This window comes from Myroides odoratimimus (assembly GCF_001485415.1).
GTDB lineage: Bacteria > Bacteroidota > Bacteroidia > Flavobacteriales > Flavobacteriaceae > Flavobacterium > Flavobacterium odoratimimum.
Genome location: NZ_BCMQ01000008.1, coordinates 1 through 115,343, shown reverse-complemented (window position 1 = coordinate 115,343; position 115,343 = coordinate 1). Strand labels below are relative to the sequence as shown.

Sequence of the window (115,343 nt, the reverse complement as noted above, 5' to 3'; positions counted from 1 at the left end):
CTCTTTTGGGAAGTCTTTTGTAATATCATAAACAGTAGAAACAAACTCTACACTGTACTTCCAAACCTCTAAATCGCGATGTGTATTCATAATTAAATTTTAGTCGAAACTACTTATAATAATGTTGGTATAGGCTATCATAAATATTACGAAATAATTAAGTTATCGTAAAGTAGAGATTATACACTCGTCTATCTTTCCCTTCCTAACCTGAGTTCGATTACTATTAGTTCTTTACAATTACATAAAACGTAAAAACAAAACAACACTATAAGCAACTACACAACAACGCATTTTATCACCATACTTAAAGATAAGTGCGTGAAATCTATTTTATATAATAAGTTTTATACTTTTTTATTTCATACTAAGCCTAAAAAGGCTGTCAAAACAAAGAGACTTATTTTATCTTTTAATCTTTTTTAAGGTTTTCTAAGAAATGCAATAGCTTAATGTAGTTAAAGCCCGTAAGGACTATCAAAACTCTTGCGTATATTGCAAAACTACCTGTACAAAAGAAACTGATTAGCACTAACATTAAACAAGGTTTTCTTCGGGCGTTGATTAGAGAGTCTTTTGGAGTTCTTCGGAAAACTAGTCTTCCTTCCGAAGAAACACTGAATTATTCCGAAGAGGTTCCGAAGAAACGCATAGTGATAATATTATTTATATCTGTAAATCAGCTAATTATAATATCTATATAGGAATAAAGTGGAACTTTTGGGAAATAAAGAGAAGTTTTTGGAAGAGAATGGAAGAAAGTGGAAGCTATTCTAAAAACTTGTTTTTTCGATTGTAGTTTTGCCATGTAATCAGGAAGAGAAATATAATCTAATTGGTATCCTATGATTTTCCGTGATAAACCTGCAAGCTAACTTCTTTTTAAATATTTTTATCGAACAACCATGATTTTATCTCAGTCTTTATTTACAAGTTAAGGATAGTTTTATTTTGACCTACTAGGAGATTGCTTGAGGTTTTCTTGCACCTTTCTTGCACCTTTCTTCGACAAAACTACCTTCTAGGCTAGAAAACCCCTAGAAATCTCCTAGCAATCCCCTAAGAAGTGCAAGCCAAGTGTTCTTGTTCTAATCCTAAATATGAGTGTCATTCTATATTAATACCATTACACACTAATGGATAAAACCTCTTTAGTCCAATTGAGGTTCCTACATAAAAAGCCCCTTAGTATAATCACTAAGAGGCTTTTAAAAAAAGTACATTATTTACTCTAAAAGTAAATCGTAATTAACATCCTATACTTTCGTGCGCCGCTACGGGCTGTATAGAAACATTATTATTGGTTGTATCTGACAGATACAATGTCGGTCTAGAGATATTGTACTCCGTAGAAGTATTAATCAATATATCTATTATATTATCACCATTAAGATCTCCACTAAAAATCACTTTAGGCACCTGTCCTTCTTCAAAGTACTTCTGAGATAATAGCATCATTTCGCTGACTTGTTCTCCGTCTTTTATCTCCATACGCAAAGTATAATTCTTCACATAATACTTAGGTATTTCATAGCCTTGCTCTACAGAGTTTAAGAAGTCTTCTTCGCTTACTCCATTAAGTTTTCTTGTACCCGTAGCATATAAAGTATACTCCCTACCTTTAAATGAAATTTGTACTTTCTCGCCAGGATAGATATATGAAGGAATATTTGCCGTCTCTACAACAGCCTCTTTCAGACTACTATTTTTCTTCTCTATAAACATTAGACAAGCTTGTTTTCCACTATTAGAAATAGCTACTCCACTCACTTCGTCTTCCTCTTCACTAGTATTTGCAAGAATCTTAGATACCAGAGGCGCCATAGCCACTAACTTATACGTATTAGTACTATCAGATATTAATCCTAACCATTCTTTTGACTCTATTCTTTCAGGAACTTCATCTGCATGAAATGCCCCAGGTGTAAGAAGCGTATTGTCAAATGAAAAATGTTTTGGATAATCCTTAATATTTTCGGTTCCAGACACTATACTATAGTGTTCAAAACCATCGTCATCTGTTCCTATGTTGCTGATGACTATTTCTTCAGGTTTTAGGTTAGCGTAACCAATATTCCGCTCACCCTCAGTAGATACTTCTTCTACTTCTTTGTTTTTACAACTGTTCATAGCTAGCCCAATTGTCAAAACTATCACTGCAATTAGTGATTTTCTTTTCATCGTTATTTCGTATTTTTAAGGTGGTGCAAAAGTATATGTTCTTCTGATATCCCAACTATAAAAACCCTATTTTAACACTATACATAATCAGCTAAATAACAATCACTTACGCACTAAAACAACAATACCTCATTGCTATTTAATGTCAAAACACTTAAAAAGCTTCCCAATGAGTTTACTATACCTCTTCTTTTTGTAAATTGCTGATTCTTAAAAACAAGATGAACAGTAAAAATAATCTTCATCTTTTACACCACATAAATGCAATACATCATGAATGCAAAAACATACTTAATATTTGGAGTAAGCAAAGGCTTAGGAAAAGCCATCACGCAATATATTCCTAATGAACAAGATATCGTCTACGGTATCTCTCGTACTAAACCTGATTATTTAGATAAACACGATCAGAACAAGCATTGGATAACAGGAGATTTATCTCATCCAAGTCAAGCTACTAATGACTTAAAACAAGCAATAGGTAACCAAAAAATAGATTATTTAATCTATAATGTAGGGATATGGGAACACAATGCTTTCTCAGATACTTATAGCTTCCATGATAATACGCAAGAAGAAATCATCAATATGATTAACACCAACATCTCTTCTTGTATTCTAATGATTCAAGCCTTTATAGAAAACCTAAAGTTATCAGAGAATGCTAAGATTATCTTAATAGGATCTACTTGGGGATTAGATAATCACAATGGAAAAGAAGTTGCCTTCTCAGCAACCAAGTTTGCATTAAGAGGAGTTATTCACTCTTTAAGAGAAAACCTAAGAGAAGATAATATAGGAGTATCTATTCTTAACTTAGGATATCTAGCTACAGAATATGGATGTGAAGAAACTGTAAAGTCTATTATCGAGAAATCTAATGGGGAACTTATCCCATTACAAGATGTATTACAAGCCATCCGTTTTATCATCTCAACATCTAATGCAACGTGTGTAAAAGAAATCAATATGCCTGCGATGAAGGATTTAAATATGTAGTAAAAACAAATATCAACAAAGCCATAACACACTGAATATCTTAAAAATATAAAATAAAAAAATCTAAAACCTGTATTTTATTTATACCTTTGTAAAAGATATTAAAATCACAATACTTATGAAAACTCAACACAAAGAAAATCAAAACAAAAACAGATCTTGTGTTACTCTCTGCAATAACAATATTAGCACAGAAATCATAAGTAATACTATATCACAAGAACATAAAAATTTTATAGATTCTAGATTAGAACACTATCATAACAATCCAGATGACTTAATGGACTTTGAAGAATTATTAAATAAATTTGAAAAAGAGCTATAGTGTATATATTGGTAAACAATTCTTTAGTTGAACAAGATATTAGATTTGCCTTTGATTACTACAAAAGTATATCACACAAACTTGCAAAAGAATTTATACAACAATTACAAAAAGCAAAAGAGAACATAATATTATACCCTTTCAGTAATTATATAGTCTATAATAATGTACGTTTACATAAGTTAAAACAATTCCCTTATCACATACATTATATTGTAGAGGAAGATAAAATGAAAATTATCATTCTCGCTATTGTACATACTAAAAGAGAATATTCTAAATACAAATAAGAGAGGCTGTCCATGGACAGCCTCTCTTATTTGTATTGGTTGTTTACTAACATCCTAAATTCACTAAAGCCGCAACAGGTTTTACTGTTACTGCTCCCGATTTACCTTCTGATAGATACAAGGTATATCTACTCATATTATAATTATAAGTAGTATTGATTAGAAAGTCAATATTTCCATCTCCATTTAAATCTCCTACAAAGTCGATTGTTGGAGTAGCTTCTTCTAAACTTGATAAATCTAATAAAGTGATTACCTTATCTTGCCCCTTAACTTTTAAGAATAAACTGTATTTTTTAATCTCATACCCTTGTACCTCTTCTCCTTCTTCATTTTGGTAAGTATAGGCTGCTCCTTTTTCTCCTTTAGCAAAGAGAGTATAGGTTTTTCCCTTAAATATAAAATCTTTGCTCTCGCCTGGATAAATAGTCTTAGGCAAATTGACTGTTTCTAGGTTACTACCTTGAGTTAATACCCCTTCATTCGTCATGAACACCACTTCACCCACACTCTTAGCAGAGACTTTTACCCCTGTCATTTCTCCTGCCTCATCTAATACTACATCATGTATTAATTTGGTAGTAGGATTTACTTTATGTACGCTATATGTACCATCTGTTTCCTTTACTAATCCTACCCAAGACTTACTACTTACGTTATCTACTATTTCTCCTTCATGATACTCACCTGTCATAATTAAATCATGTTTAAACTTAAAAGAAGCTGGGTAAACTGTAGGGTCATAATAATCTTCCTCTCCTTCTACTACAGCCTCATCTACTATAGCTGCAGGTTCCTCTTCTCCTTCATTAACAGAAGTTGTTGTTTCCTCTATAGGAGTTTCTGTTGTAGAAGATTCTTCTTGTTTGTCTTTACAAGCTGTAGTTAAACTAACTATAGCCGTAAATACGAATATAGACATCAGTCTTTTCTTCATAATTTGCGAGTTTTAAAACCTTGCTAAAATAAAAATATTCTTGCTTCCTACAACTCCTAACTCACAGACAATAAATAATTACAAATCAAAAAGTTATATCTAAAATCACATTTATCTCCAAGTACAAGAGTCATTTTTACATCCAAAATTAAAGAAAGCTTGTAAAAACAAATACAAAACTGGAATCATCAAAATCCACAATTCTGCATCTAAAGCTTGAAATAAAAGTAATACTCCTAGACCTAGACGAATCCACCTCATCACTGTCCATTTCTTAAAATATGCAATAATCATCTTATATCATTTAGTACTTCAAAGATAGGTAACGATAATCTTACCTATTGTTACATAAGTTACAGACTCTCTATTTTAAGATGACGACACTAACTTCTTCAGGAATTTGTGTCCAATATATGGGGAGCTCTTACTGGAAAGCCTCATTAATATGAATACTACATGAATTGACAAAGAAGAAAGAATAACTTTTTCATTATTTAATCGTTGTGTAACAATTGTTACTTCATCTGTCTACACTATTTGCTACTTTCGCTGATATATAAACCATAATATAGTAAACAATGAGAAAATTAGTTTTAGCCATCGCTTTATGTTCTATCGTAAGTGCTCAAGCAGTAGCCTACAATACAGTAAACAATGAAACATCTATTGTTGCTTATGAACAAGATACTAAAGGAGATAAATATGCTATTCTAGTACAATCTATAAAAAACCTACGCTCTTCTATAATGACAGGAAGTGAAATCAAACAAGCTAATCCTAAAGCTGATTTCCAAATCGTAATCATGGGGCAAATGGTACAAGAGTTAAACAATAAAGAACTACGTGCTGAGTTAGATGCTGCAAATAAAGCAGGTATTAAATTAGTAGTATGTGAATTTGCATTAAACGTTTACGGTGTAACATTGAAAGACTTGCCTTTGTACTTTATCGGAACACCTAATGCGCATAAATACATGTTTCAGTTAAATGAAAACAACTACAATACACTTTCTATTTAATTAAGAAAGTCCCCCCTGTATTTATGACAAAAGAGGCCGAAAGCCTCTTTTTTATTTTACCTCATCTGTATTCCATTGATCCCAATATTCAGGTCCATATATAATATCTATATACTCTCCATCTTTACTGTCCATATCTCCCAAATACATCTGCATATGTTCAGGGATACGTTCATAAGCTATTTTTAATGCTTCTTTTAATTCATCTGTAGGATTCTCTTGATAAGCTTCTAAAGCCTCTCTACACAACTGAAGTAAAGATTTCTCTCCATTTAACTGTCTATAGTCATCTTCTAATTCTACAAATATCTCTTCAATATCATTGCTATAGAATTCTTCTACGACACTAAACTCTCCAAGGCTTTCTATTATCACTTTAGCTCCATTAGGAATGGTACTACAAACAATGCCTTCATCTATTAAAGTCCTTAAACGTTCAAAGTCTAAAACCTTTTCTTCTCCACAACCGTGAATTAAGATCGTTTTATCTTTAAAAAGTAATAATTGCACTAAATAATACTTCCCTTCAAAGACATAAAATAGACTGCGATTCTCTCCTTTTATTTTAGTAGGAAAAAAGTGATCCACATTTACAGTATCTATTTTATACAATGTCCCTGTTCCTGACTCCCCTACTGTGACGCCATTGACTTTTCGCTCTTGATAAGTATATATATTCGTCCAATTAGGGTTAAGCTCTAATACCAAGCTTTTTATAAACTCAAGATACGTTTCAGGTGTATAGTACCACTGTCCTTTATCTATTTTCCAAGAACCTAAATTAAAACAAGAGATTTCCTCTCCATCAGGTATATTAGTGACAACCCATCCTTTCTGTACATCTTTAATAAAATGTTCGAAATCTTCAAAGTTCCAATCCGCTATCCTCCCATCTTCATAAACATCAAAATGTGTAAAGTGGTATCCTCCATTCTGAATAATACCTGGTGTCTTTACCCCTTGTAGAGTAGCAGTTCTATAAACTAATGTTCTACTCATTCTATAACCTCAACAATAATTTCTCTGTATCAACACCATCTATACTCTCATGTGAAGTATTAAAGACTGCTTTTCCTTTAGAAACAATGATTAATTGTGGTGACTCGTGATGTACTTCTAATTCTTCTTTTACCTCCATAGATTGCAGTCTATTATTAACTACATCTACTAGATAACAATCTACATCAGTAGGATTAGTAAAGCTTGCTTCAAAATTTCTTAATGCGAATTTACTAATATGGCATCGAGGGCTGTGTTTAAATATAATTACTGCTTTATCATTTGAATTAGCAATCAGGTCCTTTACTTGACTACTTTCTGTTATATTGATCCATTTCATAAGACAAAATGTTAGTGTGGTTTACATTACTTAAGCGAATTTATGACTTTTTGACATCTTTTACTAATACGAATAATTCAAATATTGCCAAAAAGTCTTAATTTTAATATTGGAACACCTTTTGTCTATTACGATATATCCAAACAAATAAACGATTTACTATATGAACTTAAATAATTTTACAATAAAATCACAAGAAGCCCTACAACAAGCACAAGTTATCGTGCAAGGGCTTGGGCAACAACAAATAGAAAACGAACACATCTTTAAGGCGATAATGGAAGTAGACGAGAACGTTACTCCATTTATCTTAAAGAAATTGAACATTAATATAGATACTTTTAAATCTGTATTAGATGCTACAATCTCTAATTTTCCTAAAGTAGCTGGTGGACAAATGGGCTTATCAAGAGAAGCAGGTACTGCTATCACTGAAGCTCAGGCTATCGCTACAAAAATGAAAGATGAGTATGTATCTATTGAGCATTTAATCTTAGCGATCTTCAAGTCGAAAAGCAAAGTAGCTCAGATCTTAAAAGATCAAGGTGTTACAGAAAAACAACTTGAAGCTGCAATTAACGAAATCAGAAATGGAGCAAGAGTAACTTCTGCCTCTGCAGAAGAAACTTACAACTCTTTAAATAAATATGCGAATAACTTAACGCAATTAGCTAACGAAGGTAAGCTGGATCCTGTAATTGGTCGTGACGAAGAAATCAGACGTGTGTTACAAATCTTGAGCCGTCGTACTAAAAACAACCCAATGCTTATCGGTGAGCCAGGAGTTGGTAAAACAGCTATTGCAGAGGGATTAGCACACCGTATCGTACAACAAGACGTACCTGAAAACTTAAAAGACAAACAAATCTTCTCTTTAGATATGGGAGCTTTGATTGCAGGTGCGAAGTACAAAGGAGAATTTGAAGAGCGTTTAAAATCAGTAGTAAAAGAAGTAACTTCTGCTGAAGGAAATATCATTCTATTCATTGATGAGATTCACACCCTTGTAGGTGCTGGAGGTGGTGATGGTGCGATGGATGCAGCAAATATCTTAAAACCTGCATTAGCACGTGGAGAACTACGTTCTATCGGAGCAACTACATTAGATGAGTATCAAAAATACTTTGAGAAAGACAAAGCTTTAGAGCGTCGTTTCCAAAAAGTAATGGTAGATGAGCCAGATACAGAAAGTGCGATCTCTATCCTACGTGGTATAAAAGAGAAATATGAAGCTCACCACAAAGTACGTATAAAAGATGAGGCGATTATAGCTGCTGTTAATTTATCAGAGCGTTATATCACCAACCGTTTCTTACCAGACAAGGCAATTGACCTTATGGATGAAGCTGCGGCTAAACTAAGAATGGAGATCAACTCTAAACCAGAAGAACTAGACGTATTAGATCGTAAGATTATGCAGTTAGAAATTGAAATTGAGGCGATTAAACGTGAGAACGATGAGGATAAACTTAAATCTCTTGGATTAGAAGTAGCTAACTTAAAAGAAGAAAGAAACGATATCTATAGCAAATGGCAATCTGAAAAAGAGGTTGTAGATAAGGTACAAGCTATCAAACAAGAAATAGAAACTTATAAGCTGGAAGCAGAAAAAGCAGAACGCGATGGTGACTATGGAAAAGTAGCTGAGCTTAGATATGGTAAGATAAAAGATGCTCAAGAAGAACTTGAGAAAGCACAAAAACAATTAGACGAAAACCAAAATGGTCAATCGCTAATTAAAGAAGAAGTTACAAGTGATGATATCGCTGAAGTAGTAGCGAAATGGACTGGTGTACCTGTTACTAAAATGCTTCAAAGTGAAAGAGAAAAACTACTTCACTTAGAAGAGGAGTTACACAAACGTGTAGTAGGTCAAGAAGAAGCAATTGAAGCGATTAGTGATGCAGTACGCAGAAGTCGCGCTGGATTACAAGACCCTAAAAAACCAATAGGTTCATTCCTATTCTTAGGTACTACTGGGGTTGGTAAAACAGAGTTGGCAAAAGCATTAGCAGAGTACTTATTTGATGATGAAAATGCGATGACTCGTATTGATATGAGTGAATATGGTGAAAGACACAGTGTAAGTAGATTAGTAGGAGCGCCTCCAGGATACGTAGGATATGATGAAGGTGGTCAATTAACAGAAGCTGTACGTAGAAAACCTTACTCAGTAGTGTTATTAGATGAGATTGAGAAAGCACACCCTGATACATTTAATATCTTACTTCAAGTTTTAGATGAAGGACGTCTAACAGACAATAAAGGACGTTTAGCTGACTTTAAAAACACAATCATCATCATGACTTCTAATATGGGTAGTCATATCATCCAAGAGAAGTTTGAGAATGCTACGAATATGGAGCAGGCTTCTGAAGATGCTAAAGTGGAAGTACTAAACGAATTGAAACAACAAGTGCGTCCTGAATTCTTAAACCGTATAGATGAAGTAGTGATGTTTACTCCATTGAGCAAAAACAACATCTTACAGATTGTAGATATACAACTACAAAGTGTATTCAAAATGCTTGCTCAACAAAACATACATATGGAAGCTACTGCGGAAGCTAAAGAGTTCTTAGCTACTAAAGGCTTTGATCCTGAGTTCGGTGCACGCCCTGTAAAACGTGTAGTACAAAAAGAAGTGTTGAACCGCTTGTCTAAAGAAATCTTATCTGGTAATGTAAAAGCAGATAGTATGATCTTGTTAGACTCGTTTAACAACGAGTTGGTCTTCAGAAACCAACAATAACATTTCGGATTAGTTAGTGAATAGTTATAAAATGAAAACACCCTAAGTCTAGATGACTTAGGGTGTTTTTTATTGCGTATACTTTTAATTAGTATTCCCAAAGCATTAATCCTGCTTCATAACCAGCACCTAGTGTCCAAAACAAAATCTGCTCTCCTTGTTTAATCTTCCTTACTCTTCGCTGATATTGATCTAATGCTAAAAAAGGACTTGACGAACCAGTATATCCTAATTCATGAGAATAAAAAGGCACTTTATCATCACCTAAATTAAAATACTCTTTGATTAATTGTACATTTTTATAAGAAAACTGAGAAAACATAAACAAATCTATATCTTCTACACTCATTTTATTTCTCTCTAAAAATAATAATAGTTCTTTCTTTATGAAGTCCACACTTCCCATTCCGTCAAAGGAGCGATCCCATACTAATACATCTTCATTCTTAAACTGAGAAAAGCCAGCTGGCGGATAAGACACTGTATCAGCAATATCACTATCTGTATGATACATTACATCCTTAAGTCCTATACTTTCTCCATCCTTATCAAGAATAAAAGCAAAAGCAGAATCAGAAAAACAAAATGCTGTAATTGGATTATTATTATCTACTATACGACATAGATTCTCTGCACATACAATTAATGCTCTCTGCATATTAGGAGTACATTGCAAATATTTAGTCAACTGATCTAACGCTATAAATGCTCCAATGCAATTGGCATTTAAATCAAAACACATAGTTTTCTTCTTTGCATTCAACATTTGATGCAACTTGATAGAAGCTGATGGTACTAAAAGCTCTGGTGTAGCAGAAACTAAAGCAATAACATCAATATCTTCAATATGCAAACCACATTCTTTTAATGCTCCTTTTGCAGCTTTGGTAGCCATAGTAAGTGTTGTTTCTGTAGAATTTCGATCTAGAATAAATCTTTTTTTCCTTCCAAGACTCTGTTGAATTCTTTGCATTGGAATATTTCTTTGTTCAAAAGAAGCTATTACACACTCATTTGTTTCATAACTAGTTGGGTGATAAAAATAGGTCTGTTTTATTGTCATAATTATAAATTTTGATTGTAATTTAATTACATAAATTTATAAACCTTACTAGTTAAAAAACTAAAACCGTTGAATTTTAACACGAAAAACAATACTTTATAACATCTACTAATACCAACAAAAACAACAACTTATATAAAAAAACATTCTAAACACCTTTATTGAGTACCTTTTGTTTAAAAATAAAAGGTAGTAAATAGGGTTTTAAGTACCAATTAAAAACTTGTACTATCTATAACCTTTCCATTTTTAAATCTAATCTTACTCTTACCGTAATACCATGTCTCGATATCACCTTGTTCTTTTATATCTGTAGGATCTCCTTGTACAGCCCATACATCATTCTTACTCGCTCCTATTTTAAACGCTTTCTTTGTTTGAAACTCATCATTCAGATTATCTGTTTTAGAACTTGGTTTAGTAAGCTTTTCTTCTTTACTTACTTTAGTTGCCTCTACCTTCTTTTCTACAGAGATTTCCTTTTTTACTTCTTTTGCCTTATCAGTTACAGGTATTTCTTTCACACTTTCTGTATGTTGATGCTCCTTTTCTTTTTTTTCGGCAGTACAAACCTCTCTTCTTACCTCTACAGGCTTCACTTCTACTTTCTTTATAGTCGCTTTAGGTTTTGGCAATTCTTGCTCAACAATCACTGTTTCTTTAATCTCTGTATCTTCACTCTCATTAAATGTATAGTAAACTAAATACCCTCCTAAAACAACGATAATACCAATAACCACAAATAAGAAAATATAGGCATTATTACTTCCTGTATCTACCATCTTTTCTTTCTTTTTAGAGATTTCTTGTTTATCCTCAGGTCTAGAATAGACAGGTACCTCATAGCCATTCGCTATATTATACTTTTCTCTCTTTTCTCTATCTCCTAATGTAGCATAAGCTTCATTCAGTTGTTCGAACATCGTCTTATAGAATAAACTACTCGGATTCTTATCTGGACTATAACGCTCATATAAAGACTGAAAAGCACGCTTAAGCTCTTCCTCTGATACGGTAGGATTAACTCCTAACACTCTATAATAATTAACCTTATTCATTTAAACAAATCAATTTATTAACAAAATTAACAATAACAAGTCGATATAAGTTTAAATAAACAAATACTTTTATTACAAAATCAAGTGATTATAAAAAATTTTACTTCTTTATAAATTGTGGATTTTTAGGTTGAAAGATATTTTGTAACTTTCTAGATAGACGCTTTAAAGTATTAGAGTGTTTAAGGTAGTAAGGTATTTGATCCAGAGGAATACTTCTAACATTAGCGATCACTTCATCTACTGTATAATTATGCATAAACGCTTTTTTTAACCAATCAGATATAAAATCATCCCATTGTTCTTTATTTCCCCAATAATGACCAATAATATGATCTGCAGGTGTCATATCTCCAGTAGAATTAAAAGCTAAAGAAAAAGCAAGTTGCTCTTTTGTAAATGCTTTAATACCTGCTTGACACATCTGATCTGTTATATCTAAAGCTAGTGAAATACTTGAAAAGTTACTTTTTGACACTCCTAGAACACCAGCATTCCACATACAGGTATCTTCTGTAATAAGAATTCCTCCATAAGTATTACCTTTCAATTCTTTCCAAAATCTCTTTCCTGTTTTCGTAGTAAATTTATTGAGCTGCCCTTCATCTATATGCATAATACTTGTTCCTTGTTCTAGTTTATCTCTTAGAGGTGTTAATGAATTATAAACAAAAGTATCTACATCTAGGTACAATAAATCTTTCTCTGGATACTGCTGAGCGATATACTCTAATGCCTTTATTTTTACTCTAAACATATATTGGTACTTCCCTAACCAATCTTTAACAAGATCCTTATCTAAAGATTCTACCGTTATTCTTCCCTTTAATTGATTAAACAGAGAAGGTTCTTCAGTCAATACAATAATATTATCACTTGCTCCTTTATAAGCCAATACGGTATATATAGAGAAAAAAACTTGTTGATAATAACTCATCTTATTACCAAAAACCAAATAAACAATATTCATACTCTATTTTAAATTTGAAATAAAATTACAATTATATTTCGAAGTTATTATTGTTGTATAAATGAAAAAAGATCTTCATCCTGATAGGATAAGATCTTTTCTACTTCATCTATTCTATTATTTATACAGCCAGTTCCTTTACTATCTGATGCCACATAATAGGTAGGTCTGTAATACTACTCCATTTTTCGAAACCTATATTCTTCACAATCATCACAGCATCTGAAATCTGTTTTTTGGAAGTACTCTTGTTGACAATTGATTGCGCTATACTACTCAATTGACTAAATGCCTTTGTCTCCTCTATTTTCATAATCATTCAGTTTAATGAAACCTCTTCTCTTTTACTTATAATTTATCATTTATAAGATATTTTTTGTTTTATAATTCTTTTATTAAGATACTCCTTTTTAGAGTAATAAAAAAACTTATAGGCTAATTCATTTTGATTTTAACTTATCTTTTTTACTCTCTTAATTAAAAAAGTCATAATTTAGAAAAGAACAAATACAGAAGGTTATGAGTCACAAAAAATTATTTGCTGGCAGTGAGATTATCGTTCTCGCAGTAAGAAATCTCTTAGATGAAAATAATATTCCCTACATAATTAGAGATGATATACAATCAGCTATCGGAATTGGAGCAGGAACACTTGACAGAGCAGTACATATCTTAGTCGATGAAGAAGACTTAGATAAGGCTAAAGAATTATTAATCGAAAACGACTTTACAGAGTAAAATAAAAAAGGTTCACAGATTTAACTGTGAACCTTTACTCTTTAGAGAAAACACCTCTATATATCAGATAACTTTCTATTGATAATATGATCAAAATAATCTTGGACAAAAGCCTTACACTTCATTTCTGCTTCTTCCATTTCTTTATTCTTCTCTTTGATTAAGTTTTTAGTAAGCCCTTTATCTTTTATATCATAAAAGCCTGTTACTTTAATGCCATTAAATCGGACAATATAATTACCTGTTTGATAAGTTATTTCGTTAGCTCCATAACTTACTGTAAAACGATCACTTGTAGTATCGTTAAGCAAACTACTCCCCCAACTTCTAAAAGGTTGATCATAACCGATTAAATCTAAAATAGTAGGATATATATCCATTTGTTGTGCCAATCGATTATCTACCCCTTTTAACCTCTCATCAGGCGTATAAATCATAATAGGAATAGCAGTTCTATTTACTAATTCCTTATACTTATCATAATAAATCTGATTAGTATGGTCCGCTGTGATAATAAAAATAGTATTCTTAAACCATGGTTCTTTACTACTCTCTTCAAAAAAACGCTTAAACGCATAATCAGTATAACCTATAGGTCCATGTATCTCAAGATTACCTTTGGGAAATTTCCCTATATGCTGTTCTGGTATTCTAAAAGGCTCATGTGAAGATACTGAAAACAATGTTGCGAAAAAAGGTTCTTTCTTCTCGTTTAATGTTTTACTCATAAACTGAAAGAAAGGTTCGTCCCAGATCCCCCATGTACCATCAAAATCATCATCATTATCATACTCAGTCATTCCGTAGTAATGATCATACCCTAATATATTTCCAAATCCTAAAAATCCCATTGAACCATTCACCGCACCATGAAAGAAAGAAGTATCATACCCCTGACTATTCAATATAGACACTACAGATTCTATCTTCTGGTTAGGGAATGGAGAAGAAGTAAAAGCATCCTTAAAAGAAGGAATACCTGCTAAAATAGAAGGAATAGCATGAATCGATTTATACCCATTAGCAAAGGCATTAGGATATATCAAACTATGCTTAGCCAAAGAATCTATAAAAGGAGTGTAGCTCTTATAGTTTGGAATATCTGTCCCTTCATTAAAGGCTCCAATATACTCACGTCCAAAACTCTCCGTTATGAATAATACGATATTAGGAGTACTTGGTTCATTGACATTATATTGTTTTACATCATTAATGTATTTTTCTAATGTCTTTTTATCCATATAGTTCACTTCCTTATAACTACTCTTCCCTATCGTTCTTAAGATTGTGAACGGAGTATTTAAGACTACATCCCCATGCTCTGGCTTAGTAGTATGTCGATTGGCATCTACTATATTTATTGGTCTAGTTTTCTTAGTCACACCTCCTCTTATACCAGAGACTACACCAACTACTGAAATTACTACTATAAAAGCAGTAGATATATAATAGCGACTAGTAGATTCTTCTCTTTTGACAGGTTTTATTTTAACTCTAGTATATAAATAAATCCACAAAGCAGAACATATAAGAAACAAAACTAAAGCATGCCAATAACTAAATAGAAAGTTAAACAATAACGTTGCTTTATTAGACTCATGTTCTAAACTATCCATCACAGCTACGGTGGTTCTAGACTGGATAAATCTATAGTAAATAAGGTCTACAAAGTTAGTAGCATAAGCTAGTAAATTAGGAATGAAATAAGCAAAGAAAACAACTTTCTGATAATTAGGTTTGGTATTTATAAAAACAGGAGCTATTGATAATAAGATGAACAAAATACTCATATAGAATATAGATGCACTATCAAATGATAAGGCGTAAAAAGATAGTGATAAAAATTGTCCAACGGAATCAATGCTTAATAAATCTGCGTTATAAAAATAAAATAACAATCGAGCAATAAAGTAAAAAACAAAAGCAAGAAATAATCTATACAACATCACTTTTACTTCATAGGCTCTAAATTTATTAGAAGTCATAGAATTGTAAGGTTTATATTTAAAAAAAGTTGGGCAAATTTAACCAAAACTCAGCGCTAAAAAGTTAATCTAAAGCAAGTTTAAGATTTACATTTTTTTTTAATACAATTTTCACATAAATACACAATACCAATAACTTACACTTTTAATTTAAATTAATAAATTTATTCATCATCCTGTACAAAAACACCTAATTAAACACTATCATTTCACCCAAATAAACACATATAGACTAACAGCATTATTTTTTAATAATACTAGCTACAATAACGTTTTGTATTAAACTCAACATTAATATTACTAACACAAGATTAATACTTCTTTTAATTTCAAAATTTTTAGATAAAACAATCAAATAAATTCATAAACAAAGAATTACTCCTAAAAACTTTTAATAAAAAAAGTTTCTTAAAAAGAAAATAGCACCTTGATTAAGGTGCTATTTATAATACTTATCTATCTAATCGCTTATCTATAATACGTTCAAAATAGTCTTGAATAAAGGCTTTACACTTTATTTCGAGTCTTTCCATTTCCTTATTCTTTTGACCGATTAAATTTTTCTTTAATCCCTTATCTTTAATATCAAAGAACCCTGTCACCTCTTTCCCATTAAACCTTACGATATAATTTCCTTCTTGGTAAGTGTATTCATTACCTCCATAATTAATCGTATATGGAGTCGTTATTGTATCATTAACTAGACTTCTTCCCCAGCTTCTAAAAGGTTTATCATACCCTATTAGATCTAGTACAGTAGGATAAATATCTATCTGCTGAGCTAATCTCTTATCTACTCCTTTTAATCTCTCATCTGGTGTATAGATAAGTATAGGCACTGCAGTACGATTAACAAGCTCTTTATATTCATCATAGGCGATCTGATTAGTATGATCCGCAGTGATGATAAAAATTGTATTCTTAAACCATGGTTCTTTACTGCTCTCTTCAAAGAATTTCTTAAAAGCATAATCCGTATATCCCACTGTCTTATGGATAGGCACATCTCCTATAGGGAATTTCCCTTCATACTGAGCAGGAATATTAAATGGCTCATGAGAAGACACGGTAAAAATAGTAGCAAAGAAAGGTCCTTTCTTTTCATTTAATGTAGTGCGCATATATTGGAAGAAAGGTTCGTCCCAAATCCCCCAAGTACCATCGAAGTCATCATCATTATTATACTCTGTCTTTCCATAGTAGTGATCATACCCTAAGATATTACCGAATCCTAAGAACCCCATAGATCCATTAGGAGCACCATGGAAGAAAGATGTATCATATCCTTTAGACTTCAGTGTAGACACTAGTGATTCGATCTTCTGCTTCGGATAAGGCGATGATGTAAATGCATCTTTAAACGAAGGAATACCCGCGATGACAGATGACACACCGTGAATAGACTTATAGCCATTAGCGAATGCATTAGGGAATATTAAACTATGCTGAGAAAGCGAATCTATAAAAGGAGTATAACTCTTATAGTTTTTAATATTCATATCTTTATTAAAAGCTCCTATATACTCACGTCCATAACTTTCTGTGATAAACAATACTATATTAGGAGTGCTAGGTTCATTAGTATGATACTGCTTCACCCCACTTATATTTTGGTTAAGTGTAGCTTCATCCATATATTCTACTTTCTTAAAACTAGTCTTACCGATTGTTCTCAAGATAGCGAATGGAGTATTTAATACAATATCTGCATGTTCTGGTTTCTCTACATGTCGATTTGCATCTATAATATTCAATGGTCTAGTTGCTTTCTTCAGATCCCCTCTTACTCCTGCCACAAAGCCCACTCCTGTCACAATAATAATCAAGACAGTAGATAACCAATAAGACTTCTTATCCTCAACTTTCAAAAATCGAGTAAACTTCACCTTGGTATACAAGTACACCCATAGCACACATAGTACAATACAAATAAGAAAAACATGCCAATAATTAACCAAGAAGTTAAAAAACAATTGTCCCTTATTTGACTCGTGTTCTAAACTGTCGAAAACAGCTATAGTAGTACGAGCATAAATAAATCTATAGTAAATAAAATCAATAAAATTAGTAGAATACGCTATCAAGTTAGGAATGATATAGGCGTAAAACACGACCTTCTGATACCCTTTTTTTGTATTGATAAATAAAGGCAGAATAGATAATAATATAAATAATATATTTACATAAAAAATAGCCATCCTATCAAACGTGATACCGTGATACGCTAATTCTAAAAACTGACCAAAAGAGTCTACATTTAATAAATCACTATTATAAAAGTAAAATAGTGTACGAGCAATAAAGTAAAAGAAGAAAGCTAAGAATAACCTATACCCCAGTACTAATACTTCATTCAATCGATATCGATTAGAAATCATATTGTTATTTTTTTAAAAACACAAACTTAATCATTTCTATTCGGACTTCTATTAGCATTTAGAAGCATTTTATATCCAAACTAAAGAAAATTTAAGAAAAATTATACCTTTCGTACTAACAACAATCCTCTATAATCTTTATCTAAAGATAGAACATTCTTTTACAAAACATTCTGTCTTCCTACATACATCTCCCTACTAACAACGCGATTAGTAAGATATCACTCCGATATATCTCAATAAATAACGGACTCACTATGGACTCATAACGGACTCACTACGGACTTACCTACTATAATTATATAGTGATAATAGGGCGATACAGCATACCCAATCTCTTAAGGACACTAATATTCAATAATAGTTTTCAGTGATTATATCAAAATATAATGAAGTGTCTACTTATTTTTTTACTATATTTATAAAAGTTGATTTACAATGACTTAAGCTCTAAGTACAATCATCATCAAGCACAATATAGAAAATGAATAATGTAGTTTAGTAGAAAATCAACTACGAGAATTGCAAATAAACCAGATAAAAATTGCTAAGTACATACTAAATACGAGAAATCTTATATTTTTTTTGTACTTTGCGTTAGCTAATTAATGATAATATGGTAAATCCTACAAGACTTTTTGATATTCCTTATTTGCAGAATGAACACTTTCCTCTGGCTGCAGCTTTAGTTACTAAGGTGAACGGAGTATGGGAAAAAACATCCTCACAGGAGTATATAGATAAGGCTAATATGGTTTCGCGTGCCTTACTACGTCTAGGCATAGAAGCAAATGATAAAATAGCTGTCATCTCTACTAATAACCAAACTAAATGGAATCTTTTAGATATTGGTATTTTACAAATTGGCGCTCAGAATGTGCCTATCTATCCTACCATTGCAGCTGAAGACTATCAGTACATTCTTAGTCATGCAGAAGCAAAATACTGTGTAGTATCAGATCAAGAAATTTATAACAAATTAATAAGTGTTAAAGATCAACTACCACTTCTACAAGGTATTTGTTCTTTTGAACATATAGAAGGATGCAAAACTTTTGATGAGATTCTTGAATTAGGAAGAGATACTTCTAATCAAGAAGAAGTGGATCGCATTAAAGATTCTATCACACCAGATCACTTAGCTACGCTAATCTACACCTCTGGTACTACGGGTAGACCTAAAGGTGTGATGCTGTCTCATAATAACATCTTATCTAATGTAATAGGTAGCTGGGATAGAGTTCCTTTTGGACGTGAAGATCACTATAAAGCTCTTAGTTTCTTACCACTGTGCCACGTATTTGAAAGAATGCTGATTTATCTTTACCAATTCTCAGGTACTTCTATTTACTATGCGGAATCTATTGATAAAATGGGAGATAACTTAAAAGAAGTTAGTCCTAATGTCATGACAGTAGTACCGCGTTTATTAGAAAAAGTATATGATAAAATCTTTGCTAAAGGATCTTCTCTTACTGGTATTAAAAAACGTATTTTCTTCTGGGCTCTTGAACTAGGATTCCAATATAAACCATATAATAGAAGCGCCTTCTATAACTTCCAACTAAAAATAGCTAGAAAACTAGTATTTAGTAAATGGCAAGAAGGACTAGGAGGTCAAATGAAAATCATTGTTTCTGGTAGTGCTCCACTTCAGGCTCGCCTATCTAAAGTATTCAATGCTGCTGGTATTCCTGTAATGGAAGGATATGGTCTTACTGAGACTTCTCCTGTTATATCAGTAAACGATGCTCGTAATGGAGGATTGAGATTCGGAACAGTAGGTCGCCCTTTAAGTAATGTAGAGGTAAAGATAGCGGAAGACGGAGAGATCTTATGTAAAGCTCCTAACGTGATGATGGGGTACTTTAAAGACGAAGAAAAAACAAATAGCGTTATAAAAGACGGATATTTCCATACAGAGGACATTGGTAAAATAGACGAAGATGGTTTCTTACACATCACTGACCGTAAAAAAGAAATGTTCAAAACATCTGGAGGTAAATATGTAGCTCCTCAGATGATTGAAAATATGATGAAACAGTCTCGCTTTATCGAACAAATCATGGTCATCGGTGAAGGAGAAAAGATGCCTGCTGCTTTTATTCAGATAGATTTTGACTTCGTTAAAGAATGGGCACGTCGAAAAAGATATGATATCGGTACTACTAACGAAGAAATAGCAACGAATCAAAAAGTTATCGACCGCGTTGCAGAAGAAGTAGAAGCTGTAAATAAAAAATTCGGTAAATGGGAACAAGTGAAAAAATTCGAACTTACTCCTGATGTGTGGAGCATTGACAGTGAGCACTTAACCCCTACTCTAAAACTACGTAGACGTATTATTCTTGAGAAACATAAAGACTTATACGACAAGATTTACAGAAGTTAATGACACAAAAAATCACTTAATCAAGAAATATTTCAAAAATAGTATGCACGCATACTATTTTTTTTTATATTTGAATTATTCTAAATGGTATGAAGAACACAACAATCGATTATATACTTAGAGCAACATGGCAGGCAGTGGCTAGAATGTATAATGAAGAAGCTGCTAAATACGATGCGACAATGTCACTTGCATTTGCACTACTAAGTATAGACAAAGAAGGTACCCCTTCTACTCTACTAGGCCCCAACATGGGGATGGAAGCTACGAGTCTTACTCGTACTCTAAAAAAATTAGAAGAAAACAAATTAATCACACGTGAAAAGAACCCTAATGATGGCCGTGGTGTGATTATAAAATTAACTCCTCTAGGCTTAGAGAAAAGAGAATTATCTAAAGCAAAAGTGAAACGCTTTAACGAAAAAATTCGAACTCAAATATCAGAGGAGAAAATTCAGCACTTTATGGAAGTAACTGAAGTTATCAATCAGTTAATCAACGACAAAAGTATATTTGAAGACAAATAATTTTTGTACCTTAAGAGAGTTAAATAATAGTATTAAAAACCAAAGAACAATAAATATGAAAAGAATAATTAAAAAGGTAGCCGTAGTAGGATCTGGTGTAATGGGATCAGCTATTGCTTGTCATTTTGCAAATATCGGATTAGAAGTATTGCTTCTTGACATTGTACCTAGAGAATTAACTCCTGAAGAGGAAAAGAAAGGTCTTACCCTAGAAAGTAAGATTGTTAGAAATAAAATAGCAAGTACTCACTTAGCTAATGCACTAAAATCTAAACCTGCTCCTATTTATTCTCAAGCTTTTGCTTCACGCATCGCTACAGGAAATATAGAAGATGATTTAGTAAAAATAAAAGATTGCGACTGGGTAATCGAAGTGGTAATCGAAAGATTAGACATTAAGAAATCTGTATTCGAGCAAATCGAGAAATACAGAAAACCAGGTTCATTAATTACATCTAATACATCTGGTATCCCAATGAAATTAATGGTAGAAGGCCGTTCAGAAGATTTCCAAAAACACTTCTGTGGAACACACTTCTTTAACCCACCTAGATATTTACAATTATTCGAAATCATTCCTGGTCCTCATACAGCTCCAGAAGTTATCGAATTCTTCCAAAAATATAGTAGCTTATACTTAGGTAAAACTCCTGTATTATGTAAAGATACTCCTGGCTTTATCGGTAACCGTATCGGTGTATACTCTATGGCGATGGTAATGCAGTTGGCACAAGAGATTGGGTTGACTATTGAAGAAGCTGATACATTAACAGGTTCTATCCTAGGTCGTCCTAAGACTGGTACATTTAAACTAGGAGACTTAGTAGGTCTTGATACTGCTATTAACGTAACAAATGGCTTAAAACAAAACTGTCCTCATGACGCTATGATCCAAGAGGTAAAAGACAGTAAACCTTTAAACTTCCTATTAGAAAACAAATTCTTAGGTGATAAGTCTAGAAAAGGATTCTATTATAAAGAAGTAGACAAAGAGGGAAAAACAAATCGCTTCGCTCTTGACTTAGAAAAATTAGAATACCGTCCATTAGAACGTGCTAAGATTGCTGTACTAGAAACAGCAAAACAAGCTGGAGGTACTAAAGCTAAATTAGCTTTATTATTAGCAGATCAGACAAAAGCAGGTGAATTAATCAGAAAACACTTTGCTTCATTATTCGCTTACGTTTCTCAACGTGTTCCAGAAATTACAGATACCCTATTCCCTATCGATGATGCGATGCGTACAGGATATGCATGGAAGTATGGACCGTTCCAAACTTGGGACTTAGTAGGTCTTGAAAAAGGTATTGCTATCGTCGAAAAAGAAGGATATGTAGTAGCTGATTGGGTTAAAGAATTAGCTGTATCTGGAGCAAAGAGTTTCTATAAAGTAGAGAATGGTAAAAAGTTATTCTACAATCAAAACACTAAAACATTTGAACCAATCCCTGGACAAGATGCATTCATTATCTTAGATAATATTAGAACAACTAATAAGGTTTGGGGTAATAGTGAAGCATCACTTATTGACTTAGGTGATGGTATTGTGAACTTAGAGTTTCACTCAAAAATGAATACCATCGGTGGTGGTGTTTTAGCCGGATTAAACAAAGCTGTTGAAATTGCAGAAAAAGACTTTCAAGGACTTGTAGTAGGTAACCAAGGTAGTAACTTCTCAGTAGGTGCTAACTTAATGATGATTTTCATGATGGCTGCAGAGCAAGATTGGGATGAATTAAATATCGCTATCAAAACGTTCCAAGATACGATGATGAAAATGCGTTACTCTGGTATTCCAGTAGTTGCTGCTCCTCATGGTATGACATTCGGTGGTGGATGTGAGTTAAGCTTACACGCTGATAAGGTAGTCGCTGCTGCTGAAACCTATATCGGACTGGTTGAATTCGGTGTAGGACTTATCCCTGGTGGAGGTGGTTCTAAAGAGATGACAGTAAGAGCGTCTGATCTATACCGCAAAAACGATGTGGAATTAAATACACTACAAGAGCACTTCTTAACAATCGGTATGGCGAAAGTAGCTACCTCTGCTCAAGAAGCTTTTGACTTAAATATATTACAAAAAGGTAAAGATGTAGTAGTTGTAAATAAAGACTTACAATTAGCACAAGCGAAACGTGAGGCTTTAGTATTAGCTCAAGCTGGGTACACTCAGCCTGCTAAACGCAAAGATATTAAAGTACTAGGTCGTCAGGCTTTAGGTATGTTCTTAGTAGGAACTGACAGTATGATGGCTGGTAAATACATCTCTGAACACGATCGTAAAATAGCTAACAAATTAGCATATGTTATGGCTGGAGGAGATTTATCAGAAGCTACTTTAGTGACTGAACAATACTTACTAGATCTAGAAAGAGAAGCATTCTTATCACTATGTGGAGAGCGCAAAACTCTTGAAAGAATCCAGTATATGTTGAAAAATGGTAAACCATTAAGAAACTAATCTTTAACCAATTAAAAACGACAAAGAATATGAAAACTGCATATATAGTACAAGGATATAGAACAGCTGTAGGTAAAGCTCCTAAAGGAGTATTCAGATTTAAAAGACCTGATGAACTTGCTGCTGAAACTATTGAATATTTAATGAGTAAACTACCTGAATTTGACAAGTCACGTATTGATGATGTTATGGTAGGTAACGCTATGCCTGAGGCTGAACAAGGATTAAACATGGGACGTCTAATCTCTCTTATGGGATTAAAAATAGATGATGTACCTGGAGTTACAGTAAATAGATACTGTGCATCTGGTATAGAAACTATTGGAATGGCTGTTGCTAAAATCCAAGCTGGTATGGCTGATTGTATTATCGCTGGAGGAGCAGAAAGTATGAGTTATATCCCTATGGGAGGATACAAACCAACTCCTGATTATGGTGTAGCAAAAGAAGGACACGAAGATTACTACTGGGGAATGGGATTAACAGCTGAAGCGGTAGCCCATCAATTTAAAGTTTCTCGTGAAGATCAAGATGAGTTTGCTTTTAACTCTCATATGAAAGCTTTAAAAGCACAAGCAGATGGAAAATTTGATGATCAAATTGTTCCAATCAACATTAATGAAGTATTCATTAACGAAAAAGGTAAAAAAGATAGCAAATCATATACAATCACTAAAGATGAAGGCCCTAGAGCAGGAACTTCTATTGAGGCTTTAGCAAAACTAAGACCTGTATTTGCTGCTGATGGATCTGTAACAGCAGGTAACTCTTCTCAAATGAGTGATGGTGCTGCATTCGTTATGGTGATGTCAGAAGAAATGGTTAAAGAATTAAACATTGAGCCTATCGCTCGTATGGTTAATTATGCTGCAGCTGGTGTAGAACCACGCATCATGGGTATTGGTCCAGTAAAAGCTATTCCAAAAGCTTTAAAACAAGCTGGGTTACAACTAAAAGATATAGACCTATTCGAATTAAATGAAGCTTTTGCCTCTCAGTCATTAGCTGTAATTAGAGAACTAGGTATCAACCCTGATATCGTCAATGTAAACGGTGGTGCTATTGCGTTAGGACACCCTCTAGGATGTACAGGTGCTAAACTATCAGTACAACTATTTGATGAAATGAAACGTCGTGGATCTAAATACGGAATGGTAACGATGTGTGTCGGTACAGGACAAGGTGCTGCAGGAATCTATGAACTATTATAAAAGCTATTAACCCAATAAACGAAATATATTATGAGTAAAGATATCACAAGAGGAGGACAATTTTTAATTAAAGAAACTAAATACCAAGACGTATTTACTCCTGAAGACTTCACAGAAGAACAAATCATGATGCGTGATTCTGTAAAAGAATTCATTGATAAAGAAATATGGCCAAACAAAGAAAAGTTTGAGAAAAAAGATTACGCTTTCACAGAAGCTTCTATGCGTAAAGCTGGAGAATTAGGATTATTAGGTGTTGCTGTACCAGAAGCTTATGGAGGATTAGAAATGGGGTTCATTTCTACAATGCTGGTATGTGATTATATTTCAGGAGCAACAGGTTCTTTCTCAACTGCCTTTGGTGCTCATACAGGAATTGGCACAATGCCAATTACATTATATGGTAACGAAGAACAAAAGAAAAAATACGTTCCAAAATTAGCTTCAGGAGAATGGTTTGGTGCTTACTGTTTAACAGAACCAGATGCTGGATCTGATGCTAACTCAGGTAAAACAAAAGCTGTCTTATCAGCTGATGGGAAACACTACTCTATCACAGGACAAAAAATGTGGATCTCTAATGCTGGTTTCTGTAATGTATTTATCGTATTTGCACGTATAGAAGATGATAAAAATATCACAGGATTTATCGTAGAAAACGATCCTAGCAATGGAATTACTTTAGGAGAAGAAGAACACAAATTAGGTATTAGAGCATCTTCTACTCGTCAGGTATTCTTCAGTGAAACAAAAGTTCCTGTGGAGAATATGCTTTCAGAAAGAGGAAATGGTTTCAAGATTGCAATGAATGCATTAAACGTAGGACGTATTAAATTAGCTGCTGCTTGTTTAGATTCTCAACGCCGTTTAATCACGCAATCAGTAAAATATGCTAATGAGCGTATCCAATTTAAAACACCAATTTCTACTTTTGGTGCTATTCGCACTAAACTAGCAGAGATGGCTACAAATGCTTATGTAGGTGAAGCTGCTTCATATAGAGCTGCTGCTTCTATTGAAGAAAGAATTAACCAACGTGTTGCTGAAGGAAATTCACATCAAGAGGCTGAATTAAAAGGAGTAGAAGAATTCGCTATTGAGTGTTCTATCCTTAAAGTAGCAGTGTCAGAAGATGTTCAATCATGTGCTGATGAAGGAATCCAAATCTTCGGAGGAATGGGATTCTCAGAAGACACACCTATGGAAAGTGCATGGAGAGATGCTCGTATATCTCGTATCTATGAAGGAACAAACGAGATTAACCGTATGCTAGCAGTTGGAATGTTAATCAAAAAAGCAATGAAAGGACATGTAGATTTATTAGGTCCTGCTATGAAAGTAGCTGATGAATTAATGAGTATACCAAGCTTTGATGTACCTGATTATTCTGAATTATTTGCAGAAGAGAAAGAAATGATCAGCAAACTGAAACAAGCTTTCTTAATGGTAGCTGGTAGTGCTGTTCAAAAATATGGTCCAGACCTAGATAAACACCAAGCATTATTAATGGCTGCTTCTGATATGATGATTGAAATTTATATGGCAGAAAGTGCTATCCTTAGAACTGAGAAATTAGCGAAGTTAAAAGGAGAAGAGAATATCAAAGAACAAATCGCTATGGCTCAATTATACTTATATCACGCTGTAGATATCATCGGAGCAAAAGGAAAAGAAGGTATCGCTTCTTTTGCTGAAGGTGATGAACAACGTGTAATGCTAATGGGACTACGCAGATTTACAAAATATGTAAACTTACCAAATGTAAATGCACTTAGAGAAACTATTGCAACGAAATTGGTAGAGTCAAACGAATATGTATTCTAGTACGAATACAAACGATTTGGTTTAGTTTGTTTGAAAAAAACCGCTACTTTTCTTATGAAAAGGGCGGTTTTTTATTTTATAACACAAATAAGAAACCTTTCTATCATCTTAAAAAAGAAACAATTCATAAATAAAAAACGAAAAATCAGCACTTTGCAAAAATTTGTTCAAAATATTTCATCTTTTGTTTCACTATAATCATCTAAAAAGTTTACTTTTGCACCATAATTTTTTTATACTTAAAAGATATTTACTGTGGAAAACGCAAATGCTTTAAAATTGATTAAAAAGATTCAATCAGATTTAATTTCTGATGGTCTTGTTGTAGAAAACATTGTAGCAGATTTACAAAAACTTAGAGAGTTTGCTCTACTTGAAGAAAAACCAGTGTTAGTTAAATCTATTCGTTTAGCTTATGAGCACATTCAAAACAACAAAGCTTTTTTAATTGCAATACCATCTGATGAGCCGATCGAAGAAGAAGGAGAAGAAGGGGCAACTGCAGTTGAGAAAGAATCTAAGAATGACTTAGAAAGTTTACAGTACTTATTATCTTTATACAAAGACATTAATAACAAACATAACTTAGAAGACTTAAAAGATTACAACAATCGTTTATTAGATTTCTAATTAAAATGTTAATCTAAATATAAAAGCCTATCAGAACTCCTGTTAGGCTTTTTTTGTTTCTATTTTAAAACTATATTAGCATACTTAAAACTTCTAATTTAATTAAGATGCTAAAGACATTTAAAATTGTTGCGCTGCTTGAAGGTTTATCTCTACTAGCACTTTTGTTTATCGCTATGCCCTTAAAATACTTTCTACACAAACCAGAAATGGTAAGTAAAGTCGGAATGGCACATGGAGTATTGTTTATACTATATATAGTAATGGCTACAGTACTTAAAAGTGATGAAAAATGGAGTATGAAAAAGTATGGCCTTATCTGTCTAGCTTCAATTGTTCCATTTGGTACTTTTATCATGGAAAAAAAACTTCTTGAAAGTAAAGCATAAAAAAATAAGTCTGTACAGACTTATTTTTTTTTATATATATCTACCGCATCAGTTATAATATCTAAATGATCAAAAGCTAACTGTGGTAAATCATCTATATTAAACCATTTCAATTCTTTAGCGTCATCAGCAGCTTCACCAATAACCCCCTCTCCTACTTCTGCCCAAAAAGCTACAGTCACCATGTGCGATCTTGGATCTCTAAAAGGTTTCCCATATGCTTTAATTTGAGTAAGTTGATTCAGGTCGATTGACGTTTCTTCACGTAATTCACGCTTTGCTGCAATCTCTAAATCTTCATTTTCGTCTACAAAACCACCAGGTAAAGCCCAATAATCACGAAACGGTTCATTTTTGCGCTTTATTAATAATATCTGTGAAATATTTAAATATTTTTTAAACAATACTACATCTACAGTAACGAATATCTTCGAAACATATCCCATATTATACAATTTTTATGAAACAAAAGTACTAAAACTATCCTTTTTTACAAAAAAACAACATTTTATCTTTCTATTACAAATCTTTGCCTTATATTTGCTCCATAAGCGATTAGTAAAAAAACTGATTATTTTAATCATGTTTAATGGAAATTAAAAAGACAACTATGAAAAAATTAACATTACCGTTATTGGCTTCTGTATTAGCTTTTGGTGCTGTTCATGCTCAAAGTCCTTACAACAAATGGTCTATTGACTTAAATGGAGGATTTGCTAAACCAGCTAGAGCAGGTCAATCTGCTGAAACATTCAAAAACTTACACTTAGATGGAGGTGTACGTTATAGCTTAAACAACAAATTTGGTATTAAAGCTTCTTTTGGCTATGATAAATTAGACAACTGGACTAATGATGCTGATTTAAACACTAACCACTACAGAACAAGCTTAGAAGGGGTTGTTAACGTTGGAAGACTTTTAAACTTCGAAACTTGGACTAAAGTATTAAACGTACAAGCTCACGCTGGGGGAGGTTACTCTTGGATGAACGGAGATGCATTCTCTGGAACAGACAATATGGGACACTTAATGGCTGGATTAACTGGTCAAATTAAAGTTCACCCACGTGTTGCATTAAACGCAGACTTTACAGTTATTCAAAACTTAGAGCAAAACAAAAACTGGAATGGTGTAGGTACAACTAACCGTTCTATCGCTCAAGGAACTATGTTTAACGCTTCTGTTGGAGTTTCTATCTATTTAGGTAAAAATGCTCAACACGCTGATTGGTATACTGAAGCAGAACAAGAAAATGCTTTATTAGCTGAATTAGATGGAAGAGTATCTAAAGTAGAAAGCATGTTAGTTGACTCTGATGGAGACGGTGTGCCAGATTACTTAGATCTAGAGCCTAATACACCAGCTGGTGCTTTAGTTGATTCTAGAGGTAGAAATATCGATAAAAACAACAACGGTATCGCTGATAACATCGAAGCTTTCATCGCTGAGAAATATGGTAACCAACCAGAGCAAGCTGTTGCAGGTAACGATTCTAACATGATTAAAGAATTAATCAACAAAGGATATGTTGCTGCTTATTTTGACTTTGATAAAACTCAACCAACAAACGTTGACGGAATCAATTTCATCGTTAACTACTTAAAAGCTAATCCAAATGCTTCTGTTGAAGTTATGGGTTATGCTGATGCAGTAGGAAACAAATCTTACAACAATAAGTTATCTGAAAGACGTGCTAACGCAGTTAAAGATATCTTAGTTAAATCTGGAGTTAGTGCTTCTAAAGTTTCTGCTAAAGGAAACGGAATCGATGACGCAGTGTCTAAAGATTCAGCTGCAGCTCGTAGAATTGCAAGAAAAGTTGTATTCAAAATTAACTAAATTTAGAATTCAATCTAATCATATTAAAGCGCAAGATTATTCTTGCGCTTTTTTTATTTTTAATAAGTAACTTTGTATACTTATTAAATCAACTATGAAATTCAAATTAAATTCAGAGTATAAACCAACAGGGGATCAACCTGAAGCAATAAAAAAACTTGCTCAGGGAATCAATGCAGATGAAAAATACCAAACATTAGTTGGAGTTACTGGTTCTGGAAAAACATTTACTGTTGCAAATGTTATTAACGAAGTAAACAGACCTACACTAATACTTGCTCACAACAAAACATTAGCAGCACAACTATACACAGAATTCAAAAGTTTTTTCCCTAATAACTCAGTAGAGTATTTTGTCTCATACTATGACTACTACCAACCTGAAGCATTCTTACCTGTTACAGGTACCTATATAGAAAAAGATCTATCTATCAATGAAGAACTAGAAAAAATGCGATTAAGCACTACTTCTGCCCTACTTTCAGGAAGAAGAGATATTATTGTAGTAGCATCTGTTTCTTGTTTATACGGTATAGGTAACCCTATTGAGTTCCAAAAAAACGTAATCACTCTTGAATTAGATCAACAAATAAGCAGAACAAAACTGTTACATAGATTAGTACAAAGTTTATATGCTAGAACTGAAGCCGAATTCACCCCAGGAACTTTTAGAATAAAAGGAGATACAGTAGAAGTATTCCCTAGTTATGCAGACAATCCATTTAGAATACATTTTTTTGGAGATGAAATTGAAGATATTGAAGTATTCAATCCCTCAACTTCTGCTGTAATAGAGAAATACACCAACCTTAATATTTATCCAGCTAATATGTTTGTAACATCGCCAGATGTACTACAAAAAGCTATATGGGAAATACAACAAGACCTTGTTAAACAAGTTGATTACTTCAAAGAAATAGGAAAACACTTAGAAGCTAAACGTCTAGAAGAACGTACTAACTTTGATTTAGAAATGATCAGAGAGCTCGGCTATTGTTCTGGTATTGAAAACTATTCAAGATACCTAGATGGCAGAGAACAAGGAACACGCCCATTCTGTTTACTAGATTATTTCCCAGATGATTATCTAATGGTTATCGATGAGAGTCACGTTACTGTATCACAAGTACATGCCATGTATGGAGGTGATAGATCTCGTAAAGAAAATCTAGTAGAATATGGATTCAGACTACCTGCCGCACTAGACAACAGACCTCTTAAATTCGAGGAATTTGAAGCAATGCAAAATCAAGTAGTATATGTTTCTGCAACCCCAGCTGATTATGAATTACAAAAATCAGAAGGTATTTATGTAGAGCAATTAATCCGTCCTACTGGATTACTTGACCCCATAATCGAAATTAGACCGACAGAAAATCAAATAGATAATTTAATCGAAGAAATCCATTCAAGAGTTGAAAAAGATGAAAGAGTATTAGTCACTACTCTAACCAAAAGAATGGCTGAAGAACTAGCTAAATATTTCACTCGTGTAGGAATAAGATGTAGATATATTCATTCAGATGTTGACACGTTAGAGCGTGTTGAAATTATGCAAGATTTACGAAAAGGATTATTTGATGTATTAATTGGAGTAAACTTATTAAGAGAAGGACTAGACTTACCCGAAGTTTCTCTAGTAGCTATTTTAGACGCTGATAAAGAAGGTTTTCTTAGAAGTCATAGATCACTTACACAAACTGTTGGAAGAGCCGCTAGAAACGTAAATGGAAAAGCAATTATGTATGCAGATAAAATTACAGATAGCATGCAAAAAACTATAGATGAAACAAACTATAGACGAGAAAAGCAGATGAATTTCAACAAGAAGCACAACATCACTCCTACTGCTATTAACAAAAAAATATCTAGTGAATTAGTCAAAGCTTCTTATGAAGACATCCAAAAAGAAACTATTCTTCAAGCAGCAGAAGAAACTCTTAAATACAAATCCAAAGCTGATATAGAAAAAATAATAAGAGAGAAGAGAAAAGAAATGGAAAAAGCTGCTAAAGACTTAGATTTTATCAATGCAGCTCGTTTAAGAGACGAAATAAAAGCTTTAAAAGATAAACTGTAGATAATTTAATTACCTTTGCAAAAATAGATAGAATGAATAATAACGACATATTAAAGAAACTGAGAGTTGCTTTACAATTACGCGACGATCAAATAGTAGAAATTTTAGAATTAGTTGATTTTAGAATTTCAAAAGGTGAAATTGGTAACTTTTTTAGAAATGCTGACCATCCTAAATACATAGAATGTGGAGATCAAATTCTAAGAAACTTTCTAAATGGTTTAGTAATTCACTTAAGAGGAACAAAAGAAGCCCCTAAGAATCCATTAGAAGTATTAGCTTCCAATAAGTCTGAAATAAAACCATTTAAACAACAGACAACGGACAAGAAAACTAAACCAGCGCCTAAAAAAGAAGGAAACTCAGGTAAAAACGTAGATTTCAAAAAGAAGACTACTTCTAATAAAAAGACTACTCCTAAATCACCATTAGCAGGAATCAAATTCAAAAATGGAAAAAAATAAAAATAAAGCTATTCTTTAAAAGAATAGCTTTATTTTTTTATCTCTCCTATAAAAACACATAATAAAAAAGGCCAGCTCAAATGAGCTAGCCTTTTTTATATTCTTTTATCTAAATTATGATAAAGCCACTTTTACTTGGTCTGCAGCTTCCTGGAAAGCAATAGCAGATAAAATAGGCATACCTGATTGATCGATAATTTCTTTTGCTAATTCAGCATTAGTTCCTTGTAAACGAACGATGATTGGCACTTTAATATCGTCACCCATGTTCTTGTATGCATCAACAACACCTTGAGCAACACGGTCACAACGAACGATACCTCCAAAGATGTTAATTAAAATAGCTTTTACGTTAGGATCTTTTAAGATAATACGGAAAGCGATTTCAACACGTTTAGCATCAGCAGTTCCTCCTACGTCTAAGAAGTTAGCAGGTTCGAAACCAGCATACTTAATTAAGTCCATAGTAGCCATTGCTAATCCAGCACCGTTAACCATACATCCTACAGTACCATCTAAATCCACATAGTTTAATCCTGCTTCTTTAGCTTCTACTTCGATAGGTCTTTCTTCAGTAACGTCTCTGTACTCAGCATAAGTTTTTTGTCTGTATAATGCATTATCATCTAAAGTCACTTTAGCATCAACAGCTAAAATTTTATCATCAGAAGTTTTTAATACAGGGTTAATCTCGAACATTGAAGAATCACTTCCAATGTATGCTCTATATAAAGCATCTACGAACTTAACCATTTCTTTGAAAGCATTTCCAGATAATCCTAAGTTAAAAGCAATTCTTCTAGCTTGGAATCCTTGTAATCCAACTGCTGGATCGATTTCTTCTTTGAAGATTAAGTGTGGAGTTTTCTCAGCAACTTCTTCGATATCCATACCTCCTTCAGTAGAATACATAATCATGTTACGTCCTTTAGCTCTATCAAGTAGTACAGACATGTAAAACTCGTTAGTTTCGCTTTCTCCAGGGTAGTAAACATCCTCTGCTACTAAAACACGGTTAACTCTTTTTCCTTCTGGTGGAGTTTGTGGAGTAATTAAATCCATACCGATAATCTTACCAGCGATTTCTTTTACTTCGTCTAAGTTTTTAGCCAACTTAACTCCTCCTCCTTTACCTCTTCCTCCTGCATGGATCTGAGCTTTAATTACATACCAACTTGTACCAGTTTCTTCTGTAAGTTGTTTTGCTTTTTCAACTGCTTCTTCTGCGTTGTTAGCTACTAATCCACGTTGTACTCTTACACCGTAGCTAGCTAATATTTCTTTACCTTGAAATTCATGTAAATTCATAGTGTGATACGTTTAGCTTTTAATATAAACAGTTACAAAAATAACAATTCAGTTTGAAAAACCCTAATTTAATTAAGCTTATATAGCTTGTAACTGTAAATTAACCTTGTTTATTAATTCGTTTTTATACTTATTTGATTCTTTTAGAAGATATCAGTATCTCCCTTACCTGCTCTTATAATTTCAGGTTCTTCTCCTGACAAGTCAATTACTGTTGATGCTTCATTATTTCCATACCCTCCATCAATAACAATATCAACTATATTTTGCCATTTTTCAAATATCAATTCTGGATCAGTAGTATACTCTAATATCTCATCTTCATCATAAATAGAAGTAGATACTATTGGGTTACCAAGTTTTCTAACAATTTCTCTTGCAATATTATTATCAGGCACACGAATCCCTACTGTTTTTTTCTTCTTAAACTCTTTAGGAAGTTCATTATTTCCAGGAAGAATAAAAGTATAAGGACCAGGTAATGCTTTCTTTAATATTTTAAATATAGAAGTATCTATCTGCTTCACATAGTTAGAAATATTACTTAGATCATAACAAACAAAAGAAAAGTTAGCCTTATCTAATTTTATTCCTTTAATCTTAGCAATTCTTTCTAATGCCTTAGAATTTGATATATCACATCCTAACCCATACACAGTATCAGTAGGGTAGATAACTAGACCTCCCTCTCTTAATACCTTAACCACTTTATCAATTTCCTTTTCATTAGGATTCTCTGGATAAATCTTTATAAACTGTGACATACTTATATTTTTTATACTCTATACAATTTACTATAAAACTTGAAGCTTAGCAAATCTTAACAGCAGTTTTTTTATTCCTCCAACATCAAATCGAATCTCCGCTTTCTTATCTGCACCAACACCTTCAAGATTAATAATAACCCCTTTACCAAAACGTTCATGCATAACTACCTGGCCTACTTCTAACAGTTGATTACCATTTGTAAGACTAGTAGTCTTAGTTGGTGAAGCATCTACAGGCTTTAATTTCCTTATATTCCTGTTCTCTTTTGGTTCTTCATTTTCGGTTACATAAGCAGGAGGAGTACCGGCAACAGGTTTTTTCAATCTCAACTTACTCTTATCTACATCACCAAAAATATCAGCATTAATAGTCGGTTTGTACCTATAATTTGTTTCTACTGGAGTTAAATACTCTAAATACTCGTCTTTAATTTCTTCTATAAATCGGGAAGGATCACTATCTACTAATTTCCCCCATCTATATCTTGATTGAGCATAAGTTAAGTAAGCCTGATGCTCTGCACGTGTTAAAGCAACATAGAACAATCTTCTTTCCTCCTCTAATTCACTTCTAGTATTCATACTCATTGCACTTGGGAACAAATCTTCTTCCATTCCTACACAGAATACAGTCGGGAATTCCAGTCCTTTCGCTAAGTGGATTGTCATCAAGGCCACCCTGTCATCATCACCCGTATCTTTATCTAAATCTGTAGCTAAAGCCACATCTTCCATAAACTCACTTAAAGCTCCTCTAGCACCATCTACCTCACGTTGACCTTCAATAAAGTCTTTAATACCATTCAGTAGTTCCTCAATATTCTCCATACGTGTAATACCCTCTGGAGTAGTATCCTTACGCATCTCTTGAACAAGCCCAGTTTTTTTAACAATATGTTCCGTCAATTGATAAGCATCCATTGTTTCTTCCAACGCTTGAAAAGCCTTAATCATATTGCTAAAATCACTCAATTTATTACGTGTACCGGCAGTAATTTTTAAGTCAATTTTATCAATATGCTCAACTACTTCAAATATAGAACGCTTATAGTGATTAGCAGCAATTGTTAATTTGTCCAAAGTAGTATTTCCTATACCTCTTGCTGGATAGTTAATTACACGTACTAATGCTTCCTCATCTTTAGGATTAATTACCAGTCTTAGGTAACTCAATACATCCTTAATCTCTTTCCTTTGATAAAACGATAAACCACCATAAATACGATAAGGTATATCTTTTTTACGCAAAGCATCCTCCATAGCACGAGACTGTGCATTCGTTCGATATAAAATAGCAAAATCACTGTTGTTCTTTTGATTTTGCATCTTTTCTTCAAAAATAGTAGAAGCTACAAAACGTCCTTCTTCTCCATCTGTTAATGATCTATGTACTTTTATCTTTGGTCCAAAGTCATTCGCGGTCCATACTACCTTTTCTAGCTTAACTTTATTATTATCAATAACTGAGTTAGCTGCTTCTACAATATTTCTTGACGAACGATAATTCTGCTCTAATCGATAAGTTTCTACCCCTTCATAATCTTTTTGGAAATTCAAAATATTATTAATATTCGCTCCTCTAAAGGCGTATATACTCTGAGCATCATCCCCAACTACACAAATATTCTGAAAACGATCTGATAATGCACGAACTATCAAATATTGTGAATGGTTAGTATCCTGATACTCATCCACTAATATATATTTGAATCTATTTTGATATTTAGAAAGTACATCAGGAAAACGAGTTAATAACTCATTTGTCTTTAACAATAAATCATCAAAATCCATTGCTCCTGACTTAAAACATCGTTCTACGTAATTATTATAAATCTCTCCTATACGAGGCCTTTTACTCATCGCATCAGCCTCTTGTAGTTCAGGATTATTAAAATATGCTTTTACAGTTACTAAACTATTTTTATAAGATGAAATTCTACTTAGTATTTCTTTTGGCTTATAAATATCTTTATCTAATTGCATCTCTTTTATAATCTGCCCTATAAGGCGTTGACTATCTTGAGAATCATAAATAGTAAAGTTACTAGGATACCCCAACTTATCTGCCTCTGCTCTAAGTATCTTAGCGAATACAGAGTGGAATGTTCCCATCCATAGATTCTTAGCCTCTGAATTCCCAACGATTTGAGCAATCCTTACTTTCATTTCACGAGCTGCCTTATTGGTAAACGTCAACGCTAGAATATTAAAAGCATCAACTCCTTGATGCATTAAATAAGCAATACGTAAAGTCAACACTCTCGTCTTCCCTGACCCTGCTCCAGCGATTACTATCATTGGTCCATCTTTCTGGAGTACAGGTGCTCTTTGAGCCTCATTTAACTGATCTATATAATTTTGCATATCTAATTTACTCGAAAAGGTCAAAATTACAATTACTATACCTTTATAACAAGTTTTTTGCGACCATAAAAATTATCACAGCAAACATAATATTCCCTATTTTTGCTTAAAAAGATCGCAATGAGCACAGAATTTGTTTTACAGCTATTAGCCTATACTCTACCTGCCTTAATTTCAGCAGCTTTAGCATATACATTCTTTAACCGTATTTTGAGAAATCAAACAAAAAAAGATTTAGTCCTATTAGAAAAACTCAAAACCCAAAATACAATAGACTTACAAGCTTTAAAACTACAAGCTTTTGAACGTTTTATTATACTAATTGAGCGTATAGATCTAAAAAAATTAGTTTTAAGAATTACACCTACTACAGAAGATAAAGTGCTATATCAAATCAATTTAATAAATCATATAGAACAAGAGTTTGACTATAACGTAGCTCAGCAAATCTATATTAGCGAAGAGCTTTGGCAAATTATAGTTCAATCAAAAAACAGTATTATAGAATTAATACACCAAATAGGCAATAATCCTAACATCATCGATGCTAGTCAACTTAGACAGACATTAATTGCAAAGAATATCATAATAGAAGAAAAGTTAGAAATTGCTAGAAAAGCAATAAAACTAGAAGTAAATACAATAACAGATAAATAAAACACTATGAAAAAGACAATGATTGCTGCTGTACTAACCATGAGTACACTAGCCTATTCCCCAATCATCAATGCTCAAACCACTAAAAAAAATAACCTAATCAATTCTCTTACACAAGACAAAGTGGCTAAGGGATTAAAAGAAGCTCTTGATAAAGGAATTGCTGATCAAGTAAGTAAACTATCACAACCTGATGGTTTCTTAAAAAATGAATTGGTTAAAATTGTAATGCCTGAAGAATTTCAAAAAGTAGATAGAGCTTTAAGAAGAATAGGTATGGACAAATTAGCGGATCAAGGATTAACACTAATAAACAGAGCTGCAGAAAGTGCTGTGAAAGAAGCTACACCAATCTTTGTAGACGCAGTTAAGAATATGACATTCACAGACGCTAAAGATATTCTTGTTGGAGGCAAATCAGCGGCAACTGATTACTTAAAAAAAAGCACATCTAAAAGTTTATATACTAAATTCAGTCCAGTGATTAATTCTTCCATAGCATCAGTAGGAGCCGATGTAATCTGGGAAAAAATGACTACTACTTACAATGCACTTCCTCTAGTATCTCCTGTTACAACAGACTTAACAGATTATATTACCAACCAAACAATGGATGGTGTATTCAAAATGATCGCAGTTGAAGAAGGAAATATTAGAGAAAATATCACAGGATCTAGAGATTCTAAACTATTAAAAGAAGTATTCGCAATTCAAGATAATCTAACAAACTCAACTAAAAAAAACACATCAAGTAATTCTATCGAGAAACTTTTTAAAAATAAAAAGTAACTAGTCAATTATATTGAATAATATTTATATTTTTAAACAAAAAAATAAATATAACATTATTATAACATTCGATTAACTGACCTTTCTAAATATTTTTTTGATATTTGTATAATCAATAATGATTGATTTCATAATAGTTAGGGTTAGTTAAAAAAAGCTGAGTAATTTCTTACTCGGCTTTTTCTTTTTAATATTCTTACCGTAATCTTCTAGACTACTTTTCATCTAATAATCAAGATATTATTCAATTCGTTTATGAATTTGCTTAAAGTATTCAAAAGCATTAAACAAATGTGTTCCATGCCAAGAGAACATTTCCCCATCCACAAAGACAGTTTTCCCATGATGTGTATGTCTTCCTAATTCGAAAGCATGCTCTTCCTTAAATGGATATGGCTCTGATGATAAGAATACTAATTCAGGATCTCCTTGAATTCTAATCTTTCTTATCTCTACTTCAGGATAACGCTCTTCGCGATTAGCATACACATTTGTAAATTTATTCAAAGTCAAAAGGGTATTGATAAACGTATTATTACCTGCTGCCATATAAGGTTCTCTCCAGATAAAATAAGCCGCTTTTTGTGCTTCTCTAGTACTTACAAAAGACATAAAATCCTTGATAGCAAAATCAATCTTATCATTCCATTTCTTTGCTTCTATACGTTTGTTAAACAACACACCGAAATCTTCTATCATTTGTTTATTATCGTCTAATGTAACAACATCAGTAACCCAAACAGGACAAATATCTTTTAGACTTTCTACAATCTCTAAAGTATTTTCTTCTTTATTGGCAATAATAATATCAGGATTAAGCGCTTTAATCTTTTCTACGTGTACCTTTTTAGTTCCACCTACTTTTATTTTGACAACACCTAAATGATAAGGATGTACACAGAATTTAGTTATTCCTTTAATCTCGTCTTCAAGTCCCAAATCACATAACGTTTCTGTTTGAGATGGAACTAAAGAAATAATTCTCTTTGGTGCTTGTTCAAAGCGATGCTCTTGCCCTATTTGATCTTTTAATACAATCATACCATTTTTTTTAATATCTCCTCCATTTCTTGTTGAATGGCTTTAGCTTCTAATCCCGCTTTCTCTGCGAAATCTTCTTCCTTAGATGCAAAGATAATACCTCTTGACGAATTGATTAGCAATCCTACATTTTTACTTAATCCATATTTACATACATCCTGTAAATTACCACCTTGAGCTCCTACTCCTGGAACTAATAAAAAACTTTCTGGAACTATTTTTCTAATCTCTTCAAAATACTCTGCCTTAGTAGCTCCCACTACATACATTAAATTTGCTGCATTTTTATACGTTTGAGAAGTTTCTAATACTTCTTGATACAATGGCTTTCCATTCACTTCTTTTGTTTGGAAATCAAATGCTCCTTGATTTGAAGTCAATGCTAAAAGAATAGTATGTTTATTTTCAAAAGCTAAAAAAGGTTCTACAGAATCTTTACCCATATAAGGCGCAACAGTAACACTATCAAATGACATATCTTCAAAGAAAGCTTTAGCATACATAGATGCTGTATTACCTATATCTCCACGTTTAGCATCTGCTATGGTATATACCTCAGGATAGTTAGTATTTAAGTATTCTATTGTCTTCTTCAGAGACATCCATCCTTTTATACCATAAGCTTCATAAAAGGCAATATTCGGTTTATAAGCTACTGCATATTGGTGAGTTGCATCAATAATTGCTTTATTAAAACTAAAAATAGGATCTTCTTCTTTTAATAAAAAAGTTGGAATCTTATCTAAATCAACATCTAAGCCAACACATAGAAATGATTTCTTTTGCTTGATTTGTTCGATTAATTGTTGTGTAGTCATGTTTCGTAGTTATAGTTTAAAAAAAACCACACTATACAAAAGCAAGTGTGGTTTATTATATTTATAAAAGACGATTAAAAAACGTCTCCTTCTTTTAATTTCTCAGTATTACTTACCAATTGTAACTCATCAATAATCTTCTGAATATTACCATTCATAACACCATCCAAATCATAAAGAGTAAGTCCAATACGGTGATCAGTAACACGTCCTTGTGGATAGTTATAAGTTCTAATCTTTGCAGATCTATCTCCACTACTTACTTGAGATGAACGTTTAGTAGCATCTTCTGCCTGTTTCTTCGCTAACTCCATTTCATACAAACGAGAACGTAATACAGATAAAGCTTTATCCTTATTCTTGTGTTGAGATTTCTCGTCCTGACATTGAGCCACAAGGCCTGTAGGAATGTGAGTCATACGTACGGCTGATTTAGTTGTATTTACAGACTGCCCTCCAGGTCCTGACGAACAGAATAAGTCAATACGTACATCATTCATATCGATATGTACATCAAACTCTTCTGCTTCTGGTAATACCATTACAGTAGCAGCTGATGTATGTACACGTCCTTGAGTTTCCGTTTGAGGAACACGTTGTACACGGTGTACTCCAGCTTCAAATTTCAATGTACCATATACATCTTCTCCTGTTACTTCAAAGATTACCTCTTTATATCCTCCAGAAGTTCCTTCATTCACATCTACTACAGATGTTCTCCATCCTTTAGATTCACAGTATTTAGTATACATTCTAAATAAATCCCCAGCAAAGATACTCGCCTCATCACCTCCTGTACCAGCACGTACCTCTACCATTACGTTCTTAGCATCCTCCGGATCCTTAGGTATTAATAAGAATTTGATTTCTTCCTCTAATTCTGGTAAACGACCTTTTGCCTCATCTAATTGCATCTTAGCCATTTCTACCATTTCAGCATCACTTCCATCAGCTAATATTTCATTAGCTTCTTCCATATTACCTTTAAGATTTATATACTCAGCTCGTTTTTCAACTAACTGTTTTAAATCTTTATACTCTTTATTTAATTGTACGTAACGTTTTTGATCAGCGATTACATCTGGCTGAATAATTAAGTCAGAAACTTCGTCAAAACGTTGCTTAATAATTTGTAGTCTATCTAACATATCCTAAAATAGATAATTTATTTGGTTTGCAAAGGTACAAAAAAAGAGGAATATTTTAGCATACTCCTCTTCAATTACGTTACAAAAGTAACTAATTATTTTTTAATCTCAGCAGAAATCTCTACGTCAGACCAAGTTTTCCCTTCGTGTAAATCTTTACAAGCTGCATGTAAGCTATCAAATGCAGACTGAGCCGTAAAATCAGCGATGATATCTATTGAACCATTTAGTTTAAGAGCATCCCCTTCTACTGTATAAGTAAACTCTTTCTCTTTAGAAATTCCATTCATTGTTAAGTTTACGATTACTTTACCATCTTTAAACTCTCCAAAGAATCCATTGATATTCCCTACCATTTTAGCAAAGAACTCACCTTTTAATTTCTCATCTCTACCAGCATCATTTGTGCTTACAGAAGAAGTTACTACTACGAAGTTAGCACCTTTTAATGCTTCTTCTAATGTAGCAGCATCTGCTTTTACTTCATTTAATTTAATATCAGAAAATGTTCCTTTTACTCCTACTTTCTCAGGCGTTTTAAAAGCAGTCCACTCCATAGAATAAGATAATTCCTTCTGCGCTGGTGCCTCTACTTGTTCAGTTGTTGTCTCAGTAGTTTCTTCTACTGCATTTGTATCTTTTTTCTCTCCACAAGAGATTGCTAGTGCTCCAATTAAAGCTAAAGCTAAAACGGATTTTTTCATAAATATTGAGTTTTAATTATATTGAAACCAAATTACTAATTTTAGTACACTTTATTCTTAAATAAACATTAATATTTTCAGAACCTATAGCTTTTATATATCGATATTCAGATCCCAAAAAAAATGTTATAAGGTAACCTCTTGGGCATAAAAAAACTTGCGATATCAACTTTCGCTTTAGTAAAAAAAATAGAATATATCTCTATAACAACCTTACCAAGTCAATTTCTACAACCTTAATTTCTCCAGCAAGATTCATATATTCTATAATGACTTTCTTGTTTTCTTCTCTCAACATAGCTTCATATTTATCTATATCATTAGTACTAATACCATTGACAGATATAATCCTTTGCCCCTTTTTCAACCCTTTAACCGCAGCTTCTGTATTATGGATAACACTTGAGATTAAAATCTGGTCTCTTTTATCATTATACATTAGAGACAATGGTTTTACAAATGGACGAAATTCCTTTGCAAACAAATCATTAGGTTTAATATATACAGACTGATCTTTATAATCAAATATCAAGTCAAAACGATGTATGATCTCACTCCCTAAAATTCCCATCAACCCTTTTACAGCACTTACTCCTTCTGTATCTGAAGAAAACGAAACTGATAATTCACTACTCTGAATCTCATAACTACCTAACCTCAAACTCTTAATTAATCCTTTTTCATAACTTGTACTGTTACTTAAATTATCGCTAGAATAAGATATCTTTTTATCTGTTTTACTTAACAAATCATGCTTTTCTTTATAAGGTGTATTTATTATCAAAGTAGTACTAGCACCACTATCAAACAAGATATCTCCTGAGAATTGCTCATTATTATTCAATGTCATCGTAATAGGAAATTGAATTAAAGCACCATTATAGAATTTAAAAGGAATCTTCTCATAACCACTATAATCTACCTTTGTTCCAAAATTATATAGACTCATCATTTGTGTATTAAAGTCTAGCTTTGTTATATAATTTTTTAAAATCGTAGCTCCTATAATACCGTCAAACTTCTTTTCAGTCATAGCATACAGCCTAGACATATCTTCTAACACTACTGAAGTACTGTCCACATAATTATTTTTATCTAAATAAACCTTATAATTCCTGATTGACTCATAGGTTTTTTTACCTCCTGCTCCAGTTATATCTCTTTTGTAATCTGCTTTTAGACCAAATTCTTTTGCCTTCTGTGTATCTAAAAGTAGAGCTCCTGCTCCTGTATCAAAGAAGAAGAGCAAACTATCTTTTTGATTCTCCATTGGCAACCTCAAAAAAATAGTACTGTGATCTTTTGACAATTCAAATGGCAATTTGACTTTTTGTGCAAAAAAACAATTTACACTTAACAATAATAACAACAACCCTTTTCTAAACATAATTAAGTTAATTTAAAGGCAAAAATAAAACATTTTAACGCTAAAATAAAAATATATCAGAAAACAAAATTTATTATCAAAAAAATTATAGTAACAAAAAAAGGGCATCCTAATATAGGACACCCTTTTCATTATTTTAATCTATTGGATTACTTTTTCTCAGGAATCTGAGTTAAGATCTCTAATAAGAATTTCCAGAATTTTTGTACAGAAGCAATATTAGCTCGCTCTACAGGAGAGTGAGCTCCGCGAATAGTTGGTCCAAAAGAAATCATATCCATATCAGGATAGTTTGTTCCTAAGATACCACACTCTAATCCTGCGTGACATGCTACTACATTTGGCTTCTCACCTACTTGTTTTTCATAGATATCTACTAATACGTCTAATATTTCAGACTCTGAATTAGGTGTCCATCCCGGGTAAGATCCAGAGAATTCTACTTCACATCCCATTAATTCAAATGCAGAACGAAGACTATTTGCTACATCAAATTTAGATGATTCTACAGAAGAACGAGTTAAACACTTAACTACTAATTTACCTTCTCCTAAATCTACTTTAGCGATATTATTAGAAGCTTCTACTAAGTCATCGAAATCTGGACTCATACGGAATACACCATTATGAGCAGTATACATAGATCTTACGAAGAAATATTGCGCCATAGAAGGCATTACTTTCTTTGGAGTATCAGCTGCTTCTAATTTCTCAAATACTACTTCAAAGTTAGGATCTACAGTATGTAACTCTGCTTTAATCTCATCTACAATAGAAGTCATATCAAATACGAATGCCTCATCAAAAGTATTTGCGATAATTACCTCAGCCACACTTTCTCTAGGAATAGCATTTCTTAAACTTCCTCCTTTGATTTTAGATATCTGTAATCCAAAGTTATCAAAAGCATCAAATAACAATCTATTCATGATTTTATTTGCGTTTCCTAATCCTTTGTGGATATCCATACCAGAGTGTCCTCCGTTTAATCCTTTTACAGTAATTCTGTATCCGATAGATCCTTCAGGTGTATCTTCTTCATCATACTCAGCAGATGCAGTTACATCTACACCACCAGCACATCCGATATCGATTTCGTCATCCTCTTCTGTATCTAAGTTTAAAAGAATCTCTCCTTCTAACATTCCTCCCTGAAGACCTTTAGCACCAGTCATTCCAGTTTCTTCGTCTATTGTAAATAAAGCCTCAATAGCAGGGTGTGGAATTTCATTGCTTTCTAAGATAGCCATAATAGCTGCTACTCCTAAACCATTATCAGCCCCTAAAGTAGTACCTCTTGCTCTTACCCATCCATCCTCTACATACATATCGATTCCTTGAGTATCGAAGTCAAATACAGTATCGTTATTCTTTTGGTGAACCATATCTAAGTGAGATTGCATTACAACCACTTTTCTGTTCTCCAATCCTTTAGTAGCAGGTTTTTTAATAATAACGTTACCTACCTCATCTTTTATAGTTTCTAAACCTAAAGACTTACCAAAGTTCATCATGAACTCAATCACACGCTCTTCCTTCTTAGATGGACGAGGTACTGCGTTTAGATCTGCGAACTTGTTCCATAAGTTCTTAGGTTCTAACCCTCTAACTTCTTGACTCATATCTTAATCTCTTTAATTATTCAAAATATTCCTTCAAATTTAGGACATTCTAAATAAATAAACAGTTATTCCTTAATAAAATTCGGTTAAATCCAATTTATCTCTTCCTTAATCAACATCCCCTAAACACTTAGTTTTCCTTTTTGTGACTTGCTAAGTATAACAATTTCAATCCTTCATCAAATAAGAACAACATCATGTTCATTATTTTCAAAAATCAAGATTAACTTATTCCTGTTTTAAACTAGAGTCGATCCCTAAAAGCAATGTTTAAAGACCATAAAAAAACGGGCTTTCACAAATGCAAAAACCCGCTTTTATAACTAAATATAAAAATTATGAAAGATTCTTAATATTTCCTAGAAATGCCCCTCTTACACAAAATACTTCTCTAATATCTTGAGGTCTAACTACAATGTTCTCATATGTTTCATTATCACATATAAATGCTAACTCACCATTTTCAGTATATCTTTTAAATCGATAACACAGTACACCTTTTCCTTCTATAACCACCACATAAATACCCCATGGTTTTATTTCTTCTACATCTATTTTCTTAGTTAAGACATAAGACGATACTTTTACAGTAGGATACATATTATCTGCTGAAATCTGAAATGCTGTATCTACCTCTTCTTCTGTAGGAAATACAAAACTAGGTGAAGTAGCCCATGTTCTTTCTGGGTTTAAAAAATACTCGAAATGATGATCTACCGATATCATTTTCACTTTTCTTTTTTGTAAATCTGTATTAAAAACTTTATGTGTATTTGAAAAGAATAACTCATTCAAATCAATTTTGTGTTCTTTACACAAATTCATGATTTTTTCATACTGCAAAGTCTCTCTCGACTTCCATGATGATACTGTATTAGGTTTTACTTCTAAAATATTTGCTAATTCTAGATCGGTTTTTATTCCTAACAACTGTTTCAACTTTTTAATTACGCTTTCACTACTTTTCATACTTTTCACAATTTATTATTTCACTTTACTAACTACTGCTTTATTCGCATATATCGACAATAAAACAATTATCTTGCCAATATTTAAAAACAGAAAAAAAATTGTTTAAAAAAAGAATACCAAACCAACAAAAACAAAATTAAAATACTTATAAACAACACATTATATAAAAATAAAAAATACTAAATAATTTTATATTAATGTAAATATTCAAATATTTACTATTCAAAGTATTTAAAATCAAGTGATCTAAACCTATTTATTAAATCACAAAAAAAGAATAAATAATGTATAGTTTAAATGAATATTTCACTGTAACTATTTTCTAGAAAACAATTAGTTAAAACAACTTTTCCAGTTTATTAAGTCAATTAGATTGACGACTACTCCATTGATACAAAAGAAACAACACACTTGTTTTTCATATTATCAATGGTAAGTTATACATATCTAAATCGTAATTTCAACTTCTGTAGGATGGTTATTTTTTTATTTAAACAACTCAATACAAACATATAATATTCAACAATACATCAAACACACATATTATTATTCACTAAAATCAATAAATAAAAGAATTATAACTACTTTTATATCAATATTTAACTAATATTCAACATATAAAAACAAAAAACACTTATCGCATAAAACACATATAAACAAGTTACACTTCTTATTTCATCACATATAGTGATTATCATAATATTAGATTTTTCTCCTACAAGACTCTGTCACATTTAGTGATTAAATCACATATTGCTAATTTCTTATTCTTTTTTCAACATCATAAAACTAATACATTGAAAGATTCATGTCTAAAACAGTCAAATAGTAAATAAAGTCACTTTAATCATTATAAAATATCACAAAAAAAGAGGAGCATCTCCCGACGTCCTCTTTTACAAGTACAAATAAAAAATACTATGCACTCTCACCTGCATAGCGCATCAAACTAAGTAATTATCTTATCAATATAATTTCTATTAAATTTCTGTTCTTTCTTATACTGGGATGGAGACACTCCCACCACACTTTTAAACTGTTTACTCAAATGACTTAAATCATTATAATACATTTTACTAGCTATTTCTAATAGTGTCATTTCACCATACGAAATATACTCCTTCACACGTTCAATGCGCTGATGGATATAAAACTTCTCTATTGTAACTGATTCTCGCTCTGAAAACAACTTACTTGCATAACTATAGTCTATTGCTAAATTATCTGATATCAAATATGATAGGTTAGTAGATAAACGGCTATCTGTTTGTACTAAGTCTATTATTAGCTGTTTAATACTTTCTATCAATATATCTTGCTTCTCTACTAATAATTCGAAACCAAGTATATATAATCTCTCCTTAAACACCTTAAAAGTATGTTCACTTAAATTATATAAAAGTGATACTTTGCCCAATTCAACTTTAGCTTCTAATACACCTATTTTTTTTAATTCTTGTTCTATCATTAAAACACAACGGTGACAAACCATATTCTTAATATGTAAAACTACCGAATACTCCATAACTCATTTTTTTTTATCCTAATAAACAATAGACTGATCATATCTCGTTTTAAACTTTCATCATATAGTATAGTAACTCAATACAATCTTTGTTTTTAAAAAGGAGTACTGACTACATCAGTACTCCTGATTTCTTTTTATTAACTCTGTTTGTGTTCTGCAACGAATTTTTGGTAATTTCCTTCATTCTCAAAATAAGCTACCTCACCGTTATTCCCTACTATCACGATATACGCTTCTGCTTTATCTACTGATTTTAAAGAATATGGATCTATAGCAGCACGCACAGTTGCATCTTGAGGAATTCTTGTTTTACACATTTCACAACATCCATAGTACATTTTTCCTTCATGCTCTACTTCTAACTGTTTATTCCCCATATAAGCATCATTTACCATACATACTAGGTCACTCGGTACAGCATCTCCTCTTTTATACTGTCCTCTAGCTGCTACTGGCTCACTTTCCTTATGCATAGAATGCATATCGTGATTAGCATGGTTTTCATTTGTTGGAGCTGTTGCTACAGGCTCTTTTTTCGTTTCTCCACAAGCGATAGTAAGTAAACTAACTCCTACTACTGCTAAACTTCTAATTGCAAATGTTCTCATAATCATCATTTTTATTACATTAATTTTTGTTCATTCATTATTTCTTCTGTAGCCATTTTTAAGATCTTCATACCTGGTCTTAACTCACCAAAAACCTCAACCATCATAGGCATAGCACGTCCTTTAGCTACCTTAATATGATACGCTGTACCATTTCTAACTTCAATCACATATAACCCAAGATTACTCTCTACTAAAGCTGACTTAGGTATAAAGAATGTTGGCTCTGTACTTTTTAAGCTTACAGTAGCATCTGCTATCATATTAGGCTTTAACAAATGTTCTTTATTATTAATATCTGCTTGAATCTGCTCTGAACGCAACTTTAAATCTAGGCTACCCGCCTTTCTAGTGACTACACCTGTAAATTCTTTTTGTGGAAGTGTACGCACTTTAAACTTCACTGTATCTCCCTCTTGTACATAAGGCGTATTTGCTTCTGAGATAGATAGGTTTAAACGTAGTGTAGAAGTGTCCTCTACGATTAGTAAAGGCATTTTACTCATCGGCCCTACATAAGCCCCTTTATCTACCTGTCTATCTGTAATCACTCCATCAAAAGGCGCTCTAATCACTAGGTACTGATCTATATTCTTCATTTCTTCATATGAAGACTTTGAAGAAGCTAATTGTGCTTTATCTGCTAACATTTTAGCAGTCACTTGCTCCAAATAATCAGGTGCAATAGCTCCCTCTGTCTCATTCGCTTTTATTGTTCTATCATAAGTTGCTTTAGTAGAAATATAGATTGCCTCTTGTGCTTTCCATTTAGCCTGCGCACTTGATACTTGCGCCTGAATCTCAGGCGCATCTAATACCATTAGCACTTGTCCTTTCTTTACGTGATCACCTATATCTACACGTAAATCAGTTACATAACTATTCACTTTAGCAAACAGTTCTGTGCGTTGATCAGCTCTTAACTCTCCTGGTAATTGTAATGGAACGATAGGATTTGTTGGCTCTATGCCAATAGTCTCCATCTTATTCATTGCCATATTCATCCCTCCTTTTTCATCTTTCACTTCTTTTACTTCAGGAGTTTTTTTATCTGCACATGCAGTTAATACTACTAGACTAACTAATGCTATATATATTCTTTTCATCTTTCTTATTTATTATCTATAGGTAAATAGTGGATACTTTCTTCGTCTTCTGGGTCTAATGATGGAGAATCTCTCGTTACTTTATTCATTACCCAAGCAAATACCATTGGTAAAATAATCAATACAGACACTGTCGATGCTAATAGCCCTCCAATTACTGCTCTTCCTAAAGGAGCTACTTGCTCACTTCCTTCTCCATGCCCTATCGCCATTGGTAACATCCCCGCAATCATCGCTATCGTAGTCATCGCAATCGGTCTGATACGTAACTTCGTTGCTTCTATAGCAGCTGCAGTAGATGTCCAGCCTGTTTTTCTCAACGTCTCCGCATTATTAATTAATAATACTGCATTGGCTATGGATACTCCGACCGACATAATGATTCCCATATAAGACTGTAAGTTAACTGTAGAGCCTGTTGCTTTTAATAATAACAGTGATCCAAGCATTACGAACGGTACTGTAGTCAGGATCACAAACGAAACTTTAAACGACTGGAAGTTGGCTGTTAGCATTAAGAATATAACCACAATAGCAATCAATAAACCGTTAGCTAAACTCTGCATGGTATCATCTAATACAGGAGCCATACCTTTTAACTCCACATTTACCCCTTTTGGTAATTCTCCTAATTCTGCGATAGCTTGTTGTACATCTTCTTTTGCTTTATTCAAATCTGTTTTGTGTACGTTAGCTACTACAGATACATATCCCATCGTCCCTTCATTATAGCTCTCTGCTAATGCCTTTGACTCTGTTACAGTAGCTACATCGCTTAGCACTGGTCTATCTGAATTTTTACTCAGTGGGATATTCTCTAATTCTTCCTTACTTCCCAGTTGATTTTGTGGCATCTGTACTTGTACGTCATAAGCAATGCCCATCATACCTCCTACCCACATATTTCTATTGGTGTAACGAGAAGAAGCTGTTGTCGCCACCAATGATTTTGCTATATCCATTGCATCTAATCCTAATTGAGCAGCACGTACGCGATCTATATTAATTTCATAAGATGGATAATTCATCGAGATAGGCATTTTCTGATCACGCATATAGTCGATTTCTTTCAACTTTGCCAACAATTTATTAGCAGTCATCATATTCATCTTACGCATCATACCTGATACGCGAATCTCAATAGGTGTATTAGTTCCTTGACTTAAGATCTTTTCAGTCAATTCGATTGGCTCAAAAGTCAATTTTAACTCTGGTAGCTTCTCTGCAATACGTCCTCGTATCTGGTCTTTTAATTCATCTGTATTACCATCAAAATCTTTAAAAGCTACTTGCATAGACGCTTCATGTGGCCCTGCATTATATAAATAGATCGGACTTACTGCAAACGATGAAGGGTGTTGTCCCACAAACGCTGATGAAATCGCAATCTTCTCTTTACCAAATAAATCTTCTAATTCACCCAGTACCTTCTTCACTTTCATTTCAGTATGCTCTATACGTGTCCCTTCAGGAGCAGTAATACGCATTTGCACTTGACTTGAATTTACAGTTGGCAATACATCCTTACCTATATTTTGGTACATCACTGCTACAGCTAAGAAAGCAGCTAGAATAGAACCTATAACGATTATCTTCTTCATAGGCATCACTTTCTCAATCCCTGCCACTACTCTATTCTTAAACTTATCGAAGCCTTTAGCTTCTTCTGGAATAGTGTGTTTCTCAGGATTGTATTTCATCAGCCAGTTAGCCATAATTGGTACAAACGTTTGAGACAGTAAGAATGAAACCGTCATCGCAAAACCAATTGCCATCGCTAGAGGCATAAATAGTGCTCCAGGGATACCTGTCATCATAAAGGCTGGTGCGAATACTGCCAAGATGCTAAACAAAATTAATAACTTAGGGAAAGCTATCTCCTTACACGCATCCCAGATAGCTTGTACCTTATTCTTACCGAGGGCAAAGTGCTGGTGTATATTCTCTATCGTCACCGTACTCTCATCTACCAAAATACCTATCGCTAAGGCTAATCCTGATAGTGTCATAATATTGATCGTCTGACCAAACATCTTTAAGAACAATACTGCTGAAATAATCGCAATCGGAATAGTCATAATTACAATCAAAGCTCCTCTAGGATCTCTTAAGAATAACATCACCATAAGTCCTGTCAATAAGGCTCCTAATACTCCCTCTACGATTAAACTCTTTACCGCATTAATAACATTCACAGATTGGTCAAACTCGTACGAAATCTTTACATCATCAGGTAAGTTATTCTGTATATGAGGAATAGATTTTTTCAATTGTTCTACCACATCATAAGTAGAAGCTTTACCCGATTTAGCAATATTGATATACACAGAACGTTTACCGTCTACTAATGCATAACCAGTCGTAATATCAGCACCATCTTTTACAGTAGCCACATCGCGTAAGTACACATTATCTACCTGTCCCTTAAACAAAGGAATATCTCCAAACTCTTCTACCGTTTTTAAAGTGTTATTAGTCGGTGTCAGATAGTTCTTATCTCCTACATATACGTTCCCTGAAGGCATCGTTACGTTTTGTCTACTAATTGCTTCTACCACTTGCTCTGGACTCATATGATGCGTACGCAGTTTATTAGGATCTATATTGATCTCTATCGTACGTGGTGACCCTCCAAATGGTGGAGCTGTAGTCAATCCAGGAATCTTAATCAAGAAAGGGCGCGCAGCAAAGTTGGCGATATCTTGAAGCTCATTATTTGTCTTCGTCTCTGAGCGGAACACTAATTGTCCTACTGGTTGAGAAGAAGCATCAAAGCGGATAATGAATGGTGGCGGAGCTCCTGGCGGTAAGAAAATTACCGAACGATTAGACAGTGCTGAGATAGACGCGATCGCCTCTCCCATATCTGTCCCTTCATAAAACTCTATTTTCATCAAGGTCAACCCTTGTGTATTTTTAGTGTCAATACTTTTTATCCCATTGGCAAAAAGCATCATATTTACATACATCTTCGTAAAGTAACCTTCCATTTGTTGTGGAGTGTACCCATTAAAAGAATGGGCGATATAAACAACTGGTAAGTTCATCTCTGGAAGAATATCTACTGGAATCTCTTTAGATGACTTTATTCCAAAGAATAATAGTCCTATTACCAATACCATAATAGATATTGGCTTGCGCAAGGCAAATCGAATTAAATTCATACTATCTTATTTTAGGGGAATAGCGTTTAACAAATATTGAATATCACCGAAAGCAGAAGCCTGTAGCAATAAAGATTGCCATACATTGTTTTGAGCTATTTCATAATCAATCTCTGCACGTTGTAAAGTATACAGCGCTTGAGTGAAATCAACTAAGTTGCTCAACCCGTTATCGTATAAAGCTTTCTGCTGTTTAAAGGCTACATCAGCTGCCTCTAACTGTATTTTTGACTGTGTCCACACAGCCTGAGCATTGACATACTTCTCTTTGGTCAAAGTAACTTGGTTAGCCAAATCTTTGTCCATCTGAGCGAATTCATGTTCATAGCTCTTTGTGATATACTCTTGTTGTTTACGCTTATAAGTCGTTCTAAAAAAGTTAGATATATTCCATGTCAATTGAAGCCCTACTAAATAATTACTTCTATCAATACCCACTCCATCACCATAAGACGAAGAGTAAGCACTATTGTCTTGTACATAATTCCAGTTAAAGCCTGATCCTCTTCCTTGCAACACCCCAAAAGCATTTAAACTAGGCAGACTACCTTTGGTTACTAGGCGTTCCATAGATTCGCTTTGTGCTATTTTGCTCTCTTGCCATAATAGTATAGGATGCTGATCTCTATTGACTAAAGTCTCGTCTAATACTTCTGGTTTAGCATTTACAAATACCTCATCTAGTGCATATGCTTTAGTCTCTTCATCTAATAATACAGCTAAGTGTTTATTAAACTCTATTTCCTTGTCATACGCTTTAATATGTAATGCCTCTGCATTTGCGACCTCAGCCATGGCTAATCGCTCATCTACTTGAGGTAACAAGCCACTCTTTGCCTTTGCAGCTGTAACTTGATGAAATACTCTCGCGCGTTCTAAATTTTTTTGTTGCACATATTTTATACGCTGAGAAGCCAAAAGATTTAAATAGGTAGCACTTACTTTTATTTGTTGTTGGAAAATCTCTTGTTCTAAGTCCTTAAGCGTTACTTCTTGTTGAGCTTTTGCCATACCGATTCCTTCCTTTGTTTTTCCAAAAGAAAAAATATTCCAATTGACATTAGCAAAATACAATGAACCAAAGGCTGCATTCCAATTTTGTTCTGCTAAAGGCATAGAGGTAGCTGCAGATCCCAATCCTCCATAAGCATATAGAGGTCCGTTCTGCGCATTGATAGTCCCATAACTTTGTTGGGCACCGAATGTTAAATCTGGGAAGTAATTCCCTTTTTGATTAGTTGTGTTTTCTTGAGAAGCAGCAAGTTTTGCTTCTTTAACCTTGATAAGGTCATATCGTTCTATAGCCTGTTTTAACGCAGCATCTAATGTAAGTTTTTGTCCATAAGACGTAGATGCCACACCCAATAGGAGAAACAGTGCTATCCTATTAATTTTCATGTAAAAGTATGCGTTTAATTATACAATATTGTTGATGTATCTATTCCTACTACAAGAATAGATAAGCTCAATGATATCGTATGAATCAAAGTCTATAGACGCAATTCTTAATGTACAGAGGTACTTCTTTGACTCTGTATAAATAATAAGTATAAGTAGTGAAATTATCTCTTACTGTATGAACATACTCGTATACTGCTCCGAAATAACGGTGCAATATCGCATCTGTAAAGAAAGAAATTTTTAAAACTTTAAATGAACTATTCTGAACCTCTGATTTTACTTTAACTACCTCTACTTTATCTTGGCAGCAGTTCTTCTTTGGTTCTTCTACGGTTCTCCCTGTTAAAGCACAGAAACCACAGTTCTTTTCATTTGCTTGAGATTTAGGTATACTCGCCTCTTGCACTAATCCTTGGCAGATGTGCTGATATGTACTAAAGCCTGAAGCCAAGCCAGTGTACAAAAATGCGAATAATATGACGAATAGTTTTTTCATAATCTCTACGCCAAAAGTACTACACTAGAGATTCTCATTTGTTATACCATTTTGAGTACTTGTTGTATAATTTTTGGATTTTGTACTTTTCGAAAACATTCTTAAACGATGATGGTTACTAAGATTTCTCTTTTTAAGAAACATTTTAGATTTCTCCTTCTTGAATAAAAAACTAGCTCCATAGTAACGATATTCATACCCTTTAATATTACCATGTTTACAATCTTTAATACTGTTTGAAATAATACTATAAATTTCTTGATAAATATCTTTTTCTATAAGATGAAATTTACCTCTCAGTACTTATTCAATACAATATCATTAATACAAATAAATCACTATTCTTTCAAATACATATATTATATCCCCCTGTAATAGCTAAGTTATACAAAACAGTATTATATAAGTTTTATATACTCTTTAAAAATATCCTTGTATTGAATATCCTCTATAAATCAACCTCTTGTTTCAAAATATTTATTCATTATAAAAATTAGTAAAATAAACTGGCGAAGTTTGCTTCATATTATTAATTTCATCCTGATCATATTCAGTTACTAAATAATAACCTACTTCACCTATATATGTCCTATTGCAAATATCTAGTCTATAAAAAAACTCAACTAAAATCAACAATAACTCTACAGTTTGGCTATTCTTTTTTAAAACTGAAAACATATGAGAATCGCTAAACATCAAGTCTATTATTTTTGTTTTAACAAGATTATCTCCATTTATAAAAATATCCCTAATGTATAAAGCAAGATCAAAATAGTTTTTATACTCCTTACCTTTAAAATAAAAAGGAATAGAATAGTACTTAATATTAGACTCTGAATAAACTAAGTTAAAGGAACTATCTTCTTCATTAAATACATTAAACAAAGGGGTTTCAATTTGCCTAAACTCTCTTTTTAGCCATTCTATTTTGTCATTTTCTTGGTCATAAACTACACTTAAACTTGAACACAATCTATTCGTTAAATTATTATATTCTATTATTGATTCATAGTGATTAAATAATTGTCCATGATCATTTTCTCTTCCACTGTACCTACTCCATTGAGTTAACATTTCTCTAATTTCTTGCATAACTTACATATACTTCTACGGCATCTTTGTGTTAAGCATAGTTACCTATACTTGAAAGTATTATTAAACAAATTACAATTAGTCTTTTCTTACTTCTAATTCTGTTATTCTTACTAGCATAACCTATTAAGTAAATTTAATCATTATACCCTTAACATAATAACACTATTCAAAGGCACTTATTTCTTCCCCACAGGACTACTAAACTATTTAAAAACTGGTCTATAATCCCCTTCCATTTTTACGAGACATTTGCCTCGAAATTTTAAACCAATAAGTATTTATGACTACAACGAACACTGGGGTAACAAGACAACAAGTAACTCTAAAAAACACAACTGCGACTTTAGTAAAAGCGACTTTAGAACACCTAGAAGATGCCTCTATGCTATTCGATATGTATCGAGTATTCTACAGACAAGAATCAAATTATGAAAAAGGAAAACAATTCTTACTTGATCGGCTGTCTAATGACCAGTCTCATATCTTCTTAGCATATGTAGATGGACAAGCAGTTGGATTCGTTCAACTTTATGAATTATTCCATTACATCAAATTAGAAAAACAGTGGTTATTAAGTGACTTATTCGTACATCCAGACTACAGAGGGATAGGGTTATCTGTAGCAATCATAGACCGTTCAAAACAATGGTGTGAAGAAACCAATGCATGTGGACTAATGCTAGAGACAGAAAAGACAAATGATATAGGGAATGTATTATACCCTAGATGCGGATTCGTATACGATGGAGGGCACAACTACTACCATTGGTGGAAATAATGATCATATAATACTTAGCTTATAAATTAAATAGGGAGGTGCATAATGACATCTCCCTATTTTATATTACATATATCCATTGTTTCTAAACAATTCCTTAGCCTTCTCATAAAACTCCTCTTTACCAGCTCCTTGATTAGCTAATAAAAATCTTCTCACTTTTCTGTTGCCCTTACTATCTTTAAAACGGATATCAAAACCTGTAGCAGAGAGATAGGTTCTTTTGACCAAATTAACTTCTATAACATCCTGCTTATCTATAACATGAACAGTAGTCATATCCCAACTACTATAAATAACATACAACAAATAAGCTGTAATAATACTTGGAATCAGTGCATAATAAAGGCCCACATAATAATAAGTCAATAGACTAAGTATAAACATGATAATCACTACAAACTGCATCCATGAAAAAAAGCCATTCTCCTTGCCTAAAATAGTAGTCTGATGAGAACTTATTTTTCCATCTATAGTAAACACAATCTTAGGTTTGGGTTCTAAGATGAGATGACAGTATTCTGTTTTGCCTTTAATCACAGCCTGTCTTATGGTCGATTTACCCTCTTGTGATGTCATATCCTATCTTTATAAGTATTGATACAATGCTTTATCTATCTGTACGATTACTTATTAAATTTACGCTCTTTTTAGATACAAAATACAAGGAGTATAAAATAAATATTCAGTCTATTTCCCCTCATTAAAGACTGTTTGGCGGTACTTCTGCCCCCAAATCATAATCTCCTCGATCACTCTTTCTAGTGTTTTTCCATACTCTGTCAATTCATATTCTACAGAAATAGGCTTGGTATTTAACACTGTTCTTTTTATCAAATGATTTGCTTCTAAATCATGTAATTCTTTTGACAACATTTTTGTGCCTATCCCTTCTACTTCTCGCATTAGATCCATAAACCTCATTTTACCTCCATGTAATAATGTTCCGATAATATATACCTTCCATTTACCAGATAATAAGCTCATCGTATCTTTAATAGCTACTATCCTTACCTGACATTGTTCTGTATTATTCAACACTGGTTTTTTCTTCATCTGCTCTATTTTTAATTCACCCTAAAATTACTTTATTATACAGTAGTGTGCAAAAGGAAACCACTTCCCAAAAGGAAACTAATAGAGAAGACCACCTTAAAGTCAGTTATGTTTGCACCCACAAAAGAACCTATCTATTTAGATAGGCCATAAAAACACTTAAAAATGAAGAATTCTAAAATTACATTCTGGGTATCTACAAGTCTATTCTCTTTATTTATGTTATTTAGTGCCTATAACTATGTAGCAACAGAAGAGATGAAAGAGGCCTTTGTTTACCTAGGTTTTCCTGATTATTTCAGAGTAGAACTCGCTATAGCTAAGGCTTTAGGAGCTATAGTGATATTGCTCCCTTTCTTATCTTCTACGATAAGAGGTTTTGCTTACGCAGGGTTTACCATTAATATTATCTCTGCCGCTATCGCACACTTAGGGATGGGAGAGCCTATCACATCACTAGGTTTTATATTCATAGCAGGTGTGCTATTAGCCCTGTCATACTGGAGTTCATTAACCCTAAATCAACGTTAATCAAACCTAACCCTAATACATTGAGGCGAGCTTACACAGTTTCGCCTCAATACATTTATATACATATCGCTTAGAACCTCTATGATTATTCCTCTCCCTCACTATCCTATATGCTCATTTTAACCCAAACTATGCGATAAGAATATAAACGAAAAGGTATTATACAAAATAGGTCTGAATTAAAGATATAAGCCTACGTTAGTATGGTTTTAGAACTAATGAAGGAACCATAAGATAGAATTGCATTGCAGTATTTGACTACCACAAATTCTAGATTTATCCTTCAAGTCACATCCTAAAAGAATACTAGATCAATAAAAGGACTATCCTTGGACAAAAGCCCGCTATACCCAAGTATTGTCCTACTATACTCCTATAATTGTCCAAGGATCTGCTATGAAGCCCCTTATTTACTGGGATTAAAAGCAATCCAGAATAACTTCAATTCTTATCAAAACCCAAACAAACAACTATGTATCAACACATTACATCATTTTTAAATTAAAAAAAATGATTCTAAAAATTCACTTAGTAGGAGTAAAAGGCTAAAAAAGAGGGTAAATAGCTAAAAAAAGAGAGTAAAAAGAAGTCAATTTTGAATTTTTTAGAAGAAAAGAAGAAGCAAAATCAAAAAAACAAGTTGATTTTTTGGGTTTAATACATCATTACTATAAAGCAAAAAGAGCATCCACTATGAACACTCCTCTATACGATATAGTTATTACTACTAATGTAGTTTATTCATGTGTTTTACTTAATTCCCACCCCACAATTAACTGTTTCTTCTCTGCTCCCCACATATATCCTCCTAACAAACCTGTCTGCTGTATCACGCGGTGACAAGGTATTAATACTGCTACAGGATTGCGACCAATAGCCGTGCCTACAGCTCTACTTGCACCTTCATTATTTAATCTACCTGCTAGACCACCATAAGTTGTTAATTGTCCTTCAGGTATTTGTAGTAAAGCTTCCCATACTTTAAGCTGAAAAGGAGTTCCTTTAAGATGTAATTTGATTTGTGTCAAATCTCCTTCTCTGTTTAATATATCGATCACAGCCTGGTGTATACCCTTCCTTTCTTCTACTAATACTGCATTAGAAAAATCTGCATGAATACGTTCTAATCCATCATTATGCTCAGAAGTAAAAGCGATATGACAAATCCCTTTAGGTGTAGAAGCGACAACTACTTGTCCAAACAAGGTATCCCAATAACTATAGGCAATCTCTAAAGACGCCCCTTTATTAGCATACTCATTAGGAGTCATGCCTTCTATAGAAACAAACATATCATGTAAACGACTACTACTGCTCAACCCTACCTCATCTGCAACATCAAACAAGGTCTGTTCTAAACGTTCTTTTATAACATACTTAGCATAGTTTAAGGTTATATATCTCAAAAACTGCTTAGGACTACTTCCTACCCATTCTGTAAATAATCTTTGAAAATGATATTCACTTAACCCAACTGCTGTCGCTATCTCTGATAAATTAGGTTGTGCGTAATGGTTAGCTACGATATACGCTATAGCTTGTCTTGCCTTTTCATATTGTTTACTTACTTCCATGACTAACTTCTTTAATACAAGTATACAAAGAAATAGATTCTGCTTTTTTCTCACAATCCATTTCTTGCTATTCTTTTAAAAATAGAAGTATCCCCTAATTCCTAATTAGGAATTAATAATTAGGAATTAGGAATGGGCGCCCTTCGGGCATGAGGTAATATATATTGCGGATACTGGATGGAGACTGTATGTAATACAGCTCTACCGTTGTGGATATAGATTGGGCAAATATATGGCCCGGATTACAACCTTAAATCCGTGCTAATGTCATGATGTGTATTGTGGATATAGATTGGGTGGGAATCGTGTAATTGCCCTACAACAAAGCTTTATAGCGAAAGGATTCCCTACAGATGAAGCACTTCAGAAGGCATACACCCTACTAGACCTAGGAGTGACTAAACAAGCAACAGTATTAACCTATATGGATGTATTTATGTTCTTAGGGGTACTATTTCTTATTTGTATTCCTTTTATACTCTTATTAATTAAAAAAGGAGCTGGTAAGATCATTGCTGGTGCAGGACATTAATAAGAATCAATTATGTATAAAAATAGAGACCTTAGGGTCTCTATTTTGGTTTTATATAGGTAAGTTATTAATGCTGTTTGTGCTGCTTTCTATATTGAAGAGGAGTTAAATCAGTTTTCTTTTTAAAGAAACGACCAAAATAAGATTCCTCTGTAAAATTCAAATCTATAGCAATCTGAGCAACTGTATCATTCGTCTGTATCAGTCTTGATTTAGCTTCTTCTATAAGATACTTATGAATAAAATAACTAGCAGGCTGATTGGTGATTTCTTTAACTATATCATTAAGGTAATGAGGATGTACATGTAACAACTCTGCATACTGATTTACTTGCTTTAACTCAATAGCATTTTGGGTCACCAATAGTTGGTACTTGGCTACTAACTGCTCTTTTCTAGACAATACAAAAGGAGTTGATGTAGTCTGTTGATTGTATATTCGCTCTGCCTCTATTAAGATAATATTCAAGAACATACGCACTAATAAATCATCATTAAAAGTTTCTTTTTGACATTGCTCTTGATTTAACTTCCAAAACAGATGACTCATCATCTCTACCTCACGTTCTGTAAGCTCAACATAAGGAGCTTTGTCCAATTGAAAAAAAGGAAAGCTATTCAATTTGATTTGATGCTTGATACAAAGTAAAAAATAATCTGAATCAAATAGACACATAAAACCTTCTAGGTCATTCGTCCATTCTTTTATTTGGTGTAATTGGTTATCAGAAATAAAGTACATCATCTGCTCACCTAATCGGTATTCTTTATGTCCTATGACTTCGGTAACTGCACCTTTAGTGACTAACACCATACTATAAAATCGCTTGCGCGTACGACTGCCTAAAAACAAATCATTGTGCTGCCTCAAATCAGCTAAAGACAAGACCTCCATATAACCTGCCCCTTCTTTATAACGCAGTTTATTGCACTCACCACAAGTGCCTCCTTCAGAAACCAAAAAATGATTCTTAAAATCTTCTATTGATTCTATTTCCTTTATATCTTTATTACTTTGACTCATTTATATCCTTACTTTTTATCTAATAATTAGAGATAATACCCATCCTGCTACATATAACCCTATCCCGTAAATAGTGTGCGCTTGAAGACTGCGTAGCCTTACTATATTTGGTTTAGGTGTTTTGGAAGCTGCTATTCCAAACCCAAAGGCTGGTTGCATCATAAAGAATGGAAACACTGTCGTAGCCACTCCTATCACTAATGCAGGTAAAAATGTAGGTACTAAAAGCCACTCTACACCACAAATTAACAATAGTACAAAAGCAAAACTTATACCAATGAGGTAATGTGCTATCCATCCTAATGCTCTCTCATTCTTCACTGGCGTAGCCTGCATAATATTAGGGTGACTAAACACTCCTTTCGTAAAAGATCCTATCCATCTACCCACCATCGCATAGTCCAATGATGGAATATTAAACAGTTTCTTAATAACTACCGCATAAAGATCCATAAATATAGTAGCTCCTATGCCTAATAATAAAGCATACTCAATTAATAATACAACGTTACTCATTATTTCAATTCTTTAAATTATTCTTTATCTACTTGCCACACGTGCTTCATAATCTCTTGTGGAGCGACAACACCTGTCTGACGCCAATAGATATCTCCCTGCTTATTTAATAAAATCATCGTGGGTACAGAGCGAACAAAGAACTCTTCTTTTAAGTCCTTACACTGATCTATATTTGCTCTTATCAAATCTACTTCGGCTTCTATATCCTCCTCTATATGATCTATTATACCTGATAGTGTTCTACATGGAGCACACCAGTCAGCATAAAATTGAACTAAAACAGGACGTTTTAAATTGTCAAAGTCTATAAACTCTTCCATTTTTTGTTGTCTTTTTTTAAAATTGAATAATAACGTTGATATTTATATAGAATAAAAAAACGCTATTATTTTGACATTACAAAACTAATAGCGTTCTTATTCTTTATTCTTACTCTTATAGGAGATTTAATAGGACAAAGTACAGATTTATCTCTTCTCATCTTTATAGTTCTTATACTATCTATAAAAACAAAAATCAAAATTACTCTTACTTCAATTGTTTCCCTAGCTGCTCTGCCTTGGCAATCCACTTCACTCTCTGCTCTTCTTTAGAGTTTCTAACAATCCCAATATAAGTCACTTTTACGGGAGATACACCACAGAACTGTAGTGTTGACTTCTTTAATTGATTAACACTAGGTCTTCCATACATCAAGCGATAATACCATCCTGGCTGATCTAGCGTAGTGATAATATGAGCTGTTTTGCCTTTCAGTAATTTGTCCCATAACAAACTATTCTCTCTATACTGATACATAATACCTGGTAGAAATATTCTATCGATAAATCCTTTTAATAAAGCGGGAAGTCCACCCCACCATACAGGATGTACCCATACAAGATGATCAGCCCATTTAATATCGTCTATCGTCTTTACTAAATCTAGTTCTAGTTCCATGCGTTTCTGATAACCATACTGTAAGTTCGTATTAAAGTTTATCTTCGCTACTGTGATTTCTCTCACATCTGCTCCACTATCTTTAGCTCCTTTAATATAAGCCTCTACCAAACCAAAATTTAAAGAATCCTTATTAGGATGTCCATTGATAACTGTTATTTTCTTCATTATATCTCTTTTATTGTTATAGAGTCATATTGTTGTAGATCTGTGAAAAGTGCTTTTTCTCCGTGAAGTTGATGTGCAAAATACTGTCCAGGTAGAACTTCATTACTAAATAATACCTCTGTATGTAATACGGCTGATAAAGCAGTCAATTCTGCCTGTCCTCTATCACTCTTTAATAAAATTCTCCTTACTTGCTGAGAGCCTTTAATAATGATTTCGAATACTGAAATATCCCCTGCTCCACTACCTCCAAATATCTTTCTCCTTGCCTTTAAAGACATTCTTTTAAATACACCGAACTGTTGCATCCAGCCCAATACACGAGTTACAAACTTAGAATTGTAAGTCATCTTCACACTTACGGTAGGTACAGCTTCTACTTGATTCAAAATATATAAATCAGGAGTATCAAAGTTGTAAACTTGTCTATTTCTCAACCCGAAAGAGAAACAATAGGATTCAATATCTAAAAAGTGTAAAACTTCCTTAGGCTGATTCTTTTGATACTGAACAAAAGGGGTTGCTACATGTTCTGCCATAAAATGAGCTGAACTTTCGCCTGCTTTATCTTTTATAGAGTAATACACCATCAGCTGTACACTCTCTATTTTTTCTGTAGCAGGTACAGCAGATTTGACTAATCCAGGAACAATCCCTCCCATCCAACCTGAGCCAAATACAATACGGCTATTAAACTTAGTATATTCTGTAGTAATCTGTAATGCCTTATGTAAAGCTGGTGTTGGTTTAGTGATATCCAAATAATCTATTCCATGCTCTATCGCAAAACGAAGTACATGATCCTTCTGGTCATTAACAGATAAAATAATTAAATCGATACTTCTAGATAGAATAACTTCTAATGAAGATGGGCTATTGACATCTATCTGTACTTCTTTCTGTAGATCTTTAGGAGCTCTAGTTCCTAAGATTATATTGTATTGAGGGTTTCGCTCTTTTAAGATACGAGCTATAGTACCCCCTACTAACCCCTTACCTCCTATGATTAAAATATTATTCTGCATAATTGATTTGATTTACAGACAAAACTAATAACCTATAGAGGTCTAAATACTGGACAAATGTCTAAAAAGTAATCTCTTTTCTGATACGACTCAAATGTCTTTGGGTAATTCCTAAATAAGAAGCCAAATACTGTAGCGGAATATACTGTACAAAATTAGGGTAATATATCAATAGATTCTTATAACGTTCAGAGGCAGTCTCTCGCTGAAACTGTATCACTCTGCGTTCTAATTCTAAATACTGTTGCTCAGCAATGATCTTTAAAAAAGTAGTCCACTGAGGTAATCTATCTGCTAAGGCATCGAGATCTTTCTTCTGAATAGACCAAACTACCGCATTAACAATCGCCTGAATACTCTCTATACTCTTACCTCCAGTGATAAATGCAGAATAAGCTCCTATTAAATCATCTGGAAAACGAAAGCAGTAAGTAAGTTCATCTCCTTTTTCGTTTGCATAAAAGGAGCGAAATACGCCTGATTCAATAAAGGCTATTTCTTCACAATAGTCATTTTCCTTTACGAGATAGTCATTCTTAGCGATATTGCGTTGTACAAATAAAGCGACAATATCACCTATCTCTTCTTCTGAGAATAGATTAAAACGTTGAAAAAATATATTGAGCATAACAGATACCATATTCATGGTAAATGTAATCCTATATATGCAATATCTTATTAATTTTTATTACATTTCGCAGAATTTCATTTAGAAACAACAATACATAAACCTAACAAATATGAGAAAATTAGTTTTATCATCTCTAGTACTAGCAACAGTATTAACATTAGTAAGCTGTAAACAAGAGGTTAAAACAGAACAAGTAGCAACAGATACAGAGGCAACTACCTCTGATAATACACCTACTACTGCAATAGATACAGCAGCTGCTAAACAAGCTATTGCCAAAGAAAAAGAGGCATTAGCAAAACCATATAATGAGGAAGAAGATGGTGATGCTAAAATAACAGAACTAATCGCAAAGGCTAAAGCTGAAGGCAAAAACGTTTTTGTACAAGCTGGTGGTAACTGGTGTATCTGGTGTCTTCGTTTTAATGATTTTGTACAAAAAAATCAAGATATAAAAACTGTAGTTGATGCGAACTATGTTTATTATCATTTAAATTATACAGCTAAACACAAAAATGCTAAAGCATTTGAAAAATATGCTCCTGAAGGACAAAAATTAGGTTATCCATTCTTCATCGTAATCAATGGAGAAGGAAAAACAACTAATGTAATTTCCTCTGGTGAATTAGAAGCAGATAAAAGCTATGACGTAGCTAAAGTAAAGCAGATGTTCGTAGACAATGCTCCGAAGAAATAAAAGCAAAAGGCTGTCCAATGGACAGCCTTTATCATTTAATCTGTATAGTCTTTAGATTCGCAGATATAGGTATGGCTTTTACTTCTTGATTTACATATAAAAACAACATATCACTGGTCTTCCCTATAAGGATTCCTTCTATCACATCTCCTCCTATATACTCTATTTTAGTCGTTTCTTGTTGTAGTGTTTCAACATAAGTTCGCTTGCCATAATACTGTGCCATCAGTATAAGATACCAGATAAAAATAAAGATAAACACACCTCCTTTTATCTTTCTATACCAAGAATATTGTTCAAGATTAAATATTGATTTACTATAATTAGCAGGAAATTTCTCTTTCCAATATGCATCACCTTTAAACAATAGATAAGTAATAATCATTGTCACAATAGCAAAAGCTACTATTCTAAAGTCTGCAAAAGGAGCTATCAAAAAATCAAAAATAGAAGAGTAATCAAAAATATTAATACCAAAAGCATTGTACTTCTGATTATTAAACAACATCCCTATCCCTATAGCCAATAAATAAGCAAAAGTCAGTATAAGCTGTGCTGACTTCATTAATTTATTAACAAGCGTTTTTACTATATTTTCATCCATAAAAAGAGTTATAAGAATAACACAAAACAACTTCTCTGTTCCTATCAAATATATACTTTTTTGGCCTAGAATAAATGATAAAAAAACTTCTATTTAAATTCTTATTTATATCAAAATAATAGAAGTAATATATAGATGATATAGAAGCTAACTATAAAAGCTTACCTTTGGATAAATAGTTCATTCTATGCAAAGGTTTTAGTGTTTATAACCCATTGTTTCACTACATTTTCTATCCATGTTTGTTATTCGATCTCTTTTTATCTCTTTTCTAATGATCTTACTCTTGAATGGCTGTACAGACAAGTTAAGCAATCAAGATTACACTGATTCTTCTATCCGATGGAAAGCCTATTTTACTATAAAAGGAATCAATGTTCCTGTTATTTTCACACTAGATAGCATTCCACTTAATATTCATGGTTACCGTACTGTTTTTACAGATGGTCCAATTACAAATCAAAAAGAATATACCAAAATAGCTCGTGATAGTTTTATCAACCCTTTAGATTACAGCGGTCATATCCATCTAAAAGGAATTATACAAAGCGATACGATTAAAGGAATATTTGAAGATAAGAAAGGTAAAAATACTTTAGTTACCATCCCTTTTATAGCCTATAAGACAGAAGAACCTCGCTTCTCTATTCCAACAACATATACAACTATTAATGTAACTGGTCAGTGGGAGTTTACCTTCTCAGAACAAGATTCTCCAATTAAATTTACAGAATACTATAAAATAGAGAACTTCCATTTATTCCAAAATGAAGGTACTCTAATCGCACGTACAACAAGAAATGAAGGTTTTGAAGGTGTAATGACTCAAGATGGCTTTATCTGTTCTTCTATGTCTAAAGATAGACCTACTCTTCTTCAAACTTCCCTAATCGATACTAATTACTTAGAAGGAACTATCCTTACACCCAATGAATCATTCACCTTCACTGCTAAGCGAAAAAGTAAACTCGAAAGCACCAAAGAAAACAGTACGACTCTGTTCAAAATGCTCCGAAACTTATTCAAAGCTTATGAAGAATATCCTAAATAAAAAAGCCACTCCCAAGGAAGTGGCTTCAAACCTAACCAAACTAATAGAAAGATATTCCTTCCTATAAAAAATCAAACTTATTATTCTAATTTATTAGTCATAGAATTTATCGAAACGTGCAAATCCTGATATCTTATCAGGAAGTGTCATTCCCTTAGTAACCTTGTCTGTTTTTAGATCATAAATCCAAACATAGTTTCCTTCTTCTGCACTATTAATCGCTAAGTATACTTTCTTATCTTGAACAAAGAAACCTAGTTCATACGGTTCATCTAAAGGTAATTCTGTCAGCTGTCTTACAACTGATCTAGTCTCTAAGTCTATAATAGCGTATCTTCCATTATAACTTCCTCCTTTAGCAGGATTTCTATAACCAATAATCATTTTATTGTCTCCGATATAATTCATCGCTGTTTCAGGCTTTAATCCACCTAATACTTGCGTCAAATTAATTTCGTAAGATCTATCTAATACTCCCTCTGCTGTCTTAATTCTAAACAAATAAATATCATTACTTTCTGAATTAGTACGTGTAAAACAACTATAGTAGAAGCTGTCATTATCCTTTACAAAAGAAGTTTTAAAATAAGGAGAACCATTACTAGCTCCACTACTACGAGTGTCTGCTTCTGATTTGATTACTTTAAAGTCTGGATATGAAATAGAGGCTAAATTATAGAAATTAGGTGTCAACCATTTTGCATTTCTAAAACCGTACTGTAAATACAGCACTCCATCTATATAAGCTGCAGAACCTATTGAATAATGGTCATATCCTTGAGGGAAAGGCTCTAGACCAGACACTTCTCCTTGTTTTACTATTTTAAGATTTGTTGTATTAAAAACTGTATATCGGATGCGCTCTATATCACTTGTATCTCCAAAAAGAATCAAAGTGTTATCATCAGCCCATGTATAAGCACTCACGTCATTAATATAAGAGAAAGGCACTTCTATCTCTGTAACTAGCTTATCATTTGTATATTTAAACTTTTTAAATACTCCTTGATCTGTTTTATAGTTATAGATATACCCATTCTTAACGATATAAGAATACGTTCCTTTAGAGTTAATTTCATCACCTTCTCTATTCAGATCCATAACTCCTTGTGTCACATCATTGGTAGCTGTAATATAATGAACCGTATTAGGCCAACTTCCCAATGCTGATAATAAGAAATACTTATAATCTTTTTCTCCTTCAAAACCACCACTCTGAGATGGTTCTTTACTACATCCTATCACTGTAAAAAGCAATAAGATCATAGATAAGATTGTATATGATTTATTTTTCATCTGTAATGTCTATTTTAAAGAATATCTGAATTTGAAATAAAATGCTCTACCTTGTTTTTGAAGCTTAAAGTTGTCATAAGCAAGAGCATTTCCAATATTAGTACAATTCAAAGCAAAGTTATACTTCCCTTTTGCTATCGAATAATTGATTCCTACATCGTGTAATGTCTGGCGAGGAATCGTTGGAATATTCTTTTTATTTCCATAAGACTGCCAGTTTTTATAGAACCACTCTGTCATAGATACCCCATAAGTTAACTCAATACGAGAATCTTTTTGGAACCAATCATCTTGCCCTATACTCACATCTATATTACCATATAACCAAGGCTGGTTTGGCACTTCTTTTTTATAGGTAGCAGACTCTACATTATCACTATTATTAGCGTATTTCGTATTGTCATAAGCATAGTTATAAGTAATATTCGCCATGATATTAAGAATATTCTTATACTGGTAGTTAAATTCTCCTTCTACTCCTCTAGTGAAGATATTAGATAAGTTCTCATATTTAAAAGTACTATTGAATAAATTAGGAACTGTATAAATATAATCCTTCGTATCTCTAATATATCCAGCTGCATCAAAACGTACGAAGTGATCATCAAAACGTTGGCTATAATACACCCCTAAATTAAAGTTATTACTACTCTCAGGGCGTAGAGCTAAGTTACTAGTAATAGACACACCATCACCAAATATTTCTTCTGGTTCTAATAAACGGAATGACTTTTCAAAAGAAGCTTTTAAACCTAGTTCATTGGTAATTTTAAAAGTACTCGCTACACCATATCCCCAATTTCCTGATTGATTTTTAACAGGGACATCCTTACGTGTAGAAGAGTCAAAGACAGTCTTATCTAAATCAACTAAGTAATACTTTCCAAAAAACACATTAGTCCATCTCTTATCAAACCAATCTTGTTGATAGTTAATAGAGAAAATCTGTTTTGTCATTTTCGTAGGATAAGCATCTTCTCTCTTATCGTATAATAAATTATAAGATTGATTCTTCACATAATCTAACATATAATTAAAGTTAAACTTGTGAGAATCACTTAATCTATACTCTGTAGTTAATTGAGAGAATACACGATCTCTGTGTTGTCTACTTAAAGAAGGGTTAGAAAGTTCACTTCCTGCAGCAGGAACATAACTTCCGTCCCAACTGTATTTTCTCATTAAAGTATCCGTTCCTTTTTCTAGACTCTTAGAATACCCTAAATAATAATTGATATCAAAGCGATCGTTCAATAGATCTTTCTTCTTATATTTTAAAAAGTAATTATTCGCATCTCCTTCTCTCTTCACTCCTCCATACACAATCTCTTGATTAGATCCTGTCTGAATTTGTTTATCAAATAAAGAATGTGACACTCCTACGAATAACATATCTGCCCATGACTTATCCTCTATTCCCAACTCTGCCATTACAAATAAAGATTTGTAGCGATCATTGAAACGTTTTACATCTCTATACTCATACTTCTCAGCTTGGGGATTATAGATCTTCATATCACGCATCTTATAATCATTATCTGAGTAATTATAAGCACTATTCAGTCTCATGATAATTCCAGTACCCTTATCTTTTAATTGTCCATTTAAATTAACTTTATGGGTATTAAAAGATCCTGTCATATAACTTGCATCTAAATAATCTTTAGAACTACCATTCGTAATAATATCCACTGCACCTCCCATGGCATCAGTACTCAAATGAACAGGAACAACTCCTTTATATATCTCTACACGTTGAGCCATATTAATAGGAAGTGTATTCATATCCACTCCTTTACCTAACATCTCTAACGGAACTCCATCTACAAAAAACTTAACTGCTTTTCCGGACATCCCGTTTACAGAAAAATTATAATCAGACCCTACACCACCTTGTTGTCTAACTTTGATACCGCTACTTTTATTCAGTATTTGATTTAAATCATAAGTACTATTAGCTATCTTTTGCATATCCACAGCACTTACTGTAAAAGCTTGCTCTTTTAAAGCATCTACTTTACCTTTTACACTAACCACAACATCATCTAATACAGAAGGCTCATCTTGCATAGTAATACTCAATGATTTTGGGCTTGTATTAAATTGAACAGTTCTGCTCTCTTCAACCATACCTACGTAATTAAACAGTATTGTATGTTGTCCTGTTGTGTGCTGTAATTCAAACTTCCCATCTAGATCTGTCTGAACACCAATTGTACTTCCTTTAATAGAAACAGATACTCCTATAATGGGAGTTTTCTGTGAATCATAAACGATTCCTTTTACTTTACCTACAGTTCCTTGAGCATTTACTAAACAAGGTAACAGAAGTAGTAAAAAACAAAAAAATACTTCCTTAAACGGTCTCATTATTTAAATTAATTTTAAATAACAAAAGTATTGGTCATGTTAATAAAAACCAAAGAAATACAACTTTATTTTTAACGAGTCTAATTAGATTATTTGTGTTGAATCATAATAATCACAATATCAACAAATTAACAAATAAAGACACCATCATTTCTATCTTAAGAACATAATGACATAATTATTCAACTTTCTCATAACAAACTAGATAACAACTAAGCACTAAATACAGTTCATAAAAAAAGCGTAGCCATCGCTACGCTTTTACGTCATATCTAAGTTTATTTTACTATCGACTCATAAATTACCTTCTGAATATCTTCTCTAATATTAGCCTTAGATAGATTATTCACATTACTATCAGGATAAGTTCTATTTGATAAAAATACAAATACTAAATCTTTATCAGGATCAGCCCAAGCCATTGTTCCTGTAAACCCTGTATGTCCAAAACTAGACATTGAAGCACATCCACATGTTGGACCAGGAGAACCTGGCTTTTGCGGTTTATCGAATCCTATTCCCCTTCTACTACCTTTACTACAATAAGCACACTCATTAAATGTATTAAAAGTATCTTCCGAGAAGAAACGATCTCCTCCGTATTCCCCTTTATTCAGATATAACTGCATCATTTTAGCTACATCTAACGCTGATCCAAACAACCCTGCATGTCCAGCAACTCCACCTTGCATAGCTGCTCCCATATCATGCACATATCCTTGTACAGTAGTGTAACGGTAATAATTATCTATTTCAGTAGGAGGAATTACATTCAAGTCAAATTTACGCAATGGTAAATAAGTTAAACGCCAAGCTCCCATCTTATTATAATACTCACTTTCCACTACTTGATCAAGTGTCTTGTGATATTTACTCTCCACAAATTCCTTCATCATAATAAACCCTAAATCACTATATTTATACTCCTTTTTAGATAATTTAGAATCTGCTATTTGTTGTAGGATTTCATTTGTATACCCTTTTTTAATATATAAATTCTCTGACACTTGAGTAGGATACTCTGGAGTGTAAAAGAAACTATATAAACTCGGATCAGGTCGATTATTCTCTGCTAGTGTACGTTTATAAAAAGGAATCCAAGCTGGTAAACCTGACTGATGTGTCAACAAATCTTTAAAGGTAATATCTTCTTTATCTGTATGTTTAAACATCGGTAACATCTGTCCTAGTTTAGTCTCCATTCTCACTTTATGATCATCATACATCTTTACCAATACTGGCAACGTTCCTAAGATCTTAGTTAAAGAAGCTAAATCATATAAGTCTGTATTTAAGACCTTTGTACTACCATCATAATTATGATATCCAAAAGCTTTTTGGTATACTACTTTGCCATGACGAGCCACTACTACCTGAATACCTGGTGTATATTGTTTATCTATTGCTCCTTGAGCAATGGCATCAATTCCCTTTAACACATCAGGATCCATCCCTTCATTTGCTGCAGTAGAAAAACCTAAGCGATCAATAGCTTTCGTTTTAAGTCCTGTACCAACAGCGAAAGAACCACTGATAGAAACTGGTAACTTTCCTTTAGCTCCTATAGCCCCAAATAATACTTGAGCGGCAGCTTGCTGAGCAAATTTATTATTCTGATACCCTACTAACACAGTATTTACTTTATCTAAAGGCATTGACTCAAGCGCATACGGTTTAGCAAAAGATACTAACACAGTATTCTTTCTAGCGACTAAATTACGTAAAATTGCCTTCTCTGTGTCTGACATATCGTGCTTACGCCATGGATTATCAACCTTGTGATATCCTACAATAATAGTTGTAAACGCAGAAAGGTCTTCTAAGCTATCTCCTGTAATTTCTGTTACATCATCATAATTTTGTAACATATTTAAGAAGTGACTACCATCATCATCTCCTAACTTTACATAAGCTATCTTTTGTTTTTCTAAATGTTTAAAAGGAACTAACCTATCTTCATTCTTCGTTAAAGTCATTGCTTCTTCGTACAACTTCTGATTTAAATCATCGTAAACTGGAGCATTCAAATCCTTAACTAAGCTACCTGTTTCAATAGCAGAGAACTTCGTCATACCTGACTTGTACTTATATGCCAAAACCTTCTTTACTGAATGAGAAAGGCGTTCTTCTGATATTTCTCCTGCATTATAAGCAGCTAATATATTCGTTAGAGCAGTAGGTACATCTTCAGAGAAAAGTAATAAGTCATTTCCTGCTTTAAAAGCGGCTAAATCTACTTCTCCAGGTTTTAAAAAACTTGTTGCTGCTTTCATATTTAAAGCATCAGTAAAGATCAGTCCTTCAAAACCTAACTCCTCTTTCAACAACTTCGTTACAATATTATGAGATAACGAAGTAGGAATATCATTAGGTTCATAAGCGGGTAAATTTAAGTGACCTATCATCACACTAGACAGCCCTTCTTCAAATAACTTTTTATACGGATAAAATTCAACTCTATTTAAGCGCCCTTTATCAAAGTCTATTACAGGCAATTTGTGATGTGAATCTGTAGAAGTATCACCGTGTCCAGGAAAGTGTTTTCCTGTTGCGAAAATATCTTGACTCTGATATCCCTGCATAAAGGCACTAGCGCGATCTGTTACTATCTCTCTCGTCTCCCCAAAAGAACGCACTCCGATAATAGGATTCTTTGGATTAATATTAATATCTAATACAGGCCCAAAGTTAAACTGCATACCTAAGCGTTTGGTTTGTTTAGCCATCGCTTCTCCCACTTGATAAATCAAGTCCATATCTTGAACAGCACCCAATGTCATATTATAAGGGAAACGATAAGTATCTTCTAAACGCATACTCAGTCCCCACTCTCCATCTATACCCACTAACATAGGTACCCTACTTAAAGTCTGTAAACGATTAGTCATTTCTGCTTGACGAACAGGTCCACCTTGAAAGAAAATTAATCCTCCAATATGCTGTTCTTGCACAAGTTTCTCTAAACTCTGTACATGAGCCTCATTTTTATTAGAGTAAGCTGCAACCATAAACAGCTGTCCTATTCGCTCCTCTAAATTCAACGTATTATATACACTATCTACCCATTGTTTCTGTCTAGCTTGATTAAACTTAACCTGTCCAAACGCACTAGAAGCCACAAGAAGTAGTACAACAGTCAATCTTTTCATTAGTTTTTATTTTAGGTCAAAAAAAAATCACCATCAAAAGTCTATTTGATGGTGATTTTGATATCGTAAATATAAATATTAGAATCTATTTAAAAAAACGTGAATGCCAACTTTCAGATGCTGGAACTTCCCAAAATTCTCTAAACTCTCCTAAATCATTCACTAAATTATTGAATACAATCGTATTAGCTGATACAGACTTAGACTTTACTAAATCTTTAAATTCTAATAAAGTTTTAAAAGCAATGAATTCTCCTGTTTTATAAGTAACATTCATCTTATCTAGTAAGTCCACATTATACTTTTGTTCAATATCTTGAATCACACGAACTGAAGCATCTATTGAACATCCTGAAGCAGGGTGTATATCTTGATCCACTGCTAGCACTATAAATCTATTGTAAAAAATCTTATAAGAAGATGCTAATGGTGTAGCATGGGCAGCCCATTCTTCTGTAAAAGCTGCTAACTCCTTATCTATATCTTGAACCTCTTCATCTGAGAACTTACGATTAGATTGGTAAATCCAAACTCTCGAATGATCAGGCATTTCTTCAAATGGTTTAAACATATTTTATAAATCTTCTGCGTTTGCAATTAACTCAGCTACATCTAACACTTTTACTGAGCTTTCTTTTTCTTTAAACTTAACCCCATCTGTAAGCATTGTGTTACAGAAAGGACATCCAGCAGCGATAATCTCTGCATTAGTTCCTATAGCCTCCTCTGTACGCTCTACGTGTACTTCTTTATCACCGTGTTCTGGTTCTTTAAAAAGTTGAGCACCTCCAGCACCACAGCAGAAACCATTTTGTCTAGAACGCTTCATTTCTACTAACTCTGCATCTAATTTTTCAATCAATTGACGCGGAGCTTCATAAACTTGATTAGCACGTCCTAAATAACATGGATCGTGGAAAGTAATTCTCTTTCCTTTAAATTGCCCACCTTCTATAGTCAATCTTCCATCATCTAAAAGTGATTTCAAAAATTGAGTATGGTGTACAACTTCATATTTACCACCCAAATCAGGGTATTCATTCTTAAGTGTATTAAAGCAGTGAGGACAAGCAGTTACGATTTTTTTAATTTCATATCCATCTAATACTTGGATATTCATCATTGCTTGCATTTGGAATGCAAATTCATTCCCCGCTCTCTTTGCTGGATCCCCAGTACAACCTTCTTCTGTACCAAGTACAGCAAATGATACGTTTGCTTTATTTAATATCTTTACGAATGCTTTTGTAATCTTTTTTGCTCTATCGTCAAAACTTCCTGAACAACCTACCCAGAATAACACTTCTGGTTGTTCTCCTTTTGCCATCATTTCCGCCATGGTAGGCACTACTAAATTTGCTGACATAATCTTGTGTTTATTGAGATAATCCTAAAAAAGGATTATGATAGTTAATGTTTAGTTTTCGTCTTTCCAGTTTAATCTGTCCATTTGGCTATATTGCCATGGAGCAGCATTATTCTCAACATTTTGCATCATGTTGTTTAACTCTACAGGAGCGGCACTCTGTTCCATCACTAAGAAACGACGCATATCCATAATAATAGAAAGTGGACTAATGTCTATAGGACATTCTTCAACACATGCATTACATGTATTACAAGCCCACAATTCTTCTGGTGTAATATAGTCATTTAATAATGTCTTACCATCATCAACAAACTGACCATTATTCGCATCTAATATCTTACTTACATCCTCTAAACGATCACGAGTAGACATCATTATCTTACGCGGAGATAGTTTTTTACCTGTTATATTCTGAGGACAAGAAGAAGTACAACGACCACACTCAGTACAAGAATAAGCATTTAATAACTGTACCCAATTTAAATCCATTACATCTTGAGCACCAAATTTCTCTGGTTCTCCTACAGGTTCTGCTGGTGCAGCGTATGGGTCTGCATTAGGATCCATCATTAAAGAAACTTCTTTCTTAACAGACTCTAAGTTATTAAACTCTCCTTGAGGTTGTAAATTAGCATAATATGTATTTGGGAATGCTAAGAAGATGTGTAAGTGTTTTGAATAATATAAATAATTCATGAACAACATCACCCCTACTATGTGTCCCCACCAACAAAAACGCTCAATGAATGCAACTGTTGCAGGATTAACTCCGTCAAATATAGGGCTGATAAAACTAGAAATAGGAAATGATCCTACTGCTGTATAATGTGTATAACCAATACTCTGAAGATAATAATCTGCAGCATTCATGATTAAAAAGAAACACATCAACACTGTCTCAATGTAGATAATATTATTCGCATCGCGCTTAGCCCAACCTTCCATTTCTGGTTGATTAAAACGTCTAAGTTTAATTATATTTCTACGAATCCAGAATACAACAACTCCAAAGATAACTAAGAAAGCTAGTACTTCAAAAATTCCAATTAATGCATCATAGCCTACACCTAAGAAGCTAAACACTCGATGTGTACCAAACAAACCATCAACGATGATTTCTAACATCTCAATATTAATAATCACAAAACCTACATATACAAAAATATGTAAGATAGCTGGGATAGGTCTTTTCACCATCTTAGACTGTCCTAAAGCTACGCGGATCATGTTTTTCCAACGAGCTGAAGGATTATCTGTTCGATCGATATCTCTTCCTATTTTGATGTTGCGGATTAGCTTCTTTATATTTTTGATAAAGAATCCAAACCCAACAACTAAAAGAAGTAAAAATAATACTTGGCCTAAATACTCCATAGTCGTAATAATTGTTTTCAGTAATTGTTAGTTTTTCTTGTTAGTTGGTTTAGCTGTTTAGTTTATTATTCCTTAACCTCTGCAGTTTTCTCTTCTTCTGTTGCTTGATAAGGTGTCGCTTTCTTACCAAATAAAGAGAAATGTACATAACGTTTTGGATGTTCTTTTAAGTCGCGTAGTAAAGCTTCTAATTCTTTACTTGCTCCTTCTAAGTTACTATATAATTGTTCGTCTTTCAATAATTTACCAACTGATCCCTTACCGCCTTGGATATCTCCCATGATTTTATCCATACTTGCAGTAGCGTTATCTAAGTTAGTAAAAGTAGATTTGATATCCAAAGCCTTTAAATCTGTAGAAATAGAAGCAAAGTTGCTACTCATCGTGTTTAAGTTAGTCAACGTACCGTCTAACTTAGGCTGAGTCGCTGCAACCATCTGATTAGTAGCTGCCATTAACTTATTAGCACCTGCTAAAGTACCATCTAATTGAGTCATTGCGCTTTTTAAACTCTGCTGTGTATTCTCATCCATTATATTATTAACAGAAGCTAACATTGTATTTAAATTGGCTAAAGCCTCTTCTACTTTTAACTGTAAAGGTTCAATTTGTTTTGTCAACTTCTCAGTCATATCTAAAACTACCTCTCCTTTAAGCGTTTGTCCAGACTCAGCGAAATTTGTATCTCCAAATAAAGGATCTATCATAATTCCTTTACCTCCTAATAATCCAGGAGAGTAAATCTTAGCTACACTATTCTTAGATATATTTATTTTTTGAGTCATCAATAACTCAACTTTTAATTTTCCTGAAGTATTATCTAAATCGATCTTAGATACTTTCCCTACGACTAAACCATTAATGGTAACCGTTGAAGAAGTAGTCAATCCTTCTACATTATCGTATTCTACATAAAATCTAGTACTGTTATCAAATATGTTTCTCCCTTTTAAAAATGAGTAACCCCAAATGAACAAAGCAATAGCTCCTAATACTAAAATCGCTGTTTTAATTTCTCTTGATATTTTCAAAACTTTTCATTTTTATAACACGCAAAAATAAACTTTTATTTCTAAAGCGCTTGATATTATTTTAATGCTTCCTCTACTGTAATCACTTTACCATCCTTGAATGCTACAATAAATGCAGAACTGTGTCCTTTATCCTTTGCTACTTTCTGATTTTGTTTCGCTGTCTCATAGTCACTTGTCTCCCCGTAATAATATTTACTAAGATTTCCTACGCGCATTGTCGTCACTCCTCTTAGTCCTTTAAAATTCTCAGGTTTTAAAGCTAACACTTTTGATCCTGCTGCAATTTGCACTTTAAAAACAACTTTTTTAGTGTTTGAACTACTTTCTTTTCGAGAATTAGTAGTTGTCTCGTTAGTTGTAGTCTTTCTACTATTATCAACTTTAGCCGTTGCTTTATCATTAGAATCTGCTAATACTAGAGTTTTACTACCTCCATAATAAGCTGCTTTATAATCAATAATCCCTTGTGCTATAGAACGAGCTAATTCTTTCTGTCCTTTACTTGAAGTCAAATAATTCCCTTCTGCTGTATTAGAAACAAAACCTAACTCTATCAATATACTAGGCATAAAAGCCCCGTGTAATACCCAGAACGGACCTTGTTTTACTCCTCTATTCTTTCTCTTCAGATCATTTGTAAAACCATCCTGTACTCTACTTGCTAAATCAATACTCTGATGAATATAATCCTCTTGTAATAGTGTCAAACCAATAATAGACTCTGGAGAAGAAGGATCAAAGCCCGCATACTTAGTCTTATAATCATCCTCCATCATAATCACCGAGTTCTCCGTCTTAGCTACATCTAGGTTAGATTTATTCTTACTAAGCCCCATTACATAAGTCTCAGTACCAGAAGCAGATTCACTATTAACACCATTACAGTGAATAGATACAAATACGTTTCCATTGTTATCATTAGCTAATACAGATCTCTCCTTTACTGGAACGAACACATCTGTCTTACGAGTATAGAACACTTCTATATCAGATTGTTTTTCTAATATCTTACCTACCTCTAAAGCTACTGCTAATACAATATCCTTTTCTACATTCTTCTTATGGTTAGTACCAGTATCTTTTCCTCCATGTCCAGGATCTAATACAACTTTAAATTTTTTCCCATTCTGTGCTTGTATAGAGAAACTCAGGAAAAGAATAGCTAGTAAGGCAAACAGTTTAGAACGACTGTAATTCATATAAATGATATTTATAACGTTTTATAATTTAAATAAAAATACATTTTCAAAAAAAATATATGTAAGTTTGACACGTTAAAAACAACGCGCTTAATTTTACAAAAATAGCATATATATAGGTTTGCGAACAAATATTTTTAATATCGTTTTCATTTTATTGGTTTTTGGAGCAACTTTAACACAAAAAGGGATTGCACAAGACAACAATAAGAAATTTACAGCTGTAAATACTACACTAAAAAGAGATTCTATAGTTACCACCTCTGACACTATAGACAAACTTGCTGTACCCTCTATCCAGGATACACTTAAAAAACAAAAAGACACCATAGTTCCTGCTAATAAACCTCTTCTTGAAGAGATGGTTTATAGAAAAGCAAAAGACTACGAAGCTCTAAACTTAGCAAAAAAAGAAATTACGTTATATAATGAAGCTGAAATACGCTATCAAGATTATGAACTAACTGCAGGTAAAATCATTTTCAATTATGAAAAAAACGAAATCTATGCAGGAGGTATTAAAGATAGTGTTGGTAATATGTCGCAATATCCTGTTTTTAAACAAGGGTCACAGATCGTAGAGCCAGATTCTATCCGCTTCAATACAAAAACTAAAAAAGCATTAGTCTTTAAATCTCGTACTTCGCAAGGTGAATTTAGAATTAAAGCAGAAGTGAGTAAAAAGGAGAATGACTCTGTTTACTTCATGAAAGATGTAATCTTTACTACTGCTAAAGATTTAGATGATCCAGAATACTACTTCCGTACCAATAAGGTTAAGTTAGTACCTGGCAAAAAAGTAGTTACAGGAGTTACCAATATGGTGATTGCTGATGTACCTACACCACTAGGGTTGCCTTTCGCCTTTTTCCCGATGTCAGAAAAAGCCGAATCAGGATTTATCATACCAAGCTTTGGTGATACCAATCAACAAGGATACTATATTCAGAATGGTGGTTATTACTTTGCGATAAGTGATAAAATGGATTTAAACGTATTAGGGGATTATTATACCAATGGTAGCTGGGGATTGAGACTTAACAGTTCTTATGCTCAACGTTATAAATATAACGGACGTGTTTTAATCCGTTATGAAAACAATATCTTCTCTGAAAAAGGACTTCCAGATTACGCATCTAGTAAGCTATATAATATTCAGTGGAATCACAGTCAAGATGGTAAAGCTAATCCTAACTCGCGATTCTCTGCGTCTGTTAACTTAGGTAGTAGCCAGTACTTCAGACAATCAAACAATACCTATAACGTAGGAGCTTCTATGAATAACACCATGAGCTCATCTGTTAGTTACCAACGTACTTTCGAAAGTGTACCACAAGTGAATATGTCACTTACTGCTACTCACTCTCAATCAACAAATACGAAGGAGATTAACATGACTCTTCCTACATTACAAGTAAACGTAGATCGTGTATTCCCTTTTGCACCAAAATACGGTTCTAAAAAAGGTATTATTAAAAACTTAAACTTCTCGTATTCTGTACGTGGAGAAAACCGTGTAAAAACACACGAAGATTATTTCTTTAAAAGAGAAATGTTCGACAGTTTAAACACAGCATTCCAACACAGTATTCCGATTGCAACAAACTTTAAAATATTCAAGCACTTCTCTGTAACGGCAGGTGCTTCATATAATGAAGTTTGGTACTTCAATACCATAGAGAAAAAATACAACGCACAAACTAATAAAGTTGATGACATTAGAGTAAATGGATTCGACAGCTTTAGAACATATAATGCTAATGCTAGTATTGGGACAACTATTTATGGTACATTCAACTTTGGAGAAGACAAACGAATCCAAGCTATACGTCACGTAATGCGTCCAAGCATTGGGTATTCTTATACACCTAGTTTTGAACAGTACTATGACACCTATGCCATAGATGCTACAGGACAGACCTTCCAAGATTATACTCGCTTCCAAAACGGTATTTTTGGAGCCCCTGGTAGATATAACTCCAATATGATGAACTTTAACTTAAGTAACACTTTTGAAGCTAAAGTTAGAGATGATGATAATGAGAAAGGTGAACCGAGAAAAGTAATGCTTCTAAATAGCTTAAACTTCTCTACGAGTTATAATATGTCTGCTGATTCACTTAAGTGGTCTCCTGTACGTGTAAGTGCTGGTACAGCTCTATTTAAAGATAAAATGCAAATTAACTTTGGAGCAACACTTGACCCTTATGCTTTAGACAATAACAATAGACGTATAGATACTTACAACATTAACAACGGAGGAAGTTTATTCCGTCTGACAAGTGCTAATATGACTGTAAACTGGTCTCTATCTAGTAAAGATGCCATGTTCGGTAATGCTGAAGACAAAAAGAATCAAAACTCTTTAGACAATGGTGGACGTGCTGATGATTTATTTGGTAGAGCTGTAGAGTTAGGTAATCAAAAAAGAAGTACACTGAGTGACGATGATGAAGACAAACCTTTTGGTGGTTTCTTTAATGCTAAACTACCTTGGGATTTAACCTTTGCCTACTCCATGACTTATAACAACTCATCGAGACAGAACGAGATAGTCAATAACTCCGTCATGGTATCTGGAAATGTAGATGTCACACCTAATTGGAAAGTAGGTTTCTCTACAGGTTATGACTTTGTTCAGAAAGGAGTTACCTTTACTCAATTAAGATTTGAACGTGATTTGAAGAGTTGGAGAATGGACTTCTCTTGGGTACCTATCGGAACCTATACAAGTTGGGGATTCTTTATTGGTATACGCTCATCAATGTTAAGCGATATCAAATGGGAAAAACGTAAAGCTCCAGACAAAATATACAGATAAAAATAATTCAGAAAGAGGAGGCGTATTTTTACTCCTCCTCTTTTTTTAAAACTATACTTTATGAAGAAAATTATCAATTCAGACAAGGCACCTGCCCCTATCGGACCATACAATCACTCAGTAATGACTGGTGATCTATTATTCATCTCAGGTCAAATTCCTTTTAATCAAGCAACAGAAACGCTTGTAACAACAGGTATTGAAGACGAAGCAAAACAAGTAATGGCTAATCTACAAGCGATACTAGAAGCAGCAAATATGACATTCGAAAACGTTGTTAAAGCAACTATTTTCTTAACAGACATGAATGACTTCGCTAAAGTAAATGAAATATACGGAAGCTTCTTTACAGCTGCTACAGCGCCTGCCAGAGAATGTATGCAGGTAGTAAAATTACCTAGAAATGTAAATGTAGAAATATCTATGATAGCTTCTAAATAAGTAGAAAGCACAGTATTAAAAAGGGGTGATTATTAATTAATAATCACCCCTTTTTAATACTCTTATTTTTTACTTCTAGATTCCCATAAATTGAAAAGCTTTTGCTTTCTCTAATTTATTATTAACTAAACCTGCATATTGTTGTTTTTTAGAAACATCTAACTTTCTAACGCCTGACTTATCACTAAAGTCAATTGATTTTAAATCTAGCCACATTGGAGTTAACGCAATTGGATCCTCATAATAGTATACTAAGTTCTTTTGATCAGACACTGTTCTCCACTTAGTAGAAGACAAGTTTGGTTCTCCATCTATATGCACTCCATATGGAACAGAAACATTTCTAATAATACTAAAAGCTGCTCCTATAGATACTTTTTCATCATCACTTTGTTCTACTGCTTTTGCATAATATGAAGCACGTGCAAAACGATCTTCAGATCTACCTGTACCAGGTAACACTTTATTACCAGGCAAATAGTTCCAATAATCTCTAATAGCTAACTGCTTATCATATGTAGGTGAATTCGCTACCACAGTATAAGAAGGATCGTGATAAATTTTTAACTTTCCATCAATAAACTCAAAAATAGCATTATCTCCTTTTACATCAGATATTGTTAAATGTACAGTTGCCAATGAAGTACGTCCTGGTGTATTAGCCGTAACTACAATCAAAGGGTTCTTCTGTAAGTCAGTTACAGCTTCATTTACATCTGCATAATTATCTAACACATACTGAGCCCATGCTGCCAAGCTAATTCCTTTGTCCTTCCCATCAGGGTTGTACTCTGGATATTGAGATTCTACTAACCAAAGAATATTAGCCACCAACCCTTTTTCATTCATTCCATCGGTAGTTGCAATATCAAATGCAGAAGTTATAACACTTCCGTACTTAGACTTCCATTTTATTGAAGCCTGCCCTACTTCTCCATTGCGCTCCATCCCTCTTGGAAACACCCATATATTAGGCATAATCTCTTCTTTCCAGTCCATCGAACGCGCTGTGATAACAGTATTATTTGGCCCTTTATAAACAACTCTTGTACATGCATCAGCTTCAGTCAATCCAAAGATAAATGCTCCCAAAACAAAAGCTCCTGTAAACACTCTTTTTATTCTTTTCATAATAAACATAGTTAAGTTCCTACTAAATTAGCTATTTAATTAATCACTCAAAAGCAATTAAACAAAATATAACATCTTTTATCTTCCTTCTTAAATAAATTACTATTTTTAAAATAAACGATTTTTACTTTAAAAATATACTAGGTTGTTCCAAACACCATGCCTATTTATTTTTAGGTGTTCTTTTTAATCTAATACAGACGAGAGTATTCTAATCTTATTGAAATCAATCTTTAGCGAATCTTAGATTCAACCAACAAACGTAACAGTAATTAATATTTTTAAATTAAAACATAAATTACAACTTCGATATTTATGAATAATCAGAACGTTCAGCTTGCACTTTCTAGGGGATTACTAGGGGTTTTCTAGGGCTTTCCTTGCCCAGAAGGTGTCTTTCTCGAAGAAATGTGCAAGAAACCCGCAAGCAAACCCCTAGCAAGTCAATACAAAACTATCTTTAGCATCTCAAGTAATATTGAGAAGAAATGGAGTTCTTGCTAACAACTCTGTAAATGAGCTATTTAAATATTTTTCCCATTTGTAATTGCTAAAAACTAATTGTCACACGTACGCAAGTTTTTACCTACAAAAAAAGGCACATAATACCTATGCGCCTATTCCCTTTATATTTGTCTAGTTTTTTTCTAGAATTTCCTTACTTAATTGTACTGATAGCATTTAACAACAACTGAGCTGAAGCTTCATTTGTTGCCAAAGGTACATTGTGTACATCACATACTCGTAATAACATATTAATGTCTGGCTCATGAGGGTGTTTTCCTAGAGGATCTTTAAAGAATAGCACCATGGCAGTCTTTCCTTCCGCTACTCTTGCAGCAATCTGAGCATCTCCCCCTAATGGTCCAGAAAGCATACGCTTTACCTTAAAGCCCGCATCCTCTGCCATACTTCCTGTAGTTCCTGTACCAATCAATGATATTCCTTCACTTGATAGAATTTCTCTGTTTTTTTTGATAAACTCTAACATTTCTTTCTTCTTAGCATCATGTGCTACAATTGCTATTTCCATACTTGTTATTATTTATGATATTCGATTAATCCGTCTAATGGCTTTTGAATTATTTTTCCAACCTGAATATTATGTTCAGCCATCACTTCTCTAAACTCATCTTGTAAAAAATATGCCACAGAACCCACAAAGTGTACAGGTACACTAGTATACTCTGGGTTATTCTTTATATAGTGATTTACAAAAAAAGATATTTGCTCTCTAATCATTTCTTGAAAAAAAGCTTTATCCTTATGCTCAATCAAAAAAGGCAAAAAAGAAGCCATATAAGCATTAGGGTTTTCTTTCTTATAAAAATTGTACTTCACTACATCAGCATCTACATCGTATTTACTTTTAAATAAATCTGCTAATTCTTTAGGCATCATTTTTAAAAAGAAACTCTTGATCATTAATCTACCGAGTGCACTTCCACTACAATCATCCATAGCCATAAAACCTAAAGACTCTATTCTTTGATATACTTTCTCTCCATCAAAATAAGAGACATTAGATCCTGTACCATTAATACAGACTATTCCTTTTTCTCCTTTTCCTACAGTCGCGTAAATAGCCGCATAAGTATCTTCGTGAACATTAATGTTTTTACAATTCGCAAAGTAATCTTCAGCAAATCTTTTAACGATATTTTTTGTACGATCAGACCCACACCCTGAACCATAAAAATAAAGTTCTTTAACCTCGTCTTTATTCTTACAGATATCAGGCACTGTATTAACACGGGTAAAGAACTCATCTAAAGTAATAACTTCGGGATTTAGTCCTAAACTAGTCACCGAAGTTATAACATTATTATTCTGGTCAAAGAAAATCCAATCAGCCTTAGTGGAACCACTATCGACGATTATTTTCATTTAAACTATTTAATTATTTTAAATTATTCATTAAGATAGCCATATCAACCATCTTAGCAGAATAACCATACTCGTTATCATACCAAGCTACAATCTTAAAGAAAGTACTGTTTAATCCGATACCTGCTTTAGCATCTACAATACAAGTATGCGTATCAGATACGAAATCTTGAGACACAACATCCTCTTCTGTATAAGCCATCACCCCTTTTAGTTCGTTCTCACTTGCTTTCTTCAATACAGCTAATACTTCTTCATAAGATGTTTCTTTAGCTACTTTAACTGTTAAATCTACAGCAGATACGTCAGCAGTAGGAACACGCATAGACATCCCTGTAAGTTTTCCTTTTAATTCTGGAATAACTTTACCTACAGCTTTAGCAGCACCTGTAGAAGCAGGAATAATATTATTCATAGCAGAACGTCCACCTCTAAAATCTTTCTTAGAAGGACCATCTACTGTAAACTGTGTAGCTGTTACAGCGTGTACTGTAGTCATTAAAGCCTCTACAATACCAAAATTATCATTAATAACTTTAGCTAATGGCGCTAAACAGTTAGTAGTACAAGAAGCATTAGAAACGATTGTATCTGTAGCTTTCATATCTTTCTCATTCACTCCCATAACATACATTGGAGCAGTTCCTGATGGAGCAGAGATTAATACTTTCTTAGCTCCTGCATCGATATGTTTTTGCGCGCTATCTAATTCTTTAAAGATACCTGTACAGTCAGCTACTACATCTACTTTTACTTCACCCCATTTTAATAAAGAAGGATCTTTCTCAGCTGTTACACGGATTGTTTGTCCATTCACTACTAAATGACCATCTTTTACTTCTACAGTTCCATCAAAACGACCGTGAACAGAGTCAAACTTAATTAAATAAGCTAAGTGCTCTACTGCCATTAAATCATTAACTGCTACTATCTCAACATTAGGATTCTTTACAGCTTCTCTTAACATTAAACGTCCAATACGTCCAAAACCGTTAATACCAATTCTTGTTTTCATAATTCTATTTCGTTTTATTATTTCTTTTAAATTGTGATGATATCAGATACTCTAAGTAGTTCCTGATCTATTGGAGAATGACCTTTTACTGCTTGTTCTAATGGTGTAAGCGCTACTTGATCATTGATCAAACCAACCATATAGTTGCGTTCTCCTGCTAATAACGTTTCAACCGCTTTCACACTCAATCTACTTGCTAATACACGGTCGAAGCAAGATGGTGCTCCTCCTCTTTGCATATGCCCTAATACAGACACACGTACCTCGTATTCTGGCAAATTAGTTTCTACGTATTCTCCTATTTCAAATACATTTTTACCTAATTTTTCACCTTCTGCTACGATAACTATACTAGATGATTTTCCTGATTTTTTACTTTTCTTTAGAGATTCTAGTAGACGCTCCATTCCCATATTCTCTTCTGGAATAAGAATCTCTTCTGCTCCAGCTCCAATACCTGCATTCAGTGCGATATGACCTGCATCTCTCCCCATAACTTCTACAAAGAATAAACGTTTATGTGAGCTGGCAGTATCTCTAATTTTATCTACAGCATCTACTACTGTATTTAAGGCAGTGTCAAACCCAATAGTATGACTTGTACCGTGTATATCATTATCAATAGTACCTGGAATTCCCATTACTGGAATGTCATACTCCTTGCTCAATATCATAGCTCCTGTAAAACTTCCGTCTCCACCAATAACAATCAATGCATCAATACCTGCATTCTTTAAGTTCTCATAAGCTGTTTTACGACCTTCCTCAGAACGGAAAGCTACGCTTCGAGCTGTTTTAAGGATAGTACCTCCTTTATTAATAATGTAATTTACATCACGAGGTCCCAATACTTCAAAATCACCTTCAACTAATCCTTGAAATCCTCTAAATATTCCTACACACATTACATCGTGAAAAGAACAAGTACGAACAATTGCCCTAATTGCTGCGTTCATCCCTGGAGCATCTCCTCCAGAAGTTAAGACACCGATCTTTTTAATCGCCTTACTCATATTTTATCGTTTTGAGTAAATTTACGAATAATAGACCATTTTAACAAAAATAGAAGCCCCTTATTCCACCTCTATTTTGTTAAATTATAAGTGTCTGACGGAGCTGTAGATGACTTCCTTCTATTCTCATAAAACTTGATAAAATCCCTATTAAAGTCAGAGTCTGGTAACTCTTCTGATCGGTTAGTATCTTGCTTTTTATTCTTACTTTGGTCTTTCTCTCTTGTTTTAGCCCTATTTAAGATTTTTGAGATCAATTCTTTAAAAGTATCAAAATCTACTTCATAAGACAATCCTACACCTTGCGTATATCCAATCCCTTCACCGATATAGTTAATATCATTTTCGCGATTAAATACTCTTGCACTTAAAGACCCTTCTTCATTAAGGCGTAACATCACCTCTACATCCCCTACGATCACAGACTGCTCCACTCCTCCTACAGGTACACCCAGTTTACCATTGACAGAAATACGATCGTTAACTTTAGTCGAGAAGGTTACCCCTACACGTCCTTCCGTTTGTGTATAAGGATTTCGCTCTCCTTGTGCATAGTTTAACCCTACTTTAAACTTATCGTCCTCATCCGAAAATATCTCATCAAAAATACTACTAGCACGCTCAAATAAACTTCCTGCTAATGTAGAAGAAGAGTTATCAGAAGAGAAGAATGCTCCTGTAGCTAACAGAGCCATCGCTTGACGCTCACGCATATCACGTTCACTCAGCCTATAATCTAATTCTGACTTCACTACAGAACTCACTGTTGGGAAGTTGATTTCAAAGTCTACCTCAGGATTACTTAAACTACCATTTAAGACAATAGCAACATCTGTAGGTACTTTTCTATTGATAATAGAGTTATCTATGATTACACTTGGATTTGCATCTGTATGATAAATTGCCTGCAAGTCTAACATTGCATTCATAGGGTCTCCATCCCAACGAATCGTACCATACTTCTTCACAACAAATTTCTTATCAATCAACCCACCATATCGGAAGTTATACTCTCCTTCATACGCTTGGAAATCCCCCCACATGTTAAACTTACCTAAGGTATTTATCTCCATAGTAATAAAACCTGCTCCTCTACCTCGCATAGCATGTCCAGACTCACGATCTAGTATAATTTCAATCTCTGCATCAGGAGTTAATACAAACTCAAAGTCAAGCTCTATACCACTGTTTCGATATCTATACATATCATACTCTTTTCCTTTGAGACGCAATGCCTTTTCTTGAGGTGATAAGAAGTGTATAAAGTTATTCTCACCAGTACCTTGCGCTTCTTTCAACGGAATCTTAATAGCGGTTCCTTTATTAGATGTCGCATTAATATTAATAGCTAACATCTCTACTGGCCCACTTAACTTAGCCATTCCATTAATAAAGGCTTTACCATAATAGATACTTCCCTCTTCGAATTTAGTATCTAAGGCTAATAAATTAGGAGAAGAAAGCACTAAATTCAATGCCCAATCATTAAACGCCTTATGAGAAATATCTCCGTCTATAATTCCTTCTGTTTTATGCTTAGAATCTATAATACGTACTTTACGCAAGATAAACTGACGCTCTGTTAAATCTAAAGCAGCATCTTCTTCAAAATTATAATCTACTCCAGTGAACTTAGACTTCATACCTGCCTTATTTAGGTGTAATCGTCCATTCACCTCAGGTTTCTTCGCTGTACCCTGAATATTAATTTTTCCTGATGTAGTTCCTCTTACATCAGAAACAATTGTTTTAAGTAAAGGTTCTATCGGTTTAACAGAAAAATCTTTAAATCCTGATTCTAGATTTAATTGCATCTGTTTATTGACAATAGCTAAATCACCATTTAAATAGAACTTTTCTTTCTCATTATCCACAATGCTAGACTGAACTTTAAAGTTCTTTAAACGCTCATCTCCGTCAACATGGAAAGCTAAATCTCCTAGCCTAACCTTATTGACAGCTAGTTCATCTATATTGATATTTACCTTAGGTTGGAACACATCTTTAACCTGAGAGAAATGTAAATCACCATCTATATTACCAGCGAACTCTAGATTAGAAATATCAGGGGCAAACTTAGCTAAGTCTACTTGCTTAAACTCTAAATCAAAATGTTTGTAAGTTGAATCTCTTACTGCGCCTGTCAGATTGACCTCTTGTCCATTATGTGATAATGATAAATCATCAATAGTAAAGTCCTCTAACTTCTTATTAAAAATAACTTTATTCTTCTTATTATCACTTTCATTAATACTCCACAAGAAGTCTTTTAGGAAGATATCTGACTTCTTAAACCCTACTACAGATAGGTTTTCCTCATTAATAGTGTGGTATAAGTTCAGATTAAACTTATCCTTACCATGCGTTCCTCCTTTAAACTCAGAACGAACAAATAGTGTATCATTATGAGTCAAGTTTAATAAATTAAAATCTGTGATACGATAAAACTTAGATTTCATACTATCCAGTGAAACATAAGTATTATATAAAGGGTTAGAGTTATTTACATCTAACAATACATTGTAAAAATTGAAATCTTCAATACCAATACTTGGTGAAGAGAAGTTCAGTTTAAAAATATTATCATCGTTATCTATATTTCCCTCAACATGTGTTGATGCACTTAAAGTCAATTGTGGCAAAAACACCTCTATTAACCTATTGTGTACTGTAATGTCAAAATCGAGATATTGTTCTTCTTTAATCTTATAAGGTGAGTAGTTAGTATATAAACTTCCTAGTGCATTAGTAAACAATGCTCTTAAATCCTTAAACAAGAATTTACCTTTAATATACCCCTCTATTGCCTCCTGTGACACAAAAGAAATAAGACGTTCATTCTCTGGATTAAATTCCGAATTTAATGTAAAATGACCGAATACATACTCATCTTTACTATTGATATAAGTAGTATTACGCATTGTAAATGTACCTGCTAAATCATCAAGAGTATTACCTGAAGCTTTAAACTCAAACTGTCCTTTAAATTTAGAAAGTGTATCATTTACTAAATGTAATGCATATAAATCTGCGTAGTCAACATCTGCAATGAAATCATAGTTCTTAACTTCTGAACTCAAATCTATCATCCCATTAAAGTCTAACTGCAAATTAGGGTCTTGGCTGTGTACTAAACCGCGATAATAAGGCATCTTTAACAATCCATCTACCGCAATATTCGTGTACTTATACTTAGCAAAGTCAAAAGAGAACACATCTCCCTTAATACTTGTGTTTAAAGATTTTTGATTAAAACCAACTCCATCAACCTCTAAATCTACAGAAGTCAAACCAAAATTCTGGTTCTTTATAAATTCTCCTAAGTCAAACTTCTCTAAAACAATATCCCCTTTATAAGCAGCTAGATTGGGATTATCAAGGTTTTCTATATCTATAACAGCTTTTCCTTTTCCAATAGACGTCAATAAATCAATATCTGTTTTTAGGGTGCGCTTCGTCATCTCGATATCTCCTTTGATATCTACTTGTCCAAGATTAGTTAATTCCGTAGGTAATAGTTCATGCAATAACTCAGGCATTAACCCTACAATGTGATCACGAGTAATAAATAGTCGATCCACATTAGCCTTCATCCAGAACGGCTTTACTTTATCGAATACATTTCTAAAACTAAATAACCCTCTCACATTAGACATATTGTCATCTACTAAATTTACATTTTTCATTGTAAAATCGTTCATCACACCATTAATATGCCCTGTAACATACACCATCTTATTCTCTGCAAAAATACCTGTAAAGGCATTTAAATCTGAGGAATTCAATACTGCTTTTCTAATCTCAAAATCCCAATTCACCTTATCTACGAAGTACTTCATATCTCCTAAAGCATAAGTGAACTTAAGATCTCCTTCTATAGCCGACTTTTTCGTTTGTAAATCTAGCTTCTCCATAGAGATACTAGTTTTAGTATGAGTAAAATTACCTGACAGATTTGTCACGCCCATACCCCAATTATCCTCAAAACTAGATTTCAAAACATTAGCATAAATATCAGGTCCTTTAATAAAGAAGTCTTCTACTTCCCCATTAATATTTTTAAAATCTATTGCTACTGGTGTTTCTGCTTCATCGTCAGAAATGATCAAATGAGTATTTTTAATTGTTAGATGAGAAGATTTCAGCCTAAACTTACCTTCTCCCTCTTTTCCATCATCAAATGCATTAATCAACTGATCTAAGGTTGTAAACTCTTCTCCTTTGTATTTATGTATTCTTAAATACAGTCCATCCACCTTAGTTTTACCAAAATATAGTCTTCCTTGAATAAGTTCATTAAAATCTAAAATACTCGTTGTAAAGGCTTTTATTTCTATAAAATTAGTATCGTGATTATCCTTTGCAGTAACCTCTTTCAATGTAACTCGACCAAATACACTGACTGCTAGTCTTTCTATCTCTAACTTAGTACCAAACTGGCTATTAATCTTCTCCATAGCTTGCTGAGCCAGAAAGGTTTGAACCACAGGCAAAGACAGTGCCCCTGCAATGATCACAACCAAGCTAAAGACAGCCAATAATAGGCGAAAAAGTATTTTATTAAATTTTTTGATAACTATTAATGTTTTAAATTTGCCCCAATCTACTCGTGGTTTCTTATAAAAACCAAACAATAAGCAAATTTATATAATTTTCCATAGGGTTGGGTAGATTTTACCTTAATAAATTATACAATTATAGAATATTAAAATGTCTTTAAAACCTACCTATATTTTAGCCATAGAGAGCTCATGTGATGATACTTCTGCCGCAATCATGGCTGACAACAAAGTATTGTCAAACATAGTCGCAAGACAGGAAATACACGAAGAGTATGGAGGTGTTGTTCCTGAACTAGCATCTCGTGCTCATCAACAAAACATCGTTCCTGTGGTTGACATTGCTCTTAAAAAAGCAGGAATAACGAAGGATGACTTAGATGGTATTGCCTTTACACAAGGCCCTGGACTAATGGGGTCACTATTAGTAGGCGGATCATTTGCCAAGAGTTTATCTCTAGCTCTTGATATTCCATTAGTGGCTGTAAATCATATGCACGCCCATATCTTATGTCATTTTATAGATGAAGAAGGATATGACAAACCTGAGTTTCCTTTCTTAGCAATGACCATCTCAGGTGGACATACCCAAATCGTGAAGGTAAATAGTTTCTTTGACTTAGAAATACTAGGAGAAACCACAGATGACGCTGTAGGAGAAGCTTTTGACAAATCTGCTAAAGTTTTGGGATTCCCTTACCCTGGAGGTCCTTTAATTGATAAATATGCTAAAGAAGGTAATCCCAAAGCATTTGCTTTCACTAAACCTAAAGTAGACGGACTGAACTTTAGTTTCAGTGGTTTAAAAACACAGTTTCTTTATTTTATTCAAAAAAATGTAGCCACTAACCCTAATTTTATTGAAGAAAACAAAGCTGATATATGTGCCTCTATTCAGTATACCATTATCCAAATCTTACTAGACAAACTTAAACTTGCAGTTAAAGAAACAGGGATTAAGCAAATCGTCATTGGTGGTGGTGTATCTGCTAACTCTGGTATTAGACAAGCACTTAAAGAAGGAGAGAAAAAATATAAGTGGAAAGCATTCATCCCTAAATTTGAATATACAACAGATAATGCTGCTATGATTGGAATAGTAGGGTACTATAAATACAAAGAATCTATTTTTGCTGATTCTTCAGTAGTTTCTAAAGCACGTATTGAATTCTAAAACTTAAGTATGCAATTATTTTATTCGCCAGAAATCGAAAAAGGACAAACATCTTTCACTTTTGATAAAGATGAAAGTAAACATATCATCAAAGTACTAAGACGTAAAATGGGAGATCTCCTATATGTTACCAATGGTAAAGGCACATTGTTTACAACTAAAATTACTTTAGACTCGGACAAAAAATGTGTTACTGAGATTATCGATTCTGAAGATCAAGCACCTACTCCATTTCGCCTACACTTAGCCGTTGCACCAACGAAAATGAACGAACGTTACGAATGGTTTTTAGAGAAAGCAACAGAAATAGGGATACACGAGATAACGCCAATTATTTGCGACCATTCTGAGAGAAAAATAGTAAAGACAGAGCGATTTGAAAAAATTATTCAATCCGCAATGAAACAATCTTTACAATATCATTTACCTATTCTAAACGACCCCATAAGCTTAAAAGACTTTTTAAATCAAGACCATCAAGGAGAAAAATATATTGCTCATTGTGAAGAAACCGAAAAAGTCTTGCTAAAAGACAGTATAGATATTCACAAAAATTATTTACTTTTAGTAGGTCCAGAGGGAGACTTCTCTACCAATGAAATTAACTTAGCATTAGCAAAAGGATATCGACCAGTATCACTAGGACATACAAGATTAAGAACAGAAACAGCCGCTTTAGTAGCCGTGCATAGTTTCGTATTTACAAATGAATAAAAATCATTATTATGGTGGATGCTAAGACAATCTCTAAAGGAATAATACGTGCAGTTATAATTCTATTTTCTCTTGCTGTATTAGGTCAAATGCTTTTGCAAATTAGTTCAATATTTATATATACTGGATTTGCCTTTGTATTGGCTTTAATTGGCAAGCCTATTGTAGAATTTTTAAGAAGAAAACTTCGTCTATCTAAAGTATTTGCTGTTACTTTGACAGTTATCCTTTTCTTAGCCTTCTTCCTAAGCTTCATATTCATGTTTATCCCTTTATTCACTACACAAGCTCAAAACTTGTCTGTATTGAATACATCACACCTACAAGAAGATTTCAATGGCCTTATACGCAAGATAGACTTCTATTTAGACACAAAAGGATTCAGCTTAGATAAAATAATAGAAGGAGCTAATTTCCGATCTCATTTAAAGTTAGACTTTGTACCTAACCTATTTAATACCATACTAGGTTTGCTAAGTGAATTTGGAATGGGAGTTTTTGCTATTCTATTTATCACCTTCTTCTTTTTAAAAGATCAAGTTTTACTTGAATATCAATTCAAAAAGCTATTCCCTAGCAAGCACGAGATTAAAGTTTTGAAATCAATCGATAAGATAAACAACCTTCTATCACGTTACTTTTTAGGGCTAGTTGCACAGATGTCTATAATATTTGTACTCGCTTTTATCCTATTAGCTGTAGTAGGTGTAAAAGGAAGTCTAATGATCGCCTTCTTAGTCGCTATATTGAATATCATTCCATACATTGGACCTCTTATTGGTAATATATTATCTGTCCTGTTTACGATGTTGAGTTTTATAGGGGATAACTTTAGTGAAGTTACCTTACCTAAGGCAATTACCGTAATGCTTGGCTTCTTATTTATACAACTAATAGATAATATTATTAACCAACCTTTAATCTTCTCTAATAGCGTTAAATCACATCCATTAGAAATATTTATTGTTATTCTTGCAAGCGGCATGTTTGGAGGAATATTTGGTATGATAGCAGCAGTACCTATTTACACTTGTATCAAAGTAATTGCTAAAGAATTCTTGCCAAACAATAAATTTGTACAATTACTCACAAAGAAATTATAATTGAAAACAGAACTATTCTTATCACAAGAAGTACAACAATATATACAAGATCATTTAAATAGTGATCTAACTAAAATAGCATTTAAAAAGAGCCCTTTTGAAGATATCTCTATGAGTGACTTATTAACTCAAATAGAATCAAAAAAGAAAACTAAAGACAAACTACCAACTTGGTTTGAAACAGAAAATATCCTATTCCCAAAAAAGCTTTCTATAGAACAAACCTCATCCGAACCTTGTGCATCTTATAAAGCTTCACTAATATCTGGTGACACTTTGATAGATCTAACAGGTGGTTTTGGTATAGACTGTTATTATTTTAGTAAAAACATAAAGCAAGTATTGCATTGTGAGATGCAAGAAGACCTTAGCGAAATAGTTCGTCTTAATAATCAGGCATTAGGAGTTGATAATATTAAGTGCCATACTGGTGATAGTTTAGACTACTTGGCTCAACATAATCAACCATGGGATTATATCTATGTAGATCCACATAGAAGAAATGACTCTAAAGAAAAAGTGTTTTTCTTAAGTGATTGCGCCCCTAATGTACCTGAGCATCTAGATTTATTATTTTCTAGAAGTACTAATATCTTGATTAAGACTTCTCCTCTACTAGACATACAGGCTGGTCTAAACGAATTAAAACATGTAAAAAGCATTCATATCGTAGCTCTTCATAATGAAGTTAAAGAACTATTATGGATATTAGAAAAAGACTATACAGGATCTGTTGAACTTAATGCTGTTAATCTTACAAAAGACGATACACAACTATTTATTTCTTCATTAGACGATAATAGTACATCACTATTCAGTGAACCTAAACAATATCTATATGAGCCCAATGCAGCTATATTAAAGACAGGTAGATTTGACGCAATAAGTAAACAGTTTAATTTACACAAACTACACCCACATAGTCATCTCTATACTAGTGATGCATTAATTGATTTTCCTGGAAGAAGATTTACAATAGAACAAATCATTCCATATAATAAACAAGAAGCAAAAAAACACTTGCTAAATACAAAAGCAAATGTCACGACTAGAAATTTCCCTATAAAAGTTGAGGAAATTAGAAAGAAATGGAAAATAAAAGACGGAGGAGATACGTACATCTTTTTCACTACAAATATCAAAAGTGAACGAATCTTTATTATTTGCTCACGAACATAACTCCTCTAAAGGTCATATAGTATTTAATATGGCCTTTTTTTATATCATAAGGACACTTAAATTATTTAAGCAATAGGGATATTTAAACCCGAATTATGCAATAGACATATAAACGAAAAGTAATTATACAAAATAGGTCTGAATTAGTGATTAAAGCATACTATAGTATGGTTTGAGAGCTAATGAAAGAACTATGAAGTAGAATTGCTTTGTAGTATTTGGCTAATGCGTAATTTGGGTTTAAACAACACATACGTTTATCACACTATTTACAATAATACTATTGCCTTATTAAAAAAATAATGATAATTTGTCACCAAACTAATAACAAATGAAAAAACTAGCACTCTTACTGATCTTTACTCTTGGCATCACCACTTCGATACATGCACAAGAGAGAAATTGTTCTATTGACTATGAAGAAGTTAACGATACAATTAATTACAGAAAAACAAACAATGTACTTGTTTATGAATTTGACAGAGTATCCACCACTAGCTCATTGTTCTTTTCTTTAGTAAATAACAATGGACACCCCTTTCTAAACTTGCAATATCTACAAAAAAGTCCTGACTTTATTCCTATCACTTGTGTAGCTAAAAAAAGTATGGTTTCAATAAAGTTAGTTAATGGAACAACCATTACAGCACATTACCTAGGAGATGATGTTTGCGGAACTTATACCTATGATCAAGAAAAGAAGAATAATATCAGAATACTAGATGCTGATTTCTATATAAAGAAAGAGCACTTAGCACTATTAAAAGCTTCCCCTATATCAATGGTTCAAATACGCTTTCCAGGTACTTCAGAGCTTTTTATTATTAGGAATGAGTTAAAATCAACTATTGTAGATCTTCAAACAAAACCAACACAATTCTTCATTGATAACATTCCATGCATAGAATAAATGTATTTTGCGATTTAAAATCAAAATAAACACACAAAACATCATATTTTAAAAGGTTTTTAGTAAAACTAAAAGCCTTTTTTTATACCTTTATACGTCAGCTTTTGACATTATAATATATTAAGCGATAAGTGATTATACATCCACTATCCCTTCATTTAACCTTAGTGTGATATTTTTACTAAAATTTATCCGAAAATAATTTGTTTTTATTAATATTTTACCATATTTTTAATTAAAATTACGAGTTTAGACCACCACACTTTACTCAGCTAAATCTAACAAACTATGAAGAAATTTATCGCTTTTTCCGTTGCCTTATTATCGATATTGACGATTACAATACTTCAAGGCTGTTCATCTTCTGATGATAATAACACACTAAATGAACCACAAACTCTAACAGCTACTCATAGTAATATAGAGAGAAAGTGGTTGACTACGTACTATACTTTTACAGCAGATATTAATAAAGCTGTGAAAACAGCATATCAAGTATCCTCTGTAGAAATTACTTTAAAAAATGGTGAATACACCTTATTTGATAGATATAGTGAGAAGAGCGACAAAGGCACTTATACACTAAATGGCAGTTCATTAGCTCTAAAATCATCAGTTGTAAATGAGAATATCAATTTCAAAATAAACAAATTAACTCAAAATGAAATTGACTTAACTGTAATTAATCATAAACACTTAACTTCAGTTGAATTAATTGTAATTAAGTAACAACATATAATTATATAAAAGACTTGTATTCAAAATATGAGTCTTTTTTTTGGCCTAATTCTTGTTTTTAAATATATGTATTGAAGAGGTATTTATTAAAAGCAACTACCTAAGAATACACAATATGAACTATTTTAGTCTTTTTAATATGACAAAACTAAAATACTCACATATTTTTAATATATTAGATCATGTAATAAAAAAAGAAAAGTACTATGAAACAGAAACTAAAAATCACTAGTAGCTTTATCATTATTGCTTCCTTACTCATTTTAGGCCACCAACTTTATATGTATAACATACATATAGAAACCTTACAACAATTAGAAGCTTTTAAAGTACATGAATACGATAAAGAAATATTCTTTAGTGTTCTAACTTTCCTTATTGGTATAACCATGTATATCAGGTCTAGAAGAATAAAAGAATAAGAAGATATTAAGAAGATAGATTGCTAAGCAATCTACTAAGTATTTAAAATAATGGTATAAAAAAACCTTTCTTACGAAAGGTTTTTCTTTTTTATCTTATGTTACTATTTTTTAGCTAAAACATATTTATCAGCTAGAGGTCCAGTAACTTCTTTACCTTCTTGGTCTAACATTAAAAGGCTTCCTTCTTGCACTTTATATTGTGTAGATTCACCCTCAGCAACTAAAGTAACGATTGTTCCTTCAGCGTTCCAAGTAAAAGTACCTTTTTCTTCAAACTTCTCTTCTGCTTTGTCTACATAGATTGTAGTCTTAGCGTAAGTTTTATCTTGATTTAAAACTACAGTAGTTTTAATATCACTATTAGCACCTGGTAAAGTTCCTTCGTAAGTACCTGCCCAGTCTAATGAGTTTTCTGAAGTGTGCTCATCCTTAACAGCAGTTTCTGTTTCAGTTGTTGTAGCTGTTTGCTCTGTCTCTGTTGTTTCTGTTGCTTTAGTATCTTTACAACCAACAAATGCAATACCTGTAAGTAATACAGCTAATGCTAACATTTTTTTTCCTTTCATAACTTTGTTTTTATTATTTGAGAGAATAAAATTACAACAAATAATAGAACGAACAAGAACCAATTCTTTTTTTATATAAAAAAGAAAGATATGATAGGTAATTAATATACAATACAAATATTTGCCTCTCAAACCTTATTATTTTTAACATTCTAAACAGCTTGGACTATAAATGTCAATAAGCTAAATCTATAAACTCCCCTTACCTTCTTTTCTATATAGTCAGTAGTAACTAAATAAGCTTTCACTATTTACACAATCACAGCCACCCCCTCCATAAAAGAGAACTTCTACATTATACCTGATATTATTATATTTTTCATTTTCTTGTATCAAAACGAGATGTCATTAGATGTCACTTTTCTTATTTTTAATATCTTTTTAAAACTTATTTAACATTTATATAATCACTTTATTATTCAAAAACAAGCTATTAGCCCTAACTACTTTAAGATTCTTTTATCACCCTATTATAAAAAAGCTTATATTTGAATTGATTATAATAGTTATTTGTTGTTGCATACATTATACAAACAGTAATTCAAATAAGTTATTTATAACAACTAACGGTAAATAATTTTAATAACGATAAAGAGTATTTTAATTTTCTTACTAGCGCTTTTTAATCCGAGTACACTAATACTCGGATTTTTTTATTTACAAAAATTGGAATAATAATTGTTTAAAAAACGAGGGAGTTTTTTCATTCATCAAAGCTTATCCACCCTTAGTCAAATAAATGAGTATAATCACATAATAAAACTGTATTTCGCATAGTATTAATAATAGACCTTCTAAAATTGATTGTAATTTAACTATGATAAATAAATTTCTTTCTAAGCCGAAACGACTATTCTTTGTCGTTTTTTGGACTACCCTTACTTTCTCAGTTTACCCACAGATACTATCGCCACACGATCACAATATTTGGTTACTACCTACTTTGATTGTTATGACATTCACAATAAGTATTTCCCATTTTGTAAGTGATTTTTTACTACCTAAAGCCCTCAAAAAAGGTTCTATAAAGAGCTTTTTACTATTCGCTTTATTCTTTATTATTTTGTTATCTATATTATTAGCTACTTGCTTTACACTATTTCCTTATTTTTTGAGTAGTAGTAATTTATTTGTACAAGATGCACTTCTCAACCCAAGAGATTTATTCTTTAACCAGTTATATAAAACCATTCCATCCGCTATGGCCATTATTACAACTACCTGCGGAATACGCTTCTATGAAGAACACCATCGTATAGAGAAAATAAATACGAAGTTGAAACAAGAACACTTAGAAGCACAGATCAAACTGTTACAAGATCAAATCAATCCTCACTTGATGTTCAATGTATTGAATCATATCTATACCTTAATGCAAAACGATGTAGAACTTGCCTCTACAGTCCTACTTAAGTTCTCAGATATCTTAAGATATCAGTTATATGAATGCAATCATAAGATGGTTCTATTATACAGAGAAATTCAATATCTAAAAGATCTAGTCGCTATAGAACAAATTAGATGGGGAGATGAACTAGATGTGAACTGCAAATGGAATATGACCAATCAAAAGTTAGTAATTGCTCCCTTGCTATTAGTACCTCTTATCGAGAACGCATTTAAACATGTTTCGAGATTACCTCACACAAAAGGATATATAATAATCAACTGTACTGAATCAAATAATACACTACATTTATATATCGAAAACTCTAATAGTATAAAGTATAAACTGCCTAAAAAAGAAGGAGGTATTGGAGAAAACAACATAAAAGAACGCTTACTTATGCAATACCCTGATATGCATACCCTACAGATAGAGCATACAGATGACAAACATATTGTAGAACTAACCATTCAACTAAAAGAAGAAGTATGTCCATAGATAAAAAGAATTCCCCGTTAAAATGCTTAGTAGTTGATGACGAACCCTTAGCTAGAAAAGCAATTATTGACTATATCGCTAAGATTGATTTCTTAACAGTAGAAGACTCATGCGCATCTGCTATTGAAGCACTAGAGCTAATACAAGATACCTCTTATGATTTACTCTTTTTAGACATTAATATGCCTTACCTCACTGGTATTGAGTTCCTAGAATCTATAAAACAGCCTCCTCTTGTTATTTTTACAACGGCTTATTCAGAACATGCTTTAGACGGTTTTAGACTACAAGTAGTTGATTATCTACTTAAGCCTATCTCGTTTAAACGATTCTATCAAGCAACCTTAAAAGCAAAAGAATTATTCGACTTAAGAAATGCAGATCAGAATGAAATGACTAATAGTATTGACTCTACAGTATATGTCAAGCATGAAGATAGTTTCGTAAAAATAGATTGGAAAGATATTATGTACATTGAAGCAATGCAGAACTACCTAAAACTTCATCTAAACCACCGTTGTTTAATCATTCATCAGACCATGATTGCCATAGAAGAATTATTACCTAAAGAACACTTCTACAGAATTCACAAATCCTTCTTGATCAATATCAATCATATCGAATCCATATCTGGTGGTCGAGTATTTATTAAAGAAACAGAACTACCTATCTCTAGAATGAGAAAAGAAGCCTTACTTAATGAAGTAGTATATAAAAACCTACTAAGTAAATAACTCAAAAAAGAACATCAAATATTCCTTGACATACATCCTTCTGTAACCTACACTATGCTAAGAAAAAATCCACATTTGACAGATATCACTTAAATAAATTTGGCGAAATACCAAATTATGGTATTTTTTATACTGATAATTAAATCAATAAGTTATAGCAAAAAATACTTCGATTTTATTGAACGATTATTTCGACAATTTTATTAATTTACAAATTAAAAGTGGAAAATATTCTTCTGCAGGTGAAGTTATAAGAACCGCTCTAAGAATGTTTGAGTATGAAGAAGCTAAAAAAAACTAAATTAATAGAAGAAATCAAAAAAGGAGAGAAATCAGGGTTCTCTTCAGATTTTAACCGTGATACTTTCAAGGAAGACTTACATCAAAAATATGCAACCAAAGAATGAAGTACAAAATCAGTAAACAAACTGAAATTAACTTGGAAAACATTTCACTAAACTCTTTCTTTCCATATCCCTTTAAACAAAAAACGTTTTAAAAGAAGGTCAACGATACCCTTCTTTTAAAACGTTTTTTGTTACTCATCTATAAGCTCCACTTCAGAGACATTCCACCATAGAATGTAGTAGAGAATTTAGGATCAGCTACTTTTTTCTCCTTAAAGATACTCTTGATTTTTCTCTCATTATAAGAGAATGACCTTACTAAAGTACTACCTGCCGTAAACGATAAAGTCATATTATCAGAAAACTTAATCACAGGACGCAGACCAGCTACGATCTGCTGAAATCCTAAAATCTTGGTTTCATTATCCTGTTTGACGATAGCGGTCATTCCTTGAAGGTCAACAGCTGCACTTAATGAAAAGTGATCTGTAAACTTGTATCCCAGCTCAGCGCCTTTAGGGAAAGTCACCTTAACAAAGAAATCACCACTCGTCTCCCAATTCAGATAAATACCTGGTAACACCATAGGTACCCCAAAGCTATTCGTCAATACAGGCCCACCTCCTAGTGAAAAATTAGGTCTAAAATGCTTGATAAAAAATACTGCTCCCTGCCCAAGGATAGCCTCTTTATTTATATTCTCCATATCTGTATACACCCCCACAGACCCCATCAACAATAATGACCACGAATCACTTATCGATCGAAAGTGCTTTACACCTACAGAAGCATTTAATAATTCTGACGGGAACAGCTGTTCTTCATAATCTTTATGATTCATCCTAGCATACCCTCCATAAGCCATCACAGACCATATCCTTGGCTTATCTCGATGGTCCATTTTCATAGAAAGAGGGATTTCTAAAGCAAGTTCTACCTTTTTAAAATCACTTTTTGAATCCGTCTTTAGACTATCTATCGGCCTAATATAATTAGACATAGGGACATAATCTACCTTAAATTCCCCTTGTATCTTACTTTGAGCTTGTACAGTATAAATACTCATAAATACCAAACCTAAAGTCAACAAATGTGTTACTATTCTCATCTATTCTATTTTGGCACAAAAAAACAATACCTCTATTACATGGTAAAAACTATTTGACGACTGACTCGTTACAGGTGATATACATAATGCATGCGACTACTTCTGTAATCCTATGTCAGTGCTTTTTAGACCAATATCATTTCTATACCTTCCCCTCTTTATATCTAAGCACTCTGAACTTTGTCTTAGACAAATACACATTATCAAGTACAAAAAAATCGTGTTTTCTTATGATAAGACCTCTAAAAACTAATAATAAATTACTTTTTAAGCTATTATAGAGCTCTTTTATGTCTATTTACATGTTAATAAAGAGTCTCCTAAAGAGTTAAGCCATAAAATCTTATTATTTTTTTTAGTTACATTAAATTACAATACACTGATAAGCAATACATTAAATTCAAACCACTCAATATAACGTAACATAACCAACACCTTACGACCTCAGTATATATAGCCTATACACGGTATTCCTTGGACAATTCTAGGAGGATACTAGGACTATAACTGGCTAAAAGCCTCTTTTGCCCAAGAATACTCCTTCTATTCTCTTTTTACTATACTTAGATGTCATAATAATGTTGGTAAAAAATGATTATTTAAACAGCGTTATTTAACCAAATATGCCGTTTTCTACTCTTTACACATACATAAATATATTCTCATATAGCCATGGTCGTATACAGCTACTACCTCCAAGAGCTATTTATTTTCGAACAACACATAAACATTTGTATTACTGTATTTTATATCTTGTATAAAGAAATAAATCATCCTAAAAACAACGTTGTTATGGCAGAGATTAAACAAGGAATATTAAGTGAAGTAATAGGAAAAGTAGGGACTATAGTAGGCGTTAGATGGAGAGGTAGAAATATCATCCGTGCTAAGCCTCATAAATCTCGTAAAAAAGCAACAGAAGCACAGTTGAGACAATGGGATAAGATGAGCTTAGTCTCTACGTTTACTGCTAAATTTAAGGATTTTGTCAATATGTACTGCCCTGCTATCTTTATAGAAGGCAAATGGATGACAGGTAAAGAACAGATGATTTCCAGATTAATGAAAAAAGGAATAGAGCTCTACAATGGTGTACAATATATCAATATAGAACAGGTATTACTCTCTATAGGAACGCTAGCTCCTGCCGTAATAAAAAAGATCAATCGCCTCAAAACTGGTAAGATTAAGGTACAATGGGATAATGCGCTAATCAATGCTCTAACACTCGATAATGATACCCTTACGATGATGGCGTATAATGAAGAGCTAGATGCATTCATTGATATCCCAAATATAGGTACACGAGCAGACAGGTATGCGCACTTCTGCCTACCTGCCCATTGGGATAAAGGTAGGATATACCTATGGAGCATGTGGAAATCAGCAGACAATAGTATCAACAGTACTAGTTGTTTTCACGGAGTTTTAGAACTTGCTGAACAAAAGGATACAACAGTGGAGAATAACCAACCTATAGCACAACAACCAAGATCTGTTCATACAGACACTCCTAGCACAAAAGAAGATAAACCAATCACCTCATCTTCTACTGTACAAAAAAAGTCTATATCACAAGCAAAACAAGAGATAGAACCAGCTATGCCTATTCATCCTAAAAACAAGGATATACCTCTTAGGGAACAACAACCCGTCGATGAACAAACAGAAGTAGACAATAATCTAGCTTATCCTTCTGGCTATATAAGGAGAGTCAGTAAGGAACTGATCAGAAGAATAAGTGAACCCGATAAGTCACTCATTCCAGATACAATGAATGAAGCTTACTCTATTCTAAAGCTATTACTTCCTGATGACGAACAACGAGAATGAGCCAATAAATAAGTTATCTGCTTTATCTAAGTCTGTAAATAATTAAATTTTATGTACATTATACCTGTTTATAATCTACTGGTATACTATTATAATTTACAGTCCTACCTTATACAGACTCTACTTTATTCTGTGTACTATGACTATCTTTGTGATATCAATACCGTTTGATTATTATTCATAACTTTAAACAATCAAAACAGGTCAACTATGAGTATAGTACTAACAGAAATAAAAGAGAACTTAGGAATTATCACCATTAATTCAGAAAAATCACTTAATGCACTATCGCTTGAAATCGTGAGCGAATTAAAAAGGATTTTAGAACAATGGAGAGATGATAGCAATATAAAATGTATTTTTCTACAAGGTGCTGGTGAGAAAGCATTCTGTGCTGGTGGGGATATCCGCCAAGTAAGAAAAGCAATAGAAGACTATAAAACTATAGACCCTACTCAGGTACCTCCTATCTGTGAAGAATACTTTATTACAGAGTACAGTGTAGATTACTTAATCCATACTTATCCTAAGCCTATAGTTGTCTGGGGAGATGGTATAGTGATGGGCGGAGGCTTAGGATTATTAGCAGGAGCCTCACACCGCATTATCACAGAGCGCAGTCTACTAGCTATGCCTGAGATTAGTATTGGATTATATCCAGATGTTGGAGCTTCTTATTTTTTAAATAAGATGCCTTCTGCTTATGGATTATACTTAGGGTTAACGGGAACTCGCTTTGATGGAGCTGATGCCTTATTTCTAGGTATTGCAGACTACTTTATACCTTCTACTGTGAAAGATAGTATACTAGACGAATTAGTACAGATCAGTAGTAGTGATCAGCTATCAGATAAGCTTAATACCCTATTAGCACAGCGCAGTACTCCTAGTACAGACTTACCTGTATCTCAGGCGATGTTACACAAGTCTCTTATTGCAACATTAGAGTCAATACGCTCTGTAGCAGAATTTATCGCTATCGTAGAGCCTGTAGCCAAATCTGATGCATGGGTGGCAGCAGGGTATTCATTCTTTACTAAAGGTTCTCCTACCTCTGTCCACGTTATCTTTAGACAGCTTACAGAGAGTAAACACTACAGCTTAGAAGAAGTCTTTAGATCAGAGCTTAATCTAACGTGTCAGTTTACAATACATCCAGATTTCTCTGAGGGAGTAAGAGCCCTATTAATAGATAAAGACCAATCCCCTAAATGGACACCTAGTACATTAGAGCAAGTGAGTAACGAATGGATAGAAAGCCACTTCACTCCTCTGTGGTCTACAGAAGAGCATCCTTTTAAAAATATAAAACAAGCATAATCATGACGGAAGAACAAAAATTCATTGCTGAGTCTATTAGTTATCTCATTAAATCTGGTTTTTGGGACAGTGAAGATGTAGAGGAGTTTATTACTGAAGAAATCAATGAGAATGATTTAGAAGGTAAAATCAACGAAAAGTGGATAAAAGAAACTATTCTAAAAGAGGAAAGAGCACTGCTTAAGGCAAGTAAAAATTGGCATGTACCAACTACAACACAAAAGTTAGTAAAAGCTTTTGACCAACTAGTGGATCAACATATCATCGCACTTCATTATGCAGGATATACTATAGATGATGGATACTATGAAGTAGATCAAATAGAAGAACAACTACAGGCAAAAGGAAAGAAGTCTAAAGGAATCTGTTTTTATAACGAACAAGACCTTCAACGTGCCTTTAGAGAAAAAGATCCTTATTTAACTCTTGCTTTCCAAGATATGCACTCTGAAAAAGAGGAAGACTCTATCTCAGTAGGTAAAAAAATTGTTCAAACCTTACAAGAAAATGGGTTTAAAACAGAATGGGATGGTACTGCTACACAAAAGATCACTATCTTAAACTTTGCGTGGCAACAAGCTTATAAACCAGAAAATGCCCTATTACTAGATTACGATTCAGTAGCTGAGAAACTTCTTAAAACGATATAACTTTAAAAATGAGTAGTACGATACGTACTACTCATCTTTTTTACATCTTATCCGTAATAGTCAATTCTTACTCCATTAGCTATAGTAGTACACAGTATGAATATAAGTAAATAATGAGAATGTTTTTAAAAAAACATGTTATTTATCATGTTTTCAACCTATTAAACCACTTAAATTTGTTATAAGAAATAAAACAATAAACAAATAGAATAATTATTACACTAGTAATATAGGTATATTCAGAATAGGTTTGACTATGCTATCTCATAAATAATTGATGACAAAATATGAATCAATATTCTCACTAAGAGAAAAAAGTATATCAATAAATTATCTTTAAAATTACCTTTGTGATAGAAGCAAAGCACCCATATAATCACAAAAAAACTGTTTATTTAGACCGACAGGTAACCTTATAACAATTACCTGTACTTAATCCAACAGATCATAGTATGACAGAACTGTATGATAGCGCACAATTATACAACGTCTCTTTCATTCAAATCTAAATAAGAGTTACAGTTCAATTTTTTCACTCTCTATAACTCCCTTATAGAGAGTTTTTTATTTTCCTTAAGCTGTATCCTTAGTTTTTAGTTTACTAATAAAAACAGAAGGAGAATCTCCAGTCACTTTTTTGAAAGTGACAGTGAATCTGCTGTGAGAAGCAAAACCACATTGTTCTGCTAAATAACTGATCTTATACTTTAAAAATTTAGGATCTTGTTTTAAGCAAGAGACGATATATCCTATTCTCAGTTCATTGACATAAGTAGCGAAGTCACATTCTTTATTCTTATTAATCACATAAGATAAATATCGATGATTAACGCCTATACTCCCTGCGAGTACATTAAGAGAGATGTCTTTATCTAAATATCCCTGTTCTTTCTCGAAGTGGGTTATCTTATGTAAGATATCCTGTTCTTTCTCTTCTGTGATATACCGTTTTTCTTCTGTACTATCTTCTTCATTACCTTGTTCTTCTAGGTCCTCAGCAGACTCCATAAATTGCTTTACTGTTCTTCTTAATCCCCGAACATACCTTAAATAAAAAACACCTGCAGATGCCACTAAAAAAAGAGCTATGGCATTAAATAGGTAAAAGATATTATACAGTTTGTTCTCTGATCTCTCTTCTGATCTAGTATATACCTCATCATTATTTTCTAATAAAACATCTAAATCCTCTATCTGCCCTAAGACTCTAACTTTAGCACTGTAAATGTTATTATTTAATTCACTTACGACTTGTTCTTTATTTACTGCTAAAGCTACATTTCCCCCACAAAACATAGCTAAAAATAAAGCTAATATGACATTCATTTTTTTACTCTTAATTTAAATACTGTTTATTAAAACAAAACATTCTAACAAATACAGAAGTATTCATATATAAGCATACCAAATGCTATAGGTGACATATCACCTATTCTTAAAAGGGGGAGAAATCAGATACGATTAAACTTATGGGGGGAATTTAATCTACTTGATATTAAAACACTTCGTATTCTTTATGCTTAATTACTATTTACTTTACTTATATTTTTTCAAACTTTTATCTATAGTTGTATGGAAACTAAAACATAAAGTTCTTTCTAAAAACAGTTAAATATTTATATTATTCTCTTTTACACAATCCTGCAAAAATAACTTTTTTCACCTCTAAAACAAAATCACAGTTCCTTATAATACGTGAAACAAGCCTATTCATTGCCAAAAAAATTCAATTTGTTTTGCGTATAAATACCGATACTCTGCCAAATTATTACACTACAAATTCTGCTGCCAGTTCCATGCTGTTCTTAACGATTCTTCAATAGTCGTATTTGCTTTCCACTGTAATTCTAACTCTGCTTTAGATGCATCTGCAAAGGCTATTTCAATATCACCTGCTCTTCTATCACAGATCTTAAACGGTACTTTTATATCATTAATTCTTTCAAAGCTCTTGACTATCTCTAATACAGAAGTTCCCTTTCCTGTCCCAAGGTTAAATATGTCTAGTACTTTATCCTCTTCACTAGACAACAGTTTCTTTAGTGCTGCCACATGAGCTTTAGCTAAGTCTATCACATAGATATAATCTCGAATAGCGGTTCCATCTTCTGTCTCGTAATCATCTCCGAATACATTCAAACATTCTCTGACACCCGCTGCTGTCTGTACTACATAAGGGATTAAATTATTAGGTATCCCTTTAGGCATTTCTCCAAGTAATCCTGATGGATGCGCACCTATAGGATTAAAATACCTCAACAAAGTTGCTCTTTTTTGTTCTGCCTCAACATAATCACGTATAATCTCTTCTCCCATCTGCTTAGTCTTTCCATAGCACGATTCGGGCATCTTTAGAGGAGTACTTTCACTGATAGGCATGATATCAGCCTGTCCATATACTGTACAAGAAGAACTAAAAATAAAATTAGAGAGATTCTGTCTCTTCATTTCTTTTAGAATGTTCAGTAGCGAACCTATATTATTACCATAATACTCTAAAGGAAGTACCTGACTCTCTCCTACTGATTTATATGCTGCAAAATGAATAATACCATCAAATCTGTGCTTATCAAATAGCTGAGCTACTTGATGACTATCTTTTAAATCTATCCAATAATACTCAGGTTCTACCCCTGTAAGCTTCTTAATATTCTGTAAGACATCTTCTTCAGAATTAGATAAGTCATCCACTATCACTACCTCATAATTATTCTCTAATAACTCCACTACCGTATGAGACCCTATATATCCTAGTCCTCCAGTCACTAATATCTTTTTCATGTTCTATTTTATTGTTTTACATCTAAATAATAATCACGATCTATAGTACCATCTACTAGGTCTTCTGCTGTACTTCCCTTATGTAAGCTATACAACTCTTCATAATCTTTAGTATAATGTGCATCTGGCACTACATTTAAGTCAAAAGTGACTTCTATATTCTCTACGGTATCAAAGTTTCCATATAGTGTGACATAATGCTTTACATAGCCTATGTTTTTAGTCGTATCAAACTTTAATACAAGTTTTCCTTCTCCTCCTGCTGGAATATGTTTTAACGAAGCTGTATGGGCAACTATGCAACCACAAGACACTATAATATCTTTTAGAACAAATGGGTTATCTCCTTTATTCACTAAAGGAAATACCATTGTCTTCTCTTCTCCTTGAATAACTGGATAATAATGTCTGTCGTTATCAACAATTTCTAAACTGGTTGTCTCTCCTTCTCCTCCTTTACATCCCACTAATAGTGTAAAGAACAATAGAATGAAGAGTGTATATTTTATTCTACTCATTATATTTTAATTAGTTATTTGTATTTCATCAAGAGCTATAGTCACTCTACTTCCTTCCTTCTTTGTAAAGACAATCTCCATTTTCTCACTTTGATTAAAATCAATATAAGTCGAGAACTCTGCTATACTATCTGTCAGGTGGTAAGAAGCTGAATCAATAGTCTTGACTAACTTACCATCTAGTCGTAACTCTATGAGAGCAGGTGACTCAAACTGATGCTTTTTATTACATAAAAAGCGCAAACCAAGTGTCTTCACACCTTCTATATGAGCTGTATTAAACTCTACAGACCACTTATTCTCTGGAGATATATACCATCCTAAGTGATAATCTGTTCTAAAGCCTAGCAATCCATTACTTAATAGCGTACTCGAGGTTATCACTTTGCCTGTGCTGTTTTTAACTATTATAGGTTTTAGGAGAAGAAAGCTTTCTTGTCCTTCTTTAGCTACGATTTCTCTCCAACTAGTTAGATAATTGTCTACATTACCTTCTGCTTCTTTATACTTCAGTATTCCTCGTTCTTTAGCTAGATTTAATACCTCTAAACCATTTTTGAGTTCTTGTTTAAAGGTGATTGAATTTCCTTTTACATCAATAGCTCCTAGATGATCAGAGGCACGATAATAAGCTAATTGTAAGCGAGTAAAAGTAAGTGCAGTATATAGTTTATCTAACTTCTTTCTCTCTTCTCCATTTGTAAGTAAAACTTGTTTGGCTAAAGACTGATAGAAAGCAATAAACTCTTGTGGATCTAAGTAGTTATTAAAGTTATCTTCTGGAGAACCATACATATTATATGGTTTATTGGCTTGATTGTAACGCTTCTCTAGGCGGATATAATAAGTGCTGAGCAAATCTCTACTCTTAGGATATACCTTCTTAAAGTAGCTTCTAATTAACTCTTCTACATCTGCATGAATGTCCTTCATCAAAGTGGTAGCTACATAAGTTTGCACATCCGAAAAAGAGGAATAATCATATCCACTAGCATTTAAAAAGATCCCTTGTACACCAAGATTTTTAAAAAACTTTAATTGGTGTTGTAATCCGTAAAGAACTGGTATTGGACTTAGATAGTCGTCAAAATTAGAGCTATAATCCCATAAGAGAACCCTATTGGTCTTCGTACGCCATGTCTTGATATCAGATATAAAACCTTGTACATCCTTCTGAGCTAGGTACTTCTCTTTTAGAGCTACTCCTTTAGGGATATCTATCGTACTTATCATCACACCTACATTAGGCTCTAAAGCCATATTAGGCACTGTATTAGTAGATAAATAAGCTAACATATAGAACTCATACTTCGGAAATCGTCTAGCTAATTTATTAATCAGATGAGCGACAGACTCTGAAGCCTGAGCAGTAGACTTATTCAAATCAAGACATCCTGCACAGCTACACACAATGGCGTTGTCATTAGGTGCAATCACAAAACGATAATGCTCTGAGCCCTCCACCCCATAACCATAGTTATCAATAATGTATTCTGATAGATAAGCATATAAATCCCCTGAAGTGAAACAGAACTGATCTCTGTTTACTTGTTCATTTACTCTCGCATAGATTATAGATTTAGGCTCAGAAGGAATCGCTTTAGCAATGTTATGCCCCCAAATACCCCAATCTTCTTCCACATTATTATTTCCCAATACACCAGACTGATCTAATAACAAATTCTCTAGGTAATGAGGTTCTCTATAAGTAAAGTCATTTGTACTACACCCTGTGACAAAATCTAATATAGCTGGTGGCAAATCTGCTGTTAGAAAACGAGAATCCTCTTCTGATATCGCTTCTATTAGCTGATATATTACCCATTTTATAGTCTGTCCATCTCTAGCCTTAATACGCAAGCCTTGATGATCATGCTGAATGCAATAATCATGCTCTAGAGTCTCATCCATTGTTATATAAATATGTTTGGCACTATCTTGTTCTTCATTCCCTGTAGCCATTTCTACAATGGGATGAGTAGAAGTACGTCTCATCAGATGCTTGTATAAATAATCTGCCCACAACTTGCTCTCAAACACATCATCTGCATGAATAACGTAATATTCACTGCTCAATTTTTCTGAAGTATTCGCCTTACAGCCATAGATACAGCATAAGACAGATAACAACGAGTATTTAATTATATTAGAAAACCACATTTATTGCAAAATATAGATTGTAAAAATTCTTATACTTCAACTGATTATCCTTGTAGTTATACCAACTTCCCATAATACTACCTGTAACATTCTTGAACAATACTGTTCCGTATCCTGCTCCTACATTGGTATTCAACACATCAAATGTATCATACAGCTGATAATCGATTAACTCAACATCAGGAGATGATCCCACGCCTGCATTAGCCGCTATAAAATGCTTAGGAGACGATAAGAAATACCTTGCATTTACAGATAGATTATACATCCACTTATGATTACTAAAAAAATTGTTTAGCTTCACATTTAGACTGTATTGATCTGTCTGCTTAGTAGCTCCTAGAACTATATTAAACATATTATCACTAGTATTCGATACCTCTTTATCCTTTTGGAATATTCGATACCCTGCTCCTAGTTCTAATTCTACACCGCCTAAAAAGTTAAAGTCTCTGAACACAGATCCATTAATAGAGAACTTAGGGAAGTAAGCATCTGCAAAAGCTATATTAGCATTACTGCTCCACTTATCACTCCAGGTTCTAGCCCAATCAAAATGACCTTGAATACCACGACCTGCTTCTCTAGCGGTATAATTCGTTCCGATAGTATAACTATTCTTTAGCGCATGATAAGTGTAATGAACTGAAGCTATAGAGTGCTTCTTACTAGACTTATCATCAAAGTGACTGCGCAAATACTCTATACCTATCTCATTTCTCAATGATTTATAAGCTAAGAACTGTAAGTGCTTTTTATACTCTTCTAACTCTATAGGTGATGGGTCATAGAAAAGCTGATAAGCATAAGCCTCTGCATATTTCTTTTGCTTTTCTAATACTAATCCTTTAGTATATTTTATAACTCTACTATTAGGTAAGTATGCTAAGGTTTCGTCTAATACGCTTAGAGCCTGATCAGTCTGATTCTCTTTGATCAACTGTAAAGCATACTTTTCACTGATCTCTTCATAAGTGGTAAGTGCTAGCTCATGATAAGGTTGTTGTATTACTTGCGATAATATAGCATTGTAAATAGGACCATAGTCTGTTGCTACGTTTCCTTGATACTCTGCTAACTTCACCTGAAAGAAGACTTCTTCTGGATACACCTCTACTCCTCTTTGTAAATAGGCTTCCATTTCTTCTTCTCTCTTTAACTGATGAGATAAGTTAACTGCATACACAAGTGCTGTTTTATTAGTAGGGTCATGAGCTAGCCAACGTTTAACGTAATATAAGCTTTCGCTATACAAAAAATGTTCATTCTGGTCTTTGACAATAGCTGTACACAACTCCTGATAACCTGGCAAATAAGTTCTTCGTTGATCTAAATCTAAAGCAACAAGCTCTTCTTCATAGGCTGCTAAAGCTTCGTTATACTTATGTAGTTTAAAATATAAATCTGCTTTTTTAAAGCCTAGATGAATAGACTCATTCGCGTTTAGTTCATATTGATTCAATGTATGTAGTGCACTAGTATAGTCTCCCTTCGCTACATAAGCTCTATACAGTCCCATATAACCTAATGAGGTAATCTCCTTATCTGATGACCTTAATAGAATATGCCACCTATCAATAGCATATTCATACTGCTCTTCTAGCATAAAACCTTTAGCTTCTTCTAGTGTAATCTGATAATAAGAATCTTGTACTTCCATATCGCCAGGATAACTAGTATATAGTTGTTTGACTAAAGCTTTTGCTTTTGCTGTATTCCCCATACGAGTATAGACTTGTAGTTCTTTTAGTGCTAACTCTTTAGTAGCTCCTGATGCCTTTTTATACTTATTTAGCTGATACAATGCCTCCTCATATTGCTGCTGAGCAATAAGTTGGTTAAATACATAATTAAAAGCTTCTTCATTACGAGAGTTACTATTCAATACATTACTATACAAGTCAAAAGGAGCTGTTAACTTGGCGTGTCTAGCTGCTTCTAAAGTGTAATAATTATATTGCTGAGTCAATTTAGACTGTTGTAAAAATGGCAATAATAGGTCATATCTCTTCTGATCTGATAATACACCTATCTTCTTATTCTGTAGGGTTGTATTATTTGGAAACAAAGTAAGTGCTCTCTCTATTTGAATAAGAGCATTATTCCAATCTGCTGTTTTGATATAATCATTAATCAGTACTAAATGATACTCTACATTTTTTGGGTCATTCTTAATCAATTCTTTATTTAAAGAAATCGCTTTATCAAAATCTCCTAATGTTTGATTCTTTGCTAACTCTAGTTCTATACTATAAGCATATTCATTCTTTAGATTTTGATCAGACGGATATATCTGATACAATCTCTTTCTCAGTCGATCTGCTTCCACATGATTGCCTTGTAGTTCAAATAAGTGTATTTTTCTCTTCCATAGACTTTTTAAATATGGCTGTACTTCCAATATCTCATTGACATAACATATCGCACTAGAATAGCGCTTCGTCTCTGTTTCTACATTGACTAAAATATGTCTAGCATCTATTTGTCCTGGATCTAATTCGATAGCCTTAACTAACTCATACCTCGCTTTATCATATTGTTTAATATGGTGGTAATACTTTCCTAATAACATGCGCAGATCTGCATCTTTAGGGTCTTCTAGCATCCCTTTATCTACAATCTTCTTACCTGATTCCCATTTATTCTCGTTAAACTCACGATTAGCAAGTAATACATAATCTTCACTTCCTTCTTTAGTTGTCTGTACTTGTGCATAATTATAAGTAGAAACTAACAATACGCTTAACTGTATCAGGTGTCTTTTTATTCTATTCATTTCGTTTACAAATTAAGATAGAGTAGTCTCTATTGGTTCTGCTTTAGTTTCTTGAGAAAAGCCTTGACGTGTCATTTCTCCCCATTTAAAATTCTTTTTAGTCATAAACTGCCAGTATCCTCTAAGGCTAAAAAACACAATGAAAGGATGATAAAAAATAGCTTCAAAAGCAGATAAGAAAACAAGTTTTAGGTAATCTATATAGGAGTCGTACTGTTTCTTGACAATAACATCAAAAGAAATAGATACTAGAGACATCGTCGCCCCTACCATGTAAACAAACAATAACATTAGCCAGAAAGTCTCTAGGTTTACCTGATCTGTAAAAAATAGAAAGATTAGAAACGCTATTCCTATCAGCTCTACGATAGGTGCCATAAATTCAAATAATAAGGCATACGGCATAACTAATAACCCAAGTCTTCCATATTTAGGATTAAGCATTAATCTTCTGTGTACTATAAAAATCTGCAACAATCCTCGTCCCCATCTAGTACGCTGTCTACCGAGTACTTTAAGATTAGGTGGGCCTTCTGTCCAACAGCATGTATCAGCAATCTGTTCGATACGGTATTCTTTCTTCTGGTCACACATATAAGCGATCATTCTAAAAGTCATATCCATATCTTCTGCATGAGAAGAAGAGTCATACCCCCCTGCTTCTACTACAATATTTCTATCAAAAAGTCCAAAACCACCAGATACATTAGGAATCAAGTTAAAACTAGACCATCCCATTTTTGCCAATAAATACGAACGAAGATATTCTGTCTCCTGAAATAAGGGGATTAAACGATTAGGTGCTTTTACTTTAACAATCTGACCATCTTTTACCTCACACCCATTAGCCATTCTCATGGTAGCCCCTACTGCTATAACAGGAACTTTAGAATCTAGTACAGGTAATATGATTTTGGTTAGGGTGTCCTTACTTAAAATACAATCGACATCTGTATTGATAAAATAATCATATTGAGCAACATTAATACCAGCATTCATAGCGTCTGCTTTAGTACCTCCATTCTCTTTATCTACTACTGTTAGTCGCTTATAGTCTGGGTTAGTAGATTTAAAAATACGTTTGACAGGCTTACTTCTAACCTTCTGAATATAAGGGTAAGGAACTTCATGTAGATCAAAATTGTCAACAAGTAATTCTAAAGTTTGATCTTTACTTCCGTCATTCACAATGATTACCTCAAAATTAGGGTAATCTAGATTTAAAAGAGATTGAACATTAGCAATAATAATTACCTCTTCATTATAAGCAGGTGCTACTACTGAAATAGCAGGTGCTATCTCTGGATGTGTTCTTAAAGTATGTTCTTCTCTAGCCGTATATTTTACTTTATTTTTAATAATCTTAAAGTATCCAAATACTGCTAAAAAGAAGTAAATTAACGTAATTAAACAAGCGTAAAAATAAACTAGGTATTGATAAAAATAGAATAATTCTTCCATATTAATTTTAGTAAGGTTGTGGGGATTAAGCCAATATTCTGCACTCTCTAAAAGCTAAAAAGAAGACAGTCATTCAAATCATCTTCTTCTAGTCTATTGTACAAATAAAATCACAAAGGCGATTAATAAAAAAGTACTTAACCAGTTAGAGGTATATTAACAAGTATATTGCTTCCTAGCGCAACTCAACATACCCAATAATCTGTCTTTCAAAATCAGTAATTGCTTGTTCTTTAATTTTATTATAGGTCACTTTACTCTTATCTAAAAGATAAATTGTAGAAACTTAGTACACGACAAAATTATTAAACAGTTGATTTTAAGAGAAATAAAGGAAAGGATTATTT

100 protein-coding genes (1 of these 100 running past the window's edge) are annotated in these 115,343 nt (G+C 33.1%); 38 read left to right on the top strand and 62 right to left on the bottom strand.

Features of this window, described 5'->3' with window-relative positions; translation table 11 throughout:
• A protein-coding gene (locus MODO_RS09970) for a four helix bundle protein (RefSeq protein ID WP_006259132.1) crosses the window boundary here: on the bottom strand, positions 1–90 show its start. It extends 267 nt beyond the left edge of the window; only the first 90 of its 357 coding nucleotides appear in the window; it begins with the start codon at positions 88–90; its stop codon lies off the left edge, out of view.
• A gap of 1,158 nt (positions 91–1,248) precedes the next feature.
• Positions 1,249–2,181 carry a hypothetical protein gene (locus MODO_RS09965; protein WP_006263419.1) on the bottom strand — a complete coding sequence of 311 codons (933 nt, stop codon included), beginning with the start codon at positions 2,179–2,181 and terminating at the stop codon, positions 1,249–1,251.
• A 273-nt stretch (positions 2,182–2,454) separates the two neighbouring features.
• Between MODO_RS09965 and MODO_RS09960 the strand changes: the two genes are divergently transcribed.
• From MODO_RS09960 to MODO_RS09950, 3 genes are all read left to right on the top strand, one after another.
• Positions 2,455–3,180 (top strand): SDR family NAD(P)-dependent oxidoreductase, encoded by a 726-nt coding sequence (locus MODO_RS09960; protein ID WP_006259134.1) that lies wholly within the window; start codon positions 2,455–2,457, stop codon positions 3,178–3,180.
• A gap of 118 nt (positions 3,181–3,298) precedes the next feature.
• Positions 3,299–3,505, top strand: a complete 207-nt coding sequence (locus tag MODO_RS09955; protein ID WP_006259135.1) for a hypothetical protein — start codon at positions 3,299–3,301, stop codon at positions 3,503–3,505.
• Positions 3,505–3,795, top strand: coding sequence for a type II toxin-antitoxin system RelE/ParE family toxin (locus tag MODO_RS09950; protein ID WP_006259136.1), 291 nt, complete (start codon positions 3,505–3,507; stop codon positions 3,793–3,795). Before MODO_RS09955 ends, MODO_RS09950 begins: the two co-directional genes overlap by 1 nt.
• A gap of 46 nt (positions 3,796–3,841) precedes the next feature.
• Here MODO_RS09950 and MODO_RS09945 read toward each other — a convergent pair whose 3' ends face one another.
• Positions 3,842–4,732 carry a hypothetical protein gene (locus MODO_RS09945; RefSeq protein WP_006259137.1) on the bottom strand — a complete coding sequence of 297 codons (891 nt, stop codon included), beginning with the start codon at positions 4,730–4,732 and terminating at the stop codon, positions 3,842–3,844.
• A gap of 111 nt (positions 4,733–4,843) precedes the next feature.
• Entirely contained in the window at positions 4,844–5,026 is a 183-nt protein-coding gene (locus MODO_RS09940) for a hypothetical protein (RefSeq protein WP_006259138.1), read from the bottom strand.
• 284 nt (positions 5,027–5,310) lie between these two features.
• Here MODO_RS09940 and MODO_RS09935 point away from each other — a divergent pair, with 284 nt between their 5' ends.
• Positions 5,311–5,751, top strand: a complete 441-nt coding sequence (locus MODO_RS09935) for a hypothetical protein (RefSeq protein ID WP_006259139.1) — start codon at positions 5,311–5,313, stop codon at positions 5,749–5,751.
• Between the two features lie 51 nt (positions 5,752–5,802).
• On the opposite strand, the gene MODO_RS09930 is transcribed toward MODO_RS09935, so the two are convergent.
• Together MODO_RS09930 and ytxJ are read right to left on the bottom strand one after the other, a co-directional pair.
• Positions 5,803–6,750 carry a DUF7638 domain-containing protein gene (locus MODO_RS09930; RefSeq protein ID WP_006261013.1) on the bottom strand — a complete coding sequence of 316 codons (948 nt, stop codon included), beginning with the start codon at positions 6,748–6,750 and terminating at the stop codon, positions 5,803–5,805.
• A gap of 1 nt (position 6,751) precedes the next feature.
• Entirely contained in the window at positions 6,752–7,090 is a 339-nt protein-coding gene (gene ytxJ / locus MODO_RS09925; protein ID WP_006259141.1) for a bacillithiol system redox-active protein YtxJ, read from the bottom strand.
• Positions 7,091–7,253: 163 nt separating this feature from the next.
• On the opposite strand from ytxJ, the gene clpB reads away from it, so the two are divergent.
• Positions 7,254–9,842, top strand: coding sequence for an ATP-dependent chaperone ClpB (gene clpB / locus MODO_RS09920; RefSeq protein ID WP_006261012.1), 2,589 nt, complete (start codon positions 7,254–7,256; stop codon positions 9,840–9,842).
• A gap of 88 nt (positions 9,843–9,930) precedes the next feature.
• Here clpB and MODO_RS09915 read toward each other — a convergent pair whose 3' ends face one another.
• The 4 genes from MODO_RS09915 to MODO_RS09900 form a co-directional block, all read right to left on the bottom strand.
• Positions 9,931–10,905 carry a 3-oxoacyl-ACP synthase III family protein gene (locus MODO_RS09915; protein ID WP_006259143.1) on the bottom strand — a complete coding sequence of 325 codons (975 nt, stop codon included), beginning with the start codon at positions 10,903–10,905 and terminating at the stop codon, positions 9,931–9,933.
• Between the two features lie 215 nt (positions 10,906–11,120).
• Entirely contained in the window at positions 11,121–11,963 is an 843-nt protein-coding gene (locus MODO_RS09910; protein WP_006259144.1) for a J domain-containing protein, read from the bottom strand.
• Positions 11,964–12,063: 100 nt separating this feature from the next.
• A complete protein-coding gene (locus tag MODO_RS09905) occupies positions 12,064–12,933 on the bottom strand; it encodes a hypothetical protein (RefSeq protein WP_006259145.1) in 870 nt (289 codons plus the stop codon).
• Positions 12,934–13,054: 121 nt separating this feature from the next.
• A complete protein-coding gene (locus tag MODO_RS09900; RefSeq protein WP_006259146.1) occupies positions 13,055–13,246 on the bottom strand; it encodes a hypothetical protein in 192 nt (63 codons plus the stop codon).
• A 206-nt stretch (positions 13,247–13,452) separates the two neighbouring features.
• Between MODO_RS09900 and MODO_RS09895 the strand changes: the two genes are divergently transcribed.
• Entirely contained in the window at positions 13,453–13,671 is a 219-nt protein-coding gene (locus MODO_RS09895) for a putative signal transducing protein (protein WP_006259147.1), read from the top strand.
• A gap of 56 nt (positions 13,672–13,727) precedes the next feature.
• Here MODO_RS09895 and MODO_RS09890 read toward each other — a convergent pair whose 3' ends face one another.
• Positions 13,728–15,656 (bottom strand): LTA synthase family protein, encoded by a 1,929-nt coding sequence (locus tag MODO_RS09890; RefSeq protein WP_006261009.1) that lies wholly within the window; start codon positions 15,654–15,656, stop codon positions 13,728–13,730.
• Between the two features lie 452 nt (positions 15,657–16,108).
• On the bottom strand, positions 16,109–18,034 hold the full coding sequence (locus MODO_RS09885) for an LTA synthase family protein (RefSeq protein ID WP_006259149.1): 1,926 nt from the start codon (positions 18,032–18,034) through the stop codon (positions 16,109–16,111).
• 616 nt (positions 18,035–18,650) lie between these two features.
• On the opposite strand from MODO_RS09885, the gene MODO_RS09880 reads away from it, so the two are divergent.
• The 7 genes from MODO_RS09880 to MODO_RS09850 all read left to right on the top strand — a co-directional run bounded on the left by MODO_RS09880 (position 18,651) and on the right by MODO_RS09850 (position 27,468).
• A complete protein-coding gene (locus tag MODO_RS09880; protein ID WP_006263413.1) occupies positions 18,651–20,426 on the top strand; it encodes an AMP-dependent synthetase/ligase in 1,776 nt (591 codons plus the stop codon).
• Positions 20,427–20,515: 89 nt separating this feature from the next.
• Positions 20,516–20,953: a MarR family winged helix-turn-helix transcriptional regulator gene (locus MODO_RS09875; RefSeq protein ID WP_006259151.1), complete on the top strand. Its 438-nt coding sequence runs from the start codon at positions 20,516–20,518 to the stop codon at positions 20,951–20,953.
• A gap of 55 nt (positions 20,954–21,008) precedes the next feature.
• Complete coding sequence (locus tag MODO_RS09870) at positions 21,009–23,414, top strand: 3-hydroxyacyl-CoA dehydrogenase/enoyl-CoA hydratase family protein (protein WP_059050962.1); 2,406 nt, start codon at positions 21,009–21,011, stop codon at positions 23,412–23,414.
• A gap of 29 nt (positions 23,415–23,443) precedes the next feature.
• Positions 23,444–24,625 carry an acetyl-CoA C-acyltransferase gene (locus MODO_RS09865; protein ID WP_006259153.1) on the top strand — a complete coding sequence of 394 codons (1,182 nt, stop codon included), beginning with the start codon at positions 23,444–23,446 and terminating at the stop codon, positions 24,623–24,625.
• Positions 24,626–24,655: 30 nt separating this feature from the next.
• Positions 24,656–26,449: an acyl-CoA dehydrogenase FadE gene (locus MODO_RS09860; protein ID WP_006259154.1), complete on the top strand. Its 1,794-nt coding sequence runs from the start codon at positions 24,656–24,658 to the stop codon at positions 26,447–26,449.
• 255 nt (positions 26,450–26,704) lie between these two features.
• Positions 26,705–27,079 carry a hypothetical protein gene (locus tag MODO_RS09855; protein WP_006259155.1) on the top strand — a complete coding sequence of 125 codons (375 nt, stop codon included), beginning with the start codon at positions 26,705–26,707 and terminating at the stop codon, positions 27,077–27,079.
• Positions 27,080–27,186: 107 nt separating this feature from the next.
• Positions 27,187–27,468, top strand: coding sequence for a DUF3817 domain-containing protein (locus MODO_RS09850; protein WP_006259156.1), 282 nt, complete (start codon positions 27,187–27,189; stop codon positions 27,466–27,468).
• 20 nt (positions 27,469–27,488) lie between these two features.
• Here the strand turns inward: MODO_RS09850 and MODO_RS09845 are convergent, their stop codons facing one another.
• On the bottom strand, positions 27,489–27,914 hold the full coding sequence (locus MODO_RS09845; protein WP_006259157.1) for an NUDIX domain-containing protein: 426 nt from the start codon (positions 27,912–27,914) through the stop codon (positions 27,489–27,491).
• Positions 27,915–28,078: 164 nt separating this feature from the next.
• On the opposite strand from MODO_RS09845, the gene MODO_RS09840 reads away from it, so the two are divergent.
• The 3 genes from MODO_RS09840 to MODO_RS09830 all read left to right on the top strand — a co-directional run bounded on the left by MODO_RS09840 (position 28,079) and on the right by MODO_RS09830 (position 31,852).
• Positions 28,079–29,308 carry an OmpA family protein gene (locus MODO_RS09840; RefSeq protein ID WP_006259158.1) on the top strand — a complete coding sequence of 410 codons (1,230 nt, stop codon included), beginning with the start codon at positions 28,079–28,081 and terminating at the stop codon, positions 29,306–29,308.
• Positions 29,309–29,402: 94 nt separating this feature from the next.
• Positions 29,403–31,388, top strand: a complete 1,986-nt coding sequence (uvrB, locus tag MODO_RS09835) for an excinuclease ABC subunit UvrB (protein ID WP_006259159.1) — start codon at positions 29,403–29,405, stop codon at positions 31,386–31,388.
• Between the two features lie 32 nt (positions 31,389–31,420).
• Positions 31,421–31,852 (top strand): DUF1456 family protein, encoded by a 432-nt coding sequence (locus MODO_RS09830; RefSeq protein WP_006259160.1) that lies wholly within the window; start codon positions 31,421–31,423, stop codon positions 31,850–31,852.
• Positions 31,853–31,966: 114 nt separating this feature from the next.
• Here MODO_RS09830 and sucC read toward each other — a convergent pair whose 3' ends face one another.
• The 3 genes from sucC to MODO_RS09815 all read right to left on the bottom strand — a co-directional run bounded on the left by sucC (position 31,967) and on the right by MODO_RS09815 (position 36,291).
• Positions 31,967–33,160, bottom strand: a complete 1,194-nt coding sequence (gene sucC, locus MODO_RS09825; protein WP_006259161.1) for an ADP-forming succinate--CoA ligase subunit beta — start codon at positions 33,158–33,160, stop codon at positions 31,967–31,969.
• Positions 33,161–33,303: 143 nt separating this feature from the next.
• Positions 33,304–33,924, bottom strand: coding sequence for an L-threonylcarbamoyladenylate synthase (locus MODO_RS09820; RefSeq protein ID WP_006259162.1), 621 nt, complete (start codon positions 33,922–33,924; stop codon positions 33,304–33,306).
• 30 nt (positions 33,925–33,954) lie between these two features.
• Positions 33,955–36,291 carry an ATP-dependent helicase gene (locus tag MODO_RS09815; protein ID WP_006261007.1) on the bottom strand — a complete coding sequence of 779 codons (2,337 nt, stop codon included), beginning with the start codon at positions 36,289–36,291 and terminating at the stop codon, positions 33,955–33,957.
• A gap of 120 nt (positions 36,292–36,411) precedes the next feature.
• Between MODO_RS09815 and MODO_RS09810 the strand changes: the two genes are divergently transcribed.
• Both MODO_RS09810 and MODO_RS09805 read left to right on the top strand, forming a co-directional pair.
• The gene (locus MODO_RS09810) at positions 36,412–36,948 is read left to right on the top strand and encodes a DUF7935 family protein (RefSeq protein WP_006259164.1); all 537 of its coding nucleotides are present in this window, start codon (positions 36,412–36,414) and stop codon (positions 36,946–36,948) included.
• Positions 36,949–36,954: 6 nt separating this feature from the next.
• A complete protein-coding gene (locus tag MODO_RS09805) occupies positions 36,955–37,737 on the top strand; it encodes a DUF4197 domain-containing protein (protein WP_006259165.1) in 783 nt (260 codons plus the stop codon).
• A gap of 240 nt (positions 37,738–37,977) precedes the next feature.
• On the opposite strand, the gene MODO_RS09800 is transcribed toward MODO_RS09805, so the two are convergent.
• The 14 genes from MODO_RS09800 to MODO_RS09735 form a co-directional block, all read right to left on the bottom strand.
• A complete protein-coding gene (locus MODO_RS09800) occupies positions 37,978–38,778 on the bottom strand; it encodes an ABC transporter substrate-binding protein (protein ID WP_006259166.1) in 801 nt (266 codons plus the stop codon).
• A complete protein-coding gene (gene pyrF, locus MODO_RS09795; protein ID WP_006259167.1) occupies positions 38,775–39,596 on the bottom strand; it encodes an orotidine-5'-phosphate decarboxylase in 822 nt (273 codons plus the stop codon). The genes MODO_RS09800 and pyrF overlap by 4 nt, the downstream gene beginning before the upstream one ends.
• Positions 39,597–39,670: 74 nt before the next feature.
• Positions 39,671–40,744: a peptide chain release factor 1 gene (gene prfA, locus MODO_RS09790; RefSeq protein ID WP_006259168.1), complete on the bottom strand. Its 1,074-nt coding sequence runs from the start codon at positions 40,742–40,744 to the stop codon at positions 39,671–39,673.
• 95 nt (positions 40,745–40,839) lie between these two features.
• Positions 40,840–41,448 carry a YceI family protein gene (locus MODO_RS09785; protein ID WP_006259169.1) on the bottom strand — a complete coding sequence of 203 codons (609 nt, stop codon included), beginning with the start codon at positions 41,446–41,448 and terminating at the stop codon, positions 40,840–40,842.
• Positions 41,449–41,650: 202 nt separating this feature from the next.
• The gene (locus MODO_RS09780) at positions 41,651–42,835 is read right to left on the bottom strand and encodes an aspartyl protease family protein (RefSeq protein WP_006259170.1); all 1,185 of its coding nucleotides are present in this window, start codon (positions 42,833–42,835) and stop codon (positions 41,651–41,653) included.
• 149 nt (positions 42,836–42,984) lie between these two features.
• A complete protein-coding gene (locus MODO_RS09775; RefSeq protein WP_006259171.1) occupies positions 42,985–44,457 on the bottom strand; it encodes an aminoacyl-histidine dipeptidase in 1,473 nt (490 codons plus the stop codon).
• 336 nt (positions 44,458–44,793) lie between these two features.
• On the bottom strand, positions 44,794–45,426 hold the full coding sequence (locus tag MODO_RS09770) for a LexA family transcriptional regulator (protein ID WP_006259172.1): 633 nt from the start codon (positions 45,424–45,426) through the stop codon (positions 44,794–44,796).
• Between the two features lie 952 nt (positions 45,427–46,378).
• The gene (locus MODO_RS09765) at positions 46,379–46,954 is read right to left on the bottom strand and encodes an AraC family transcriptional regulator (protein ID WP_006259173.1); all 576 of its coding nucleotides are present in this window, start codon (positions 46,952–46,954) and stop codon (positions 46,379–46,381) included.
• Positions 46,955–47,094: 140 nt separating this feature from the next.
• Positions 47,095–47,565: a hypothetical protein gene (locus MODO_RS09760; protein WP_006259174.1), complete on the bottom strand. Its 471-nt coding sequence runs from the start codon at positions 47,563–47,565 to the stop codon at positions 47,095–47,097.
• A 14-nt stretch (positions 47,566–47,579) separates the two neighbouring features.
• A complete protein-coding gene (locus MODO_RS09755) occupies positions 47,580–48,671 on the bottom strand; it encodes an efflux RND transporter periplasmic adaptor subunit (RefSeq protein WP_006259175.1) in 1,092 nt (363 codons plus the stop codon).
• Between the two features lie 5 nt (positions 48,672–48,676).
• Positions 48,677–51,835: an efflux RND transporter permease subunit gene (locus MODO_RS09750; protein ID WP_006259176.1), complete on the bottom strand. Its 3,159-nt coding sequence runs from the start codon at positions 51,833–51,835 to the stop codon at positions 48,677–48,679.
• Between the two features lie 6 nt (positions 51,836–51,841).
• A complete protein-coding gene (locus tag MODO_RS09745; protein ID WP_006259177.1) occupies positions 51,842–53,233 on the bottom strand; it encodes a TolC family protein in 1,392 nt (463 codons plus the stop codon).
• 85 nt (positions 53,234–53,318) lie between these two features.
• On the bottom strand, positions 53,319–53,732 hold the full coding sequence (locus MODO_RS09740; RefSeq protein ID WP_006259178.1) for an HYC_CC_PP family protein: 414 nt from the start codon (positions 53,730–53,732) through the stop codon (positions 53,319–53,321).
• A gap of 477 nt (positions 53,733–54,209) precedes the next feature.
• Positions 54,210–54,824 (bottom strand): hypothetical protein, encoded by a 615-nt coding sequence (locus tag MODO_RS09735; protein WP_006259179.1) that lies wholly within the window; start codon positions 54,822–54,824, stop codon positions 54,210–54,212.
• Between the two features lie 283 nt (positions 54,825–55,107).
• Between MODO_RS09735 and MODO_RS09730 the strand changes: the two genes are divergently transcribed.
• Positions 55,108–55,605 (top strand): GNAT family N-acetyltransferase, encoded by a 498-nt coding sequence (locus tag MODO_RS09730; RefSeq protein WP_006259180.1) that lies wholly within the window; start codon positions 55,108–55,110, stop codon positions 55,603–55,605.
• A gap of 66 nt (positions 55,606–55,671) precedes the next feature.
• Here the strand turns inward: MODO_RS09730 and MODO_RS09725 are convergent, their stop codons facing one another.
• Together MODO_RS09725 and MODO_RS09720 are read right to left on the bottom strand one after the other, a co-directional pair.
• Complete coding sequence (locus MODO_RS09725; protein ID WP_006259181.1) at positions 55,672–56,184, bottom strand: hypothetical protein; 513 nt, start codon at positions 56,182–56,184, stop codon at positions 55,672–55,674.
• 111 nt (positions 56,185–56,295) lie between these two features.
• The gene (locus MODO_RS09720) at positions 56,296–56,661 is read right to left on the bottom strand and encodes a winged helix-turn-helix transcriptional regulator (RefSeq protein WP_006259182.1); all 366 of its coding nucleotides are present in this window, start codon (positions 56,659–56,661) and stop codon (positions 56,296–56,298) included.
• Between the two features lie 165 nt (positions 56,662–56,826).
• On the opposite strand from MODO_RS09720, the gene MODO_RS09715 reads away from it, so the two are divergent.
• The gene (locus tag MODO_RS09715) at positions 56,827–57,192 is read left to right on the top strand and encodes a DoxX family protein (RefSeq protein ID WP_006259183.1); all 366 of its coding nucleotides are present in this window, start codon (positions 56,827–56,829) and stop codon (positions 57,190–57,192) included.
• A 737-nt stretch (positions 57,193–57,929) separates the two neighbouring features.
• Here MODO_RS09715 and MODO_RS09710 read toward each other — a convergent pair.
• On the bottom strand, positions 57,930–58,766 hold the full coding sequence (locus tag MODO_RS09710) for a methylated-DNA--[protein]-cysteine S-methyltransferase (RefSeq protein WP_006259184.1): 837 nt from the start codon (positions 58,764–58,766) through the stop codon (positions 57,930–57,932).
• 292 nt (positions 58,767–59,058) lie between these two features.
• On the opposite strand from MODO_RS09710, the gene MODO_RS09705 reads away from it, so the two are divergent.
• The gene (locus tag MODO_RS09705; protein WP_230486150.1) at positions 59,059–59,298 is read left to right on the top strand and encodes a hypothetical protein; all 240 of its coding nucleotides are present in this window, start codon (positions 59,059–59,061) and stop codon (positions 59,296–59,298) included.
• Between the two features lie 67 nt (positions 59,299–59,365).
• On the opposite strand, the gene MODO_RS09700 is transcribed toward MODO_RS09705, so the two are convergent.
• The 6 genes from MODO_RS09700 to MODO_RS09675 all read right to left on the bottom strand — a co-directional run bounded on the left by MODO_RS09700 (position 59,366) and on the right by MODO_RS09675 (position 63,619).
• Positions 59,366–60,322 (bottom strand): AraC family transcriptional regulator, encoded by a 957-nt coding sequence (locus MODO_RS09700; RefSeq protein ID WP_006259186.1) that lies wholly within the window; start codon positions 60,320–60,322, stop codon positions 59,366–59,368.
• A 15-nt stretch (positions 60,323–60,337) separates the two neighbouring features.
• Positions 60,338–60,838 (bottom strand): DUF2938 domain-containing protein, encoded by a 501-nt coding sequence (locus MODO_RS09695; protein ID WP_006259187.1) that lies wholly within the window; start codon positions 60,836–60,838, stop codon positions 60,338–60,340.
• Between the two features lie 17 nt (positions 60,839–60,855).
• Positions 60,856–61,161: a thioredoxin family protein gene (locus MODO_RS09690; RefSeq protein WP_006259188.1), complete on the bottom strand. Its 306-nt coding sequence runs from the start codon at positions 61,159–61,161 to the stop codon at positions 60,856–60,858.
• A gap of 208 nt (positions 61,162–61,369) precedes the next feature.
• Positions 61,370–61,948: an NAD(P)H-dependent oxidoreductase gene (locus MODO_RS09685; RefSeq protein ID WP_006259189.1), complete on the bottom strand. Its 579-nt coding sequence runs from the start codon at positions 61,946–61,948 to the stop codon at positions 61,370–61,372.
• A complete protein-coding gene (locus MODO_RS09680; RefSeq protein WP_006259190.1) occupies positions 61,948–62,973 on the bottom strand; it encodes a saccharopine dehydrogenase NADP-binding domain-containing protein in 1,026 nt (341 codons plus the stop codon). Before MODO_RS09680 ends, MODO_RS09685 begins: the two co-directional genes overlap by 1 nt.
• A gap of 61 nt (positions 62,974–63,034) precedes the next feature.
• Positions 63,035–63,619 (bottom strand): Crp/Fnr family transcriptional regulator, encoded by a 585-nt coding sequence (locus tag MODO_RS09675; protein WP_006259191.1) that lies wholly within the window; start codon positions 63,617–63,619, stop codon positions 63,035–63,037.
• Between the two features lie 94 nt (positions 63,620–63,713).
• On the opposite strand from MODO_RS09675, the gene MODO_RS09670 reads away from it, so the two are divergent.
• Positions 63,714–64,301 carry a thioredoxin family protein gene (locus tag MODO_RS09670; RefSeq protein WP_006259192.1) on the top strand — a complete coding sequence of 196 codons (588 nt, stop codon included), beginning with the start codon at positions 63,714–63,716 and terminating at the stop codon, positions 64,299–64,301.
• Between the two features lie 31 nt (positions 64,302–64,332).
• Here the strand turns inward: MODO_RS09670 and MODO_RS09665 are convergent, their stop codons facing one another.
• Complete coding sequence (locus tag MODO_RS09665; RefSeq protein WP_006259193.1) at positions 64,333–64,953, bottom strand: hypothetical protein; 621 nt, start codon at positions 64,951–64,953, stop codon at positions 64,333–64,335.
• Positions 64,954–65,143: 190 nt separating this feature from the next.
• On the opposite strand from MODO_RS09665, the gene MODO_RS09660 reads away from it, so the two are divergent.
• Complete coding sequence (locus MODO_RS09660) at positions 65,144–65,956, top strand: hypothetical protein (protein ID WP_235811659.1); 813 nt, start codon at positions 65,144–65,146, stop codon at positions 65,954–65,956.
• Positions 65,957–66,049: 93 nt separating this feature from the next.
• On the opposite strand, the gene MODO_RS09655 is transcribed toward MODO_RS09660, so the two are convergent.
• The 8 genes from MODO_RS09655 to MODO_RS09620 form a co-directional block, all read right to left on the bottom strand.
• On the bottom strand, positions 66,050–67,252 hold the full coding sequence (locus tag MODO_RS09655) for a DUF4374 domain-containing protein (protein ID WP_006259195.1): 1,203 nt from the start codon (positions 67,250–67,252) through the stop codon (positions 66,050–66,052).
• A 9-nt stretch (positions 67,253–67,261) separates the two neighbouring features.
• Positions 67,262–69,622, bottom strand: coding sequence for a TonB-dependent receptor (locus MODO_RS09650; RefSeq protein ID WP_006259196.1), 2,361 nt, complete (start codon positions 69,620–69,622; stop codon positions 67,262–67,264).
• A 278-nt stretch (positions 69,623–69,900) separates the two neighbouring features.
• Entirely contained in the window at positions 69,901–72,771 is a 2,871-nt protein-coding gene (locus MODO_RS09645; RefSeq protein WP_006259197.1) for a serine hydrolase domain-containing protein, read from the bottom strand.
• A gap of 85 nt (positions 72,772–72,856) precedes the next feature.
• Positions 72,857–73,342 (bottom strand): hypothetical protein, encoded by a 486-nt coding sequence (locus MODO_RS09640; RefSeq protein ID WP_006260980.1) that lies wholly within the window; start codon positions 73,340–73,342, stop codon positions 72,857–72,859.
• A gap of 3 nt (positions 73,343–73,345) precedes the next feature.
• Entirely contained in the window at positions 73,346–74,137 is a 792-nt protein-coding gene (locus MODO_RS09635) for a (Fe-S)-binding protein (protein ID WP_006259199.1), read from the bottom strand.
• Positions 74,138–74,188: 51 nt separating this feature from the next.
• The gene (locus MODO_RS09630) at positions 74,189–75,514 is read right to left on the bottom strand and encodes a 4Fe-4S dicluster domain-containing protein (protein WP_006259200.1); all 1,326 of its coding nucleotides are present in this window, start codon (positions 75,512–75,514) and stop codon (positions 74,189–74,191) included.
• A 65-nt stretch (positions 75,515–75,579) separates the two neighbouring features.
• On the bottom strand, positions 75,580–76,545 hold the full coding sequence (locus tag MODO_RS09625; protein ID WP_006259201.1) for an MlaD family protein: 966 nt from the start codon (positions 76,543–76,545) through the stop codon (positions 75,580–75,582).
• 56 nt (positions 76,546–76,601) lie between these two features.
• Positions 76,602–77,747, bottom strand: coding sequence for an N-acetylmuramoyl-L-alanine amidase family protein (locus MODO_RS09620; RefSeq protein ID WP_006259202.1), 1,146 nt, complete (start codon positions 77,745–77,747; stop codon positions 76,602–76,604).
• 121 nt (positions 77,748–77,868) lie between these two features.
• Between MODO_RS09620 and MODO_RS09615 the strand changes: the two genes are divergently transcribed.
• Both MODO_RS09615 and MODO_RS09610 read left to right on the top strand, forming a co-directional pair.
• A complete protein-coding gene (locus tag MODO_RS09615; RefSeq protein ID WP_006259203.1) occupies positions 77,869–80,568 on the top strand; it encodes a putative LPS assembly protein LptD in 2,700 nt (899 codons plus the stop codon).
• Positions 80,569–80,628: 60 nt separating this feature from the next.
• On the top strand, positions 80,629–81,009 hold the full coding sequence (locus tag MODO_RS09610) for a RidA family protein (RefSeq protein WP_006259204.1): 381 nt from the start codon (positions 80,629–80,631) through the stop codon (positions 81,007–81,009).
• Between the two features lie 75 nt (positions 81,010–81,084).
• Here MODO_RS09610 and MODO_RS09605 read toward each other — a convergent pair whose 3' ends face one another.
• The 6 genes from MODO_RS09605 to MODO_RS09580 form a co-directional block, all read right to left on the bottom strand.
• Positions 81,085–82,140 carry a linear amide C-N hydrolase gene (locus MODO_RS09605; protein ID WP_006259205.1) on the bottom strand — a complete coding sequence of 352 codons (1,056 nt, stop codon included), beginning with the start codon at positions 82,138–82,140 and terminating at the stop codon, positions 81,085–81,087.
• A gap of 658 nt (positions 82,141–82,798) precedes the next feature.
• Positions 82,799–83,173, bottom strand: a complete 375-nt coding sequence (locus MODO_RS09600) for a methylglyoxal synthase (RefSeq protein WP_006259206.1) — start codon at positions 83,171–83,173, stop codon at positions 82,799–82,801.
• An 8-nt stretch (positions 83,174–83,181) separates the two neighbouring features.
• Positions 83,182–84,027, bottom strand: coding sequence for a BadF/BadG/BcrA/BcrD ATPase family protein (locus MODO_RS09595; protein ID WP_006259207.1), 846 nt, complete (start codon positions 84,025–84,027; stop codon positions 83,182–83,184).
• A gap of 13 nt (positions 84,028–84,040) precedes the next feature.
• The gene (gene gap / locus MODO_RS09590) at positions 84,041–85,042 is read right to left on the bottom strand and encodes a type I glyceraldehyde-3-phosphate dehydrogenase (protein WP_006259208.1); all 1,002 of its coding nucleotides are present in this window, start codon (positions 85,040–85,042) and stop codon (positions 84,041–84,043) included.
• A gap of 26 nt (positions 85,043–85,068) precedes the next feature.
• Positions 85,069–86,055, bottom strand: coding sequence for a 6-phosphofructokinase (gene pfkA, locus MODO_RS09585; RefSeq protein ID WP_006259209.1), 987 nt, complete (start codon positions 86,053–86,055; stop codon positions 85,069–85,071).
• Positions 86,056–86,126: 71 nt separating this feature from the next.
• The gene (locus MODO_RS09580; protein ID WP_006259210.1) at positions 86,127–90,689 is read right to left on the bottom strand and encodes a translocation/assembly module TamB domain-containing protein; all 4,563 of its coding nucleotides are present in this window, start codon (positions 90,687–90,689) and stop codon (positions 86,127–86,129) included.
• Positions 90,690–90,765: 76 nt separating this feature from the next.
• On the opposite strand from MODO_RS09580, the gene tsaD reads away from it, so the two are divergent.
• The 6 genes from tsaD (at position 90,766) to MODO_RS09550 (ending at position 96,423) form a co-directional block, all read left to right on the top strand.
• Positions 90,766–91,788 carry a tRNA (adenosine(37)-N6)-threonylcarbamoyltransferase complex transferase subunit TsaD gene (tsaD, locus tag MODO_RS09575; RefSeq protein ID WP_006259211.1) on the top strand — a complete coding sequence of 341 codons (1,023 nt, stop codon included), beginning with the start codon at positions 90,766–90,768 and terminating at the stop codon, positions 91,786–91,788.
• A gap of 9 nt (positions 91,789–91,797) precedes the next feature.
• A complete protein-coding gene (locus tag MODO_RS09570; protein WP_006259212.1) occupies positions 91,798–92,502 on the top strand; it encodes a 16S rRNA (uracil(1498)-N(3))-methyltransferase in 705 nt (234 codons plus the stop codon).
• Positions 92,503–92,513: 11 nt separating this feature from the next.
• Entirely contained in the window at positions 92,514–93,605 is a 1,092-nt protein-coding gene (locus MODO_RS09565; protein ID WP_006259213.1) for an AI-2E family transporter, read from the top strand.
• Complete coding sequence (locus tag MODO_RS09560; protein WP_006259214.1) at positions 93,606–94,784, top strand: class I SAM-dependent methyltransferase; 1,179 nt, start codon at positions 93,606–93,608, stop codon at positions 94,782–94,784.
• Between the two features lie 331 nt (positions 94,785–95,115).
• Positions 95,116–95,694 (top strand): hypothetical protein, encoded by a 579-nt coding sequence (locus MODO_RS09555; RefSeq protein WP_006259215.1) that lies wholly within the window; start codon positions 95,116–95,118, stop codon positions 95,692–95,694.
• 288 nt (positions 95,695–95,982) lie between these two features.
• Positions 95,983–96,423, top strand: coding sequence for a hypothetical protein (locus MODO_RS09550; RefSeq protein WP_006259216.1), 441 nt, complete (start codon positions 95,983–95,985; stop codon positions 96,421–96,423).
• A gap of 535 nt (positions 96,424–96,958) precedes the next feature.
• Here MODO_RS09550 and MODO_RS09540 read toward each other — a convergent pair.
• Positions 96,959–97,423 carry a copper resistance protein NlpE gene (locus MODO_RS09540; RefSeq protein ID WP_006259219.1) on the bottom strand — a complete coding sequence of 155 codons (465 nt, stop codon included), beginning with the start codon at positions 97,421–97,423 and terminating at the stop codon, positions 96,959–96,961.
• A gap of 817 nt (positions 97,424–98,240) precedes the next feature.
• Between MODO_RS09540 and MODO_RS09535 the strand changes: the two genes are divergently transcribed.
• From MODO_RS09535 to MODO_RS19685, 4 genes are all read left to right on the top strand, one after another.
• Positions 98,241–99,308 (top strand): sensor histidine kinase, encoded by a 1,068-nt coding sequence (locus MODO_RS09535; RefSeq protein WP_006259220.1) that lies wholly within the window; start codon positions 98,241–98,243, stop codon positions 99,306–99,308.
• Positions 99,299–100,042, top strand: a complete 744-nt coding sequence (locus MODO_RS09530) for a LytR/AlgR family response regulator transcription factor (RefSeq protein WP_006259221.1) — start codon at positions 99,299–99,301, stop codon at positions 100,040–100,042. The genes MODO_RS09535 and MODO_RS09530 overlap by 10 nt, the downstream gene beginning before the upstream one ends.
• A gap of 178 nt (positions 100,043–100,220) precedes the next feature.
• Positions 100,221–100,343, top strand: coding sequence for a ribbon-helix-helix domain-containing protein (locus MODO_RS19580; RefSeq protein WP_230486148.1), 123 nt, complete (start codon positions 100,221–100,223; stop codon positions 100,341–100,343).
• Positions 100,321–100,449 carry a hypothetical protein gene (locus MODO_RS19685; protein ID WP_006259222.1) on the top strand — a complete coding sequence of 43 codons (129 nt, stop codon included), beginning with the start codon at positions 100,321–100,323 and terminating at the stop codon, positions 100,447–100,449. The genes MODO_RS19580 and MODO_RS19685 overlap by 23 nt, the downstream gene beginning before the upstream one ends.
• 139 nt (positions 100,450–100,588) lie before the next feature.
• Here the strand turns inward: MODO_RS19685 and MODO_RS09525 are convergent, their stop codons facing one another.
• Positions 100,589–101,497, bottom strand: a complete 909-nt coding sequence (locus MODO_RS09525; RefSeq protein ID WP_006259223.1) for a DUF6268 family outer membrane beta-barrel protein — start codon at positions 101,495–101,497, stop codon at positions 100,589–100,591.
• A gap of 792 nt (positions 101,498–102,289) precedes the next feature.
• On the opposite strand from MODO_RS09525, the gene MODO_RS09520 reads away from it, so the two are divergent.
• The 3 genes from MODO_RS09520 (at position 102,290) to MODO_RS09510 (ending at position 105,300) form a co-directional block, all read left to right on the top strand.
• Positions 102,290–103,330 (top strand): DUF6266 family protein, encoded by a 1,041-nt coding sequence (locus MODO_RS09520; protein ID WP_006259224.1) that lies wholly within the window; start codon positions 102,290–102,292, stop codon positions 103,328–103,330.
• A 210-nt stretch (positions 103,331–103,540) separates the two neighbouring features.
• On the top strand, positions 103,541–104,650 hold the full coding sequence (locus MODO_RS09515) for an enoyl-CoA hydratase/isomerase family protein (RefSeq protein WP_006259225.1): 1,110 nt from the start codon (positions 103,541–103,543) through the stop codon (positions 104,648–104,650).
• Between the two features lie 2 nt (positions 104,651–104,652).
• Complete coding sequence (locus MODO_RS09510; protein WP_006259226.1) at positions 104,653–105,300, top strand: DUF6891 domain-containing protein; 648 nt, start codon at positions 104,653–104,655, stop codon at positions 105,298–105,300.
• A 573-nt stretch (positions 105,301–105,873) separates the two neighbouring features.
• Here MODO_RS09510 and MODO_RS09505 read toward each other — a convergent pair.
• From MODO_RS09505 to MODO_RS09480, 6 genes are all read right to left on the bottom strand, one after another.
• On the bottom strand, positions 105,874–106,626 hold the full coding sequence (locus tag MODO_RS09505; RefSeq protein WP_006259227.1) for a helix-turn-helix domain-containing protein: 753 nt from the start codon (positions 106,624–106,626) through the stop codon (positions 105,874–105,876).
• 447 nt (positions 106,627–107,073) lie between these two features.
• On the bottom strand, positions 107,074–108,081 hold the full coding sequence (galE, locus tag MODO_RS09500) for a UDP-glucose 4-epimerase GalE (protein WP_006259228.1): 1,008 nt from the start codon (positions 108,079–108,081) through the stop codon (positions 107,074–107,076).
• Between the two features lie 8 nt (positions 108,082–108,089).
• Positions 108,090–108,599, bottom strand: a complete 510-nt coding sequence (locus MODO_RS09495; RefSeq protein WP_006259229.1) for a DUF1573 domain-containing protein — start codon at positions 108,597–108,599, stop codon at positions 108,090–108,092.
• 6 nt (positions 108,600–108,605) lie between these two features.
• On the bottom strand, positions 108,606–110,759 hold the full coding sequence (locus tag MODO_RS09490) for a DUF4838 domain-containing protein (protein WP_006259230.1): 2,154 nt from the start codon (positions 110,757–110,759) through the stop codon (positions 108,606–108,608).
• Positions 110,746–113,535, bottom strand: coding sequence for a YaiO family outer membrane beta-barrel protein (locus MODO_RS09485; RefSeq protein ID WP_006259231.1), 2,790 nt, complete (start codon positions 113,533–113,535; stop codon positions 110,746–110,748). Before MODO_RS09485 ends, MODO_RS09490 begins: the two co-directional genes overlap by 14 nt.
• Before the next feature lie 12 nt (positions 113,536–113,547).
• Entirely contained in the window at positions 113,548–114,996 is a 1,449-nt protein-coding gene (locus MODO_RS09480; RefSeq protein ID WP_006259232.1) for a glycosyltransferase family 2 protein, read from the bottom strand.
• Positions 114,997–115,343 lie beyond the last annotated feature (347 nt).

Coding starts and splice junctions, on each gene's coding strand:
- MODO_RS09965 (WP_006263419.1), bottom strand. CDS start 2,181: ATGAAAAGAAAATCACTAATTGCAGTGATAGTTTTGACAATTGGGCTA.
- MODO_RS09960 (WP_006259134.1), top strand. CDS start 2,455: ATGAATGCAAAAACATACTTAATATTTGGAGTAAGCAAAGGCTTAGGA.
- MODO_RS09955 (WP_006259135.1), top strand. CDS start 3,299: ATGAAAACTCAACACAAAGAAAATCAAAACAAAAACAGATCTTGTGTT.
- MODO_RS09945 (WP_006259137.1), bottom strand. CDS start 4,732: ATGAAGAAAAGACTGATGTCTATATTCGTATTTACGGCTATAGTTAGT.
- MODO_RS09940 (WP_006259138.1), bottom strand. CDS start 5,026: ATGATTATTGCATATTTTAAGAAATGGACAGTGATGAGGTGGATTCGT.
- MODO_RS09935 (WP_006259139.1), top strand. CDS start 5,311: ATGAGAAAATTAGTTTTAGCCATCGCTTTATGTTCTATCGTAAGTGCT.
- MODO_RS09930 (WP_006261013.1), bottom strand. CDS start 6,750: ATGAGTAGAACATTAGTTTATAGAACTGCTACTCTACAAGGGGTAAAG.
- ytxJ (WP_006259141.1), bottom strand. CDS start 7,090: ATGAAATGGATCAATATAACAGAAAGTAGTCAAGTAAAGGACCTGATT.
- clpB (WP_006261012.1), top strand. CDS start 7,254: ATGAACTTAAATAATTTTACAATAAAATCACAAGAAGCCCTACAACAA.
- MODO_RS09915 (WP_006259143.1), bottom strand. CDS start 10,905: ATGACAATAAAACAGACCTATTTTTATCACCCAACTAGTTATGAAACA.
- MODO_RS09910 (WP_006259144.1), bottom strand. CDS start 11,963: ATGAATAAGGTTAATTATTATAGAGTGTTAGGAGTTAATCCTACCGTA.
- MODO_RS09905 (WP_006259145.1), bottom strand. CDS start 12,933: ATGAATATTGTTTATTTGGTTTTTGGTAATAAGATGAGTTATTATCAA.
- MODO_RS09900 (WP_006259146.1), bottom strand. CDS start 13,246: ATGAAAATAGAGGAGACAAAGGCATTTAGTCAATTGAGTAGTATAGCG.
- MODO_RS09895 (WP_006259147.1), top strand. CDS start 13,453: ATGAGTCACAAAAAATTATTTGCTGGCAGTGAGATTATCGTTCTCGCA.
- MODO_RS09890 (WP_006261009.1), bottom strand. CDS start 15,656: ATGACTTCTAATAAATTTAGAGCCTATGAAGTAAAAGTGATGTTGTAT.
- MODO_RS09885 (WP_006259149.1), bottom strand. CDS start 18,034: ATGATTTCTAATCGATATCGATTGAATGAAGTATTAGTACTGGGGTAT.
- MODO_RS09880 (WP_006263413.1), top strand. CDS start 18,651: ATGGTAAATCCTACAAGACTTTTTGATATTCCTTATTTGCAGAATGAA.
- MODO_RS09875 (WP_006259151.1), top strand. CDS start 20,516: ATGAAGAACACAACAATCGATTATATACTTAGAGCAACATGGCAGGCA.
- MODO_RS09870 (WP_059050962.1), top strand. CDS start 21,009: ATGAAAAGAATAATTAAAAAGGTAGCCGTAGTAGGATCTGGTGTAATG.
- MODO_RS09865 (WP_006259153.1), top strand. CDS start 23,444: ATGAAAACTGCATATATAGTACAAGGATATAGAACAGCTGTAGGTAAA.
- MODO_RS09860 (WP_006259154.1), top strand. CDS start 24,656: ATGAGTAAAGATATCACAAGAGGAGGACAATTTTTAATTAAAGAAACT.
- MODO_RS09850 (WP_006259156.1), top strand. CDS start 27,187: ATGCTAAAGACATTTAAAATTGTTGCGCTGCTTGAAGGTTTATCTCTA.
- MODO_RS09845 (WP_006259157.1), bottom strand. CDS start 27,914: ATGGGATATGTTTCGAAGATATTCGTTACTGTAGATGTAGTATTGTTT.
- MODO_RS09840 (WP_006259158.1), top strand. CDS start 28,079: ATGAAAAAATTAACATTACCGTTATTGGCTTCTGTATTAGCTTTTGGT.
- uvrB (WP_006259159.1), top strand. CDS start 29,403: ATGAAATTCAAATTAAATTCAGAGTATAAACCAACAGGGGATCAACCT.
- MODO_RS09830 (WP_006259160.1), top strand. CDS start 31,421: ATGAATAATAACGACATATTAAAGAAACTGAGAGTTGCTTTACAATTA.
- sucC (WP_006259161.1), bottom strand. CDS start 33,160: ATGAATTTACATGAATTTCAAGGTAAAGAAATATTAGCTAGCTACGGT.
- MODO_RS09820 (WP_006259162.1), bottom strand. CDS start 33,924: ATGTCACAGTTTATAAAGATTTATCCAGAGAATCCTAATGAAAAGGAA.
- MODO_RS09815 (WP_006261007.1), bottom strand. CDS start 36,291: ATGCAAAATTATATAGATCAGTTAAATGAGGCTCAAAGAGCACCTGTA.
- MODO_RS09810 (WP_006259164.1), top strand. CDS start 36,412: ATGAGCACAGAATTTGTTTTACAGCTATTAGCCTATACTCTACCTGCC.
- MODO_RS09805 (WP_006259165.1), top strand. CDS start 36,955: ATGAAAAAGACAATGATTGCTGCTGTACTAACCATGAGTACACTAGCC.
- MODO_RS09800 (WP_006259166.1), bottom strand. CDS start 38,778: ATGATTGTATTAAAAGATCAAATAGGGCAAGAGCATCGCTTTGAACAA.
- pyrF (WP_006259167.1), bottom strand. CDS start 39,596: ATGACTACACAACAATTAATCGAACAAATCAAGCAAAAGAAATCATTT.
- prfA (WP_006259168.1), bottom strand. CDS start 40,744: ATGTTAGATAGACTACAAATTATTAAGCAACGTTTTGACGAAGTTTCT.
- MODO_RS09785 (WP_006259169.1), bottom strand. CDS start 41,448: ATGAAAAAATCCGTTTTAGCTTTAGCTTTAATTGGAGCACTAGCAATC.
- MODO_RS09780 (WP_006259170.1), bottom strand. CDS start 42,835: ATGTTTAGAAAAGGGTTGTTGTTATTATTGTTAAGTGTAAATTGTTTT.
- MODO_RS09775 (WP_006259171.1), bottom strand. CDS start 44,457: ATGAGTCAAGAAGTTAGAGGGTTAGAACCTAAGAACTTATGGAACAAG.
- MODO_RS09770 (WP_006259172.1), bottom strand. CDS start 45,426: ATGAAAAGTAGTGAAAGCGTAATTAAAAAGTTGAAACAGTTGTTAGGA.
- MODO_RS09765 (WP_006259173.1), bottom strand. CDS start 46,954: ATGGAGTATTCGGTAGTTTTACATATTAAGAATATGGTTTGTCACCGT.
- MODO_RS09760 (WP_006259174.1), bottom strand. CDS start 47,565: ATGAGAACATTTGCAATTAGAAGTTTAGCAGTAGTAGGAGTTAGTTTA.
- MODO_RS09755 (WP_006259175.1), bottom strand. CDS start 48,671: ATGAAAAGAATATATATAGCATTAGTTAGTCTAGTAGTATTAACTGCA.
- MODO_RS09750 (WP_006259176.1), bottom strand. CDS start 51,835: ATGAATTTAATTCGATTTGCCTTGCGCAAGCCAATATCTATTATGGTA.
- MODO_RS09745 (WP_006259177.1), bottom strand. CDS start 53,233: ATGAAAATTAATAGGATAGCACTGTTTCTCCTATTGGGTGTGGCATCT.
- MODO_RS09740 (WP_006259178.1), bottom strand. CDS start 53,732: ATGAAAAAACTATTCGTCATATTATTCGCATTTTTGTACACTGGCTTG.
- MODO_RS09735 (WP_006259179.1), bottom strand. CDS start 54,824: ATGCAAGAAATTAGAGAAATGTTAACTCAATGGAGTAGGTACAGTGGA.
- MODO_RS09730 (WP_006259180.1), top strand. CDS start 55,108: ATGACTACAACGAACACTGGGGTAACAAGACAACAAGTAACTCTAAAA.
- MODO_RS09725 (WP_006259181.1), bottom strand. CDS start 56,184: ATGACATCACAAGAGGGTAAATCGACCATAAGACAGGCTGTGATTAAA.
- MODO_RS09720 (WP_006259182.1), bottom strand. CDS start 56,661: ATGAAGAAAAAACCAGTGTTGAATAATACAGAACAATGTCAGGTAAGG.
- MODO_RS09715 (WP_006259183.1), top strand. CDS start 56,827: ATGAAGAATTCTAAAATTACATTCTGGGTATCTACAAGTCTATTCTCT.
- MODO_RS09710 (WP_006259184.1), bottom strand. CDS start 58,766: ATGGAAGTAAGTAAACAATATGAAAAGGCAAGACAAGCTATAGCGTAT.
- MODO_RS09700 (WP_006259186.1), bottom strand. CDS start 60,322: ATGAGTCAAAGTAATAAAGATATAAAGGAAATAGAATCAATAGAAGAT.
- MODO_RS09695 (WP_006259187.1), bottom strand. CDS start 60,838: ATGAGTAACGTTGTATTATTAATTGAGTATGCTTTATTATTAGGCATA.
- MODO_RS09690 (WP_006259188.1), bottom strand. CDS start 61,161: ATGGAAGAGTTTATAGACTTTGACAATTTAAAACGTCCTGTTTTAGTT.
- MODO_RS09685 (WP_006259189.1), bottom strand. CDS start 61,948: ATGAAGAAAATAACAGTTATCAATGGACATCCTAATAAGGATTCTTTA.
- MODO_RS09680 (WP_006259190.1), bottom strand. CDS start 62,973: ATGCAGAATAATATTTTAATCATAGGAGGTAAGGGGTTAGTAGGGGGT.
- MODO_RS09675 (WP_006259191.1), bottom strand. CDS start 63,619: ATGAATATGGTATCTGTTATGCTCAATATATTTTTTCAACGTTTTAAT.
- MODO_RS09670 (WP_006259192.1), top strand. CDS start 63,714: ATGAGAAAATTAGTTTTATCATCTCTAGTACTAGCAACAGTATTAACA.
- MODO_RS09660 (WP_235811659.1), top strand. CDS start 65,144: ATGTTTGTTATTCGATCTCTTTTTATCTCTTTTCTAATGATCTTACTC.
- MODO_RS09655 (WP_006259195.1), bottom strand. CDS start 67,252: ATGAAAAATAAATCATATACAATCTTATCTATGATCTTATTGCTTTTT.
- MODO_RS09650 (WP_006259196.1), bottom strand. CDS start 69,622: ATGAGACCGTTTAAGGAAGTATTTTTTTGTTTTTTACTACTTCTGTTA.
- MODO_RS09645 (WP_006259197.1), bottom strand. CDS start 72,771: ATGAAAAGATTGACTGTTGTACTACTTCTTGTGGCTTCTAGTGCGTTT.
- MODO_RS09640 (WP_006260980.1), bottom strand. CDS start 73,342: ATGTTTAAACCATTTGAAGAAATGCCTGATCATTCGAGAGTTTGGATT.
- MODO_RS09635 (WP_006259199.1), bottom strand. CDS start 74,137: ATGTCAGCAAATTTAGTAGTGCCTACCATGGCGGAAATGATGGCAAAA.
- MODO_RS09630 (WP_006259200.1), bottom strand. CDS start 75,514: ATGGAGTATTTAGGCCAAGTATTATTTTTACTTCTTTTAGTTGTTGGG.
- MODO_RS09620 (WP_006259202.1), bottom strand. CDS start 77,747: ATGAATTACAGTCGTTCTAAACTGTTTGCCTTACTAGCTATTCTTTTC.
- MODO_RS09610 (WP_006259204.1), top strand. CDS start 80,629: ATGAAGAAAATTATCAATTCAGACAAGGCACCTGCCCCTATCGGACCA.
- MODO_RS09605 (WP_006259205.1), bottom strand. CDS start 82,140: ATGAAAAGAATAAAAAGAGTGTTTACAGGAGCTTTTGTTTTGGGAGCA.
- MODO_RS09600 (WP_006259206.1), bottom strand. CDS start 83,173: ATGGAAATAGCAATTGTAGCACATGATGCTAAGAAGAAAGAAATGTTA.
- MODO_RS09595 (WP_006259207.1), bottom strand. CDS start 84,027: ATGAAAATAATCGTCGATAGTGGTTCCACTAAGGCTGATTGGATTTTC.
- gap (WP_006259208.1), bottom strand. CDS start 85,042: ATGAAAACAAGAATTGGTATTAACGGTTTTGGACGTATTGGACGTTTA.
- pfkA (WP_006259209.1), bottom strand. CDS start 86,055: ATGAGTAAGGCGATTAAAAAGATCGGTGTCTTAACTTCTGGAGGAGAT.
- tsaD (WP_006259211.1), top strand. CDS start 90,766: ATGTCTTTAAAACCTACCTATATTTTAGCCATAGAGAGCTCATGTGAT.
- MODO_RS09570 (WP_006259212.1), top strand. CDS start 91,798: ATGCAATTATTTTATTCGCCAGAAATCGAAAAAGGACAAACATCTTTC.
- MODO_RS09565 (WP_006259213.1), top strand. CDS start 92,514: ATGGTGGATGCTAAGACAATCTCTAAAGGAATAATACGTGCAGTTATA.
- MODO_RS09555 (WP_006259215.1), top strand. CDS start 95,116: ATGAAAAAACTAGCACTCTTACTGATCTTTACTCTTGGCATCACCACT.
- MODO_RS09550 (WP_006259216.1), top strand. CDS start 95,983: ATGAAGAAATTTATCGCTTTTTCCGTTGCCTTATTATCGATATTGACG.
- MODO_RS09540 (WP_006259219.1), bottom strand. CDS start 97,423: ATGAAAGGAAAAAAAATGTTAGCATTAGCTGTATTACTTACAGGTATT.
- MODO_RS09535 (WP_006259220.1), top strand. CDS start 98,241: ATGATAAATAAATTTCTTTCTAAGCCGAAACGACTATTCTTTGTCGTT.
- MODO_RS09530 (WP_006259221.1), top strand. CDS start 99,299: ATGTCCATAGATAAAAAGAATTCCCCGTTAAAATGCTTAGTAGTTGAT.
- MODO_RS19685 (WP_006259222.1), top strand. CDS start 100,321: ATGAAGAAGCTAAAAAAAACTAAATTAATAGAAGAAATCAAAAAAGGA.
- MODO_RS09525 (WP_006259223.1), bottom strand. CDS start 101,497: ATGAGAATAGTAACACATTTGTTGACTTTAGGTTTGGTATTTATGAGT.
- MODO_RS09520 (WP_006259224.1), top strand. CDS start 102,290: ATGGCAGAGATTAAACAAGGAATATTAAGTGAAGTAATAGGAAAAGTA.
- MODO_RS09515 (WP_006259225.1), top strand. CDS start 103,541: ATGAGTATAGTACTAACAGAAATAAAAGAGAACTTAGGAATTATCACC.
- MODO_RS09510 (WP_006259226.1), top strand. CDS start 104,653: ATGACGGAAGAACAAAAATTCATTGCTGAGTCTATTAGTTATCTCATT.
- MODO_RS09505 (WP_006259227.1), bottom strand. CDS start 106,626: ATGAATGTCATATTAGCTTTATTTTTAGCTATGTTTTGTGGGGGAAAT.
- galE (WP_006259228.1), bottom strand. CDS start 108,081: ATGAAAAAGATATTAGTGACTGGAGGACTAGGATATATAGGGTCTCAT.
- MODO_RS09495 (WP_006259229.1), bottom strand. CDS start 108,599: ATGAGTAGAATAAAATATACACTCTTCATTCTATTGTTCTTTACACTA.
- MODO_RS09490 (WP_006259230.1), bottom strand. CDS start 110,759: ATGTGGTTTTCTAATATAATTAAATACTCGTTGTTATCTGTCTTATGC.
- MODO_RS09485 (WP_006259231.1), bottom strand. CDS start 113,535: ATGAATAGAATAAAAAGACACCTGATACAGTTAAGCGTATTGTTAGTT.
- MODO_RS09480 (WP_006259232.1), bottom strand. CDS start 114,996: ATGGAAGAATTATTCTATTTTTATCAATACCTAGTTTATTTTTACGCT.